Annotated in this window: 103 protein-coding genes, 1 pseudogene and 1 riboswitch (1 of these 105 cut by a window edge); of the genes and pseudogenes, 53 read left to right on the forward strand and 51 right to left on the reverse strand. The window is 63.2% G+C overall.

Features of this window, described 5'->3' with window-relative positions; genetic code table 11:
- Positions 1-392: pseudogene (locus tag PJL15_RS13000) on the reverse strand (GerMN domain-containing protein); the annotation flags it as partial.
- A gap of 199 nt (positions 393-591) precedes the next feature.
- Positions 592-1,158, reverse strand: a complete 567-nt coding sequence (locus PJL15_RS13005) for an NAD(P)H-dependent oxidoreductase (protein ID WP_281451557.1) — start codon at positions 1,156-1,158, stop codon at positions 592-594.
- Between the two features lie 122 nt (positions 1,159-1,280).
- On the opposite strand from PJL15_RS13005, the gene PJL15_RS13010 reads away from it, so the two are divergent.
- From PJL15_RS13010 to PJL15_RS13060, 11 genes are all read left to right on the forward strand, one after another.
- Positions 1,281-1,895 carry a TetR/AcrR family transcriptional regulator gene (locus PJL15_RS13010; protein ID WP_281451558.1) on the forward strand — a complete coding sequence of 205 codons (615 nt, stop codon included), beginning with the start codon at positions 1,281-1,283 and terminating at the stop codon, positions 1,893-1,895.
- A gap of 310 nt (positions 1,896-2,205) precedes the next feature.
- Positions 2,206-3,189, forward strand: coding sequence for an ABC transporter permease (locus tag PJL15_RS13015; RefSeq protein ID WP_281451559.1), 984 nt, complete (start codon positions 2,206-2,208; stop codon positions 3,187-3,189).
- Complete coding sequence (locus PJL15_RS13020) at positions 3,189-4,151, forward strand: ABC transporter permease (protein ID WP_281451560.1); 963 nt, start codon at positions 3,189-3,191, stop codon at positions 4,149-4,151. The genes PJL15_RS13015 and PJL15_RS13020 overlap by 1 nt, the downstream gene beginning before the upstream one ends.
- Positions 4,148-6,313 carry a dipeptide ABC transporter ATP-binding protein gene (locus tag PJL15_RS13025; protein ID WP_281451561.1) on the forward strand — a complete coding sequence of 722 codons (2,166 nt, stop codon included), beginning with the start codon at positions 4,148-4,150 and terminating at the stop codon, positions 6,311-6,313. Before PJL15_RS13020 ends, PJL15_RS13025 begins: the two co-directional genes overlap by 4 nt.
- Positions 6,314-6,392: 79 nt before the next feature.
- Positions 6,393-8,120 carry an ABC transporter family substrate-binding protein gene (locus PJL15_RS13030; RefSeq protein ID WP_281451562.1) on the forward strand — a complete coding sequence of 576 codons (1,728 nt, stop codon included), beginning with the start codon at positions 6,393-6,395 and terminating at the stop codon, positions 8,118-8,120.
- Positions 8,121-8,424: 304 nt separating this feature from the next.
- Complete coding sequence (locus PJL15_RS13035) at positions 8,425-8,694, forward strand: type II toxin-antitoxin system Phd/YefM family antitoxin (RefSeq protein WP_281451563.1); 270 nt, start codon at positions 8,425-8,427, stop codon at positions 8,692-8,694.
- Positions 8,691-8,945, forward strand: coding sequence for a type II toxin-antitoxin system RelE family toxin (locus PJL15_RS13040; RefSeq protein WP_281451564.1), 255 nt, complete (start codon positions 8,691-8,693; stop codon positions 8,943-8,945). Before PJL15_RS13035 ends, PJL15_RS13040 begins: the two co-directional genes overlap by 4 nt.
- Before the next feature lie 14 nt (positions 8,946-8,959).
- A complete protein-coding gene (locus PJL15_RS13045; RefSeq protein WP_281451565.1) occupies positions 8,960-10,030 on the forward strand; it encodes a Gfo/Idh/MocA family protein in 1,071 nt (356 codons plus the stop codon).
- Between the two features lie 116 nt (positions 10,031-10,146).
- Positions 10,147-10,869 carry a hypothetical protein gene (locus PJL15_RS13050; protein ID WP_281451566.1) on the forward strand — a complete coding sequence of 241 codons (723 nt, stop codon included), beginning with the start codon at positions 10,147-10,149 and terminating at the stop codon, positions 10,867-10,869.
- Positions 10,870-10,957: 88 nt separating this feature from the next.
- Positions 10,958-11,509, forward strand: coding sequence for an RNA polymerase sigma factor (locus PJL15_RS13055; protein WP_281451567.1), 552 nt, complete (start codon positions 10,958-10,960; stop codon positions 11,507-11,509).
- Positions 11,506-12,318, forward strand: coding sequence for a hypothetical protein (locus tag PJL15_RS13060; protein ID WP_281451568.1), 813 nt, complete (start codon positions 11,506-11,508; stop codon positions 12,316-12,318). Before PJL15_RS13055 ends, PJL15_RS13060 begins: the two co-directional genes overlap by 4 nt.
- A gap of 129 nt (positions 12,319-12,447) precedes the next feature.
- Here the strand turns inward: PJL15_RS13060 and ald are convergent, their stop codons facing one another.
- Positions 12,448-13,566 (reverse strand): alanine dehydrogenase, encoded by a 1,119-nt coding sequence (gene ald, locus PJL15_RS13065; protein ID WP_281451569.1) that lies wholly within the window; start codon positions 13,564-13,566, stop codon positions 12,448-12,450.
- A 208-nt stretch (positions 13,567-13,774) separates the two neighbouring features.
- Between ald and PJL15_RS13070 the strand changes: the two genes are divergently transcribed.
- Positions 13,775-14,989 carry a PucR family transcriptional regulator gene (locus PJL15_RS13070; RefSeq protein WP_281451570.1) on the forward strand — a complete coding sequence of 405 codons (1,215 nt, stop codon included), beginning with the start codon at positions 13,775-13,777 and terminating at the stop codon, positions 14,987-14,989.
- Between the two features lie 202 nt (positions 14,990-15,191).
- Here PJL15_RS13070 and PJL15_RS13075 read toward each other — a convergent pair whose 3' ends face one another.
- Together PJL15_RS13075 and PJL15_RS13080 are read right to left on the reverse strand one after the other, a co-directional pair.
- Positions 15,192-16,505, reverse strand: a complete 1,314-nt coding sequence (locus tag PJL15_RS13075) for a hypothetical protein (protein ID WP_281451571.1) — start codon at positions 16,503-16,505, stop codon at positions 15,192-15,194.
- Between the two features lie 3 nt (positions 16,506-16,508).
- Positions 16,509-16,660: riboswitch (cyclic di-AMP (ydaO/yuaA leader) on the reverse strand.
- A 129-nt stretch (positions 16,661-16,789) separates the two neighbouring features.
- Positions 16,790-17,020, reverse strand: a complete 231-nt coding sequence (locus tag PJL15_RS13080; RefSeq protein ID WP_281451572.1) for a hypothetical protein — start codon at positions 17,018-17,020, stop codon at positions 16,790-16,792.
- 47 nt (positions 17,021-17,067) lie between these two features.
- Between PJL15_RS13080 and PJL15_RS13085 the strand changes: the two genes are divergently transcribed.
- Positions 17,068-18,132 (forward strand): ATP-dependent DNA ligase, encoded by a 1,065-nt coding sequence (locus PJL15_RS13085; protein ID WP_281451573.1) that lies wholly within the window; start codon positions 17,068-17,070, stop codon positions 18,130-18,132.
- A 26-nt stretch (positions 18,133-18,158) separates the two neighbouring features.
- Here PJL15_RS13085 and PJL15_RS13090 read toward each other — a convergent pair whose 3' ends face one another.
- From PJL15_RS13090 to ptsP, 6 genes are all read right to left on the reverse strand, one after another.
- A complete protein-coding gene (locus PJL15_RS13090) occupies positions 18,159-18,422 on the reverse strand; it encodes a DUF6480 family protein (protein WP_281451574.1) in 264 nt (87 codons plus the stop codon).
- A 113-nt stretch (positions 18,423-18,535) separates the two neighbouring features.
- Positions 18,536-19,321, reverse strand: a complete 786-nt coding sequence (locus PJL15_RS13095; RefSeq protein WP_281451575.1) for an alpha/beta fold hydrolase — start codon at positions 19,319-19,321, stop codon at positions 18,536-18,538.
- 85 nt (positions 19,322-19,406) lie between these two features.
- Complete coding sequence (locus PJL15_RS13100; RefSeq protein ID WP_281451576.1) at positions 19,407-19,658, reverse strand: hypothetical protein; 252 nt, start codon at positions 19,656-19,658, stop codon at positions 19,407-19,409.
- 66 nt (positions 19,659-19,724) lie between these two features.
- Positions 19,725-20,147, reverse strand: a complete 423-nt coding sequence (locus PJL15_RS13105) for a helix-turn-helix domain-containing protein (protein WP_281451577.1) — start codon at positions 20,145-20,147, stop codon at positions 19,725-19,727.
- Between the two features lie 49 nt (positions 20,148-20,196).
- Positions 20,197-20,475, reverse strand: coding sequence for an HPr family phosphocarrier protein (locus PJL15_RS13110; protein WP_281451578.1), 279 nt, complete (start codon positions 20,473-20,475; stop codon positions 20,197-20,199).
- Positions 20,476-20,504: 29 nt separating this feature from the next.
- Positions 20,505-22,220, reverse strand: a complete 1,716-nt coding sequence (ptsP, locus tag PJL15_RS13115; protein ID WP_281451579.1) for a phosphoenolpyruvate--protein phosphotransferase — start codon at positions 22,218-22,220, stop codon at positions 20,505-20,507.
- Between the two features lie 129 nt (positions 22,221-22,349).
- Here ptsP and PJL15_RS13120 point away from each other — a divergent pair, with 129 nt between their 5' ends.
- From PJL15_RS13120 to PJL15_RS13130, 3 genes are all read left to right on the forward strand, one after another.
- Positions 22,350-23,072 carry a TetR/AcrR family transcriptional regulator gene (locus PJL15_RS13120; RefSeq protein ID WP_017198635.1) on the forward strand — a complete coding sequence of 241 codons (723 nt, stop codon included), beginning with the start codon at positions 22,350-22,352 and terminating at the stop codon, positions 23,070-23,072.
- A gap of 64 nt (positions 23,073-23,136) precedes the next feature.
- On the forward strand, positions 23,137-25,146 hold the full coding sequence (locus tag PJL15_RS13125; RefSeq protein ID WP_281451580.1) for a PTS mannitol transporter subunit IICBA: 2,010 nt from the start codon (positions 23,137-23,139) through the stop codon (positions 25,144-25,146).
- On the forward strand, positions 25,146-26,294 hold the full coding sequence (locus PJL15_RS13130; protein WP_281451581.1) for a mannitol-1-phosphate 5-dehydrogenase: 1,149 nt from the start codon (positions 25,146-25,148) through the stop codon (positions 26,292-26,294). The genes PJL15_RS13125 and PJL15_RS13130 overlap by 1 nt, the downstream gene beginning before the upstream one ends.
- A 24-nt stretch (positions 26,295-26,318) precedes the next feature.
- On the opposite strand, the gene PJL15_RS13135 is transcribed toward PJL15_RS13130, so the two are convergent.
- Positions 26,319-26,996, reverse strand: a complete 678-nt coding sequence (locus PJL15_RS13135) for a hypothetical protein (protein WP_281451582.1) — start codon at positions 26,994-26,996, stop codon at positions 26,319-26,321.
- A 160-nt stretch (positions 26,997-27,156) separates the two neighbouring features.
- On the opposite strand from PJL15_RS13135, the gene PJL15_RS13140 reads away from it, so the two are divergent.
- The gene (locus tag PJL15_RS13140) at positions 27,157-28,731 is read left to right on the forward strand and encodes an RNA polymerase sigma factor (protein ID WP_281451583.1); all 1,575 of its coding nucleotides are present in this window, start codon (positions 27,157-27,159) and stop codon (positions 28,729-28,731) included.
- Positions 28,732-28,884: 153 nt separating this feature from the next.
- Positions 28,885-33,102 (forward strand): DUF7507 domain-containing protein, encoded by a 4,218-nt coding sequence (locus PJL15_RS13145; RefSeq protein ID WP_281451584.1) that lies wholly within the window; start codon positions 28,885-28,887, stop codon positions 33,100-33,102.
- 78 nt (positions 33,103-33,180) lie between these two features.
- Here the strand turns inward: PJL15_RS13145 and cycA are convergent, their stop codons facing one another.
- A complete protein-coding gene (cycA, locus tag PJL15_RS13150; protein WP_281451585.1) occupies positions 33,181-34,641 on the reverse strand; it encodes a D-serine/D-alanine/glycine transporter in 1,461 nt (486 codons plus the stop codon).
- A gap of 216 nt (positions 34,642-34,857) precedes the next feature.
- Between cycA and PJL15_RS13155 the strand changes: the two genes are divergently transcribed.
- Complete coding sequence (locus PJL15_RS13155; RefSeq protein WP_281451586.1) at positions 34,858-35,076, forward strand: hypothetical protein; 219 nt, start codon at positions 34,858-34,860, stop codon at positions 35,074-35,076.
- A gap of 86 nt (positions 35,077-35,162) precedes the next feature.
- On the opposite strand, the gene PJL15_RS13160 is transcribed toward PJL15_RS13155, so the two are convergent.
- Genes PJL15_RS13160 through PJL15_RS13175 form a run of 4 tightly spaced genes read right to left on the reverse strand, consistent with a single transcriptional unit; the run spans position 35,163 to position 37,402 of the window.
- On the reverse strand, positions 35,163-35,927 hold the full coding sequence (locus PJL15_RS13160; protein WP_281451587.1) for an ABC transporter permease: 765 nt from the start codon (positions 35,925-35,927) through the stop codon (positions 35,163-35,165).
- Positions 35,924-36,709, reverse strand: coding sequence for an ABC transporter ATP-binding protein (locus tag PJL15_RS13165; RefSeq protein ID WP_281451588.1), 786 nt, complete (start codon positions 36,707-36,709; stop codon positions 35,924-35,926). Before PJL15_RS13165 ends, PJL15_RS13160 begins: the two co-directional genes overlap by 4 nt.
- Entirely contained in the window at positions 36,706-37,071 is a 366-nt protein-coding gene (locus PJL15_RS13170; protein WP_281451589.1) for a DUF1048 domain-containing protein, read from the reverse strand. The genes PJL15_RS13165 and PJL15_RS13170 overlap by 4 nt, the downstream gene beginning before the upstream one ends.
- 1 nt (position 37,072) lies before the next feature.
- Positions 37,073-37,402 (reverse strand): PadR family transcriptional regulator, encoded by a 330-nt coding sequence (locus PJL15_RS13175; protein WP_281451590.1) that lies wholly within the window; start codon positions 37,400-37,402, stop codon positions 37,073-37,075.
- Between the two features lie 136 nt (positions 37,403-37,538).
- Here PJL15_RS13175 and PJL15_RS13180 point away from each other — a divergent pair, with 136 nt between their 5' ends.
- From PJL15_RS13180 to PJL15_RS13190, 3 genes are all read left to right on the forward strand, one after another.
- Positions 37,539-38,009: a GNAT family N-acetyltransferase gene (locus PJL15_RS13180; RefSeq protein WP_281451667.1), complete on the forward strand. Its 471-nt coding sequence runs from the start codon at positions 37,539-37,541 to the stop codon at positions 38,007-38,009.
- Between the two features lie 124 nt (positions 38,010-38,133).
- Positions 38,134-38,577, forward strand: coding sequence for a MarR family winged helix-turn-helix transcriptional regulator (locus PJL15_RS13185; protein ID WP_281451591.1), 444 nt, complete (start codon positions 38,134-38,136; stop codon positions 38,575-38,577).
- A gap of 50 nt (positions 38,578-38,627) precedes the next feature.
- Entirely contained in the window at positions 38,628-39,866 is a 1,239-nt protein-coding gene (locus PJL15_RS13190; protein WP_281451592.1) for an MFS transporter, read from the forward strand.
- 59 nt (positions 39,867-39,925) lie between these two features.
- Here PJL15_RS13190 and PJL15_RS13195 read toward each other — a convergent pair whose 3' ends face one another.
- The 3 genes from PJL15_RS13195 to PJL15_RS13205 all read right to left on the reverse strand — a co-directional run bounded on the left by PJL15_RS13195 (position 39,926) and on the right by PJL15_RS13205 (position 44,280).
- Positions 39,926-41,398 (reverse strand): sugar porter family MFS transporter, encoded by a 1,473-nt coding sequence (locus tag PJL15_RS13195; RefSeq protein WP_281451593.1) that lies wholly within the window; start codon positions 41,396-41,398, stop codon positions 39,926-39,928.
- 330 nt (positions 41,399-41,728) lie between these two features.
- Positions 41,729-43,084: a formimidoylglutamate deiminase gene (locus PJL15_RS13200; RefSeq protein WP_281451594.1), complete on the reverse strand. Its 1,356-nt coding sequence runs from the start codon at positions 43,082-43,084 to the stop codon at positions 41,729-41,731.
- Positions 43,081-44,280 (reverse strand): allantoate amidohydrolase, encoded by a 1,200-nt coding sequence (locus PJL15_RS13205; RefSeq protein WP_281451595.1) that lies wholly within the window; start codon positions 44,278-44,280, stop codon positions 43,081-43,083. The genes PJL15_RS13200 and PJL15_RS13205 overlap by 4 nt, the downstream gene beginning before the upstream one ends.
- A gap of 245 nt (positions 44,281-44,525) precedes the next feature.
- Between PJL15_RS13205 and PJL15_RS13210 the strand changes: the two genes are divergently transcribed.
- From PJL15_RS13210 to PJL15_RS13240, 7 genes are all read left to right on the forward strand, one after another.
- A complete protein-coding gene (locus PJL15_RS13210) occupies positions 44,526-45,212 on the forward strand; it encodes an IclR family transcriptional regulator (RefSeq protein ID WP_281451596.1) in 687 nt (228 codons plus the stop codon).
- On the forward strand, positions 45,209-46,315 hold the full coding sequence (locus tag PJL15_RS13215; RefSeq protein ID WP_281451597.1) for an ATP-binding cassette domain-containing protein: 1,107 nt from the start codon (positions 45,209-45,211) through the stop codon (positions 46,313-46,315). Before PJL15_RS13210 ends, PJL15_RS13215 begins: the two co-directional genes overlap by 4 nt.
- Positions 46,312-46,962 (forward strand): ABC transporter permease, encoded by a 651-nt coding sequence (locus tag PJL15_RS13220; protein ID WP_281451598.1) that lies wholly within the window; start codon positions 46,312-46,314, stop codon positions 46,960-46,962. Before PJL15_RS13215 ends, PJL15_RS13220 begins: the two co-directional genes overlap by 4 nt.
- Complete coding sequence (locus PJL15_RS13225) at positions 46,923-47,675, forward strand: ABC transporter permease (RefSeq protein ID WP_281451599.1); 753 nt, start codon at positions 46,923-46,925, stop codon at positions 47,673-47,675. Before PJL15_RS13220 ends, PJL15_RS13225 begins: the two co-directional genes overlap by 40 nt.
- A 79-nt stretch (positions 47,676-47,754) precedes the next feature.
- Entirely contained in the window at positions 47,755-48,666 is a 912-nt protein-coding gene (locus tag PJL15_RS13230) for an ABC transporter substrate-binding protein (protein WP_281451600.1), read from the forward strand.
- 38 nt (positions 48,667-48,704) lie between these two features.
- Entirely contained in the window at positions 48,705-50,426 is a 1,722-nt protein-coding gene (locus PJL15_RS13235) for a urocanate hydratase (protein WP_281451601.1), read from the forward strand.
- A gap of 273 nt (positions 50,427-50,699) precedes the next feature.
- Positions 50,700-52,148, forward strand: coding sequence for an aromatic amino acid lyase (locus PJL15_RS13240; RefSeq protein ID WP_281451602.1), 1,449 nt, complete (start codon positions 50,700-50,702; stop codon positions 52,146-52,148).
- Between the two features lie 80 nt (positions 52,149-52,228).
- Here PJL15_RS13240 and PJL15_RS13245 read toward each other — a convergent pair whose 3' ends face one another.
- Entirely contained in the window at positions 52,229-53,881 is a 1,653-nt protein-coding gene (locus PJL15_RS13245; RefSeq protein ID WP_281451603.1) for an MDR family MFS transporter, read from the reverse strand.
- Positions 53,882-54,012: 131 nt separating this feature from the next.
- Positions 54,013-54,486: a ribonuclease E activity regulator RraA gene (rraA, locus tag PJL15_RS13250; protein ID WP_281451604.1), complete on the reverse strand. Its 474-nt coding sequence runs from the start codon at positions 54,484-54,486 to the stop codon at positions 54,013-54,015.
- Between the two features lie 157 nt (positions 54,487-54,643).
- On the opposite strand from rraA, the gene PJL15_RS13255 reads away from it, so the two are divergent.
- Positions 54,644-55,945 (forward strand): MFS transporter, encoded by a 1,302-nt coding sequence (locus PJL15_RS13255; protein WP_281451605.1) that lies wholly within the window; start codon positions 54,644-54,646, stop codon positions 55,943-55,945.
- Between the two features lie 5 nt (positions 55,946-55,950).
- Here the strand turns inward: PJL15_RS13255 and PJL15_RS13260 are convergent, their stop codons facing one another.
- From PJL15_RS13260 to PJL15_RS13285, 6 genes are all read right to left on the reverse strand, one after another.
- Entirely contained in the window at positions 55,951-57,048 is a 1,098-nt protein-coding gene (locus PJL15_RS13260) for an FG-GAP-like repeat-containing protein (protein WP_281451606.1), read from the reverse strand.
- A gap of 224 nt (positions 57,049-57,272) precedes the next feature.
- Positions 57,273-58,472 (reverse strand): FG-GAP-like repeat-containing protein, encoded by a 1,200-nt coding sequence (locus PJL15_RS13265; RefSeq protein WP_281451607.1) that lies wholly within the window; start codon positions 58,470-58,472, stop codon positions 57,273-57,275.
- A 76-nt stretch (positions 58,473-58,548) separates the two neighbouring features.
- Positions 58,549-60,390 (reverse strand): FG-GAP repeat domain-containing protein, encoded by a 1,842-nt coding sequence (locus PJL15_RS13270; RefSeq protein WP_281451608.1) that lies wholly within the window; start codon positions 60,388-60,390, stop codon positions 58,549-58,551.
- A 39-nt stretch (positions 60,391-60,429) separates the two neighbouring features.
- Positions 60,430-62,634, reverse strand: coding sequence for an FG-GAP-like repeat-containing protein (locus tag PJL15_RS13275; RefSeq protein ID WP_281451609.1), 2,205 nt, complete (start codon positions 62,632-62,634; stop codon positions 60,430-60,432).
- 157 nt (positions 62,635-62,791) lie between these two features.
- Positions 62,792-63,934, reverse strand: a complete 1,143-nt coding sequence (locus PJL15_RS13280; RefSeq protein WP_281451610.1) for an FG-GAP repeat domain-containing protein — start codon at positions 63,932-63,934, stop codon at positions 62,792-62,794.
- Between the two features lie 51 nt (positions 63,935-63,985).
- A complete protein-coding gene (locus PJL15_RS13285; RefSeq protein WP_281451611.1) occupies positions 63,986-65,113 on the reverse strand; it encodes an FG-GAP repeat domain-containing protein in 1,128 nt (375 codons plus the stop codon).
- A gap of 200 nt (positions 65,114-65,313) precedes the next feature.
- Here PJL15_RS13285 and PJL15_RS13290 point away from each other — a divergent pair, with 200 nt between their 5' ends.
- From PJL15_RS13290 to PJL15_RS13300, 3 genes are all read left to right on the forward strand, one after another.
- Positions 65,314-65,922 (forward strand): TetR/AcrR family transcriptional regulator, encoded by a 609-nt coding sequence (locus tag PJL15_RS13290; RefSeq protein WP_281451612.1) that lies wholly within the window; start codon positions 65,314-65,316, stop codon positions 65,920-65,922.
- A gap of 277 nt (positions 65,923-66,199) precedes the next feature.
- Positions 66,200-67,390 (forward strand): NAD(P)-dependent malic enzyme, encoded by a 1,191-nt coding sequence (locus PJL15_RS13295; RefSeq protein WP_281451613.1) that lies wholly within the window; start codon positions 66,200-66,202, stop codon positions 67,388-67,390.
- 153 nt (positions 67,391-67,543) lie between these two features.
- Positions 67,544-68,053 carry a DUF456 domain-containing protein gene (locus tag PJL15_RS13300; protein ID WP_281451614.1) on the forward strand — a complete coding sequence of 170 codons (510 nt, stop codon included), beginning with the start codon at positions 67,544-67,546 and terminating at the stop codon, positions 68,051-68,053.
- 76 nt (positions 68,054-68,129) lie between these two features.
- Here the strand turns inward: PJL15_RS13300 and PJL15_RS13305 are convergent, their stop codons facing one another.
- Together PJL15_RS13305 and PJL15_RS13310 are read right to left on the reverse strand one after the other, a co-directional pair.
- Positions 68,130-69,077, reverse strand: coding sequence for a polysaccharide deacetylase family protein (locus PJL15_RS13305; protein ID WP_281451615.1), 948 nt, complete (start codon positions 69,075-69,077; stop codon positions 68,130-68,132).
- The gene (locus tag PJL15_RS13310) at positions 69,074-70,633 is read right to left on the reverse strand and encodes a purine-cytosine permease family protein (RefSeq protein ID WP_281451616.1); all 1,560 of its coding nucleotides are present in this window, start codon (positions 70,631-70,633) and stop codon (positions 69,074-69,076) included. Before PJL15_RS13310 ends, PJL15_RS13305 begins: the two co-directional genes overlap by 4 nt.
- Positions 70,634-70,741: 108 nt before the next feature.
- Here PJL15_RS13310 and PJL15_RS13315 point away from each other — a divergent pair, with 108 nt between their 5' ends.
- Positions 70,742-72,202, forward strand: coding sequence for a PucR family transcriptional regulator (locus PJL15_RS13315; protein ID WP_281451617.1), 1,461 nt, complete (start codon positions 70,742-70,744; stop codon positions 72,200-72,202).
- Positions 72,203-72,300: 98 nt separating this feature from the next.
- Here PJL15_RS13315 and purU read toward each other — a convergent pair whose 3' ends face one another.
- From purU to glyA, 7 genes are read right to left on the reverse strand one after another with little or no spacing between them, the layout of a single operon-like run.
- Positions 72,301-73,200 (reverse strand): formyltetrahydrofolate deformylase, encoded by a 900-nt coding sequence (gene purU, locus PJL15_RS13320; protein ID WP_281451618.1) that lies wholly within the window; start codon positions 73,198-73,200, stop codon positions 72,301-72,303.
- A gap of 2 nt (positions 73,201-73,202) precedes the next feature.
- Positions 73,203-74,594 carry an L-serine ammonia-lyase gene (locus PJL15_RS13325; protein ID WP_281451619.1) on the reverse strand — a complete coding sequence of 464 codons (1,392 nt, stop codon included), beginning with the start codon at positions 74,592-74,594 and terminating at the stop codon, positions 73,203-73,205.
- The gene (locus tag PJL15_RS13330; protein ID WP_281451620.1) at positions 74,594-75,232 is read right to left on the reverse strand and encodes a sarcosine oxidase subunit gamma; all 639 of its coding nucleotides are present in this window, start codon (positions 75,230-75,232) and stop codon (positions 74,594-74,596) included. The genes PJL15_RS13325 and PJL15_RS13330 overlap by 1 nt, the downstream gene beginning before the upstream one ends.
- Entirely contained in the window at positions 75,225-78,170 is a 2,946-nt protein-coding gene (locus tag PJL15_RS13335; RefSeq protein WP_281451621.1) for a sarcosine oxidase subunit alpha family protein, read from the reverse strand. Before PJL15_RS13335 ends, PJL15_RS13330 begins: the two co-directional genes overlap by 8 nt.
- A gap of 2 nt (positions 78,171-78,172) precedes the next feature.
- Positions 78,173-78,571: a sarcosine oxidase subunit delta gene (locus PJL15_RS13340; protein ID WP_281451622.1), complete on the reverse strand. Its 399-nt coding sequence runs from the start codon at positions 78,569-78,571 to the stop codon at positions 78,173-78,175.
- Positions 78,572-78,584: 13 nt separating this feature from the next.
- The gene (locus PJL15_RS13345; RefSeq protein ID WP_281451623.1) at positions 78,585-79,805 is read right to left on the reverse strand and encodes a sarcosine oxidase subunit beta family protein; all 1,221 of its coding nucleotides are present in this window, start codon (positions 79,803-79,805) and stop codon (positions 78,585-78,587) included.
- Complete coding sequence (gene glyA, locus PJL15_RS13350; RefSeq protein ID WP_281451624.1) at positions 79,802-81,145, reverse strand: serine hydroxymethyltransferase; 1,344 nt, start codon at positions 81,143-81,145, stop codon at positions 79,802-79,804. Before glyA ends, PJL15_RS13345 begins: the two co-directional genes overlap by 4 nt.
- Before the next feature lie 151 nt (positions 81,146-81,296).
- Between glyA and PJL15_RS13355 the strand changes: the two genes are divergently transcribed.
- The 5 genes from PJL15_RS13355 (at position 81,297) to PJL15_RS13375 (ending at position 88,426) form a co-directional block, all read left to right on the forward strand.
- Positions 81,297-81,968: a GntR family transcriptional regulator gene (locus PJL15_RS13355; RefSeq protein WP_281451625.1), complete on the forward strand. Its 672-nt coding sequence runs from the start codon at positions 81,297-81,299 to the stop codon at positions 81,966-81,968.
- 672 nt (positions 81,969-82,640) lie between these two features.
- On the forward strand, positions 82,641-84,011 hold the full coding sequence (locus PJL15_RS13360) for an MFS transporter (RefSeq protein ID WP_281451626.1): 1,371 nt from the start codon (positions 82,641-82,643) through the stop codon (positions 84,009-84,011).
- A 28-nt stretch (positions 84,012-84,039) separates the two neighbouring features.
- On the forward strand, positions 84,040-85,296 hold the full coding sequence (locus PJL15_RS13365; RefSeq protein ID WP_281451627.1) for an aminopeptidase P family protein: 1,257 nt from the start codon (positions 84,040-84,042) through the stop codon (positions 85,294-85,296).
- 86 nt (positions 85,297-85,382) lie between these two features.
- Positions 85,383-86,198 carry an IclR family transcriptional regulator gene (locus tag PJL15_RS13370; RefSeq protein ID WP_281451628.1) on the forward strand — a complete coding sequence of 272 codons (816 nt, stop codon included), beginning with the start codon at positions 85,383-85,385 and terminating at the stop codon, positions 86,196-86,198.
- Between the two features lie 182 nt (positions 86,199-86,380).
- Positions 86,381-88,426, forward strand: coding sequence for a glycosyl hydrolase family 28 protein (locus PJL15_RS13375; RefSeq protein WP_281451629.1), 2,046 nt, complete (start codon positions 86,381-86,383; stop codon positions 88,424-88,426).
- 151 nt (positions 88,427-88,577) lie between these two features.
- Here PJL15_RS13375 and PJL15_RS13380 read toward each other — a convergent pair whose 3' ends face one another.
- Positions 88,578-89,057 (reverse strand): DUF4383 domain-containing protein, encoded by a 480-nt coding sequence (locus PJL15_RS13380; protein ID WP_281451630.1) that lies wholly within the window; start codon positions 89,055-89,057, stop codon positions 88,578-88,580.
- A 156-nt stretch (positions 89,058-89,213) separates the two neighbouring features.
- On the opposite strand from PJL15_RS13380, the gene PJL15_RS13385 reads away from it, so the two are divergent.
- The 3 genes from PJL15_RS13385 (at position 89,214) to PJL15_RS13395 (ending at position 91,114) form a co-directional block, all read left to right on the forward strand.
- Complete coding sequence (locus PJL15_RS13385) at positions 89,214-90,185, forward strand: hypothetical protein (RefSeq protein ID WP_281451631.1); 972 nt, start codon at positions 89,214-89,216, stop codon at positions 90,183-90,185.
- Positions 90,186-90,278: 93 nt separating this feature from the next.
- A complete protein-coding gene (locus PJL15_RS13390; protein WP_281451632.1) occupies positions 90,279-90,650 on the forward strand; it encodes an ArsR/SmtB family transcription factor in 372 nt (123 codons plus the stop codon).
- Entirely contained in the window at positions 90,647-91,114 is a 468-nt protein-coding gene (locus PJL15_RS13395; protein ID WP_281451633.1) for an SRPBCC family protein, read from the forward strand. The genes PJL15_RS13390 and PJL15_RS13395 overlap by 4 nt, the downstream gene beginning before the upstream one ends.
- On the opposite strand, the gene PJL15_RS13400 is transcribed toward PJL15_RS13395, so the two are convergent.
- Positions 91,111-91,752, reverse strand: coding sequence for a LysE family translocator (locus tag PJL15_RS13400; RefSeq protein ID WP_281451634.1), 642 nt, complete (start codon positions 91,750-91,752; stop codon positions 91,111-91,113). The genes PJL15_RS13395 and PJL15_RS13400 overlap by 4 nt on opposite strands.
- 101 nt (positions 91,753-91,853) lie before the next feature.
- On the opposite strand from PJL15_RS13400, the gene PJL15_RS13405 reads away from it, so the two are divergent.
- Positions 91,854-92,309 carry an Lrp/AsnC family transcriptional regulator gene (locus tag PJL15_RS13405; protein ID WP_281451635.1) on the forward strand — a complete coding sequence of 152 codons (456 nt, stop codon included), beginning with the start codon at positions 91,854-91,856 and terminating at the stop codon, positions 92,307-92,309.
- Between the two features lie 55 nt (positions 92,310-92,364).
- On the opposite strand, the gene PJL15_RS13410 is transcribed toward PJL15_RS13405, so the two are convergent.
- From PJL15_RS13410 to PJL15_RS13420, 3 genes are all read right to left on the reverse strand, one after another.
- A complete protein-coding gene (locus tag PJL15_RS13410; RefSeq protein WP_281451636.1) occupies positions 92,365-93,000 on the reverse strand; it encodes a hypothetical protein in 636 nt (211 codons plus the stop codon).
- Positions 92,997-94,484 (reverse strand): WXG100 family type VII secretion target, encoded by a 1,488-nt coding sequence (locus PJL15_RS13415; protein ID WP_281451637.1) that lies wholly within the window; start codon positions 94,482-94,484, stop codon positions 92,997-92,999. The genes PJL15_RS13410 and PJL15_RS13415 overlap by 4 nt, the downstream gene beginning before the upstream one ends.
- A 102-nt stretch (positions 94,485-94,586) precedes the next feature.
- A complete protein-coding gene (locus PJL15_RS13420) occupies positions 94,587-95,045 on the reverse strand; it encodes an Lrp/AsnC family transcriptional regulator (RefSeq protein ID WP_281451638.1) in 459 nt (152 codons plus the stop codon).
- Between the two features lie 350 nt (positions 95,046-95,395).
- Here PJL15_RS13420 and gluQRS point away from each other — a divergent pair, with 350 nt between their 5' ends.
- Together gluQRS and PJL15_RS13430 are read left to right on the forward strand one after the other, a co-directional pair.
- Positions 95,396-96,283 carry a tRNA glutamyl-Q(34) synthetase GluQRS gene (gene gluQRS / locus PJL15_RS13425; protein ID WP_281451639.1) on the forward strand — a complete coding sequence of 296 codons (888 nt, stop codon included), beginning with the start codon at positions 95,396-95,398 and terminating at the stop codon, positions 96,281-96,283.
- Between the two features lie 25 nt (positions 96,284-96,308).
- A complete protein-coding gene (locus PJL15_RS13430) occupies positions 96,309-97,454 on the forward strand; it encodes a serine hydrolase domain-containing protein (protein WP_281451640.1) in 1,146 nt (381 codons plus the stop codon).
- Between the two features lie 5 nt (positions 97,455-97,459).
- On the opposite strand, the gene PJL15_RS13435 is transcribed toward PJL15_RS13430, so the two are convergent.
- Positions 97,460-98,071 carry a TetR/AcrR family transcriptional regulator gene (locus PJL15_RS13435; RefSeq protein WP_281451641.1) on the reverse strand — a complete coding sequence of 204 codons (612 nt, stop codon included), beginning with the start codon at positions 98,069-98,071 and terminating at the stop codon, positions 97,460-97,462.
- A 101-nt stretch (positions 98,072-98,172) separates the two neighbouring features.
- Here PJL15_RS13435 and PJL15_RS13440 point away from each other — a divergent pair, with 101 nt between their 5' ends.
- Both PJL15_RS13440 and PJL15_RS13445 read left to right on the forward strand, forming a co-directional pair.
- The gene (locus tag PJL15_RS13440) at positions 98,173-98,964 is read left to right on the forward strand and encodes an SDR family NAD(P)-dependent oxidoreductase (protein WP_281451642.1); all 792 of its coding nucleotides are present in this window, start codon (positions 98,173-98,175) and stop codon (positions 98,962-98,964) included.
- Positions 98,965-99,063: 99 nt separating this feature from the next.
- The gene (locus PJL15_RS13445; protein ID WP_281451643.1) at positions 99,064-99,600 is read left to right on the forward strand and encodes an HD domain-containing protein; all 537 of its coding nucleotides are present in this window, start codon (positions 99,064-99,066) and stop codon (positions 99,598-99,600) included.
- Here PJL15_RS13445 and PJL15_RS13450 read toward each other — a convergent pair whose 3' ends face one another.
- Together PJL15_RS13450 and PJL15_RS13455 are read right to left on the reverse strand one after the other, a co-directional pair.
- On the reverse strand, positions 99,601-100,845 hold the full coding sequence (locus PJL15_RS13450) for a low temperature requirement protein A (protein WP_281451644.1): 1,245 nt from the start codon (positions 100,843-100,845) through the stop codon (positions 99,601-99,603).
- A gap of 116 nt (positions 100,846-100,961) precedes the next feature.
- On the reverse strand, positions 100,962-102,254 hold the full coding sequence (locus tag PJL15_RS13455; protein ID WP_281451645.1) for an ATP-binding protein: 1,293 nt from the start codon (positions 102,252-102,254) through the stop codon (positions 100,962-100,964).
- A gap of 210 nt (positions 102,255-102,464) precedes the next feature.
- Between PJL15_RS13455 and PJL15_RS13460 the strand changes: the two genes are divergently transcribed.
- Entirely contained in the window at positions 102,465-103,616 is a 1,152-nt protein-coding gene (locus PJL15_RS13460) for an FG-GAP-like repeat-containing protein (RefSeq protein WP_432443822.1), read from the forward strand.
- Positions 103,617-103,637: 21 nt separating this feature from the next.
- Here PJL15_RS13460 and PJL15_RS13465 read toward each other — a convergent pair whose 3' ends face one another.
- Positions 103,638-104,399 (reverse strand): SDR family NAD(P)-dependent oxidoreductase, encoded by a 762-nt coding sequence (locus tag PJL15_RS13465; RefSeq protein WP_281451647.1) that lies wholly within the window; start codon positions 104,397-104,399, stop codon positions 103,638-103,640.
- A 3-nt stretch (positions 104,400-104,402) separates the two neighbouring features.
- Positions 104,403-105,329 (reverse strand): fumarylacetoacetate hydrolase family protein, encoded by a 927-nt coding sequence (locus PJL15_RS13470; protein WP_281451648.1) that lies wholly within the window; start codon positions 105,327-105,329, stop codon positions 104,403-104,405.
- Between the two features lie 139 nt (positions 105,330-105,468).
- Between PJL15_RS13470 and PJL15_RS13475 the strand changes: the two genes are divergently transcribed.
- From PJL15_RS13475 to PJL15_RS13495, 5 genes are read left to right on the forward strand one after another with little or no spacing between them, the layout of a single operon-like run.
- Positions 105,469-106,773: an L-fuconate dehydratase gene (locus tag PJL15_RS13475; RefSeq protein WP_281451649.1), complete on the forward strand. Its 1,305-nt coding sequence runs from the start codon at positions 105,469-105,471 to the stop codon at positions 106,771-106,773.
- A complete protein-coding gene (locus PJL15_RS13480) occupies positions 106,770-108,074 on the forward strand; it encodes an alpha-L-fucosidase (RefSeq protein ID WP_281451650.1) in 1,305 nt (434 codons plus the stop codon). The genes PJL15_RS13475 and PJL15_RS13480 overlap by 4 nt, the downstream gene beginning before the upstream one ends.
- Entirely contained in the window at positions 108,067-108,381 is a 315-nt protein-coding gene (locus PJL15_RS13485; protein ID WP_281451651.1) for an L-rhamnose mutarotase, read from the forward strand. Before PJL15_RS13480 ends, PJL15_RS13485 begins: the two co-directional genes overlap by 8 nt.
- Positions 108,366-109,325, forward strand: a complete 960-nt coding sequence (locus PJL15_RS13490; RefSeq protein WP_281451652.1) for an aldo/keto reductase — start codon at positions 108,366-108,368, stop codon at positions 109,323-109,325. Before PJL15_RS13485 ends, PJL15_RS13490 begins: the two co-directional genes overlap by 16 nt.
- Entirely contained in the window at positions 109,318-110,187 is an 870-nt protein-coding gene (locus PJL15_RS13495) for an amidohydrolase family protein (RefSeq protein WP_281451653.1), read from the forward strand. The genes PJL15_RS13490 and PJL15_RS13495 overlap by 8 nt, the downstream gene beginning before the upstream one ends.
- Here PJL15_RS13495 and PJL15_RS13500 read toward each other — a convergent pair.
- The 4 genes from PJL15_RS13500 to PJL15_RS13515 all read right to left on the reverse strand — a co-directional run.
- A complete protein-coding gene (locus PJL15_RS13500) occupies positions 110,184-110,855 on the reverse strand; it encodes a FadR/GntR family transcriptional regulator (protein ID WP_281451654.1) in 672 nt (223 codons plus the stop codon). The genes PJL15_RS13495 and PJL15_RS13500 overlap by 4 nt on opposite strands.
- Positions 110,856-111,050: 195 nt before the next feature.
- A complete protein-coding gene (locus PJL15_RS13505; protein ID WP_281451655.1) occupies positions 111,051-112,559 on the reverse strand; it encodes an amino acid permease in 1,509 nt (502 codons plus the stop codon).
- A gap of 137 nt (positions 112,560-112,696) precedes the next feature.
- Entirely contained in the window at positions 112,697-114,112 is a 1,416-nt protein-coding gene (gene aspA, locus PJL15_RS13510; protein ID WP_281451656.1) for an aspartate ammonia-lyase, read from the reverse strand.
- A 13-nt stretch (positions 114,113-114,125) separates the two neighbouring features.
- Positions 114,126-114,313, reverse strand: partial view of an asparaginase gene (locus PJL15_RS13515; RefSeq protein ID WP_432443823.1) — the end only. It continues 847 nt past the right edge of the window; the window shows 188 of its 1,035 coding nt (coding positions 848-1,035); its start codon lies beyond the right edge, outside the window — the gene reads right to left on this strand; it ends in the stop codon at positions 114,126-114,128.

A 114,313-nucleotide genomic window follows, 5' to 3' on the forward strand; every position in this document is an offset into this window, starting at 1 on the left:
TCCCGCGCCACCGGGACCACGGACGCCGTTGTTGAAGGTTCCGGCGCGCTGGTGCCGGGTGCAGGCGAAGGCTCGACGACGGGAACCGGCTTGCCCGTGCTCGGTGCCGGACTGCTGGCGGGCGCTGAAGACGGAGCAAGCGTCGCCGAAGCCGATGAAGCAGGTGCCGGGCTCGCGAGGGGTGGCGGCGCGGCGGGGACAGCCACGGAGGGTACGCCCGGCGTCGGGGTCGCCCCGCCTGGGGTGGCCGGGATACTGGGCCCTGAAGACGTAGGCGTCGGCACCGAAAGGGTGGGTAGGGGGTTGCCCGGCTGGGAAGGCGCGGATTGCGTGCAGCCAGCCACCAAGAGACTGAAGAGGAGGCAGGCGGCCGCGATCGTCGTCGTACTCATTGATACTGGTCCGGCATGCATGACAGCCCCGCGCTCCTGTCCGTCCACCTGTATCTCCAACGTTAGGACGGGATCCCGGGGCGCGAAATGCCGCTACGGTGACGGTTCGGACAAGAGTTGGTCACGCCCCGGGCGTACCTGCCGGAAAGAAAAATGCCCCCGCACCGCGAAACGCGGGACGGGGGCATCCGGGAAAAGACTAGGCTGCTGCTTCTTCGTCCTGGACGGCGGTCAGCGGCTCAAAGATGCCCTTGATCTGCTCTACGACCTCGGCGTCGTCCTTGGGGTGCAGTTCGGCGAAGCGGATCATGGAGCCCGGGACGGCCAGCTTGACGTCCTCGAGGACCTTGGCGCCGGCGATGCCGACTGCCTTGCGGGCCTCGTCCTGCGCCCAAACGCCTCCGTACTGGCCGAAAGCGGTTCCGACGACGGCGGTCGGCTTGCCCGAGAGGGCGCCGGCACCGAACGGGCGGGACAGCCAGTCGATGGCGTTCTTCAGGGATGCGGGCACGGTGCCGTTGTGCTCGGGGGTGACCAGGAGGATGGTGTCTGCGTCATTTGCAGCGGCACGGAGGGCGGCGGCTTCGGCAGGAACCTGGCCCTCGACGTCGATGTCTTCGTTGTAGAAGGGGATGTTGCCCAGGGAATCGTGGATCTGAACGTCAACGTTCTCCGGGGCATTCAGCTGAATGGCTTCGGCGAGCTTCTTGTTGTGCGAATCGGCGCGCAGGCTGCCGACGAGGGTCAGAACGGTGCTCTTGGACATGGTGTCTCCTTGTGTCGGGCCGGGTCTGGGGAGATCCGGCCTGCGGTTTCCGGGCTTTGGAGCCTTCATCGATACTAAACGGACTACGGTCCGGTTTCTATTCCCGGGTCTAGAATGTTCTTGTGAGCTTCATCCCCCTCCAGCCCGACGCGCCATTGGGGACGCCCGGGCTGCCGCACGAGCGCAGCGACGCCGCCCGGAACCGCGAGCGCCTTCTGTGTGCTGCCCGTGAACTGGTGGACGAGTTCGGCGCGGAAGCCCTGACCATGGATGCTCTGGCGTGCAAGGCGAAGGTTGGCAAGGGGACGGTCTTCCGGCGTTTCGGTAGCAGGGCGGGGCTCATGATGACCCTGCTCAGTGACGCTGAGTCGGAATTCCAGCGTGGCTTCATGTTCGGGCCGCCGCCGCTGGGCCCGGGCGCTTCCCCTGCCGACCGCCTGGTGGCTTTCGGCGAGGGCCGGATCTACTTTGTCCTCGAAAACGGTGAGCTGCTCAAAGCCGCGGGCGCTGCCACGCGCAACAGGTTTGACGTCCCCGCGACGAAGCTTTCGCACCGGCACATGGAGGTACTGCTTCGCGAGGCCGGAATTGCCGACCCCTGGGTCATGGCGATGTCCCTTACCTACGCTCTGGACCCCGAGAGGATCGTCGACGACGTGCGGGTCCGGGGCATTTCGCCTCGCCGGCTCACGGACTCCTGGCGGGAACTGATCACCCGCCTTCTGAAGGCTTCCTAGCCCGACCTCCCGCCAAAGGTCCCAAGCGGTGGGCCTTAAGTGTCGCCGTCGTCGTTTTCGTGACGCACCTTGCACATAACAATCTGGCTGCAGGCGCCAAAGTGGCGTCGTGGAAGCAAAACGTGAAGCACTTATTGTGGTAGTTTCCTCTTGAATGTGACCCATGCCATACACGGCCCGGTGATCACTGAAGGGGCGCTGGGGGAGCCAAACCACCCGCTGCGCCAATTCGCAGCTGACGCCGGCCACAGCCGGGAACCGCGGAAGGACGAGCTTTGAGTTTTGCCACGATTCGGGGCAGCCACCCGACATGCTGAAATATCTGCTGAAGCGGTCAGGCATCTACCTGATCATGATCTTCCTGACCACAAGCGCCGGGTATTTCCTGGCAGTCTCCTCCCTCAAACCGGCTGTCCTGGAGCAAGAGAAGATTCCGCGGCCCACCCCCGAACAGGTCGCCGCGTCCTTCCGTGGCCTCGGTCTGGACCCGGACAAGAACGCCTGGGAGCGCTACGTCGAATGGCTGGGCGGCATCGTGACCCGCTGGGACTGGGGCCGCAGCCCGAACGGCGCCTACGTCAATGCGGAGTTCGCCGATCGTGTCCTTGTCTCCACCCGCCTGTTCATCGCCTCGATCATCCTGACCTTGATCATCGGCGTGGCGCTGGGTGTCTACTCCGCCGCACGCCAGTACAAATTCCAGGATCGCGTCATAACGTCCTACAGCTACCTGGTCCACATTCTTCCCGCGCCCATCGCCTACTTCCTGGTGCAGCTGGGCGCCATCAGCATCAATGAGACCGTCGGCGAGCGCATCTTCTTCGTGACGGGAATTTCGACGCCGGGAATTGACCCCGGCTGGCCGGCTTTCGTTGACCTTGTGGCCCACTACGCCGTGCCCACTTTTGCCATGACCATCTTCGGTTGGGCGGGTTACCAGATCGCCCAGCGGCAGTATCTCCTGGACAACGTCAATGCCGACTTTGTCCGCACCGCCCGGGCCAAGGGACTCACCCGCAACCAGGCCATCCGGAAGCATGCGTTGCGGGTCTCTTTCATTCCGGTGGCCCAGAGCATCGCCTTCACCATCCCCGCGATCTTCACGGGAGGGTTCTTCGCCGAGGCCATCTTTGCGTGGCCCGGTATCGGCCTTTGGAGCATTCAGTCCATCGGCTTGCAGGACGTCAATGTTGCCACCGCAACGCTGGCCTACGGCTCAGTCATCTTCGCGATCGGTGCCATTCTGGCCGACTTCGCCACCACGCTGGTCGATCCACGAGTGAGGGTCCAGTAATGACAAACATCATTGACCCGATCGCAGAGATCGATGAGACAAGGGTTGCCGACCAGGACGTCGTGATCGGCAAGTCCCGCATCATTTTCCGTCGCTTCATGCGCAACCGGACCGCCGTCGCAGGCTTGTTCATTTTCGTGGCGCTGTTCCTTTTCTCGCTGTTCGGCGGATTCCTGACGCCGTGGGACAAGGAAACCCTTGACCCCTTGAACATCGGCATGCCGCCGTCGCCGGACCATTTGCTCGGCACCACGCAGGCAGGCATCGACCTGATGGCGCTCATTGTCGATGGCACCAGGACGTCGATCCTCATTGGCCTGATCGTGGGCGGCGTGTCCGTGCTGATCTCAGCCGTCTACGGCTGCACCATGGCGTTCTTTGGCGGCAAAGTGGACGCCACCATGCTGTTCATCCTTGAAGCGCTGATCATGATGCCCGCCATCCTGGTGGTGGCGGTGGCAACCAGCGGCAGCGGCGGCCTCAAGAACCTGCCCAGCTGGCTCCTGCTGATCGTTGTCCTGCTGTTCTTCAGCTGGATGGGCACGGCCCGGCTTGTGCGCTCCCTGTCCATGTCGCTCATGCAGCGGGACTACGTGAAGGCCGCCAAGTACATGGGCGTTCCGTCCCGCAGGATCGTGTGGCGCCACCTGGTTCCGAACATTGGCTCGCTGCTGGTCCTGGACTTCACCCGGGGCATTACCGGTGCGATTCTTGCCGAAGTTGCGTTCTCCTTTATCGGCATCGGCATCAAACTCCCCGATGTCAGCCTTGGTGTGCTGATCGGGCAAGCCACAGGCCAGGTGTCCTCGTTCCCCTGGATGTTCTGGGTACCGCTGACCGTGATGTTCCTGCTTACCGGATCCCTGGCCATGATGAACGACGGCCTCCGCGACGCCTTCGACCCCAGCTCCAGCTCGATTGGCCGGGCGAAGAACAAGACCGCAAAGGTGACCAACAAATGAGCACCAACATCTCCCAGAACCCTGCCGAGCGCCTCCGCGACGCCGGACTCTACGCCCCCGGCGAAGCAGTCCTCAGCGTCCGCGACCTCAACGTCCGGTTCAACTCCGAAAACGGCGTGGTCCACGCTGTCCGTGGCGTGGACTTCGACCTCATGCCGGGCAAGACGCTGGGCATCGTGGGTGAATCCGGCTCCGGCAAATCCGTCACCTCCATGGCCATCATGGGGCTCCTCCCCGAAACGGCGGACATCACAGGTTCCGTGCGTTACAAAGGCAAGGAGCTCCTGGGACTGAGCGACAAAGCGATGTGCAAACATCGCGGCAGCGACATCGCCATGGTGTTCCAGGACCCGCTCTCCTCGCTGACGCCCGTCTACACCGTGGGCACGCAGATCATCGAGGCGCTGACGGTCCACAACCCGAACATGGGCAAACAGGCCAAAGAAGCCCGCGCCGTCGAACTTTTGCGGATGGTGGGCATCCCGAGCCCCAAGGACAGGCTGAAAGCCTTCCCGCACGAGTTCTCGGGCGGTATGCGCCAGCGCGTCATGATCGCCATTGCGATCGCCAACGATCCGCGGGTACTCATTGCCGATGAACCCACGACGGCGCTCGATGTCACCATCCAGGCGCAGGTGCTCGAAGTCCTGCACACCGCGCAGGAGGAGACCGGGGCCGCCGTCGTCATGATCACGCACGACCTCGGCGTCGTGGCGGGCATGGCCGACGACATCATGGTGATGTACGCGGGCAAACCCGTGGAAACCGGCACCGTGGAGGACATCTACTACAACCCGCGGATGCCCTACACGCTGGGCCTGCTCGGGGCAGTGCCCCGCGTAGACACCGCCACCAAACAGTCGCTGGTGCCCATCGAGGGAACGCCTCCCAACCTCGCGCTGCCAGTGAACGGGTGCTCGTTCGCGGCCCGTTGCCCGATGGTCAGCGACGCCTGCCTGCACGGCGAACCGGAGCTGGTGTCCGTGCCGGGATCCGAAGCCCAGACCTTGGGGCACAAGGCAGCCTGCATCAAATCCGATGAGCTTTCCGGCAACGCGGACGCGCACAAGATCTTCCACGCGCCACCCAAGCCAGTATCAAAGTTCGACGGCGTTGAACGCCTCGAGCGCGAAAAGGTCCTGGAACTCAAGGACGTAAAGAAGCACTTCCCGCTGCTCAAGGGTGCCTTGATCAAGCGGCGGATCGGCACGGTCAAGGCGGTGGACGGGCTGAGCTTCGACATCCGCGAGGGCGAGTGCGTGTCAATCGTGGGGGAGTCCGGCTGCGGAAAGACCACCACGCTTCTGGAAATCATGGAGTTCCACCCGGACCAGGTGGGCGAGGTGGTCATCGGCGGCGTCAGCAACAAGGTAGCCACCGACCACAAGACCAAGATGGCCATGCGCAAAGAAATGCAGATGGTGTTCCAGGACCCCACCGGCGCCCTGGATCCGCGCTTCACCGTGTACGAGGTCCTTGCCGAGCCGCTGGAAAACCTGGGGATGCCAAAGGCCGCCGTCAAGAAGCGCATCATGGAGCTCATGAAGCTGGTGGGCCTGCAACCGGACCACGTCAACCGCTTCCCCAACCAGTTCTCCGGTGGACAGCGCCAACGCATCGGCATTGCCCGGGCCCTCGCCGTCAACCCGAAGCTCGTGGTCTTGGACGAACCCGTATCTGCCCTGGATGTTTCCGTCCAGGCCGGTGTCATCAACCTCTTGGACAAGCTCCGCGCCGAACTTGGCCTCAGCTACCTGATGGTGGCCCACGACCTCTCGGTGGTCCGGCACATTTCCGACCGCGTGGCCGTGATGTACCTGGGCAAGATCGTGGAAACCGGCGATGTGGACGACGTCTTTGACAATCCCCGGCACCCGTACACCAGGGCGCTGCTGTCCGCCATCCCGGTGCCCGACCCAGAGCTGGAACGCACCCGTGAACGCATCATCCTGCAGGGCGATCTTCCCAGTCCGCTCGATGCGCCCAAGGGATGCAATTTTGCTACGCGTTGTCCCGTGTTCGCCGCGCTGCCTGCCGCAAAGCAGGAGAAGTGCCTTACTCTGGAGCCGCCACTTGCTCCGGAGAAGGAAGGCACACAGGACTTCGCCTGCTTCTTCCCGGACGGAGAGCTGGATGCCGACATGCTGGTGGTGCATGCCTGACGACATATGACTCAACTGATTGAAACCCTGTTATTCAACTCGCAAATGATTTTCCAGTCGTAAACATGAAGGGCAAACCATGATGAAGTACACGACGATCGGCGGCGTGGCAGTTGCAGCAGCACTCATGCTGACCGCTTGCGGCGGGGGAACGCCGTCGGGTCCGGCCTCCCAGAAGGCCGAAGAAGCGGGCGGTGACATCAGCAAGCTGATCAGCGTCAACGCCAAGGAAACAAAGGACCTGGACCAGGGCGGCACGGTTACCCTGGCTGTAGGCAGCATCGGCCCGGACTTTAATGGATTCTCCAACGTGGGCAACAGTGCGGACACGTCCGCCTTGATGACCCCAGTGAACACGGCGGCCATCAGCAGTGGCGGCATTGGCGGCTGCTGGAAGCTCGACTTCGACGGCAAGGCCGAGCCAAACAAGGATTTCTGCGAAGACGTCAAGAGCGAAGTCAAGGACGGCAAGCAGACCATCACCATCAAGGTGAACGACAAGGCCACCTGGAACGACGGCACGCCGATCGACGTGAAGACCTTCCAGAACACGTGGAACATGCTCAAGGGCGAGGACAAGTCCATCGACATCGTCACTGCGGGCGCTTACGCCTTCGTTGACTCCGTCAAGGCCGGTGCCAATGACAAGGAAGTCATCGTTACCACCACCCAGCCGGTCTACCCCCTGGAGGGGTTGTTCTTCGGCCTGATCCACCCTGCGATCAACACTCCGGACATCTTCAACAAGGGTTTCGCTGGTGAAATGCACCCCGAGTGGATGGCCGGTCCGTTCAAGATCGACAACTACGACACGACAGCGAAAACCGTCACCATGGTTCCCAACGACAAGTGGTGGGGCCAGAAGCCGGTCCTGGACAAGGTCATCTGGCGCCAGATGGAACCGAGCGCAACCATCGCCGCCTTCAAGAACGGCGAAATCGACGCAACCAGCGGCCGTACCCTCGGCCGTTACAAGCAGCTCGAAGGCACCAAGGATTCCGACGTTCGTCGTGGCCAGCGTCTCTTCGCCGGCGGCCTGAACCTCAACGCCAAGAAGCCCGCGCTGACTGATGTGGCCGTCCGCAAGGCGATCTTCACCGCCGTCGACCGCAAAGCCATCCGCGACGTACGCTTCAATGGCCTGAACTGGTCCGAAGAGAGCTCGGGCTCCATGATGCTCATGCCGTTCTCCGAGTACTACCAGGACAACTACCCCGTGAAGGACACCGGCGCTGACGCAGCCAAGAAGGTCCTGACCGACGCCGGATACGCCCCGAACGACAAGGGCATCATGGCGAAGGACGGTGTTCCGGTTGCCTTCAAGATCACCAACTTCGGCGACGACCCCACCACGGCTGCCACCTCGCAGACCCTCCAGAAGCAGCTCCAGGCAGCTGGTATGGACGTCGGCATTGACCAGCGCGGTGACGCTGACTTCGGCAAGGTTGTTGGTACCCGCGACTTCGATGTAACCATTTCCGGTTACACGGTGGGCGCCGATGCCACTGACGCCGTGAAGCAGTACTACGACTCCACCACCAACGAGAACGGCCTGGGCGATCCGGAGCTCGACGCCGAGATCAAGCGCCTCGCCACCATCGCCGATGACACCGAGCGCAACAAGGCGGCAATGGACGTCGAAAAGAAGCACATGGAGAAGTACTTCTCCATGGGAACGGTCCTGAACGGCCCGGAGATCCAGTTCGTGCAGAAGGGTCTGGCCAACTACGGCCCGTCCCTCTTCAAGAGCCTCTCCAACGTTCCTGACTGGACCACCCTCGGCTGGGAAAAGGGCACCAAGAAGTAGCCGTCCCGCTGTAGTTTCCTGAAGGCCGGGATCCTTCCGAACCAGTTCATCGGTTCGGAAGGGCCCCGGCCTTCGCCGTCCCCCGACGCTCTCTCACTTACACGCCCCTTCCCCCGGACCCTCCTTCACGTAATACCCCTTTCCCCAGACCCTCTCCCACTTACACCCCCCTTCCCCCGGACGCTCCTTCACGTAATACCCCCTTCCCCCAGACCCTCGCTCACATTCCCGCACCCGCAACCCGCTGCACGTGTACATAATGTACGAGATGTACATAAAGCACAGAACTGCGTAGTCTGGATACATGGGTGCCGCAGACTACGTCGTGAGTGTCGCTGACCTCCGTGTTCATCTTTCAGACACGATCAACCGCGCCGCCTACGGCCATGAACGGATCAGCATCACCCGGCGAGGCAAGGTTGCTGCGGTGCTCATCAGTGCTGAGGATCTTGAGCGGCTGGAACGTCTCGAAGATGAGGCGGATCTTAGAGCTCTTCATGCCGCCAAAGCAGAAGATGATGGTGCCCGGGTGAGTCTGGATGACCTTCTGGAGGAAAACGGAATCGCTCGGTGAGCCAATACCGCGTGGAGTTCAGCACCCTGGCGGCAAAGCAAATTCGAAAGCTTGACCCGCCCGTTCGCCGCAAGGTGCTGCTGGCCATAGCCGAACTTGAGACCAACCCCCGCCCTGACGGCGTGAAGAAGCTTTCCGCGGAGTCGAACGCTTGGCGGATCCGCATCGGAGACTACAGGGTCCTCTACGAGATCCACGACGGCGAACTCGTCGTCATCATTTTCCGGGCTGCCCGCCGCGAGGCCTACTGATCTAGCCTTGGGTCATGACTTCACAGCCGATCCGTACCGCCGTCGCAGGTTTTGGGCTGTCGGGCAGCGTCTTCCACGCCCCGTTCATCGCCAGCAATCCAGCCTACGCGCTGGCCGTCATTGCCACCTCGGACGAATCCCGGCAAGCCAAGGCCCGGGAAAGGTACCCCCGCGCGCAGGTAGTGGACACGCCGGAAGACATCCTTGCCCTGGCCGGACAGCTGGATCTCATCGTCCTCGGCACACCGCCCGCAACCCACTTCCCGCTGGCCAAAGCCGCGCTGGAAGCCGGGCTCGACGTCGTCGTCGATAAGCCGTTCACCGTCCACAGCGCGCAAGGCGAGGAGCTGATCCAACTCGCCGCCAATCTGGGCCGCGTCCTCACGGTCTACCAGAACCGGCGCTGGGACGGCGATGCACTCACCGTGCAGAAACTGCTCGACGCCGGCACGTTGGGTACCGTGACCCGGTTCGAGGTGGGGATGGAGCGCTGGGCGCCGGAGATTGCCAAGGCCTGGAAGGCAAGTGCCGCCGCTGAGGACGGCGGCGGGGTGTTGTTCGATCTCGGCACCCACGTGCTGGACCTCGCCCTGCGCTTTTTCGGCCCGGCCACCGTCACTTACTCAGAGATCGCCGCCCGCCGACCCCAGGAAAACGCTGACGACGACGTCTTCATGGTTCTCCAGCACGATTCGGGCGTCCTCACCCATGTCACCCTCAATCTCACCAGCCATCTCCACGGTCCGCGCTTCCGCATCCTCGGCACCGAGGGCGCATTCGCGAAGTTCGGCACCGACCCCCAGGAGCCGTTTGTCCTGGGAGGCGGGCTGCCCACGGACCCCGAGTACGGCGTCGAACCTCCCGAAAACGCCGGCACGCTGGAAGTGGACGGTCAGCGCACAACCTTTCCCACCGAGCGCGGCGCCTACCCGGAGTTCTACCGTCTCCTCGCGGAAAAGCTCGACGACGGCGGCACCGCCTCCCAGCGCCCCGCACCGGTGGATCCGGCTGGCCCGGTAGAGGTTCTGAAGCTGATCGAACAAGCCCGGGCACTGGCTTCAAAAGAAATTTCCGCAAAGGCGTAACCTCACCGACGCCCCCAGCGATGTAAAGGGAGTGCGGGCCACGTCCGCACGCTGATCATCCGGCAGCTTTCCAACAGCTGCCGGGGCAATCCCAAAATCGTTTGTCGGAGGGTCTCATGTCCTTGTTCACTGTCCTTGCCACCAGCAAAGTCGCCGCAGGCGTCCTGGCTGCCGGAGCTGTAGCTGTCGGCGGAACCGGCGTCGCCGCCTTCAATGGCGCCCTTCCCACTGAAATCCAGCAGACCGCGCACGACGTCGTCGGCGCCCCTGCCCCCATCGCCGAGCAGAAGGCCGCTGATGCAGCCGACGCGGCCGAAACCGCCAAGGCCAAGGCAGCCGACGCCGTAGAGACCGCCCAGGCAACGGCGAAGGATGCCGCAGAAGCCGGCCAGGCCAAGACCACGGACGCCGCAGCCGCCGCCAAGGATGCCAAGGCTGCACTGGAAGACGCCACGTCCCCTGAAGCATTCGGTCTCTGCACCGCGTTCCTCAACGGTGGACTCAAGGCCGACGCCAAGGTTCCCGGCTTCAAGTCCCTGGCCATTGCTGCCGGTGGCGAAGCCAACGTTGACGCACACTGCACCGCCGTGGTGGAAGCCGGCAAGGCTGCCGGCCTGAAGGCTGACGGCAACGCCAAGGCAAACGCCGACGCCGACGCTTCCGTGTCGTCCGAGCTTCCGGCCACGCCGGCGGTTCCGGCTGTCCCCGCCGTGCCTGCTGTTCCGGCCACGCCTGCCGTGCCCGCTGTTCCGGCAGTTCCCGCCGTCCCGTCGCTGCCCACCCAGGTTCCCACTGATGTTCCGGTGGTTCACGACGCACCCGTCGATTCTGTCCGCTAAGCCCCCAGCGGCTACGGTTTAACGGCAGGGCTCCTTGGCTTGATGACAAGGAGCCCTGCTACATAACGCGGGATGGAGGCGTCCACGGGTGCTTGAACCCTTGGCTGAGGAGTACGTGCAGGCGGATCATGATGATCCCGCCCTGCTCTTCACGGCTGCCTACAACGCCTTCTCCGGTCCGGTCCTCGGGTATCTCAAAGCGCGCGGCGTGGACGATCCCGAGGCCGTGACGCAGGATGTTTTTCTTGCCCTCTATCCCAAGCTGGACACGCTCCAGGGCGGGCTTCAGGGCGCGCGGACTTTGCTGTTCACCATCGCGCATGCCCGCCTGGTGGACCACTACCGCAAGCGTGAACGGACCCCCGACTCCACCCCCTACGAAGCGGATTTTGACGCCCGGCGCTCGCCGTCGGCGGAAGACCAGGCTTTCGGCAGGGCATCCGGCCTAGGGGTTACGGAAATTTTGGAGGACCTCGCCGAGGATTACCGCGAGGTCCTGGCACTGAGGGTCGTTGCCGACCTGTCGGTGGAAGAAACAGCGGAGATCATGGGTAAATCCCAAGGAGCCGTAAAACAACTGCAGCGCAGGGCATTGGGCGCACTGAAAAAACGTGCGCTACTAAGGAACGGCACATCATGAGCGAAAACACCGCACCCCGCCGCGGCAATGACCAGCAGGTGGTCGATTCCCTGCTGGCTGACGCCGGGCTGGAGGGCAACAGCGATCTTCGCACGGAACTTCTCGAGCTCCGTTCCCTGGCCAACACCGCCCCGATGCCGTCCGATGCCGTCCGTGCTCTGATGGCTGGCGGTCCCGCGACCACCGTGCTGCAGCTCGCCCCTGCTGAGGAGCCGGCCGACGAGCCAGCCCGTGGGGTGCACGATGCCCCGATCGATGAGTTGGCTGCGCGCCGGAGGAGGAAGCGCCGCACGGCGATCGCCGGCCTGGCCGTAGCCGTTTCCCTCGCAGGAGGGGCGACGGCGGCTGCGGCCTCCGAGGGCGGCCTTCCCGGAGCTTTCCAGCACCTTGGCGCAGCCATCGGTTCTGTGGTCTCGCAGCTTGCGCCGGGCACGGGCAACGCGCCACAACCCAACGTACCCGGAGGATCGACACCAGGGCAGGGCCCCGCGCAGCAGGAGAGCCAACCCGCCGTCGTCCCGGGCCAGCCCGCGCCAACCCCGGCAGCCCCCACAGCTCCCGCCGGAACAGCCCAGACTGACCCACATGCGACCCCGGGTGGGAACCAGTCCCAGGCTCCCAAGGGCCCGGCGCATACGGAGCCGGGAAAGGGCGTGATTCCCGCGGCGCCGTCTTTGCCGGTTACGCCTCCGGACATCGACCCCTCCAAGCTGGATCCCTCCAAGCTTGAACCGTCGAACATCCCCGTCCCGGTTCCCTCGCAGCTGATCCCGACCCTCCCGGAAGGCCCGAAGGCCCCCGCGAAATGACATTTAATGCCAATGTTGAGCGCCAACATCGGCATTAAGTGCCAAGTCGGCGCCGGTTAAACCACGACGGCGGGGTGCGGCTTCGTGTGGAAGCTGCACCCCGCCGTCGTGCGGTTGTGGTTCTGCCGGTTAGGCGGAAACCAGGCTGTGCCAGTCGTTGACGAGGGGCAGGTTGTGCGCCTCGGAAACGGAGTGGTGTGCCACGTGGCCCGCGGCGATGTTGAGGCCTGCAGCCAGGGCGGGGTCGCGGTCGAAGGCGGCCTTGACGCCCAGATTGGCCAGTGCCACCGCGTAGCGCAGGGTGACGTTGGTCAGTGCGTACGTGGAGGTGTTCGGAACGGCGCCAGGCATGTTGGCAACGCAGTAGAAGATCGAGTTGTGGACCTTGTACGTCGGTTCCTGGTGGGTGGTGGGGTGTGTGTCCTCGAAGCAACCGCCCTGGTCCACTGCGATGTCAACCAGGACCGAGCCCGGCTTCATGCGGGACACGAGGTCGTTGGTGACCAGTTTGGGAGCCTTGGCGCCCGGGATCAGGACGGAGCCGATCACGAGATCTGCGTCGATGACTGACTTCTCGATCTCGTAGGCGTTGGAGGCAACGGTCTTCAGGCGGCCCTGGTAGAGGGCGTCCAGTTCGCGCAACCGGTTGATGTTGATGTCCATGATGGTGACATCGGCACCGAGGCCCAGCGCCATGGCAGCGGCGTTGGTTCCCGCAACACCCGCGCCGAGGACAACAACCTTGGCCGGGCGCACGCCCGGTACGCCGCCCAGGAGGACGCCCTTGCCGCCGGCCGGAGCCATGAGCGAGGAAGCGCCGACAACCACGGACAGGCGGCCTGCGACCTCGGACATCGGTGCCAGGAGCGGAAGGGTGCGGCCTTCCTGCACGGTTTCGTAGGCGATGGCTGTGACACCGGAGTTGATGAGCTCGGCGGTGAGCTCGGGTTCTGCGGCGAGGTGCAGGTAGGTGAAGAGGATCAGGCCCTTGCGGAAGCGGTGGTACTCGGCCTTGATGGGTTCTTTGACCTTCATGACCATGTCGGCACGGCCCCACACGTCATCGGCTTCGTTGACGATTTCGGCGCCGGCGATCGAGTATTCCTCGTCGGTGATGCCCGAGCCCAGGCCTGCGCCGCGCTCAACCAGAACGGTGTGTCCGTGGGTGCGGAACTCGTGGACTCCGGCAGCGGTGATGGCTACACGGAACTCGTTGTTCTTGATTTCTTTGGGGACGCCGATGATCATTTGCTGGCTCCATCGTTAGCGGCCTGTTCGGCCGAATATGTACTGCGGGCTGTGATTCCAGAATAAATCCGGCTGTGAGGCAGGCGACATGGATTCCCAGCGGCTCAGAGATCGGAACCCCGGAAAATCAAGGAAGTCGGCGCCTCCTGTTCGACATTTGTCGAGTGCTCGAGCGTCAGGTGTCGCCTGCTGTTGGTACGCTGTCCGGATGCAGCAGGACGTGGAACAGATCGTTGAACGGGTGGCGTTGAGGCTGGGGCGCGGACTGTCCCTGGAGGACCTCGACGGTGTCCTCCTCGCGTACAGCTCCAACCAGTCCCACGCCGACCGCGTCCGCGTGAATTTCCTCCTGAGCAAGCGCGTCCCGGGTGACGTCAGTGCGTGGCAGCTCTCGCACGGTATCTCGACGGCGGTGCGTCCGGTGGTGGTCCCGGCCAACGATGAGCTGGGAATGCTGGGCCGCGTCTGTGTGCCACTCCTGGTCCGCGGATTCCGGGTGGGGTACTTATGGGTCCAGCAGGACCTTGAGGAGCAAAGCGCGACGGCGATCCTCGCCCAGTTGCCCGGCGTTCGTGACGAACTGGACCTGTTGGCCGGCTTGCTCCTGGACTCGAACACGGCCGAGTCGGAGTTCCGGCGCAGGCGCGAGCAGGAGTTCCTCTCGGCGTGCGGCGGGGAATCGAACGCCGTCGCAGCCGTTGCCGGTTGGAAGGAAATCCAAGGCCGGGGTCCCTGGCAATTGGTGACCATCCTGGACCCCGACGGTGCCCGCTCCGACGTCGACCCCATTGCCGCAACGCTGACGCACCGCTCGGCCGCGCTGCAATCCACCATTGGCGTCAACGCAGCCCTGTTCAGCGCCGGTACGGAAACCCATTCGGTGGTCCTGTTCAGGGAATCCGGCGGCAGGGCCGACCACGCGCAGGTCCTCGTCCATTACCAGCTTGAGCTCGCCAAGCGCGCCGGAAGGGCGGTGGACCGCGTGATCCTGGGGATCAGCGAACCGTTCCAGGTGATCCGCCAGCTTGCAGGGGCTTACCGCCAGTCCAAGGTTGCCGCCCAGGCGGCCGCCGTGGACGCACAGCTCGGTGAATTGGTGGACAGCCGGGCCGTGGGCGTTTACCAGCTGTTCGATCGCTTGCTGGCTCCGGGCGGCTGGGACGATACCGGCTCGGTGCATTTCCGGACGCTCGAGGAACAGGACAAGAACGGGGAGCTCCTCCCGGTCCTGGAACTCCTCTACGACAACGACGGTGCCGTGCAGGACGTCGCCGCGAAACTCCACCTCCACAGGAGCAGCATTTACAACAGGCTGGGGCGTATCCGCCAGCTGATCGGGGCCGATCCGCTGAACGGCGACATCCGGCTCGAGCTGCACGCTGCCCTCAAGGCGCGGCGCTGGGCCGGGAGGCCCCGGATCTGAGACCGCAACGAATCCACGATCCGGGCCCAAAGAAGAAGGCGGGCACCCATGTGGGTGCCCGCCTCATTTCTTGTTGCCTAGGAGCGCTTCAGCCGCTGGCAGCTCCAGCGGCCCAGTCGACGTCGGAACGTGGCCGTGCGGCTGCTGCTGCAGTACCGCCCATGCCATCCGGTGTGCACGCTGGTTCGCGGCAGCCGGATGCTCACTGCAGTGCCGCCTGGGCGGCGTCAAGGAGTGATTCCAGAGTGGACGCCTGCGGCTTGGGTGCGGTGCCCGTGTTCGGGCTGCCGGTGGGCCGCGGCTTGGGCGTCTGCGTCTGCGTCGGGGTGGGCGTAGGGGTGGGTGTGGTTGGTGTTGGCGTGGGCGTCGCCGTAGAGGGCGGCGTGGTGATCGTGTCGGAGGGCACGTCGCTGGGAGCAGGTGCTGGCTGGACCGGTGCGGGCGTGGCCGTCCCGGGTGCCGGTGTTGCAGCTGGCGGCGCAGCAGCGGCTGCCGATGGAACCCAGATGGGCGCGGCCAGCGAGACGTGCGGTGAAGGAACCGACGACGGCGAAACCTCGGCGGGTGCCTCCGGAACCGTAGCCGGCTGGCCGGCTTGGGAAGACGCCGAACCCGATGGAGTCGCACCGGATGAAGACGGGGAGGAAGCCGTGGTGTAGGAAGCCCGTGGCGCAGGGGCAGCTGAGCCCGTTTGGCGGTCCGAGCCGCCCTGCTGGCCGCTGGCTTCCTGTGCGGGTGACTCCTGCCCGAAGAACGGAAGCTCCAAGGCCTGCCCCACGGATCCCGCCGTCAGTACGAGGCCCAGTGCACCGGCGATGACTGCCATGCGCTGGCTCATGTGCTTCACCGAGGCAGCTTTCCGCAATACAGCCTGGGGTTCGCGGCCAAACGCCGACGAAGCCCCGAAGCCTGCTGCGGTAACCGGGGAAGGGGTCTTGGCGCGTGTCGCCGGGGCTGTGCCGGACGGTGAGCGTGGGGCGGTTTCGGCTCGAGCCGCAGTGACCGGAATGGCTGCTGTCGGCGGTTCCGGAGCATCGTGCTTCAGGCTGGATGACTCAACGACAGCCGGTTCAACGGCCGCGGGCTCAGCTGCAGCCGGTTCAGCGATGGCCTGCTCAACGGCAGGAAGCTGAACGATGGGAATAGCCGCCGTTGGAGGGCCCGGCGTGGTCGACACCGGAGCTGCCGCCTGTGCCGCTTCGACCACCGGGATGGCTGCGGTCGCCGGTTCAGGAAGGGCGGATTTTTCTGTTGTGGGTTTTGCCGGTTCAAACGCAGCCGTTGCCGCCCGTTGCCGTTCAGCGGCCCGCGCGGCCGCACGTGTTGTGGGGGTGGGTGCAGTGGGCGCCGCTACGGTGGGTGCCACTTGCGTTGGGGTCGCCGCGGAGGTGGGCTCCGGCGTCGTACTTTCGGTTCCGGTGACCTGTCCGCTGGCTTGGGCCCGACGGCGTCCGGTTGGCTTGCTGCGCTCGCGCTCGAGTTGCGCGCGGCGCGAATTACCCATGGTTGGGGACATGGTTGTGCCTCTCAACGCCTGCGAGGTTAGCTGTCGGGTTCGGACGAGGCCGTCCGGCCGCGGGTAGCGGCTTCACCCCAAGGGCTTGTGGAGTAAAACAAGCCCGGGAAACTGTGGGTCCCCCGTCTCTGCCGCGGGTCTGGCGGATCCTGGATTGCGGCAGAGCCCGGCGTCAATCCAGAAGCGGCCCAGCGGAGATTCGGGTCGCCCTACGACCGTACAGGAGCCGGAAAGTAAAGTCACATTAATGTAACGGGCGGTAGGTCTGCCTCTGCGGGAGGGCTCTACCGCTTAGGCTTCGGGGCCGGAGCGGGAGCGGGGAGTTCGTACTCGATTCTCTGGATCTGCCGGACTTCATGGGTCTCCGGGCGGAAGATCTCGTCGACGACGCCCAGCATTCCTCCTGTCGCGGCACGCCGGACCCCACGCTTGTTTCCGCGGGCGATCCAGTACCAGAGTCCGGCCAGGAGCGCCGGAACTCCGAGGACTGCCGCCAACACGGCGAAGATATCCATAGCCCAAGACTAGCTTCGCAGCTGAGCGGCAGGTAGAACATAGTCCTATGGACCTCCCCGTGATGCCGCCCATTTCGCCCATGCTCGCCAAGTCCGTGCCGAACATCCCCGAGGTTGGGCACTACGAGCCCAAGTGGGATGGTTTCCGGACCATCGTCTTTAAGGACGGCGACGAGGTCATCCTCGGCAGCCGCAACGAGAAGCCCATGACGCGCTATTTTCCCGAGCTTGTGGAAGCCCTGAAGCGAAATCTCCCGGACAAATGCGTGATCGACGGCGAGATCGTACTGATCGAGGGCAACAGGCTCGAGTTTGAGGTGCTGCAGCAACGGATCCATCCCGCCGACAGCCGGGTGCGGATGCTTGCCGAGAAGACGCCTGCATCCCTGGTTGCCTTCGACATCCTTGCCTTGGGCGACGACAACCTGATGGACACACCGTTTTCGGAGCGTCGTGCCGTTCTGGAACGTGCGTTGGCCAAGGCTGAGCCTCCGATCTACGTCACCCCCGCGGTGACTGCCCTTGCCCGGGCGCAGGAGTGGTTCGTGCAGCTCGAAGGAGCGGGCCTGGATGGGATTCTTTCCAAGCCACTGGATGGGACGTACCAGCCGAACAAGAGGGTGATGTTCAAGACCAAGCACGAACGGACCGCCGACTGCGTGGTGGCCGGCTTCCGCTGGCACAAAACGGCGAAGGTTGTGGGGTCCATGCTGCTGGGCCTTTATAACGACGCCGGTCGCCTCCAGCATGTGGGGGTGGTGGCCTCATTCCCGATGGCGCGGAGGGAGAGCCTGGTGGCTGAGCTTGAGCCTTACACAGTGGACCTTGGCGAGCACCCCTGGGGCGAATGGGCCAGCCAGGACGAAGCGGCCGGGGGCTCAAGGATGCCCGGCGCCCAGAGCAGGTGGAGCGCAGGGAAGGACTTCTCCTTTGTGCCCCTGCGCCCCGAGCTGGTGATCGAGGTGGCCTACGACTACATGGAGGGCGAGAGGTTCCGCCACACAACGCAGTTTCGTCGGTGGCGGCCGGACCGGACCCCGGAGAGTTGCACTTACTCGCAGCTGGAAGAGCCCGCAGACTACGACCTCGGGGAGATCCTGCGCCTCCCGTAGCTGCGCCTCCCGTAGCGGGTCCGGAACTACTCCTCGTGCCCCTGGTCGCTGCTCATGCTGCCTTCGGCGGGCGGCGTTTCTCCCGGAGGCACGCCCCCGCCTGGCTCCAGTCCTGTGACATTTCCGTCCAAGGGGTCCGGGTTGGCTGAGGAAGCGGGGTCGTCGTCCTCGTCCTGGCGCATATCGGGATCTTCGTGGATGCTGTCCGCGTCGGCGGTAGTGTCAATGGGTCCGGTAGCGCCGCTCACGCCGAAGGTTTGGGGATCGTCTTCCGGGTCATAGCTGGTCATGGTGAACCCTTTCATAAGCAGGCTTACTATTCCGCTTGCCCGGCCAGCCTAACCTGATTCAGCCGGACCCAACAAGGGGCACCCGGGCCAGCGCCGACGTCGTCGATGACCGCTTAGCGGTGCTGCGTCGTGGCGGTGACGAAACTCCGGATGGCATCCGCCACGGCCTTGGGCCGCATGTGCTGGGCTACGTGTCCGACGCCTGGAATCTCCACCAGGCGCCCTTGCGCCACTGCCCTGGAAAGGCGCAGCGACCAGTCCGGCCCCGCAACATGGTCGCGGCTTCCCCGGAGAATCAGCACAGGGACCTTGATCCCGGACAACCGCTTCTCCGTGGGATATTTCATCATCACGGCCAACTCGGTGAAGTACCAGCGGGGGCCACAGCGAAGATAGTCGGTGAGGACGATCCAGTTGGACGAGGGACTCTCGCGGAGCATCCCATCCAGGGTCAGGGCGATCGACTGGCGCATGACGTTCTTGTGCCGGGAGTCGACGACGGGCCCCATCAACACCACCTGGCGCGCACTCTCAGGCCGGTACAGGGCAGCCTCGATCGCGAACTGCACTCCCATGGAATGGCCCACCAGGATGTACGAGTCAATCCCACGTGATGCCAGTGCTTCGGCAATGAACGCGCCGTAATCCTCCACCTGGAGTTGCCTGCCCGGGCGTGGAGTGCCCGCGAAGCCCGGAAGATCAAATGAATACGTGGGCGCGCCCGCAGCCAACACTGCGTGCAGGCGGGCAAGGTACCGGTGCGAAACCCCAATCCCGTGGATCAGGACGAACGCGGGCTGGTTTCCGGGATCCATTCCTGGTTCCGGAGAACCTTCGGTCCAGAGGATTCTTCCGGTAAGGCCCAGGACCTCGACGTCGGCGGACAGCAGCGCGCTCATGCGAACCAAACCACGGAAAGGGATCTTGAAGCCATACCGCTATTGAACAGCATGCTGGGCATCCCGGGTGACCGGGCGGGCGCAGCTAGTCCCTGGCGGGGTCGTCCGATTCGCTGGTGTCGGCGGCCGGACGTGAAGCGTCAGGTGCGGACGCAGCGTCAGCGGCCTCCCGGCGTCGTGCGATTTTCGATTCTGTCCACATGGTGACCGCCACGAACACCGTGCACGCGAACATGAAGGTAGCCACAAAGTTCAGTCCCATGGCTGAGCCCAAGGGTATGGCAAGGGCCAGCGCAGCCAAACCGGCCACGATATGCCACCCTTTGAAATTGCCCACTGATCAAGCGTAACCCCGGGCTTTACAGGTCCCCGCCTGTTGACTGGGATCGTTGCTTGATCCTTATCACTCGGACGCTTTTTGCCCCTTTTGGGCGTCATCTCCGGCGGCTTCTTCGGCCCGCTTTTTCTTCTGTGTTTCCAGCCAGGCCATGATCGCAGCCTGCCGGATCCGACGATGCGTACCCCTGTACTCCACCGGAATTTCGCCCCGGTCGGTCATGTTCCGGAGATAGGTGTGCGAGATTCCCGCGAGCTCAGCGGCCTGCGAGGTGGTGAGCATTTCCTCCACGCTGCTGACCGTCACGGTTTCGCCCCGCCCCAGTCGCGCCAAGAGGTCGACGACGGCGTCCCTCGCCTGCTCCGGCAGGCGGTGGACCGTGCCGTCCACGAACACTGTGATGTCGTTGCTGTCCTGCAGCGAACCCGCAAGGTTCCGGGCGTCATCCGCGGGAAGGCCAGCTGTGACGCGGGGAGCTATCAATGCCATGGCAGAAGCCTAGCCTGAGGGCCGGGCTCGCAGGCGAACCCGGCGCAAGCTATTCCGCGTCCAGGTCCGTCTCCAACAGCTTCACCAGTGCGTCCAGCGCTGCGTCGGCCCCGTCACCCTCCGCCCGCAGCACCACCACGTCACCCTTTGCTGCGCCGAGGGTCATGAGCGAGAGGATGCTGGCGGCGTCCATCGCTTCATCCTCGGGCTGGCCCTGCATGGCGATGGTGACGTCCACGGGCTGCTCGCCTGCCAACTCGGCGAACAAGGCGGCGGGGCGGGCGTGCAGGCCCGAGCGGCTGGCTACGGTTGCTGTGCGTTCCGGCATGGTTTCTCCTGGCTGTAGTTCGGGAAGGGTTAGAGGCCGAGCTCTTCGAGCACGGGCAGCTTGGCGCGGACCCACTCGCGGGCTTCGGTGGCGCTGGGGGCGGAAAGGGCCAGTCGGGCAAGTTCCTGCGCCTGCTCCAGCGTGACCGTCTTCAGCACGGTTCCGACGGCTGCCAACGAGCGCGCGGTCATGGACAGCGTGGTGACGCCCAGCCCGGTAAGCACGACGGCGAGGGCCGGGTCGGCGGCTGCCTCACCGCAGACTCCCACGGGCTTGGCAGCGCCCGCCCCGCCGGAGGCTTCCCGGCCGGCTCCTTCCTGTGCTGCTCCTTCCACGGTCAGCTGCACCAGCCTGAGCACTGCAGGCTGCCACGGCGTGTTCAGTTCAGCGAGGGGGCCGAGCTGGCGGTCGGCTGCCATGGCGTACTGGGTGAGGTCGTTTGTGCCCAGGGAAGCGAAACCGACTTCGCGCAGCACCGTGGCCGCGGTCAGTGCAGCCGAGGGGACCTCCACCATGACGCCCGGCGTCTTGATTCCCGCTGCCGCACAGAGCGAGGCGAAACGGCCCGCTTCCGCAGCAGTGGAGATCATGGGGGCCATGACCCAAACGTCGGCCTCGGATTCCGAAGCGGCGCGTGCAATTGCCTCGAGCTGGCGTTCCAGGACACCCGGTGTGGTGAAGTCGGTGCGGTAGCCGCGAACGCCCAGCGCAGGGTTGGGCTCCGTGGCATCGGTGAGGAAGGGAAGCGGTTTATCGGCGCCCGCGTCCAGGGTACGCAGGACCACTTTCTTGCCGGGGAAGGCGTCGAACACGGCCTTGTACGCTGCGGCTTGCTCGTCGACGGAGGGCTCGGTGTCCCGTTCCAGGAAGCAGAATTCGGTACGGAACAGGCCGACACCCTGTGCGCCCAGGCCCGCGGCGGCCACGGCGTCTTTGGCACCTCCGACGTTGGCCAGGAGCGGCACCAAGTGACCGTCCGCCGTCGTGCCGTTTCCGTCGAAGGCGGCGAGTGTTGCGGAAGTTTCGGCCCAAGCGGTGGCGGAAGCGCGGTGCTCGTCGGAGGGCTCGAGCGCCACGAAACCAGCGGCGCCGTCGACGTAAACTTCGGAGCCATCGGCGATCTCGTCCACGCCGTGGGCTGCGACGACGGCGGGCAGGCCGAGCGAGCGCGCGATGATGGCGGTGTGGGACTGAGGTCCGCCGCCCGAGGTCACCAATGCCAGTACAACTGCGGGATTCAGGGTTGCAGTGTCTGCCGGGGCGAGGTCCTCAGCCACCAGGATGAAGGGAGTTTCAGAGGACGGGATGCCAGGTGCGGGGACACCACGGAGTTCGGCCACGATGCGGGCGCGGACATCCAGCACGTCGGTGGCGCGTTCGGCCATATAGCCGCCCAGGTTGTGCAGCATTTCCGAGACAGACGCGCCGGCTTCCCAGATGGCCCGCTCCGCTGAGGATCCGGCGTTGATCAGTTTGCCGGCCGATTTCAGCAGCATGGTGTCCTTGGCCATGAGGGCGGTGGCCTCAAGGACGGCCTTGCCGTCGCCGGAGGCGGAGTCCGCGCGCGCCTTGAGCTCGTCGTGGACGGACTGCGCGGCAGCCTTCAAACGCGCGACGGCGTCTTCCGGAGCAACGTCCGCGGCCAGCCGTTCGCCCGACGGCGGCTCGCTCACCGGCTTGGGCATCTGGCGGACGGAACCGATGATGCGGCCAGGGCTTACCCCAACTCCTTGGAAATTCTGCACTGAATCCTCTGTTCCTGCTTGTTGGTTCAGACCCGCCGGCGTCGGCACCGGGGACCCCTCTACACAGCCTACAAATTTATGTTGTGAGCCACTTCATATAGCAACGCTATAGGTGCTAGGGTAGCGGTTATGAGTTTCGATGACCAGCTTCCGCCTAAAATTCGGTTGCTTCGCGCAGCTGCCGAATTGCTGGCGAATTCGGAGGGGTCAGCGGTCTCAACGCGCCAGATCACCAAGCTTGCCGGGGTCACGGCGCCCACGCTTTACCACCACTTTGGTGACAAAGAAGGACTGTTCGACGCCGTAGTCTCAGCCGGCTTCGAAGAGTACGTGGCGGGAGAGCGGGATTTTGCGCCGTCCGGGGAGCCCTTGGAAGACGTCCGGCGGATGTGGGACAACCACGTCCAGTTCGGTCTGAGCCAACCCCATCTCTATCTGGTCATGTTCGGCAACATCAGGCCGGAAAGCCGCCCGGCAATCGTGGCCGATGCCGAAGCGCTTCTGGAAGAAATGTTGAACAAGGCCGCCATCGCCGGTCAGATCAACGTGCCTCCCCGCGAAGCGGCACGCAGCATCCTGGCAGCCAATGTGGGCGTCACGCTCATGTTGATCGCTGAACCGGTGGAGGAACGGAACCTCGAGCTCTCAACGATGACCCGGGATTCCATGATTTTTGCCGTCTCCACGGACACCGCCCGTGGCGCCGCAGCAGAGGATTCCGGTAAGTCCTCGGTAGTTGTTGCAGCAATCGCCTTGAATGCGGCACTGCAGGCCTCGCATTCGGACCAACTTTCCAGCTCTGAACTGAAGCTCTTCCTGGAATGGCTTCACCGCATTTCCAGCAGCTCCTAGCTGCACTCTCTCGATCTATATCGACTGACCCCGCGCCGCCGCGGGACACACGTTAGGAATTCACATGGCAACAGAGACCGTTGCGAAACCCCGCACCAGCGCCCGCGTTGGTGTCCAGAAGTTCGGAACATTCCTGTCCGGCATGATCATGCCCAACATTGGCGCCTTCATCGCCTGGGGCCTCATCACTGCCCTGTTCATCAAAGTGGGCTGGATTCCCGTTCCGGAACTGGGTGGTTTCGGCACTAATGACAAGGGCGCTCCCAATGTGGGCATCGTTGGCCCCATGGTCACGTACCTTCTTCCGATCCTCATCGCTTACACGGGTGGCCGGATGGTTTACGACGTCCGTGGTGGCGTCGTTGGCGCCATAGCCACCATGGGCGTCATTGCAGGCACGGACTCACCTATGTTTATAGGTGCCATGATCATGGGCCCGCTGGGCGGCTGGACCATGAAGCAGCTCGACCGCCTGTGGGACGGCAAGATCCGTCCGGGCTTCGAGATGCTGGTAAACAACTTTTCGGCCGGTATCTGGGGCGCAGCGTTGGCGTTGGGTGGCTTCTACGGCCTCTCCTGGGTCGTCAAGCGTTTCACCGAAGGCGCTGGAACTGTTGTCGAGTTCCTGGTCAACAACGGCCTGCTTCCCCTAACCAGCATCTTCATCGAGCCTGCCAAGGTCCTCTTCCTCAACAACGCCATCAACCACGGCGTGCTGACTCCGCTGGGTATCCAGCAGTCGCTTGACCACGGCAAGTCCATCCTTTTCCTCCTCGAAGCCAACCCCGGCCCCGGCCTGGGCATCCTGCTGGCGTACATGTTCTTCGGTCGTGGTGCCGCACGCGCATCCGCTCCGGGTGCTGCCATCATCCAGTTCTTCGGCGGCATCCACGAGATCTACTTCCCGTACGTTTTGATGAAGCCCATCCTCATCCTCGCTGCGATCGGCGGCGGCATGACGGGCATTGCTACCTTGGCCATCACCAACTCCGGCCTGGTCGCCCCGGCGGCTCCCGGCTCCATCATTGCTGTGCTGGCGCAGACCTCCCGCGACAGCTACATCGGTGTCATCCTGTCCGTCGTCCTGGCTGCCACAGTGTCGTTCCTGATCGCTTCGCTGATCCTGCGGACGTCCAAGAACAAAGGCGAGGACGACCTTACGGAAGCTACCTCCCGCATGGAGGCCATGAAGGGCAAGAAGAGCTCTGTCTCTTCTGCACTGACAGGCGATGCGGCCGCCAGCCGCGGCGAAGGTACCGTCCTCACCCGTCCGGTCCAGAACATCGTGTTCGCCTGCGACGCCGGCATGGGCTCGAGCGCCATGGGTGCCTCGGTTTTGCGCAACAAGATCAAGGCGGCCGGTTTCCCGGACGTCAAGGTCACCAACTCGGCCATCGCCAACTTGAGCGACAGCTATGACGTTGTTGTGACGCACGAGGACCTCACCGAACGCGCCCAGCCGAAGACCTCCAGCGCGGTTCACTACTCCGTGGACAACTTCATGAACAGCCCCAAGTACGACGAAATCGTTGACTTGGTCCGCTCCAGCAACAGCGAAGCTGCTCCGGCAGAGGCTGGGACTGCCGCAGCAACCCCCGCCCACGGTGCCCATGCCGCCGAGCCGGCTGCCGCCGTCGAAGGTAAAGCTGTCCTGTTGCGCGACAGTGTGATCCTGAACGGCAAGGCAACGGACCGTGACGCCGCGATCGACGAAGCCGGGCAACTGCTGCTGGATCGCGGTGCCGTGGACATGAGCTACGTCCATGCCATGCACGAACGCGAGGAATCCGTGTCCACGTACATGGGCAGCTTCCTGGCAATCCCGCACGGCACGAACGCTGCCAAGGAGCACATCAACCACTCGGCCGTGTCCATCATCCGGTACCCGGAGGGCATCGACTGGGGCGGCAAGCAAGTGAAGTTCGTAGTCGGCGTGGCCGGCATCAACAACGAACACCTCCACATCCTGTCCTCGATCGCCAAGATCTTCACCAACAAGGCCCAGGTTGCCCAGTTGGAGGAAGCAACAACGGTTGATGAAGTCCTGGAGCTGTTCGGAAAGGTCAACGCATAGTGAAGGCAGTCCATTTTGGGGCGGGCAACATCGGGCGTGGCTTCGTGGGGCTGCTGCTGCACGAAGCCGGTTATGAGGTGGTGTTCGCGGATGTAGCGGATGCCCTGATCAGCCAGCTCGCGGAAGCCAGCAGCTACGACGTCCACGAGGTTGGCGAGAATCCTGCGGTCAAGACCGTGGAAGGGTTCCGCGCCTTGAACTCGGCTACGCAGGAGGCCGCCGTCGTGGAGGAAATTTCGACGGCGGATGTGGTCACCACGGCTGTGGGACCCCACATCCTGAAGTTCGTGGCGCCGGTAATCGCCCGAGGGTTGGCCGCACGGCCCGCGGAGCTCCCGCCGCTGCAGATCATGGCCTGCGAAAACGCCATCAACGCCACGGACCTTCTGCACACGGAGATCCGGGCGGCGTGGGACGACTCAGCCGGTGACCTGGACGCCGTCGCGGTCTTCGCCAACACCGCGGTTGACCGCATTGTCCCCAACCAGGCGCCGGGGCAGGGCCTCGACGTCACCGTGGAGACCTTCTTCGAATGGGTCATCGACCGCACACCCTTCAAGGGCAACGCGCCGGTGATCCCGGGTGCCACGTTCGTGGACGAGCTGGGGCCCTACATTGAACGCAAGCTGTTTACTGTGAACACAGGCCACGCTTCGGCAGCCTACTTCGGGTACGCAGCCGGCCTGGAGAAGATCTCCGATGCCATGGCTGATCCTGCCGTGGCAGCGAAGGTCCGGGCCGTGCTGGAGGAGACCAAGGAACTCCTGGTGGCCAAGCACGGTTTCGTGGAAGCTGAACAGGAAGCGTACGTGCAGAAGATCCTGTCCCGCTTCACCAACCCGCACCTGCCGGACACTGTGGTGCGCGTGGGCCGTGCGCCGCTGCGGAAACTCGGCAGGCACGAGCGTTTCGTGGGCCCGGCGGCAGAACTGGCCGAGCGTGGCGTCACCCCCGTGGCACTGCTCGAGGCAATGTCCGCTGCCCTGCGTTTCGACGACGGCGCGGACGACGAAGCCGTGGAGCTCGCCAAGCTGCTGTCCGAACTGGACGCGGCCGCCGTCGTCGAACGTGTCACGGAACTGACGCCGACGCACCCGCTGTTCCCCGCAGTGCAGAAACTGGTCGAGGACCGGCAAGCCGAAGGTTAGGCGGTATCCCATGCCGTGCTGCCACTACTCGGAAAGACCCGCGATGAGCTCCAGAAGCCCGCTGGCATTTTCGGGCAGGGGTTGGTAGCTGATCTCGGCGGCCTCAAAGTCTCCTTGGAGGAGATTCATGATGGCAGCACGGCAGGAGAACGCGCGAAGGTACCCATCATGGGTGCGGGCCGTGAGGATCAAGACGGCGCTTCGATCGTAGGCGACCGTTGCACCGCTGCCTTTGAATGCTTCCTGGCAGGCCTCTCCAAGCTGTGCCAGGAAGGCATACATCCTGGCGGCGCCGGTGGGGAGGGCCGGAAGCTTGATCTTGACGATGAGAAGGCGCGAGGGATCCTCGATTCCGGACTCATAGGCGTCGTGAAGTACCCGACTGAAGTGGGCTGCCGTACTGAGACCCGTAAGCGCGTCCGTACATGACTCAGGGGTGCTCCTTTCTGATCCCGACACCCAGCCCTCCGCCAGGCTTTGGATGACATCCGCCGATGGACGCCCCCAAGTCGCTTCGTAAAAATTGAGCAGATCCTGGATTGTTTCCGTGATGCCCGCACCTTGAAACGACCTGGCGTACCCCAAACTTCTGGCCGGCTCACGCAGGCTGACCTTCCTGACAGCAGCGAAGGCGAAATCCCGGGCCTCGGGGATGTCCCAATCTTCTGCATACCGCCAACCGGAATGCAGACTGCTGTCCATCCATCGGCTCAAAAGTGCCACGGGATCCGAGGGGTGTGGGCGACGCAACAACATGCTGAGTAGGTTCACGTAGTAGTAGTGCAACCCCAAGCTTTTCCTGACGTGAAGACCCGTCTCCAGGGCGGTCCGTCATTATTTCGTCCCACGTGCACTAATGGATGTGAAGGATGAAACACAGGAAATCGGGTTGTCGGCGTCGGCAACGGCGGCCACGGATGAGGGGCTCGAGCACAGCGACGCCTACCTCATTGGCCGCGTTCGGGCCGGGGAAACCGAGTACTATTCCGAACTCTACCGGCGCCACGTCCTGTCTGTCACGAAGGTGGCGCAGCGTCATGTGGATAACGCAAGTGATGCCGAGGACATGGTTGCCGAGGCCTTCGCCTCCACCCTGGAACATCTGAGCAAGGGGAGGGGGCCGGACAAATTCTTCCGTGCCTACATCCTCTCGGTAGTGACCCGGCAATCCCATCGACGCAACCAAAAGGCCTCCAAGGTGCTGGCCACGGACAATGATTGGTTGTTGGACCAGAGCGTTGAAGACGACAATCCGATGGAAAGAACCTTTGAGACGGACATGGTTGCGGAGTCCTTCGCGACCCTCCCTGAGCGCTGGCAGGCAGTGCTCTGGTATTCGGAAGTCGAAAGGATGAAACCGGCCCAGGTGGGGCCTCTTCTTGGCCTCTCACCCAACGCCGTCTCCGCCTTGCTGATCCGGGCGAAAGAAGGATTGCGGCGTTCCTACCTGGACGCCCACCATCAGGCCACCGGTACAGACAAGTGTGCAAGCTATGCGGCAACAGCGGCAGCTCTTAGCAAGAAGGGAATGGGGCGGAAGCAGCGGAACGAACTTGCCGAACATGCCCGGGAATGTGTGAAGTGCACGGCGCTCCTCCTTCACCTGACTGATGTCCACTCAGGCTTTGGAAGAGCCTTTGTCCCCGCGATCGCCGGCTTCCCGGTGGGTCAACTGCATGCAGCAGGGCTTGCGGGAAAGATCAGGAGCCTTTTCCCGGGTGCGGATGCGGCTGCTGTTGCACGGACCATAGTTGGCCTGGTGGTCGGAGCCGTGGTCTTGATGGGTCTGGTGTTCATGCAACCTCAGCCGAACAGGCCCGAGACGCAAGGGCTGCCTCCGGCGGCCAACACGGGCAGCAACGCCCCGCCGTCGCCTGCCCAGCCGGCACCAACCCAACCAGCGCAGGTCCCGGACCGGTCCTCCGTGAAATCCCTCCTACCCGCCCCTGCCATTGCCCCGGCACTGCCGCCGGCAGCAGAGCCCGCGCCGGCAAAGCCACCGATTGCGGAGCCGCCATCACCGGTCGCACCCGCGCAGCTGCCACCGGCAAAGCCCGGTGAAGCCACCCCTTCTACCAACATGGTGCTCCCAAGCAGCGGCGTCGTGTCCACTGATCCGGCCGCCAGCACGATGCAAATCTACGTTGATTTCCTGGTGGTCGGGGACATCGGCCTTTCGGACGCGACAGTGACTTTTGCCGTGGACAAGGGGGTGAGGTTCCCTTCGGCTCCCAAGACACCGCCAGGATGGCTTTGCCCCGACTTCTCACCAATGGCCGCGACAATAACGTGCACGACGCGGGCGGCCAACAGGGAGGACCTGTCATTCGCCTTGTCGTTGGACACTGCGGGATCGTCCCCACCTGCCCAGCTCACTTACCACCTCACCGGGCAGGGCCTGACGCCTGCCAACGGAGCGCGTCAGCTCCCTGCCTAAGCACCTGGCGGCAGGACCGTCATGATTTTGGTTGCCGCGTACTACTGAGGGTTGGAGAGCTCCAAAGCTCATCCTCCTAACTTCCTTGAATCTCCCGGACGCGTGAACATTCGCGAGGCGACGGGGACCCCGACACAAACATAGGAGCTTTACATGATTGCTTTACGGTCACGGGGCAGTTCCAGCCCCCGAAGGCGGGAAAGAGGTGCAGGCATACGTGTCGTTCGGCTGTTGGCGGTCCTGCTCGCTGCAGTGATGGCCGCCGGAGCATCATTTCTCGGCGGTTCCCCGGCCATGGCGGCATCCGGAGACTTCACGCTCACCTTGTCGGCTCCCGCAACAGTTCCCCTGGGCCAGAACTACAACTACACCGCCACCTTGGATTTTAACGGTGTCGATTCATCGCACCCGGCAAGCGGCGTAGTGCTCACAACGACGCTTCCGCAGGGTACAACCTTTGCCGGTGTCTCCACTCTGGAATCTTCACCCGTTCTCGGCTACACGTACGATGCCGCCACCCGGGTACTCACCCTGAACCTGAAAGACACAACGCAGGACCTGCTCAGCGTCGTGTACACAGTTGCCCAGATGGACAGGGAACTGAAGTATGAGGGCTTCCCCCTTGATGCCGTCATCAGTGGCTCAGGTGGACCGGGCGGGGCCGTAACCTCCGCTCCTGCTCACACCTCCGTGACCGGTACCAATGATTTCCGCGCATCGAAATCGTTCTACGTCATTACCGGTGGCACCAACCGCGTGGTGACCTACAAGTTCAACATGTGTTCCGGACAGCCGGGGTCGGATTTTGCGGCCTACACCCAGAAGCTGACTGATGTCCTTCCCGTCGGGGCCAAGCTCCTTTCGTCTTCTACAGAGTTGGGTACCTGGGACACCAGCGCTTGGCCAACGGCGACGTGGACCAACGACACCCGGTACGACCCTTCCACTTACTGCGTGGATCGAGCGGGCTCCAGTATCTGGCTTACGGTCGAGTACCCATCGAGCGTTGCAGGTTGGGAGGACGGCCAGCGGCCTCCGATCAACGAGGTCAACCTCGAAACCACCGACGCCAACGGTGTAGCCCATGCGGGCAAACCGGCGTCCGTGCAAGGTCCTGCCTTTGTGCCGGTGGGAGGTGTTTCTGCCGTCATCGAGAAATCTTCAGCGGGACCCTACTCTGCTGGCTACATCTACAGAAATACCTACGTTAACGCCTCGTACTTGGGCCAAGGGACGGATCCGGCGGCCGACTTCCTTGCCGTGACTGACACGGGGGCCACCGGCTCAGCCTCGGAAGACTGGTTCCAGCACAACAACGTGGCCTATTTGAATGCAGTGTTTAATTCAAAATTGGCTGGCGACAATCTGCCGTACACGCTGGAGTACCAGACCAACTCCTCAGCGAACTGGCAGACTTTCACGCCCCAGAATGCCACCACTGGCACTGATCTCTACCTCTTGGTGCAATCGGAAGGCTCCACCAGGTACTCAGGCATCCAGACCAACAACGTCCTGGAGCTGCCCCAGGGTTCAGTACTGACAGGTTGGCGGATTTCCGTCGCACCCGGAGCCGAAACAGTCTCTGTTGGCTCCGAGGTCCGCGTAACCGTCGGAAGCCAGTCCGTTTTCCGTGACATCAAGGACGGCGTCTTCCCCACGAGTGCTGTGGCGGGGACGTCACCTGGTCCGGTCTCCAACACGGCAACACTTGATGTAGGGACCATCCAGGCCGAGGCAACAGACGTCAAGACGCCGGTGGATTCGGTCTATTTGAACACCAACGTCGCTGGTCCGAGTGTCCTCAGTGTTGGTGACTCGGGAACCTACAGGGCCGGGATAACGAACCAGAACCCCTCCGAGACCTACAAAGACGCCAAAATGTCGGTAGTCCTTCCGTGCGGGATCGCCTATGACCCGACGAAGGCAATTACGCCTATCGCGCCATCGGTTGCCGGAGTGGATCCGACCCCGGCCATCGGTAGCGGCGTGACTGTCGATTCAACGCAGCGGGTAAAAGACGCAAACGGTTGTGAACAGCAGGTGATCACCTTTACGTTCACCCAGATCACCCCCATGCGCGTGCCTGGCGAGGCTTCGGACCGTTACGTCGAAGGGACGGGCTGGCAGTACGACATTCCCGTCAAGGCACTCGCCCAGGCCTACGATCCCAACGCTTCAACGGTGCCTGTGGAATCCTTCGCCTACACCGGTGACCCCCGCTTCATCAGCGTGGCGGACGGCGGAACCGGGGCGAGCACTGTACCCATGATCGGTTACGGTCCCTTCTTCAGCGACGACGTTTACAACTTCGACGCTGCACGTCCTTCAATTGCCAAAGCCCGCACGCTGACAACAATCAACACTGCCGGCGGCTTGCTGATTGGTAAGCTCTCCAGCGCCACGGCAACGGGCCCATGGGCTTTGGACACCACCGTTGACAAGGCTGCGTTCTGGCAGGTTTATGTCAGTAACGTCCTGCCCAATGCGGTGGGCGGTATCACCCTGTTTGATCGTTTGCCGGCAACAGCAACAGGTGACGATTTCGACGTCGTGCTTTCCGGCGCCGTTACCGGTGCACCTGCGGGGGCAACGATCGAATACTCAACCGATGCCACGGATGCCACTACCGGCACCTGGACCACCAACCCGGCCAACGCAACGGCGTTCCGGGTGGTTCTCGCGGCTTTGAATTCCGGGGACGACTTCACCCTGGTTGTTCCTACGACCGTGGCGGGCGCTCCCGGGTACGGTCAAAAGGCCACCAACGTTGTATCTGCAACGGGTACCTACAACGGTGCATCCGTGCAGTTCGCATCCAACGAAGCGGCTGTCAATGTCTCCGGCAAACCGGCCCTGGGAATCGTGAAGAAGACCAACGGCAAGGTCTACACAGCTGCGCCTGGCGCAATCGTGACCAACGGCTCCGATGTGACGTGGACCTATGAGGTAACCAACACCGGAGACACCCCGTTGGCAGACGTTGCTGTTTCTGACGCCTTCACGGCGGGGGATGGGAGTGCCGGGACGTTGACTCCGACGTCCGGTGACACAGGTCCACTTGCTCCGGGGGATACCCGGACTTTCACTGCCAGCGGCAAGGCCATAGCTGGCGAATACCACAACACCGCTACGGCCACAGGAACTGCCACCGACAAGGACGGCGTCCCGTTGGCCCAGCAGCCCGCTCCCGCAACGGCTGACTCGTGGTACCTCACCGGCGAAGCGGCAGTGTCTGTTGTGAAGACCACCAACGGCCAGAACGTTGATGCAGCTCCGGGTCCGCAACTGGTACCGGGCAGTGACGTGAAGTGGACGTACACGGTGACCAACACCGGCAACCTCGCTCTGAAGGATGTGCTGGTTGTTGATAAGGATGCCGCTGGCAACACGGTGTTCTCTGACACGGTTCCTTCCCTGGAACCGGGAGCCTCTGTCGAGTTGTCCGCTCAGGGCAAGGCTATTGAGGGGCAGTACAAGAACACTGTGACGGCCTCTGCGAAGGATCCAAATGGTGGTTCTGATGTGAGTGCTTCGGATGACTCGTACTACTTCGGTGCTGTCGGCGGGGTGTCTGTTGTGAAGACCACCAATGGTGAGAACGTTGATGCTGCTCCGGGTCCGCAACTGGTACCGGGCAGTGACGTGAAGTGGACGTACACAGTGTCCAACACCGGGAACGTGGCACTGAAGAATGTCCTGGTTGTTGATAAGGACGCCGCTGGCAGCACGGTCTTCTCTGACACAGTTGCGTCGTTGGAGCCAGGTGCCTCTGTTGAGTTGTCCGCGGCAGGTAAAGCCGTTGAAGGGCAGTACAAGAACACTGTGACGGCGTCCGCCAAGGATCCAAATGGTGGCGCTGACCTCAGCGATTCGGATGACTCGTACTACTTCGGTGCCAGCCCTGGACTGAAGCTGACCAAGCTCGTTTCCAGCGGGGAGAACGGCCCGTGGACCAAGAAAGTGACGGTCAACGCCGGAGCAACCGCCTACTGGCAGCTGAGCGTGACAAACACCGGCAACACCACCCTCACCGACGTTCGCTTCGATGACCCCGCCCTTGGGGACGTCGAGCCCGTTGCCAGCCTTGCTCCCGGTGAGACGGTGACGAGGGTCGTGGCGCAGGCGAACGTAACGAAGTCGTACGTCAACGTGGCTGTGGCTTCCGCTGAGGGTATCGACGGCGACAGGCCTGGCGGAAGCGACTCCGCCGAGTTGGTGATCCAGCCGGCCCCCGTGACGCCTCCTGCTGATGGGGAACACTTGGCCTTCACCGGATCAGCTGGCGTTGTTGCCTCGCTCGTGGGTGCAGTGCTGCTTCTGGCGGCCGGCGGTCTGGCACTGGTTGCCAGCCGACGACGCAAGAGGGCCTAAACCAGGCGCGTTGCTGTGAAAGCGCGACGTCGTCACCCAGCCGGGTGGCGACGTCGCGCCTTTTTTGCGTGCGAAAGGTCAGCGCGCTGCCGCCGTTTCCGCTTCCGACATCGCCTTCCACTCGGCCACGCGGGCCTGGTGGAGCGGGGACTTGCGCACCACGGCGTAGGCGACGCCGAGGATCGCGAACCAGATGGGGGTCACGAGCAACGCCGTGAGGGTGTCGGGCTGGGTGGTGAGCGCCCAGACGAGGAACGCGAAGAAGGCGAACACCACCCACACCATCGGGATGCCGCCGGGCATCTTGAAGGGCGATGCCGCGTGCTGCTCAGGGCGACGCTTGCGGTACACGAGGTAGCTGGCCAGGATGATGGACCACACGAACATGAAGCAGACGGCGGAAACTGTGGTCACCATGTCGAACGCGACGCCAACGTCCTTGCCCGCATAGAGAAGCGCGACGCCGGCCAGCAACAGGACGCAGGAAAGGAACAGTGCGTTCTGGGGTACTTTGCGGCTGGAGAGCCGGCCGAAGAGTTTGGGCGCGTCGCCGTCGTTGGCCAGACCGTAGACCATGCGGGACGTGGAGTAGATGCCGGAGTTCGCCGAGGACATGGCGGACGTGAGGACCACGAGGTTGACTACCGTGGCCGCCATGCCAAGGCCAGCCAGGGAGAACATGGCGATGAACGGGCTTTGGCCTGCCTTGAACTCAGTCCAGGGAGTGACAGACATGAGGATGATGAGGGCGCCTACATAGAAGAGCATCACGCGCAGGGGAATCGCGTTGATGGCCCGGGGCAGGTTGTGCTCGGGGTTTTTGGTTTCAGCGGCTGCCGTACCCACCAGTTCGATGCCGACAAATGCGAAGACGGCGATCTGGAAACCGGCCACGAAGCCCATGAACTCCTTGGGGAAGAAGCCGCCGTGGCTCCAAAGGTTGGTGAAGCTGGCCGTGCCTGCGTTGGACTGGAATCCCGTGAAGATCATGACCAGGCCGACGACGATCAGCGCCACGATCGCCACGATCTTGATGAGCGCGAACCAGAATTCGGTCTCGCCGAATGCCTTCACGGTGGGCAGGTTCAGCAGGAGCAGGATGATGATGGTGGCCAGGCCCGGGATCCACAGCTGGATTCCCGGCCAGAGTTCGTTGGCATAGCCTGCGATGGCGATGACGTCCGCTACGCCTGTGACCACCCAGCAGAACCAGTAGGTCCAGCCGGTGAAGAAGCCGGCCCACGGGCCCAGGAGGTCGCCCGCGAAGTCGCTGAAGGACTTGTAGTTCAGGTTGGACAGCAGGAGCTGCCCCATGGCACGCATGACGAAGAAGAGCATGAAGCCGATGATCATGTACACAAAGATCACGGAGGGGCCCGCGACGGAAATGGTTTTGCCGGAGCCCATGAACAGGCCCGTTCCGATGGCGCCGCCGATGGCCAGGAGTTGGATGTGGCGGTTGCTTAGCGAGCGTGCCAGGTGCGGCTCGCTGTCCCTGCTGGAGGCGCGGAGCCGTCCCTGTGTTGTCTGGTCGGACATTAGTGTTCAAGAACCCTTCGGAAGAACCGTCAAAAAGGTGACGGCCGTTACAGATCTGGTTCGATAAAGCTATAGCTAATGTCTGACAAATGGCCAGTCGGCCTGCATGGCGAAAGCTCCCTGACCCGCGCAAGGAGGTCGACGCAGTGAACCGTCAAGCCGTTGTTGTTTACAAACCTGTCAATTTGAGTTCCATCAGCTCGATAGAATGCGCAGGTGGCTACTTCAAATAGATCGCCGATGACCCGCCAGGACCGCAGGCAGAAAGTGCTCGCGCTGGCATTCTGTGTGTCGATGGTGGGCCTATTGGCTTCGGTCTTCCTGACCGGTGGTAACCCGCTTTTCCCTGGGATGTCCAGTCCACTGCTGGTGCTCTTCTTTTTCCTGGCCGCAGCGGCCAGCGTCATCGGGCTGGCCGTTATCAGGTTGCGGTGAACGGTGAAGGAAACCTCAGGCAGGGGATAAGCGACCTGCATGGCGAAAGCTCCCTTGTGGAAAAGGGAGCTTAGGCCGGTGTGCGCTTAGGCAATCTTCCGCCGGTATGCGGCCATGGCGAAGGCGTAGGCGAGAGCCAGGATGCCAAGGCACCAAGCGAGGGCAACCCAGAGGTCGCTGCCCACAGGCTCTTGCGCGAACAGGGCCCGAATGGAGTTCACGATCGAGGTCACTGGCTGGTTTTCGGCGAACCAGGCCACCGGGCCCGGCATCGTCGCGGTGGGCACGAACGCTGAACTGATGAACGGCAGGAAGATCAACGGGTAGCTGAACGCGCTGGCGCCGTCGACCGTTTTCGCCGAGAGCCCGGCGATCACGGCCAACCAGGTCAGGGCGAGCGTGAACAGGACCAGGATGCCGGCGATTGCTAGCCAGGCGCCTACGGATGCTCCGGTACGGAACCCCATAAGGAGGGCCACTCCGACGACGATCGCGACCGAGACGAGGTTGGCCACCAGTGAGGTGAGCACGTGCGCCCAGAGAACCGAAGACCGCGCGATCGGCATGGACTGGAAGCGCTCGAAGATGCCGCCCTGCATGTCGAGGAACAAGCGGTAGGCGGTGTAGGCGATGCCGGAGGCAATGGTGATCAGCAGGATGCCGGGGAGCATGTAGTTGATGTACGACTCGTCGGATCCGGTATTGATCGCGCCGCCAAGCACGTACACGAACAGCAGCATCAGTGCGATCGGCGTGACCGCGGTGGTGATGATTGTGTCGGGGCTGCGCAGGATGTGGCGAAGCGAGCGGCCGGTGAGGACGCGGGTATCGCTGATGACGTGAGTGCTCATCGGGATGACTCCTGTTCTTTCTGCTCTTCAGCGCTCTCGCCGACGAGCGCCAGGAAGACGTCTTCGAGTGAGGGCTGCTTTTCGACGTACTCGATCTCGGCCGGCGGCAGCAGCCGCTTGAGCTCGTCGAGCGTGCCGTTCTGGATGATCGTGCCCTTGTGCAGGATCGCGATGCGGTCGGCCAGGTGCTCGGCCTCGTCGAGGTATTGGGTGGTGAGCAGCACTGTTGTGCCGTTCCGGGCGAGATCCTTGACGGTCTGCCACACCTCGACGCGCGCCTGCGGATCCAGCCCGGTTGTGGGTTCATCCAGGAAGATCACCTTCGGGTCGCCAATCAGGCTCATGGCAATGTCCAGGCGACGCCTCATGCCGCCGGAGTACGTCGCTACTTTCCGCGGCCCGGCGTCGGTCAGGCTGAATTGCGCCAGCAAGTCGTCCGCGATCCCGGCCGGGTTCTTCAGGTGGCGGAGTTTCGCAACCAGGATGAGGTTCTCCTTGCCGCTGAGGACCTCATCCACCGCGGCGAACTGCCCGGTGAGGCTGATGGACTGCCTCACCTGGAGCGACTCGCCGTTTACGTCAAAACCGTCGACGGCGGCCTGCCCGCCGTCCGCTTTGAGCAGCGTGGACAGGATCTTCACCATGGTGGTCTTGCCTGCTCCGTTCGATCCGAGGAGGGCGAAGATACTGCCCGGCGCTACCTCGAAATCAACGCCGCGGAGTACGTGGAGATCCTTGTAGGACTTTTCAATGCCTTTTACCTGGATTGCCGCAGTAGTCATGATTCGGCTTCTTTCGCTTTGTCGATCGCCTTGTTGAGGCGCTCGCGTTCCTTGTCGATCCAGCGCTTGCCCCCATAGGCCTGCGCGAAGGTCTCGGCGAACTCGATGGGATCGTCGCCGACCATTTCGCTCACGGAAGTTCCATCCACTGCGGCCCGTTCCCAGAGGTCGGCCAGGTCGGTGAACATCTGGACCATGGTGTCGCCCTCGGTAACGCCGCCGTAGTACATCAGGTAGCGGTTGAAGGCGGTGGCCACGCTGAGGTAGGGCTCAGGCAAGGCATCCATACGGGCTTTGGCTTGCTTGTACTGCTTCTTCTGCTCGAGTGATCCGGTGACCAGTTCGATCCATTTTGCGGCCATGCTATTTTCCTTCCTTGTGGAGCTCTTCAATCCGTTCGGACAAGAAGCTCCATGTGTTCCAAAATTCGTTCAGTTCGTTTTTGCCCTGCTCGTTGAGTGTGTACACCTTGCGGGGCGGGCCTTTTTCGGACGGCCGTTTTTCAACGTCCACGAGGCCCTTTTGTTCGATCCTGACCAGCAACGCGTACACGGTGCCTTCAGCGATCTCGGTGAAACCCTGCTCCCGGAGCAGCGTGGTGATTTCGTATCCATACGCCGCCTTCCCGGTCAGGAGGGCAAGAACGATGCCCTCCAGTGTGCCTTTGAGCATCTCCGTCATTTGCTTGCCCATCGGACACCTCCCTCGCTACTCAGTATTACTAGCTACCACTACATAGTAGAACTAAGTACCGGTACTTAGCAACACTGAGTTCCAAGAAAAATGGCAAGCTGGGGTGGTGACTACGGAACCTGACGCAACCGCTTTGATGACTGCCGCCGTCGAGGGTGGAACCTTCAGCCTGCGGCGCGCCCGGAAGGGTGACCTACCGCAAATCCTCGGGTTGCTCGCCGATGACCAGCTGGGCGCCATTCGCGAAAGTGCCGACGACCCGGAGCCCTACGAGAAGGCTTTTGACGCGATCGACGCCGACCCGGCGCACCTTTTGGTGGTGGGCGAACTCAATGGTGACGTGGTGGCAACATTCCAGCTCAGCTACCTCCCGGGCCTGTCCCGCAAAGGGTCCTGGCGTGCTCAAGTCGAGGCCGTTCGGGTATCCGGGAAGCTGCGCGGGCAGGGTGTTGGGGCGCTCATGATCCAGTGGGCGATAGGGCGGGCCCGGGAGCGTGGCTGTTCGCTGGTGCAGCTCACGACGGACAAATCCCGGATTGCTGCGCACCGCTTCTACGAGCGGCTCGGGTTCGTCGCCAGCCACGAGGGCATGAAGCTGACGCTCTAACGCGCCCACCCAAGTAGGCAACAGCAAACGTCGCAATGAGTGCCCATTGGGACATGTGCTGTTACTTAGTTGGGCGGAGCTGGCACTTGACTATTAGGGTCCCTAACTATTAGGCTACCTAAATATGAACGGTACCTTCAGTCCCACTCTCATTGACCTCGCGCAGGAATTTCGCGAGGCCCTCCGGTTGGGGGTCTACATGTTCCGTCGTCTGGATCCGGAGGGCGAACTCACAGCCGCACAGTTGAGCCTGCTCTCGATGATCTCCCACTCCGGCCTTCGTGTTGGAGACATCGCCAAGAACCTGGGAATCAAGGTACCGAGTGCAACCGAGCAGATCATCAAGCTCGAGCGCGCCGGCCTGGTGACCCGTCAACCCGACCCGGACGATTCCCGCGCGGTACAGGTGGCCATCACCGAATCCGGGACCGCCGCCGTCGAATCTGCCAACCAACGGCGCAATGCCATGGTGGCCGAGTTGTTGCAGAACCTCAGCACTGAGGAAGTGGAGGCGCTGGCGGCGGCACTCCCTGTCATCAGCAAGATCAACAGCTCATTCCAGAACTAAGCAGAATTTACGCACCGACCCACAATCACGTATCAACAAGGAGCAATTGAATGTCACGCCAGTTGGCTGACGCTTCAGCAAGCGCCGAAACAACCGTCGAAAACACCCTCGAAGCCGAGAAAGCCTCGTTCCTCAAGCAGCCCAAGGCAGTGTGGGCAACAGCCCTCGCCGCAGTCTTTGCCTTCATGGGCATCGGGCTGGTGGATCCGATTCTTCCCGCTATCGCCAAAAACCTTCAAGCGTCCACCAGCGAAGTGTCGTTGCTGTTCACCAGCTACTTCCTGGTCACCGCGATAGCGATGTTGATCAGCGGCTTCGTATCCTCAAGGATCGGCGGGAAGAAGACGCTTCTCATCGGCTTGGCGATCATTGTGGTCTTCGCGTCGTTGTCCGGCCTTTCCGGCAGCGTCGAGCAGCTTGTCGGCTTCCGCGCAGGCTGGGGTCTCGGCAACGCGTTGTTCGTCGCGACTGCCTTGGCTGTGATTGTGGGGGTGGCCAGCGGCGGAACGGGCACCGCGATCATCCTCTACGAGGCAGCCCTCGGACTCGGCATCTCGCTCGGGCCGCTGCTGGGTGCCCTCCTCGGTGGGTGGCAGTGGCGTGCACCGTTCTTCGGTACGGCTGTCCTGATGGCCGTAGCGTTTATCGCCCTCCTGGCGTTGCTGCCCAAAACGCCAGCACCGGCGAAGAAGTCCCGCCTCCGGGATCCGCTCCTGGCTCTCGGGCACAAGGGCCTTCGCACCACGGCCGCCAGTGCCCTCTTCTATAACTACGGTTTCTTCACCATTCTTGCGTTCACGCCCTTCATTCTCGGCATGGATGCCTACGGCATCGGTGGAGTCTTCTTTGGCTGGGGTGTTGCGGTGGCTGTGTTCTCGGTCTTCGTTGCACCCGTGCTGCAGAAGCGCTTCGGCGCGGTAAAGGTCCTGACCGGTACCTTGGCCGTCCTCATGCTGGACCTGATTGGGCTGGGACTGGCAGCCGGGCACTCGGTGACTGCCGTCGTCGTACTTGTCATCGTGGCTGGTGCATTGCTGGGCATCAACAACACGGTCTACACGGAGTTGGCCATGGGTGTCTCTGATTCGCCGCGTCCGGTTGCTTCGGCTGGCTATAACTTTGTCCGCTGGATGGGCGGGGCGCTGGCTCCCTTTGCTGCTGCACAGCTCGGCGAGCACTTCGGGCCCCAGGTTCCGTTCTTTGCCGGTGCGGTGGCCATGGTGGTCGCCATCCTGATCGCTTTCGGCGGCCGGAAGTTCCTGTCGTCGCACGAACCGCACCTGGTGTAGCAGGCTGTAGAACCAAAAAAGCCCGGCGGATTTGTGATCCGCCGGGCTTTTTCGTTTTGCTAGTTGTTCTCGTCCGAGGTGACCGCAAGCGGCGCCACAGGAGCGCCCTTCGGAACGAACAGGGTTTCAGCCTGCTCCAGGGACATGCCGTTCGTCTCGGGAACCTTGAACATCACAAAGAAGAACGACGCCGCCGCGAACGCTGCGTACATGGCGTACGTCAGCGGCAGCGAACCTGCCGCCATGATGGGAAAGCTCAGCGTGATGGCAAAGTTCGCGATCCACTGCGCTGCGGCGGCCAAGCCCAAAGCACGTGCGCGGATGCGGGAGGGGAAGATCTCGCCCAACAGTACCCACACCAGCGGTCCCCACGAGGCGCCAAAGCTGATCGCGAACACGTTGGCCGCGACCAAGGCGATGGGCCCCCACGCGCCCGGAAGGGTGATCTCGGAACCCGAGCCAACGGCCGAAGAGAAGGCCAGTGCCATGACCCCAAGAGATACTGCCATGCCGATGGAGCCGGTAAGCAGGATGGGCCGGCGGCCGATTCGGTCCACCAGTGCGATGGCTACGAGGGTGACCAGAATGTTCGTGATGGACGTGGCAACGGAGATCGTCAAGGAGTCCTTCTCCTGGAATCCGACGGCCTTCCACAATGTGGTGGAGTAGTAGAAGATCACGTTGATGCCAACAAACTGCTGCAGCACGGACAGGATGATGCCGATCCACACTACGGGCAGGAGGCCGAACCTGTTGCCGCGCAGTGAGCCCTTCTTGGTGGAGAGCTTCTCTTGCTGGATGGATTCCCGGATTTCGCGGATGTGCCGGTCGATGTCGTCGCCCGGAATGAGCCGGTTGAAGATGGTGCGGGCTTGGTCTTCCTTGCCGTTGAGCACCAGGAAATGTGGTGATTCCGGTAGTCGGAAGGCGATCCAGCCATAGACGGCGGCAGGGACTGCGCAAGCGATGAACATCCAACGCCACGCCTCAATCCCCAGCCACAGCGTGCCGCCCGCACCACCGGCCGAGTTGGCCAGGACCGCGTCGGAGAGCAGCGCTGCAAAAATACCCGTGGTGATGGCCAGCTGCTGGAGCGAGGCCAAACGGCCGCGAACGTGCCGTGGGGAGATTTCCGAAATGTAGGCAGGGGCAATAACGGACGCCAAACCGATGCCCAATCCGCCCACCAGTCGCCAGAAGACGAGGTCCCATACGCTGAACGCCAAGCCGGTTCCAACTGCGCTCACCAGGAAGAGCAGTGCGCCGATTTTCATGGCGGGAATGCGGCCGTAGCGGTCGGCAACCTTGCCGGCCAAATAGGCGCCAACGGCACAGCCAAGCAACGCTACTGCAACGGCGAATCCGGTGAGTGCCTCGCTCATGGCGAATTCGCCAGCCATCGCATCCACTGCACCGTTGACCACGGACGAATCAAAGCCGAACAGGAAGCCACCTACTGCACCGGCGACGGCCAGGCCGATCACTTTCCGGGAAACGTGGGGTGCGCCGGCATCGGTGCTGGGACTGGACATGGGTCTCCCTCGGGAACGGTGTGTGGGATCGCAGTGCGTGACGTCGTCGGCTGTTCCGACGGGGACGCCGGTGCACTCGCGCTACACAGTGTGGCACGTCATATCGGCCAAGTTCCAGTCAAGTGATGGACGTGACATGCATTCACTTTCTTAACCCATGCGGCCCTGGGCACCCGCTGCGCGTTCCCTGAAAGGGGTCAATAGGGGGCTTGGGGCCTTCACGTCCCTCCTTTGAATCAACTTATTGAACACAAAGCACGACGGCGGCCCTTGGGTCAGTCGTCAAACCCAAGGGCCGCCGTCGGACGCTTCAGGGCCGCGGATGTGGCGCTAGGAGAGCTCCTTCAGGGCGTCCGTCAGCAAGGTCCCCGGCTGGCCGAGGCGGCTGTGAACGCCCCGCGAGGCGATCAATTCTCCGCCGATGACGACCTCGGTGACATCGCTGGCCGTTGCACTGAACGCCATCTGCAGCGGACGGGACCCGGCAGTGCGGACAGAGGCGGGATCGATGGCCATGAGATCGCAGACGCTGCCCACCTCAAGCGCGGGCTTGGCAACGGGGGTGGCCATGGATCGTGCAGCCCCGTGCGTTGCGGCCTGCAGTAATTCCTGCGGTGTGAACCTTCCGCGCTGGCCGCTGCCCAACCGCTCCCCGTGTTCAAGCGTGCGCATTTCGATCCATGGGTCGATCACGGCGTGCTGGTCAGTCCCGAGGGCGATCGTTGCTCCCGCGTCGGAAAGTTGCCGTGCCGGACCGATTCCATCCGCAAGGTCGGCCTCAGTGCTCGGGCACATCACCACTGTGGTGCCGGCTTGTCCGAGGGAAGCGATGTCTTCCTGCGTCAGGTGCGTGGAATGGACGGCTGAAAGCCTGCTGGACAGCAGCCCATTGCGGGCCAAAAGGCCGGCAGGGGTGGTGCCGTAAGCCTCGAGGCAGGCGTGGTTTTCTGCAGGTTGTTCGCTCAGGTGGATGTGGAGGGGAATGTCTGTGGGCAGCTGCGCGGCCACAACCTTCAGATCCTCTTCGGGCACCGCCCGGACAGAGTGCAGCGCTGCCCCCACGCTCACGCGATCTGCTGGAAAGTCCTTTGCGATGGCATTACGGAGTGAGTCAAGCCGGCGGAGCCAGGCGTGCACATCCGCGTCCCCGAACCGTGCTTGTTCCGGACTAAGCGGTGATCCTATGCCGCCGTTAAGGTACAGGGTGTCCAAGAGGGTGAGGCGGATGCCGGCGGACATCGCCGCCCGGGCAAGTGCCAGTTCCATGGCATGGGCTTCCGGGTAGGGGGCGCCGTCCTGCTGGTGGTGGACGTAGTGGAACTCTGCGACGCTGCTGAAGCCGGTGACAACCATTTCCGCGAAAACGGCCGTGGCAAGCTTCTCGTATTTCTCCGGAGTCAGCTCCGAGGCGCTCGTGTACATCTGCTCGCGCCAGACCCAGAAATCTCCGCGACCTTCGTGGGTCCGGCCACGAAGGACCCTGTGGAAGGCATGCGAGTGGGCGTTTGCAGCAGCGGGGAAGACGACGCCCTGCAGCTTTGTATCGCCGGCTTGCCGCTCGACATTGGCTGTGACACTGGTTATCCGGCCGTCCCGGGTTTCCAAGCGCACGCCGGACGCGGCCTCCGGCACTCCTGACCCGCTGAGGGACGCAATGATGGCGGTCTCGCACCAGAACGTGCTCACAACAGGCCCTCCAAAACGTCGGCAAGGGCAACGGCTCCGGATGAGGCGTCCTCGTCGGCAACGTATTCTTCAGGCGAATGCGAGATCCCGCTGGGGTTGCGGACAAAGAGCATGGCCGAGGGCACGTATCCGGCCAGGACGCCCGCATCGTGCCCCGCGCCTGTCGCCAGCACCGGCGCTTCGGGCAAAAGACCTGCGATTCGTCGGCTCAGCCCTGAATCAAAGTGGACGGTTCCGCTATACGACTCTTCGGTGAGCGTCGCGGTGCAGCCTTCACCGGCCGCGACTTCCTGCGCCGCGCCGTAGATCGCTTCGATAAGGCGCGCGGTCACTGCATCGTCCGGGTGGCGGGCGTCAAGCCACAGGTCCACTCGGGATGCGATCACGTTGGTGCCGCCCGGAACCGGCGTCAAGCGTCCCACGGTTGCCCGGGCATCCGGTTCTTTGGCTGCGGTGTCGCGCACGGCCAGGACAATCCGGGCAGCGGCCACCATGGGATCGGCGCGGTCCGCCATGAGCGTGGTGCCTGCGTGGTTTCCCTGGCCGCTGACGCTGATCTTCCATCGTCCGTGGCCCAAGATGGAACTTCCGACGGCGATGGCCGGGCCATCCTGGCCCAGTCCTTTGCCTTGCTCGACGTGCAGTTCAACGAAATCGCCGATGCGGGCCAACGCTCCGGGGTCTGCGCCGACGTGTTGGGGGTCCAGGCCATTGGACCGTGCGACGTCGGCGAACGTTTCGCCGTCGGCATCGCGCAGGTTCAGCGCCTTGTCGGCGTCGATGGCCCCTGTCAGGAGCCGGGAGCCCAGACATGCCACGCCGAAGCGGGACCCTTCTTCCTCGGGGAAAACGGTCACGGCCAGGGAGCGCCCTGGCTGAAGTCCGCGGCTTTTAAGATTGTCGACGGCGGCCAGCGCGGAGGCAACGCCGAGCGGTCCGTCGAATGCGCCTCCGCCAGGGACTGAGTCAAGGTGGCTCCCCGTGACAAGGGCGCCGTCCTGCGGTTCACCCCACCAGGCCCAGATGATGCCATTACGGTCTGTCTCGACGCCCAGGCCGCGATGAGCTGCCTGTTCCTTGAACCACTCACGAAGGTCGAGTTCCGGTGTTGAATAGACGGCCCTGGAGTAGCCTCCCCGCACACCATCCCGGCCTACGTCCTTGATCGAGTCAAGGAGCTGATTGACGGTTTCCACGTGTTCCTCCGATGTTGGTGACTGCCACCAAGTAAAAAGCAGATGCCACCACATGGCAAGGGTCTGGGGTTAGTTTGGCGGTATTTAACGGGCCGGAAACATCGGCGTCACACGGTAGTGATCCAGGACGACATATTTCCCGGAATCCCGGGAAATTTACGAAAAACTGTTGCCATGGTGTGAAAAGTGCTTTTTACTTAGTGGCAAGACATGGTGATTCAGACCACTTGAAAGCAGGCCAAGCAATGGCAGCAGATTCTTCGACCCGGACGGTAGAGCGAGCGCTCGCCCTCTTGGGAGCTGTGTGCTCCGAGGGAGCCATTGCGCTGAGCGACGCGGCACGGGTCGTCGACCTCTCGCCCAGCACGGCCCTTCGGCTCCTCCGGACCCTTGAAGGCAGCGGTTTTGTCTCGAGGGACGACGGCGGCAACTTCCGTCCCGGGGCCAGCATCATCCAGCTGGGTGCGCTCGCGCTCGGCAAGGAATCACTCGTCTCGTTGTGCACACCGGCCATGAAACGCCTCGTGGCAACAACGCGCGAATCCTGCTATCTGAGTATTCCCGGGGTTGGGGACACGGGAATCTACATCGCGATCGTCGAGGGTACGCACTCGATCAGGCACTCCAGCTGGGTCGGGAGGAGCATCCCGCTCGAAGGAACAGCTTCCGGCCAGGTACTCAAGGGCGAACAGCCCGAGCGTGGCTTTGCCGTGGTGCGCAGCGGTGTGGAGGACGACGTAACGGCCATTGCGGCACCGGTAGTGATGGGAGGACGGACGGTGGCTTCGATCAGCGTCGTCGCCCCCAGCTATCGCGTGGATGAGCTGAAGGCCCTCAAGATCGGCCAGCAACTGGTGGAGGAAGCTGACAACGTCCTCACCCTGACCACCGAAAACCATGAGCTACCCCAGGAAAGCATGGAAGCAAAATGATTAAGTTTGAAAATGTCACCAAGGCCTACCCCGATGGCACCGTCGCCGTCGACGGCCTCAATCTGGAGGCGCCCACCGGCAAGCTGACCATCCTGGTTGGCCCGTCGGGCTGCGGCAAGACCACCTCATTGAGGATGATCAACCGCCTCATCGAACCCACCAGCGGCACCATCTACCTGGACGACCAGCCCACGTCCGGCATGGACGCGGCGTTGCTGCGACGCAGGATTGGCTACGTGATCCAGCACGCAGGCCTCTTCCCGCACAAGACCATCGTGGACAACGTATCCACCATGCCCGTCCTGCTGGGCGAGAGCCGCCAGAAGGCCCGGACCAAGGCCCTTGAGCTGATGGAGCGGGTAGGGCTTCCCGCGAGCTTCGCCAAGCGATACCCGTGGCAGCTCTCCGGTGGCCAGCAGCAGCGCGTCGGAGTGGCCCGGGCGCTCGCTTCGGATCCGGCGTTCATGCTGATGGATGAGCCGTTCAGTGCCGTTGACCCCGTGGTCCGCGCCCAGTTGCAGGAGGAGTTCCTGCGCCTCCAGCGCGAGATTGGAAAGACCATCATCATGGTCACGCACGACATCGACGAAGCACTCAAGCTCGGCGACCAGGTGGCCGTGATGCGTGTTGGCGGCAAGCTTGCCCAGATGGCCACTCCGTCCGAATTGCTCACCTCGCCCGCCGACGAGTTCGTCGCCGATTTCGTGGGCCGCGACCGCGGCTACCGTTCCCTGGGGTTCACCAAGACAGCCGGGGCCGTATCGATCGGCGAAGAATCCGTAGTCCAACTCGGCGCTTCGGCGGAGGAAGCCCGCGCCAAGGCGTCGGGTGCTTGGGTGTTGGTGGTCGACGGCGGCAGGAAGCCTCTCGGTTGGACGCAGCCTGAGCTTCTCAACGGCGAGGTCAAGCGGGAGAATCTCAACCTCAGCGGCATCCCGGCTGCGGCTTCCGGAACAATGCGCCAACTGCTGGATGCGGCCCTGTCCTCGCCGAGCAGGCGGGGTGTGGTGGTCAATGAGCACGGCGAACTGATCGGCACTGTCACCGCCACGGACGTGGTCAAGGCCATTGAAGCCGAGCCACACCTGGAGACGGCACGATGAACTTTGAATGGCTTGGCCGCCAGTCCGACAACATTGTCTTCCTGCTCGGCTGGCACGTCCTGCTGGCCGTCACCCCGCTGATCCTGGGGCTGCTCATCGCCTTGCCCCTGGGCTGGTGGGCACACCGGAGCCGCCGCATCTACCCGTTGTTGGTAGGCGTCGCCGGGCTCCTCTACACCGTTCCATCCCTGGCGTTGTTCGTGTTGCTCCCACTGGTCCTCGGCACCAAGATCCTGGACCCGCTGAACATCGTTGCCGCACTGACTGTCTACACCGTGGCTTTGCTGGTCCGGGTGGTGGCAGATGCACTGGATTCCGTCCCGGAGGACACGGTCCAAGCTGCCAAGGCCATGGGTTACCGCGGCTACCAGAGCCTCCTGAAGGTTGAGCTCCCCGTGGGCGTCCCGGTTATCTGTGCCGGCTTGCGTGTCGCCGCGGTTTCCAACGTCAGCCTGGTCTCCGTGGCTGCACTGTTGGGAATCCCGCAGCTTGGTTCGCTCTTCACGCAGGGCTTCCAGCTCCGTTTCTACACGCCGATCATCGCCGGCATCGTGCTCTGCGTGGTCCTGGCCATGATCCTGGACGGGCTGATCATCCTTCTCAACCGGTGGCTGACACCGTGGACCCCCAAGGTGGTGGCATCGTGAACTACTTGTTCGATCCAAAGCACTGGAGTGGTGCGGACGGCATCCCGACATTGATCGGCGAGCATCTCCTCTACTCCCTTATCGCACTGGCCATCGCTGCCATCATCGCGGTGCCGCTTGGTATCTACATAGGCGTGACCGGCAAGGGCGTCTTCATGATCGCCGGCCTGGCCAACGCGCTCCGTGCACTTCCGAGCGTCGGCCTGCTGATCCTCCTGGTCCTGCTCATTTCGCCCGCGTTCCCGTCCCGCATGGGTTACGTCCTCCCAAGCCTCATCGTGCTGGTGTTGCTGGCGGTTCCGCCGATCCTGACCAACACCTATGCCGGCGTTCGCGCAGTGGATGCTGCCGCCGTCGACGCCGCAAAAGGCATGGGTTTCCGCACCATGAAGATCCTGACGGATGTCCAGCTGCCGTGCTCGCTTCCGCTGGTTTTGTCCGGTATCCGCAGCGCACTGCTGCAAATCATCTCGACGGCGACCATCGCCGCGTACATTTCGCTCGGCGGCCTTGGCCGCCTGCTGATCGACGGCAAGGCCCAGAACGACTACAGCCAGATGGTTGCAGGCGCAATCCTGGTGGCTTTGCTGGCACTGTTCTTCGACCAGCTCCTCGCCTTCATCACCCGCCGCGTGGTCTCACCCGGACTGACCCGGCGCACCATCAAGTCGGCTCCTGCAGCCGAACCCGTGAAGACCCCCATCACGGTCTAGCCAGTTCCCGTTTTGCACTTCCCCCCACCCCCACCTGGCCACAGCATGCCCTGCGGCGCCCCCTTCCAGGAGAGTTGACATGAAGAAGTACCTCACCGGTTTCACCCTCGCGGCAGTTGCCGCCATCACCCTTAGCGGTTGCGGAGGCGGAGATCCCCTGAGCTCCTCCAACACCGCGGCCGCGGCCTCGGGCGACAGCATCATTGTTGGTTCCGCAGACTTCCCGGAAAGCCAACTGATCGCCAAGATCTACGCGGAAGCCCTGAAGGCAAAGGGTGTGAACGTCTCAGAGAAGCCCAGCATCGGCAGCCGCGAAGTCACCATCCCCGCCCTCAAGGACGGTTCCATCGACCTCATGCCGGAATACGGCGGAGCGCTCCTCCAGTACCTCGATTCCGCCACCAAGGCGGTCTCCTCTGAGGAAGTAGAGAAGGAGCTTGCCACCAAGATCCCTTCAGGCCTCACTGTCCTGGAGGCCTCCGACGCGCAGGACAAGGACGTCCTCACCGTCAAGAAGGACATCGCCGACCAGTACAAGCTCAAAACCATCGAGGACCTCCAGCCTGTTGCCAAGGACCTGGTCCTGGGTGGTCCGCCGGAGTGGAAGACCCGCCTCAACGGCGTCGCCGGCCTGAAGTCCGTCTACAACCTTGAGTTCAAGGAATTTTCAGCGCTCGACGCCGGTGGGCCGCTCACGCTGAACGCCCTCCTTTCGGGTCAGATCCAGGTAGCGGACCTCTTCAGCACGGACCCGGCGCTGGCCGAGAACAACCTTGTGGCACTTGAGGACAACAAGAACCTCTTCCTCTCCGAGAACATCGTTCCGGTCATCAACCAGAAGAAGTCCACGGCGACTGTCAAGGAAACGCTGGACAAGGTCTCTGCCGCCCTCACGACTGAGGACCTCATCAAGATGAACGGCCGCGTAGCCAAGTTCGAGGACATCGGCGAAATCGCCAAGGAATGGCTCAAGACCAAGAACCTTGGCTAGGACACGCTGTTCTGCCCGAACTTTTTAGGAGTAAGAGAATGACTGCCGATTTCACTACAGGAGCCCGTCCGGTCAAGGCTGCCCGGGGTACTGAGCTTTCTGCCAAGTCGTGGCAGACTGAAGCGCCGTTGCGTATGTTGATGAACAATTTGGATCCGGAGGTTGCCGAGCGTCCGGACGACCTGGTGGTTTATGGCGGTACTGGTCGTGCTGCGCGGTCGTGGGCTGCGTTTGATGCGATCACGAAGACGTTGGAAACCATGGAGAAGGATGAGACTCTTTTGGTCCAGTCCGGTAAGCCGGTGGGTGTGTTCCGCACGAATGAGTGGGCGCCGCGGGTGTTGTTGGCGAACTCGAATCTGGTGGGGGATTGGGCGACGTGGCCTGAGTTCCGTCGGCTCGAGGCTGAGGGTTTGATGATGTATGGGCAGATGACTGCTGGGTCGTGGATTTACATTGGTACCCAGGGGATTCTGCAGGGCACGTACGAGACGTTCGCCGCGGTGGGGAACAAGCTCGCCGCGGAGGGCCGGATCGCGGCCGCGCCGGAGGGTTCGGCTGAGGGTCCGCTGGCCGGGACGTTGACGTTGACGGGTGGGTGTGGTGGCATGGGCGGTGCCCAGCCGCTGGCCGTGACGTTGAATGATGGTGCGTGCTTGATCGTGGACGTCGATGAGTCCCGTCTGCGCCGCCGTGTGGGTAAACGCTACCTTGATGAGGTCGAGACCGATCTGGATGCGGCGATCGCGAAGGTTCAGGCGGCGAAGGCTGAGCGTCGTGGCTGGTCGGTGGGGTATGTGGGGAACGCCGCGGAGGTCTTCCCGGAACTGCTGGCCCGTCACCGGGCCGGGGAGATCACTTTTGATGTGGTCACGGACCAGACCAGTGCCCATGATCCGTTGTCGTACCTGCCCGAGGGCATCACGGTGGCGGAGTGGCACACCGAGGCCGAGGCGGACCCGGAAGGGTTCACGAAGAAGGCGCAGGCGTCGATGGCGCGGCATGTGCAGGCGATGGTGGAGTTCCAGGACGCCGGCGCTGAGGTCTTTGATTACGGTAACTCGATCCGTGATGAGGCCCGTAAGGGTGGGTATGACCGGGCGTTTGAGTTCCCGGGGTTCGTTCCGGCGTATATTCGTCCGTTGTTCTGTGAGGGGCTGGGCCCGTTCCGTTGGGTCGCGCTGTCGGGGGACCCGGAAGATATCCGTGTCACGGATGAGGCGATCAAGGAGTTGTTCCCGGAGAACAAGCACCTGCATAAGTGGATTGATGCCGCTGCTGAGCGGGTGGAGTTCGAGGGCCTGCCGGCGCGTATTTGCTGGCTTGGGTATGGTGAGCGGGCCAAGGCCGGGTTGTTGTTCAACCAGCTTGTTGCTGAGGGTAAGGTCAAGGCCCCGATTGTGATCGGTCGTGACCACCTGGATTCGGGTTCGGTTGCGTCCCCGTACCGGGAGACCGAGTCCATGAAGGACGGTTCGGACGCGGTGGCTGACTGGCCGTTGCTGAACGCCCTGACCGCCGCCTCGTCGGGTGCTACCTGGGTGTCGATCCATCACGGTGGCGGGGTGGGGATTGGCCGGTCCATCCACACCGGGCAGGTCTCCGTTGCTGACGGGACCGAGCTCGCGGCGCAGAAACTTGAGCGGCTCCTGACCAACGACCCCGGGATGGGTGTCATCCGCCACGCTGACGCCGGCTACGACCGCGCCATCGAAGTCGCCAACGAACGCGGCGTCCGCATCCCCATGAACGAGAAGTAGGCAACACCAATGACCATCACATCCGGTTCCCGAGCTGAAGTGGACTGTCGGGCCGAAATGGAGCGAACAGGCCCGGAGCCGCGTCAACGTGAACCCAGGTCCACGGTCCGAAGCAGCCGGCAACTTCCTGTCCAGCCTTCTCCGGAGGGCTGGAACCCGGTCCGCTTCGCGCCGGAAACTGATTAGCACGCAGTAGTGGTTGCCAGGCTTTCCCTGGCAACCACTATTGCCGTTAAGGCGCATCACTTCGACGACGAATGAAAGGATCGGCCCATGATCGAAATCGACGGCCGGAATCTGGCATTGCCGGACATCGTGGCGGTTGCCGACGGCGAGGGTGTCGTTTTGGCACCCGAAGCCGTGGCCCGCTTGGCAGCATCACAGGAGTCTGCTGTTGCCACGTCCTTGAACCGGCCGGTTTACGGACGTTCAACGGGGGTGGGGGCGAACCGGGGTGTGACTCTGTCGAAAAACGACGGTGATGACACCCATGGCCTTCAGCTGCTTCGGAGCCACGCCGTGGATTCAGGCAGGCCCCTGGACCGGCGGACCGTTCGGGCGATGCTGGTGGTGAGGCTCTCGCAGCTGGCGGCTGGTGCATCCGGCATCAATCCCGCCATTGCGGTGGCTCTTGCTGAGCTGATCAACTCGGACGTCGTTCCTGAAATTCGGGAATTCGGCGGCATTGGTACGGCGGATCTCCAGGCCTTGTCCGGAACGGCGCTGACGATGCTTGGCGAGCGTGAGCCCTTGGGCGGGGGAGGGGTGCGACGGTTCGTGGAGAGCTGGGCCACCGCTGACGCTCTTCCTTTTATCAGCTCAAGCGCTTTGACGATCGCACAAGCGGTCCTGGCTCATGAGGAACTTTCGAGGCTCCTGGACAACGCGCAGTCCGTGGCGGCTCTGTCCTTTGTCGCGATGTCCGGCAACGTGGAGGCGTTAAGCCCGGCGGTGGCTGCTGCCGCCGACACCCCCGCTGTGGCTAAAGCTGCCAACACCTTTTATGAGCTGGTGCAAGGTAGTGGGCAGCCCGCCCGTATCCAGGATCCCTATTGCCTGCGGACCCTGCCCCAGATTTTCGGTTCCCAGATTGAGGAACTGGAATCCTTGGGTACTCTGCTGTGCCGCTTGGTGACAGCGGGAAACGAAAATCCCCTGGTTCACGGTTCGTTGTCCGATGGCTCGAACGACGTTGCCCACCATGGGCTTTTCCAGATGACCAACCTTGCGCGCCGTGCTGACGCCTTGCAACTGGCGATCGGTGCCGCCTGTGCGACGCATCTGCGCAGGATTGATCTGCTGTGCGATCCAAAGTACACAGGCCTGCACCCCTTCCTGGCTGAGGACGGAACAGGTCAGTCTGGAGTCATGATGCTGGAGTACGTTGCTGCTGCCGCGGTGGGTCGGATCCGTGCGAACACGCAGCCGGCAAGCTTGCAAACCGTGGTGTTGTCCTTGGGTGCTGAAGAGGACGCCAGCTTCGCCAGCCTGGCGGCCGCCCAGCTGCAGTCCACGGTGCGGGCACTGGCGACCGTCACCGGCGTCGAACTTGTCTGTGCCGCACGGGCCCTGCGGCTCCAAGGTCGGCGGGCTGAAGAGTTTGCCAGCCACAAGCTGCGCAGCATGATGACCGCCGGCTACGGCTTGCCCTCCGACGTCACCGATCGGGACCTGCGCGGCGATGTGGAGCAAGCGAACCGGATCGTCCTGGCAACGCATTAGAAGCGAAAGCTCAAACGTAAAGGCAGGCAGTCCGAAGACTGCCTGCCTTTACTTCGCGCTTAGGTTCCTATTTGTGAGGGCTAGTGCGCCGAAACTGAATCCTTGGCTGCGGCCTTGGGATCCGTGAGCTTCTTGTTCGGCAGCGCGAAGCTGATCAGGAACGCGATGATCATGAGACCTGCTGCAGTCAACATGACCACATCAATGGCCTGGGCGAAACCCTCTGTGATCGGTCGGGTAAGCGTGCTGTTGGCCGAGTGCAACCAGCTGGTGTCGTTCAGCGAATCGTTGCTGGCACCGTTCTTGAAGAAGTCGAACAGCTTGGCGTTCGCGGGGTCCGAGGCCACGGCAGGGTCCCTTAGGACGGCCTGGTAGTCCGGGCTGGACGCTGCCGTCTTCATGCCGTCGGCGATCTTGTCGGCTGCAGTGCTGAACAGCATCGAGATGAACACCGCTGTTCCCACGGCACCGCCCATTGAACGGAAGAACGCAGCCGTGGAGGTGCCGACGCCCATGTCCTTGGGCGGTACGGATACCTGCATGGCAAGGGTCAGCGGCTGCATGCAGAAGCCGAGTCCTACGCCGAAGAACACGGCGATCAGGCCGGGAACCCACAGACCGGTGTCGACTCCCAGAACCAGTCCCATGACCGTTGCGGCAGCGGCGAGCACAGCAGTGCCAAGGATCGGGAAGATCCGGTAGACGCCGGACGATGAGATCGTGCGGCCGGCCGAGATGGAACCGAAGAGAATGCCTACGGTGAACGTGATCATCATCAGGCCGGCCTCGGTGGGCGTCAGGCCCTTGACCAGCTGCAGATACATGGGCAGCATGGCGATGGCTCCGAACATGCCGATACCGATGATGAAGTTCAGCAGCGATGACAGGCCGAACGTGGTGTTCTTGAAGAGACGCAACGGAATCAGTGCGTAGTCTCCTGCGCGCCTCTCAGCCAGCAGGAAGGCTACGATTCCGATGACGCCCAGGCCGTAGCAAAGCCACGATCCAGCGGAGGACCAGCCCCAAGTTCGTCCCTGTTCAGCCACGAGAAGCAGCGGAACAATGGCCAATGTAATGGCGGCAGCACCCCAGTAGTCGATCTTCTGCTTCACGTGCCTGACTGGCAGGTGCAGGTACATGAACACCACCACCAGCGCGGCGAGGCCAATCGGAAGGTTGATGAAGAAGACCCAGCGCCAGCCGTCGAAGCCCAGAATGTTGGCTGAACCTGCGAAGGCACCGCCAATCACGGGGCCAAGAACGGACGAGATGCCGAAGACGGACATGAAGTAGCCCTGGTACTTGGCCCGGTCTTTCAAGGCCACGATGTCGCCGATGATGGTCAGAGCCAGTGCGAGGAGGCCACCGGCGCCCAGGCCCTGGATGCCGCGTGCAATGGCCAGCTCCGTCATGGAGTGAACGGAACCCGCATAAAGTGACCCGGCCAGGAAGATGACAATGGCCGTGAGGTACAAGGGGCGGCGACCGAAGATATCGCTGAGCTTGCCGTACAGCGGGGTGCTCACCGTGGATGTGATGAGGTACGCCGTGGTGGCCCACGCCTGAAGGGACAGGCCATCGAGGTCGTTGGCGATGGTGTAGATGGACGTGGACACGATGGTCTGGTCCAGCGAAGACAGGAACATGCCGAGCATGAGTCCCACCATGACGGTGAGGGTCTGACGATGGGTCAGGACCTCACCAGCGGCCCGAACGGGCGTGGAATTGGACATATCTTCTCCAGAGATGGCAGAAAAGTGGAATTAAGCAGGATAGTTGCTTTCAGTAACTATCCTAACGCCCCGATCATTCCCACCGGGAGAATATTTCTTCGGCGGATCCCGTAAGTCGGCAGCAGGAAGCGTCAGCGCTCCAGAAGGATGCCGTCCGGATCGCTGTAAATCATCACTCCGGGCTTGATGCGGACATCATCGATTACGAGTTCGATGTCGACCTCGCCCGATCCCGTTTTGGAACTCTTCCGTGGGTTGCTTCCCAGGGCTCTGACTCCCAGGGGCAGCCGGGAGATGGCCTCGCGGTCGCGGATGGCCCCGTAGATGATCACTCCGGCCCAGCCGTTTTCAACGGCACTCTCCGCAATCATGTCTCCCATGAGGGCAGTCCTCAATGAACCCTGGCCATCAACGACCAGGACCGCACCGTCGCCCTGCGTACCCAGGACAGACTTCACCAATGCGTTGTCCTCGAAGCACCGGATGGGACGGACCGGGCCATTGAAGTGTGTGTGGCGCCCGAGGTTCTGGAACTGGACGGCAAGGGACTGCAGTTCTTCCCCGCGCTCGTCATAGAGATCGGCGGTATTTATCTGCTGGGTCATAAGGCTGCTCCTCCGTGGGTTTGAAGCCACAGTAACGCGTCCCCGCGACTCCCCACAGCGCTTATTTCGAGCTATGTGGATAAAGGACTCGACGGCGGCTCAGAGTCACTCCTCCGCGTTAGGCTGATTCCACACACCAAATAAGGGGGAACCTGCCATGAGCTTGTCCGACCTTCCGGGGCCGGTACCGGATCCAGCTGTGGTCCGTGGCGGAACCACGGCACTCGCCGAGCCCGTGAACCGCGTTAGGCCGATCTGGGTAACGGGCGTAATCCTGGTCAACCTCGGTATTAACGCGGCGTTCTTCGGGCCCCTCCAAGTTCTACTGGGGCAGCAGGCAGCGCACTTCGACGAAGGCCAGAAGGAAGCCATCCTGGTCCTGGTCACCGGTTGTGGTGCCGCTGTCTCCATGGTCGCGAACCCGTTGTTTGGTGCCTTCAGTGATCGAACCACGTCCCGGTTCGGCCGGCGGGTTCCCTGGGTGCTTATGGGAGCAATCCTCGGCGCTGTTGCCCTTGTTGCCTTGGCAGGTGCGCCCAACGTCGCTGTCATGACTGTTCTTTGGTGCCTGGTCCAGGCCGGTGCCAACGCGATGTACTCGGCCATCACCGCCGCTGTCCCGGACAGGGTTCCCGTGCCGCAGCGCGGAACTGTCGGCGGCCTTGCCGCTATGGGACAGACGGTGGGCATCCTCGTTGGCGCCGTGATCGCGGCCGTCGTGGCCGGTGACTTTGCCGCTGGATACTGGGTGTGCGCCGCAGCGCTGCTTGCCGGCGTCGTGCTTTATCTGTTCAAGAGCGATGACCAGCCGCTGCCGCAGCAGGAGCGGCCCCCATTCAGCCTGTGGCGGTTCCTCGGGGGCTTCTGGGTGTCGCCGAAACGCTACCCCGACTTCGCGTGGGCCTGGCTGACCAGGCTGCTGGTCAGTACGGGCAACCACATGGTGACCCTCTACCTGCTCTTCTTCCTCAGCGATGTGGTCCGCCTCAAGGAAACTGAAAACATTGAGCCCGAGTTCGGCGTGCTCGTCCTGACCGGACTGTATGCGGTCATGGTCATCATTACCAGTGTTGTGGGTGGACGGCTGAGTGACCGCATGGGCAAGCGGAAGCCCTTGGTTATCGCCTCATCGGCCATCATCGCTGCGGCGTCCTTGATTCTTGCCTTTGCCCCAACGTGGATTGGCGGACTTGCCGGCGCGGCCGTACTCGGAATTGGCTTTGGAGCCTACCTTGCGGTGGACTTCGCGCTCATCACCCAGGTCCTGCCAACGGCTTTGGACCGTGGCCGGGACCTGGGCGTCATCAACATCGCAAACTCGCTGCCCCAAGTGATCGCCCCTGCAATCGCTTACCTGTTCGTTGACCGGTTGGGCGGCTACGTTTCGCTGTACATAGCCGCCGCGGCCATCGGGCTCTTGGGCGCCGTGTTCGTGGTGAAGATCAAGAGCGTCGACTAGCTGGCCTAGAAAACCGCGGTGAAGCCACCCCAGCCCCAGCCGACGACTGGGGAGCCTTTCCACCGGAAACCGTATATACCGGAGCTGCTGAAGCCGGAGGGGTCACCCAGATACATGGTCAGGCGTCCGGCGCTGTCTATTCCATAAACGTCCGAATAGCCGTCACCATTGAAGTCGCCGGCAACGCCGAACCGGGCGACTGCATCCCAGCCGCGACCAATGGTTCCGGCGTAACTGCCAGGAAGCCCATACTCTTCAAAGTAGCCATTGCGATTCGATGTCCGGGCCTGAAGGTCGCCCCAGAAGGTCTTGGACAAAGTAACTACGCTCGAGTAGTCGAAGAAGTGGCCAGCACCTGCAGATTCCATGTCCTGCCACCCCTGCCCGATCCAGCGGGGCTGCAGCCAACCGCCGCGTCCATCGCCGGGGTAGAGGAAGAGACTTCCCGCGTTGTCTACGGCGAGAATGTCGTTGGTGCCGTCGCCGTTGAAATCACCCGCGGCACTGAGCTCCCTGAAGCCTTGCCAACCCTGCCCTATTTGCAAGGCTTTCTTCCAGCCGCCGGAACCATTCCCCTGGTAGAGGAACAGCCGCCCTTGGCCATCACGGGCCATGACGTCCACTGTGCCGTCTCCGTCGAAGTCCCCCGGTGAGACGAGCAGGTTGAAGCCGTTCCAGCCCCAGCCAATGACTTGGGGTGCCTGCCAGTTTCCGCGTCCATCCGTGGGGTATAACAACAGGCGGCCTGCTGAATCACGGGCGAAGATGTCAAGGGTACCGTCGCCGTTGAATCCGCGGGCGCGTGGGGCCGCCCCGACGCGGAGCGGGTTGGCCGCTTGAACGGTCAGCGTCGAGTCGGCGTCGTAAGTGACCGTGAGGTGCGCCGCTAGAACCCGCCCCAAGTCGGCGGATGTTGCACGGTAGGTGTTGCCACTTGCGCCTGGAATGACTGCGCCGTCCCGCGTCCACGAATATGAAATGGCCGGAATGCCGCCTTCTGGAGAGACGTGCGCATACGTGTACGAAACGTCCACCTTGAGCAAGCCGCCAACAGTGGGGTCGCCGACGAGCTGGGGCGTGCCGGAGACATAGACGTACCGCATGGGCGCGGCAACGGTTGGCTCTGCCGCTTGGGCTGGCAGGCCAGTTGCCAGAAGTCCGCATGCCAAGGCGGACGCTGCAGCAAGAGTGGACAGCCGAGGACGGCGGTGAGGCGATTTCGAGCGCGTAAAGGCAGGACTTTTCAAGGTTTTCCCCGTAAAGGAAGGGCCGGATCGGCCGATGCGAAGGTAACTAGAGCAGCATAGGCCAAAGCTACGCATGCCGTTTAGAAGACGGCGGTGAAGCCTCCCCAACCCCAGCCGACCACCGATTGCCCGTACCAGCGAATGTCAGGGCGGCCACTCGTCATGTACTCCGCACCCTTGCCGTAGTACATGGTCAGGCGGCCCGCGGTGTCGACGCTGAAGATATCCATGTTGTTGTCGCCATCGAAATCGCCACCCGATCCAACGACGGGGAAGCCGTTGAATCCCCAACCAATCCCGGTGGGCTGTGCATCAAACCAGCCGTTGCGATTCGTCTCATGGAGAGTCAGGCTCCCGTGTATGTCGCGGGCCACGACCCCAAGCTTGTTGGTACCGCCGAAGTGTCCAACGCTGAAGACGGGATCCTGATTGATCCAGTAGGTGTCCACCCCGTACGGCTGGAGCCAACCGCCGCGGCCGTTTCCTGGGTAGAGAATTGCTTGATACCAACGGTCCACAGCGATGATGTCGTTGGTGCCATCGCCGTTGAAGTCTCCCGCGGCGGAAACGGTCCTGAAGTCCTGCCAGCCTTGGCCGATCTGGAACGCTTGCTTCCAGCCTCCGGTGCCGTTGCCTTGGTACAGGAACAGCCTGCCTTCGCCGTCACGACCGATAACATCCACCGTGCCGTCGCCGTCGAAATCACCGGGTGAGAAGAGTGTATTGAAGACGTTCCACCCTGTACCCAGCACCTGGGCCGGACGCCAGTTGCCGTGGCCATCGGTGGGATAGAGGAGGAGTCTTCCGGCGCTGTCACGGGCGAAGAGATCAAGCGTTCCGTCTCCGTCGAAGCCTCGTGCCCTCGGCTTGGCCGCAATTCGGAGTGGATAATCCGCTTGCAGCGTCAGCTTTGATTCGGAGTCATAGGACGCTGTGACTGAAACAGCGATCACGTGGCCCATATCCGTTTGGGTGGCGCGGTACGTGGAAGCTGTCGCCCAGGGGATCACCTGGCCGTCACGTGTCCAGGCATAGCTGAAGCTTGGCGTTCCGCCCTCGGGAACGACGAAAGGGGCGTAGCCGCCGAGCTCCGCCTTCAGGACACCCCCGACGGTGGGGTCGCCATTCAGCTTCGGCTGGCCCATGTACACAGTGCGTCCGGGCACAAGCGTTGGCAGGGCTTGAGCCGTTGGTGCGACAGCGAGCCCCCCGATCAGCAGGACGCCTGCGGCAAACGCGCCCAGCCAAGAGCGGGCACGTCGCAAAGGAGTGCTCTCCATATTTCCCCCATTCAAGCCGGACTGACTACCGGCTGACCTTGATGTTGAGTTGTGCTGCGTGAGTAGTGCTGAAGAATCAGAAGACTGCCGTCAGGTAGCCCCAACCGCTTCCGGGCTCTTGCGTTTGGCGATAGTAGCTGTACAGCTCAGAACCCATCTGCTCCGTTCGGAACACCCCTTGGTCCGTGACGCCGAAGAAGTAGTTGTAGGAGTCCGAGGTATTGAATCCACCCAGGCCGCCCATATAACGGCTGGAGGAATAGTTTCCGGCCAGCAATCTTGACGAGCTCCAAGCGCCCTTCCCGTCGGGGTAGTAGGCGTAGAGCTTGCCGTCGGTACTGCGCGCAAGGAGGTCCGAGACGCCGTCCCCACTGAAGTCGCCCGGGCTGAAGATTTTGTTGAAGCCGCTCCACCCTTGCCCCACTTGGGAGGACGGCAGCCATCCGCCTCGCCCGTTACCGGGGTACAGGAAGAGCCGGCCCTGTGGATCCCGGGCCAGGAGATCGCTGGTTCCGTCACCGTTGAAGTCGCTCGCGGGGATGATCTCGGCGAAACCTCCCCAACCTGTGCCAACGATGGAAGAGCCGAGCCAGCCACCTTTTCCGTTGCCGCGGTAAAGCCACAACTGTTCGGATTTGTCCCGGGCCATGACGTCCATGTTGCCGTCCCCGTCGAAGTCACCGGGTGAGAGCAACGCTGTGAACTCACCCCAGCCCCAGCCGATGTCCTTGCTGCCACCGTCAAACGCGCCGTATGTGCCGCCGGAGAAGAGCGTCAGGGTGCCGTTCGGTTTCCTCGTCAGGACGTCGGGCCTGGAATCGCCATCGAAATCGCGGAGCAGGGATTGGAATTTGACCGCGGGTGAATAACCGGGGCTGGTTAACAGGCCAACGATGCTGCCTGCGTAGCGAATGACGACGGCGACGCCGAGCGGTTTCCCTGCGTCGGACGGCTTAGGGGAATAGGTGGCGCCCGTTGCTCCCGGAATCGGCTCAGAGTTGTTCAGGAGCCATTGATAGCTGAACGTCGGTTTGGCTCCCGCAGGGAGTCCCTTGATGCTGGCGGGGTCAAATACTGCTTTCACCACGCCTCGGACCGCGAGGTATCCCGAGATAACCGGAGTCGAAGCGCTGACCAAGTAGAAGGGCTTGGTTTCGACCGTCTCCGGAAGGTGGCCTGCCGCGAACGCTGTGAGCTTGAGGGTCAGGCCCGAGCCCGTTCCGGCCACGCTCTGAGGGACGTTAAACCCCGACGTTGGAACACCGTCGCGGAGCCACTCGTAATTGAAGTACGACGGCGGTGCAGCCCAGGTGCCGTAGCGGACTTCATACCGTGGCGAGGAATATTTGGATTCCCCAATGGTGAGCGATGGTGGCGTCTCAGCGGAGTTGGGTGCGAGGACCATGGTGGGATTGTTCACCTCAAAGTCCAGCGATTCCCAAGCGACGGGGAGTGGATAACCATTGCTGCTGCCGCGGTAGTAAGCGACTTCCCGCCGCCAGTCAGCCTCGCCGTAGGTGACGAAGACGCTCTGCAGTGTCTGGGGCCCATTGAACACGTCGGCAGGCAGGTTTAGTGTTGCGCTGGCAGTCAGAGGGCCCGGGGCCGGTGTTCCCGTCCACACAACCTTGTGTTCCGTGACCCGGGATCCGTCCCTGTAATTAAACTCGACGCGTTGCGCCCGCTCGGCAAGGGTGAACTCGATCTGTACCGTCCCGCCGGGGGCCGACGTAGCGGCAGAGAGACGCGTTACCGCCGTCAATGTTGGAACTTGTTGATCCGCAGCGGAGGCTGGTTCCGCTGCCGTGAGAGGTGCCCAGGCCAGGACGGCACCGGCCAGTGCGAGTCCTATCAGGGCGGAAAGTGCGCGAAGCAGAAGGGGCCGTGGCCCGATGTCCGCTGCATGGGTAGTGGTCAAGGTGTCCCCTGTGTCATGTGGTGTCGTTGCGGCCATGGCCTAGAAGACCGAAGTAAATCCGCCCCAGCCCCAACCGATGGTTGCCTGGCGCTTGAGGGCCACGTGGCCCAGTCCGTAGAACATGGTGAGCCGCCCGTCGGGATGTATTCCGTACACCTCAGGCACTCCGTCACTGTCGAAGTCGCCGGGTGCGCCGATGCTGCTGAATCCTTCCCAGCCGTAGCCCGCATAGGCGCTGAACGCGTTTGGCGTCCAAGCGTTGTCGTAGAAGTAGCCGTTGCCCGCACCGTTGTACATGCGCAGGTTTCCTTGGGAGTCGCGTGCAAAAATGATGCGGGAATCGGGCGAAACGAATGCATTGAACTCTTGCCAGCCCCCCTCCTGCCAGCCACGGCTGAGGACGTAGGGGGCGAGGAATCCTCCGCGTCCGTTGCCCGGATAAACCCACAGCACATTGGACGCATCGCGGGTGATCAGGTCTGCAGTGCCGTCGCTGTTGAAGTCGCCCGGGCCCACGATGTCCTTCATGGAGCCCCAGCCTTGGCCAATTTGGTATGCGCGCAGCCAACCGCCCTGCCCGTTGCCCTGATAAAGGAAGAGCCTGCCCGAGCCGTCCCGGGCCATGACGTCCACGTTTCCGTCGCCATCCCAGTCGCCGGGTGAAAACAATGAGTTGAAGGTATTCCAGCCTTGGCCGATCCGCTGTGCCGGCAGCCAACCGCCCGACCCATTGCTTGGGTAGAGCCACAGGTTCCCTGCGCCGTCACGGGCAAAAATGTCCCCTGTGTCGTCTGCATTGAATCCCTTGCCACGGGTCTTGTCGGCCACCGGGCCGACGAGGTCGACAACCTCGGTGACAGCCGATCCAGCATCGAATCGGGCCGTCACACCCGCAGTGATGATCACTCCCTTGTCGGCAGTCGTCAGTTTGTAATCCCTGGAGGTCGCTCCCGGAATGGGGGTGCCGTTGCGCTTCCACACGTAGGTGTACGACGGCTGTCCGCCTTCCGGATCGACCCCTGCCGGACCGTGGTCAAGCCAAAGACGGCCGCCCACACTGGCATCCCCTGTGATGCGCAGGTTGCTGACCCAGACACGGCGCGGCATAGGTCCGACAACGTCTGTCGAAGCAACCACCGGCAGGTACCCCGGAGCTCGGACCGTCATCTTCGCCCAGATCATATTGCCCGGGTCGGAAGTCATATTGGACTGGTATGAGTCCATGTTTGCGTAGTCGATCGGTGTCCCGTTCCGGTACCACTGGAAGTCCGAGAAGGTTGGCTCCGCGGGCCACGACCCACGATTGATGCCAAGTACCACATACGGTGCGAGCGCACCCTGAACGCGCGGAGCAACCGAGTAGCTGAGTTTCTGAAGAACTTTCGCGGGGTTGTCCACAGCGAAGTCGCCCTCGGAAAGGGCAGCCCGTGCAGCGGATCCCAACGGAACGGGCGCCGTGCGCTCGAGGGCGCCGTCGCGGAGGTACGTGTCCTTGGCGAGGCCGTCGAAGTAGGAGATGACGACCCGGTCAAGCGTGTAGTTTCCCGACGCCTGCGCTGCCGTCACAGCACCCGAGGCGGTTACGGTCAGTGGACCGGGGGCAGGGTTGCCTGCCCAGGCGAGCTCAAGAGTGGTGACCTCGGACGCATCGCGATAGATGAGCCGGACCTCCTGCGCCACCTGCGAGAGTTTCACCTGCACTTGTGCGCTCTGACCGGGAGTAAAGCTGGCCGTGAGGGGGGTCATTGCCGTCGGAACAGACGCTGAATAGGGCAGCAGCGGGTTGTTGATCGTGAAATCCTGTGCTGCGGGGTCCCCGAACGGGGATGCTCCCGTGCCTGGTGGGTAGACGTTGCCGCCCCGGTAGTACACCTGGGATGCCCCGGCCGTGGTGATCACTTGGACAAAGCTGACCTCGATGGATCCGTTTGGCCACGATGAAGCCGACGCGATTCCGGTGACTGAGCCGTTCGTGGCCCCCGCGGAGGATGTCCATGCGAGGGTGTGGGTGCCGGCGGCACTGCGGAGACTGACCTCAACCCGTTTGACTGCGGTGGTAGCGGTGAATGCGAAGCTGACCGGAGCTCCGGCGTCGACGGTCGCGGGCGAGGTGCGGGCGAAAGTCGAGAGGACCGGTGCTGCGGCTTGGGCGGGAGCGGCCGGAGCCAATGAGAGGGCAACCAGGGCGATCACCATCCCGACCAAAAGCGCGCGGACAGGCTTGGACACAGTCAGAAATCGCACAGGAGTGCTCCCCATGGTTCCCCCAAATAGAGCCGGCCACAGACAACCGGCGGGTGTAAGTGAGATGAGATTACATGGAGGAACCACAAAGCTGGGAATTTCCTGACAAAATTTCCCGCAGAAGACAAGTCACGTCCCAAGAGCAACCGATAACGGTTTAGAAGACGGCGTTGAACCCGTTCCAGCCCCAGCCGATGGCGCCGGAACCGTTCCAGCCACCGTCGCCGTCGCCAAAGTACGCAAGTAGTTGCCCGGAGCCATCCACGGCGAAAATGTCAGCGTTCCCGTTGCCGTCTATGTCGCCCGCAGCACCGATGCTTGCCATGCTGCCCCAGCCCCAGCCGATGGTGGCGGAGGCGTTCCAGCCACCGCTGCCGTTGCCCGGGTATAGCCGCAGGTTTCCGGAGGTGTCGCGGGCCAGGACGTCGACGTTGTCATCGCCGTTGAAGTCGCCCGGCGTGACGATCTGGTTGAGTGTGTTCCATCCCGTGCCCACCAGCGAGCGGTTCAGCCATCCGCCATTGCCATTGCCGGGGTAGAGGTAGAGGTTTCCTGATCCGTCGCGGGCCAGGACATCGTTATGGCCGTCCCCGTTGAAATCGCCTGGTGCAACGATCGAGGTGAAGCTGCCCCAGCCGGTGCCGATCTGGCGCCCTGCAAGGAATGTGCCGTTGCCCGTTCCTTCGTAGAGGAAGAGCCTCCCGGAAGAGTCCCTGGCAAGGACATCGTTGGTGCCGTTGCCGGTGAAGTCACCGGGTGAGACTACTGTCGTGAAGCCGTTCCAGCCGGGGCCGATGGTGCGGGGTTGTTCCCAGGCGTTGTTGGTGCGGGGATACAGCAGGAGGGTGCCATCGGAGCGTCGTGCCAGCAACTCGAAAGCGCCGCGGCCGGTGAAACCGTTGGGGCGGTTGGAGGCGGAGATCGGGGCGGTTTCGTCACTGGACACTTCCACGGGGTCGCACCCGTTTTGGCTGGCCACGAGGTGCGCAGCAATTGTTGCTCCCTGGTCTTCCTGTGTCACGAGGTAGTTTGGCCACTGCCTGGAGACCAAGACTCCGTCGCGTGTCCAGTAAATGCTCCAGTCGGGGCCGGCGGCAGCGCCGCAGCCGCTGAAGGAGCCCTGTTCGACATCGACACTGAGCGTGGATCCGACAAAGGGCGCGCCGCTGATGACCGGCGGTTCAGGGTCCATGTTGGCCATGGCGGGTGCGGGTCCCAAAACCATGGCAGCGAAAATCGCAGCCACTGTTGCGGCAACCGCTCGACGCACGCCAGACCCCAGGCGTGATGGAGCGTACATTGTGTCCTCCCCAGACTTTTATGCTGTTAATGGTACAGCGTCCGGGTTTACCTAGAAGATCGCAGTGAATCCCGCAAAGCCTGAGCCCACTGCTTCGGAGCCCTTCCAACGTGCCTGTCCGTCGCTGTAGTAAGTCAGCAGGCGGCCCTGCTGGTCCACGGCGTAGATGTCGGGGAAGCCATCGCCGTTGAAGTCACCGGCGGCGCCGATGTATTTGAGGGCATTCCATCCGACGCCGATCATCCAGGATCGCGACCATCCGCCGGCGCCGTTGCCCGTGTAGATGTACAAGTACCCATTGCCGTCCCGCGCCAAAAGGTCCACATTGCCGTCGCCATTGAAGTCGCCGGGTGTCACCAGTGCGCTCATGACGTTCCAACCGCTTCCGACGGCGGTTCGCGGCAACCAGCCTCCCGCACCATTGCCCGGGTACAGGTAGAGGGCGCCTCCGGGTTCCCGGGCGAGGATGTCGTTGGTGCCGTCGCCGTTGAAATCGCCGGGGCCGACGATGGCGTCAAAGACATTCCATCCGTTGCCGATGGCGCGTGCTGGTTTCCAGCCGCCGGCGCCGTCGCCACTGTAGAGGTAGAGTCCCCCTGCGGAATCGCGCCCGATCATGTCGTTCTTGGCATCGCCGTCGAAATCGCCCGGGGAGAAGACCACATTGAAGATGTTGAAGCCGGAGCCCACTGTTCTGGAAGCGTCCCATCCTGCGCCGTTGCGGCCGTACAGGAGCAGTGAGCCGTCATTGGCCCGGGCCAGCAGTTCGAAGCTGCGGCCAGTGAATCCTGCGGAACGGTTCACGGCGCCTACGGGCCTGGTTTCAGCACTGTGCAGGGATTCCCCGCCGCACGCGGTCTTGCTGGCAGTGACGTGGACGGCCATCCGCGAGCCGGTGTCTTCCGCTTGCAGGTTGTAGCTTGACGCGGTTTCTCCCGCCACGAGGAACCCGTCCCGGGTCCAGTAGATCGAGTAGTCCGGGCCCTTGCCGCCACCGCAGCCGTAGAACGTGAAGGGGCCGATGTCTGCCGTCAGTTGCTTGCCCACGAAGGCTTGGCCGTTGAGTACGGGATCGGGGCCGTTGTTGGGCGCTGCCGACGCCGACAAGGGGCTAAGTGCCATGGCCGCCACTGTGGCGGCCAACAGCACTGCTGCCATCCGGCGTCGTAAAGTTCCCATGCGTTCCTCCTGTGGGTTTCAAACCTGCAAGAAAGTGTATGCGTGGGCGGCGCGAATTCCGGGAGCGGCAGCGACCGGGGCCTCGGAGGACTCTCAGGGAACGGTCATGTAGCTCCCGTATCATTGATGCGATCGGCCAGCCGCGGGTCTTTCACCCCGGCCGGCCACCTCCTTGTCAGCCTGCCAAGAGATCGCCGGAAATGCCCGTAACCAACTCACTGGAACCGTACTCCCTTGACCTGACCACGGGGCTGCCCCGTATGGCTGCCGCGCCCACAACCCCGCGGCAGCAGCTTCGCTATGCGCGCATCCTGAAAACTGCCTCCGGGTTTGCCCAGCGGCAGTTCGACACGTTGAGCCTTTCCGACGTCGCTGCCCGCGCCGATGTCCCGCTCGGCACTTTGTATCGCTACTTTCCCTCCACCGCCCACCTGATGCTTGCCGTTTACAGGCAGCAGCTGCGGGAGCTGCGGGAGGGCGTCCATCAGCGCGAGGGCAAGGGGCATGCGCTCGCAGGCCTGATGATGGAGATCTTCCATCTCCGGGTGATGCAGCCCGGCGTTGAGCACTGCCTGATCCGCCCGGCAGGCAAGGACGACGACACGGCGCAGCTGCTGCGTGAAATCGATGCCCTCTCCGAAGAAGTGGTCGGCTCGTTGAGCAAGGATTCGGGCAAAGACACTGTGAAGGCCAGGATTCTTCTGCATCTGGTCAGCGGCTTGGTCCAGGCTGTCCGGTGCCGGAGGCTGTCACTTTTCGAGGCCGAGAAGGATCTGAAGCGCGCCTGCTCGCTCATGACCGGCGAATAGAGGTACGCGGTGGTCTAGACCGCGCAGCCCAAAGAATGCGGTTTTTCCTATGACCTGACTCACATTCAGCGCTGGTTGAACGTTTTACTCTCGAATCGTCTCTCTTGGTATTGAATCTTGTACCCTCAACGCCTCCCTAGGCTGGAACTACCGAAGCGGCTAGCAGCCCCCTATCTGCAGAAGCAATGCCGGACCAGCCACCCTTGGTCCGCAACAGCAGTTCTGTTCCTGCCCGAACCATGCCGTGGGTCCACGGCTAGCCTGAGGAGACAAAGACGTGTCCATCGAGACAATTGCAACTGACAACGACGCCCTGGTACTGACCGAAGAAGAGATCTTCGCAGCCCACGAAGGCGGCAAGCTGACGATTTCCAGCACCGTTCCGCTGAACAACAAGCGTGACCTCTCCATCGCCTACACCCCGGGTGTCGCCCAGGTGAGCCGCGCAATCCATGCCGACCCGAAGCTTGCCCGCACCCACACCTGGGCCGAGCGCCTGGTGGTAGTGGTCAGCGATGGCACCGCCGTTCTGGGCCTGGGCAACATCGGCCCCAGCGCCTCCCTCCCCGTGATGGAGGGCAAGTCAGCCCTCTTCAAGTCCTTCGGTGACCTCGACTCCATCCCCCTGGTGCTCAACACCACTGACGTTGATGAAATCATCGAGACCCTGGTCCGTCTCCGCCCCAGCTTCGGCGCGGTAAACCTCGAGGACATTTCCGCTCCCCGCTGCTTCGAACTCGAAGAGCGCCTCATCGAAGCCCTCGACTGCCCTGTCATGCACGATGACCAGCACGGCACCGCCGTCGTGGTTCTCGCGGCCCTGACCAACGCAGCCAAGGTGACCAAGCGCGAGCTCAAGGGCCTGAAGGTTGTTGTCTCCGGTGCCGGCGCCGCAGGCATCGCCATCGCCGAGATCCTCCTGGCCGTCGGCATCGAGGACGTCATCCTGCTCGACTCCAAGGGTGTGGTCAACTCCGACCGCGCCGACCTCGTGGCCGACCCCTCCAGCGTCAAGGCCCGCATGGCCCACCGCACCAACCCCCGCGGCGTCACCGGTGGACCGGGCGATGGCCTGGCGGGCGCTGATGTGTTCGTCGGCGTTTCCTCCTCCAAGCTGGACGAAGAGCACCTGAAGCTGATGAACGACCAGTCGATCGTGTTCGCCCTGTCCAACCCGGACCCCGAAGTCCTGCCGGAGGTTGCACAGAAGTACGCGGCGGTTGTTGCCACCGGCCGCAGCGACTTCCCGAACCAGATCAACAACGTCCTGGCCTTCCCGGGCATCTTCCGCGGCGCACTCGATGCCAAGGCCCGCCGCATCACGCCCGCCATGAAGATCGCCGCAGCGAACGCCATCGCTGAGCTGGCTGCCGAAGACCTCTCCGCGGACTACATCGTGCCGAGCCCGCTCGATGCCCGCGTAGCACCGGCAGTCACCGCCGCTGTTGCGGCTGCAGTCGCCGAGTAGCGGCTACCTGCACAAGACCGACGACGGCGACGCCTCCCGAGCTGGGGAGGCGTCGCCGTCGTTCTTTAAGCAACCCGGGGTCACTTATGGCCCATGTTGGGGGTGCTAACGGGCCGTAAGTGACCCCGGGTTGCTGTGCATAGACTTGGGGCCATGAACGCCGAACTCATCGTGACCATCCTGTGCGGCCTGGCCATTGCGGTTGGCGTTGTCGGGACCATCATTCCTGTGCTGCCGGGAAGCATCCTGATCGGTGCGAGCCTTTTGGCCTGGGCCATCTGGGGCGGTGCCGGTGGCATGGGCTGGGTGATCTTTGCTGTGGGCATGGTGTTTGTGGTCTCGGGAATGGCGGCCAGCGCCGTGTTGACGGGGCGCAAAATGAAGCAGCATGGGATCCCCAACAGATCGGTGCTGATTGGTGTGGTCCTAGGCGTGGTGGGCATGTTCTTTATCCCCGTGGTGGGTCTATTTGTGGGGTTCGCGCTGGGGCTCCTCCTCAGCGAAGTCCAGCGCACGCGGAACTTCCAGGCTGCGCTGCGGTCCAGCGGGGCTGCACTGAAAGCGACCGGCATAGGGATGCTGGTGGAGTTTGCCTTGGCCTGCGCCGCCGCGAGCACCTGGATCATCGGTGTATGGACAGAAGCGGTGTACGGAGGCCCTTAAACACCCCCGCCGGGATGGCATGTGATGACAACCCTGCGATACAGAGTTGTCATCACATGCCATCCCGGCGGAAGAATTACCGGAGGGTGGGAATCTTGACCTGCGCCGGGCGGAAGGTTGCGCCGGCCCCTGGGAACAGCGGGACATCGATCCGCGCGTGAGTATGAATTTCCTGCACGGTGTCCTTGGTGTGCTGCGCGATTGCGGCCAGCGTAGTGACCCACATGCCGTCCAGATCCTTCACCCTTTCGATCAGTTGCTCCAGGGCCACTGCCCGGGACGGTCGGCCGGAGATGAACGGGTGGTTGGTCAGGACGAAGCAACTGCCCTGGGAGCGGTGTGCCTGGGCTTCGAGGGTCCACATTTCCAAGGCCTTGGCAGGACTCTCGATCACTCCACTGCCCGTGACTCCGGGGTAGAACGCGTACTGCTCCCAATCATCCAGGGCCCAATCCACGGGTATCTCCACGATGTCCCGGGAGTCACCCTCGGCTACTGCCATCCGGTAGGGGGCGTCGCCGTCGAGCAGGCTTGAATCGTAAAGGAAGCCGCGGTCCGCGAGGAGCGCCGGTGACTGCCAGTTCAATTCCCACCACGGTGCGCGGTAGCCCACGGGGCGGACGCCGGCGACGTTGGCCAGTGCCTCCAGCCCGCGGTCCAGGTAGCTGGCTTCGGTGGCAGCGTCGATCCCTTGCATGGGCTCGTGGAGGTAGCCGTGATGGGCGATCTCGTGGCCGCCATCAGCGATCCTGCGCACGACGTCCGGGTAGCTCTCCGCCGTGAAACCCGGGATGAAGAAGGTGCCCTTGATGTCCTGGCGGTCCAGGATCTGCAGCAGTCGGGGAACGGCGATTTTCGGGCCGTAGGACTGGTGGCTCATGAGGGACATGCGCCGGGCGCTGGAAGGGTCATGGGCGATGGTGCAGGACTCGGCGTCGACGTCGAAGGTGAACGACGCTGCTGCCTGGTAACCCTCGGGCCACGTGACGGGGTGGAGCGAATCAGCGAAAGCGGGCTGGTTCATGCTGTGGTCCTTTCAACAGCCGGTGCGGGTGCCGGCTGTGTGACTGATACGTGGTTTGAGTCGGCGAGGATGTATTTCTTGTGCGCCCGTGGGCCAAGGATTGCGTAGACGATGGCGCTGGTGAGTCCGCCGGCCAGCCACGAGAGGTCCCAGCCGCCCAACGCAACAGCAACCGGTCCTTGCATGGCCGGAACCAGGCCGTACATGAACAGCCAGGTGGAGAAGATACCGGCCAGCAGCGAGACGATGCCTGCCCAATTGATCACTGGCAGCCGATGCGTGCCGACGCCGTCGAAGAGGCGGTCGACCTTGGCCGGCCAGCGCTTTTCGAGCCAGAAGTAATGGACCAGCATGACGCCGCCCCAGGCAGCTACCCAGGCGACCAGGCCGATCAGCCAGGCATCGAGTACCGCGGCGAAGTCTTCCTGGAAGATGAAGAACACGACGGCGATCAGCGAGAAGACGCCGACGAACAGGTTGAGCTTGCGGCGGCTGATTTTGATATCCAGGGCCTGCGTGGCCACGGAGAAGGTGTAGATGTTGAGGATGTTCGTGGCGATGGGGCCGTGAAGCACCATGAGCAGTACCGGCAAGGCCATGACGCCGAAGTTTTGCACGATCAGCTTTCCGGGATCGATTTCCCCGCTGTTCGTGGCAAGGCTGGCTCCGAGGACACCCAGCCAGACAACGGGGATGAACTGGCCAAGGACCGACGCCAGGTAGACCTTGCGCTTGGGAACGGAAGTGCTGACGAAGCGCGAGTAGTCTGCGGCGTAGGTGAACCAGGTGATGCCCCAGCCGATGCCGATGGCGGTCATGACGGCGCTCATTGCGGCGATCCGCTCGGTACCTTCGAGGATGTTGCCGGCCGGGCCTGCATAGCCCCAATCGATCTTCATGCCGAACCAGGCCACGGCTGACATGACGGCGAGGATGACGATGGTGGGCGGAACCGTCCACTTTTCGAACGCGGCGATGGCCTTGTAACCGAACCAGGCGATGGCCACCTGCGCGGCCATGATGGTGGTGGCGACGCCGATCTTCCAGCCGTAGTTGTGGGCGGTGGGATCCACCCAGCCCAGTGTTCCAAACAGGGCCATGACAAGGTCCAGGATGATCCACGTGTTGACGGCGCACCATCCGATCACCAGGAGGGCTTGAATGGCGGCGGGAAGGTAGTTGCCGCGGCGGCCGAAGGCGGCCCGGGCCAGGACCATGCCGGTGGCCCCGGTCTTTTGGCCGAGTAGAACGAAGCAGCCGAAGAGGAGCATGCCGATCAGGTTTCCCAGGACCAGGACGATCACGGTATCTGCGAAGCCCAGGCCCAAGTGGATGCCGAGCGCACCCAGGACCCAGTTGATGGGGGCAAGGTTGGCGCCGGCCCAGATCCAGAATTGTCCGGAAACTTTGCGGGTGCGGTCTGATTCGGGGATCGGCTGGAGCCAGGCTTCGCTGTCATGGCCCGGCGCCGTTGCCGGTCCTGACTGCGCTCGGCCTGCCTGCGTTGAGCCTGGCTGTGTTGGGCTGGAAGACGCGGGGGAGAGGTTGTCTTGCATGGGGAGAGCCTCCGTGTGTGAAAGGGACTCCTCCAGCGTATGTGGGTCAGATCACAGCAACAAGATACGATGTGTCTAAAGGAAGTCCGACGAACCATACGGAGTGTCATGCCAGTCCTGTTGAGCGCGGCCTTGGACTATGAAAGCCTCAAATCAGCCGACCCCCGACTCCTCAACCATGTCCCGGACGCCCTGGCCAGGCCCGTCCGATGGGTGCATTCAAGCGAAGTCCTGGATATCGCGCCGCTGCTCAGCGGTGGCGAACTGCTCCTCAGCGGGGGCCAGGCACTCGCCGCCGTGGGGGAGGAAAGGCAGGCCGAATACGTCCGCGAACTCGCGGCCCGGGGGATAGCGGCATTGGCACTCGAAACAGGCCCAGCACTGCCCGAGGTCCCCGCCGGAATGCTGGAAGTCGCCGAAGCGGCCGGCCTGCCCGTGATCGAGTTGCGCCGGGTTGTCCCGTTCGTCGGCGTGATGCAGGAGATCAATTCGCTCCTCGTGAGCGAATCCGTGGAGCACCTCCAACGCGGTGACCAGGCCAGCCACGCAATGGCCGCCGAACTTGCCCATGGCGGCGGCCTCGACCAACTCCTGACTGTCCTGGCCGAAAGGACAGGTGCCAGCGCAAGGCTGGTATCGCCGTCGGGCCTGACGCTCGGGGCGGCGGGCTCCTTCAACGACGGCGGCAGCGTCACCACTGTGGACGTGCCGGTGCGGGGAGTGCTTGCGGCCCGCCTTGAGTTGCAAACGCCCGACGACGGCGACACCGGCCTTGCGCGCGTGGCCGGCGAACGTTCCGTGGACATCCTCGGGTTGGCGCTGCTCCAGCGCATGCCGCCGGGTTTGAAGGAATTGGCTGGCATCGAACTCATGCGGGCCATCAACTCCGGGAGCCAGCAGTGGCAGTTGCAGCAACTGGGGCCGGCGTCTGGGTTCCCCATTGGCGGCGACGTGGCTGCCGTCGTGATCCGCTCCACGGGTGCCGGGCATTTGCGTCCGGCCGTGGATGCGCTGCTCCGGGAATGTGTGCCGCACAGCGCCAGCTACGCCAACAATGCGGAGCTAATCGCGCTGGCGTCTTTGGGCGAGGGGGCTGTTGCACGGGCCACGCTGTTGGAGGCGCTGCGCGGCTTCGACGTGCCGTCGGGATCGGTGATTGCCGTGGGACCGCTGGCCAGGGGTGTCGGTGAAGCACCGTGGTCCCTGGCCGAAGCGCGCAGGGCGCTTGACCTCGGTTTGAGCGCGGGGGTTGTGGTGGATGCGGACACACTGGCCGTTGAGCTACTCGCCGCCGATGCCCTGGACCCGGCCACCCGCGAAGGATTCGTGCAGCGGCAGCTGGGTGCCGTCGTCGAGCATGACCGCCTGAAGAAGTCCGAGCTGATGAGGACGCTGGCCGTCTGGCTGGACAGCGGCTGCAACACAGCGCAAGCCGCGCGTGAACTGCACTTGGAGCGACAGTCCCTGCATCATCGGCTCCAGCGGATCTTTGAGCTCTGCGGCGGAGACCCGCGGGGAACGGGCCGGCTCGCGGCGCTGCATCTGGCGACGCGGCTGGCGCGGCTGTAGACCCTTAAACGCCAATTCGACGGCCCGCTGCGCATTCGATGGTCACACGGTGGAACCATCTACTGCGCAGCGAACCGTCGAATCGGGCAAACAAGGCCTTACTTCAACACGATCGTCCTGTTCCCATTCAAGATGATCCGCCCTTCGCAGTGCCAACGAACGGCGTTGCTGAGGGCCTTGCATTCAGTGTCCCGGCCGGCGGCTACGAGATCGTCCGGCCCGAACGTGTGGTCCACTTCCACTACCTGCTGGGCGATGATGGGACCTTCGTCCAGTTCGCCGTTGACGTAGTGGGCTGTGGCACCCACGGTCTTCACGCCACGCGCGTAAGCCTGGTGGTAGGGCTTGGCACCCTTGAAGCTCGGCAGGAACGAGTGGTGGATGTTGATGGCGCGGCCATCGAGCTTGCGGGCCAGATCATCGCTGAGGACCTGCATGTAGCGGGCCAGCACCACGAGCTCAACGTCCAGTTCATCGATGATTTCCAGCAACCGACCCTCGGCGGCGGGTTTGGTGGCCGCTGTAACGGGAACGTGGAAGAAGGGGATCCCGTGCCACTCCGCCAAGCCCTGGTGGTCGGTGTGGTTCGAGACCACGCCCACCACATCGATGGGCAGCTCACCGATCCGTGCCCGGAACAAGAGGTCGTTCAGGCAGTGCCCGAACTTGGAGACCATGATCAGCACCCGGCGCTTGTAGCCCTGGCGCTCAAGCTGCCAGTTCATGCCGTATTTCGCGCCCACGGGGGAGAACGCGGAGCGCAGGGTGTCCAAGGTGGACTCGTCTCCGGAGGATGCAAAGTGCACCCGCATGAAGAAGTGGCCCTCGGCGCGGTCCCCGAACTGCTTGTTGTCGATGATGTCGCAGCCGTGTTCCAGCAGGAAGCCGGAGACCGCGTGCACGATCCCGGGACCTTCGGGGCAGTCCAGGGTGAGGACATGCTCCACAGTGGTTTCCCCGCCGGCAGAAACGGCGGATTCAGTTTGGATGGCAGTCATGCTCAGCACTCCACTACGTTGACGGCGAGGCCTCCACGCGAGGTCTCTTTGTACTTGGATTTCATGTCTGCGCCGGTTTCGCGCATGGTCTTGATGGCTTTGTCCAGCGAGACTTTGTGGCTGCCGTCGCCATGCAGGGCAAGGCGGGCGGCATTGATGGCCTTGACGCTGGCAATGGCGTTGCGTTCGATGCAGGGGATCTGCACCAGCCCGCCCACGGGGTCGCAGGTGAGGCCCAGGTTGTGTTCAATGCCAACTTCGGCAGCGTTCTCCACCTGCTCCGGCGTGCCTCCAAGGACTTCGCAGAGCCCGGCGGCGGCCATGGAACAGGCAGAACCCACCTCACCTTGGCAGCCCACCTCGGCACCGGAAATGGACGCGTTGATTTTGAACAGGATTCCGACGGCGGCCGCCGCGAGCAGGAACCGCACGACGCCGTCGTCGTTGGCTCCCGGAACAAACTTGGTGTAATAGTGCAGCACTGCCGGGACGATACCGGCCGCACCGTTGGTTGGCGCGGTGACGATCCGGCCGCCTGCGGCGTTTTCCTCGTTCACTGCCAGGGCGAACAGGTTGACCCATTCCATGGCGAGCAGCGGGTCAGCCGAACTTGCACCGTTCAGGTCCGCGTCGGTTTCGGAAAGCTTCTTGAACAACGACGGCGCCCGTCGCCTGACCTTCAGGCCTCCCGGCAGGATTCCCTCGGCAGAGCAGCCGTTGTCCACGCATTCGCGCATGACGGCCCAGATGCCCAGCAGCTTTTCGCGAAGTTCTTCCTCTGAACGCCACACCAGCTCGTTGGCCAGCATGATGTCGGAGATGGACTTGCCTTCACGCACGCAGATGGCCAGCAGCTCATCTGCGGTGGTGAAGGGGTAGGGGAGCACGGTGTCGTCAGCCACGACCTTGTCGGCTCCGGAGACGTCCCCGTCCACCACGAACCCGCCACCAATGGAGTAGTAACTGCGTTCCCGCAACACTGCCCCCGTGTGGTCCAGTGCTCGGAAAGTCATCCCGTTGGGGTGCGCCGGAAGGGACTTTCGGCGGTGCAGGACCACGTCCTCGTCCCAATTGAAGTCCACGCGGTGGTCGCCGCCCAACCGCAATTCGGCGTCGAGGGCGGCGGCCGCAACCTGGTCATCGGCGGTGCGGGTGTCCACGGTTTCGGGGGAGTGGCCCTGCAGTCCCAGCACCACGGCCTTGTCCGAGCCGTGGCCCCGGCCGGTGGCGCCCAGCGAGCCGAAAAGCTCAGCCTGGACGCGCACCGTGGCCGGTAGCTGGCCGGATGATTCAAGACCATCCGTAAACTGCTTTGCCGCACGCATCGGACCCACCGTGTGTGACGATGACGGCCCGATGCCCACAGAAAACAGGTCAAGCACACTCAGTGCCATTACGGGACCTCAGGCGACGCGTATTCCCGCATGGCGTCCAGGATCCAGCGGCCCAGGAAGTCGGCAAACGAGGCCCGGGGAAAGATCCGGTAGCTTTCGTCCGAGACCTTCCACAGCATCACCGGGATGTGGGCAAGCTCGGTGGACACGGCGGTACCGGCCTTGAAAACACGCGGGTGCAGGTCCAGTGAGCACGTCTTCTCAAGCACGGCGCGGGCGTGGCTGCCGGAGAGTTCGAATGTGGTGCGGTTGGCGGACAGGTCCACCACCTGGCCTGCGTCGCTGCCCAAAGCCGCGGTCAGGTCGCTGACCAGGGAGCCGCCGAGCGAATCGTGGGCTTCCTCGGGGGCCACCACCATGAACTCAGTGGGACCCAGCCACAAAGTGCTTACCGCATCCTTGGCCGTCACCTCACCGCACGCGGCAGGCAAGCCGCCGGTCACGGACGCAACGCGGGCACCGGCGTCGGACGTCCGGTCAACCCGGATACCCACCATGGCCTGGTACGGGATTTCGGTGAGTGTCACCGTGCCCGGAATCGAACCGGAGGTGAAGGCGTCAGCCAGGTGCTCGGCCGGGCTGCGGCGGGCGCCCCGGACGCGGTTGACGGTTTCTGCTGGTGTTGCTGTTTCAGCCATCTTTGCGGGTCCCTTCAGCATCAAAAAGTACGGTTTCGCCAACAACCACGTCCACCAATTGGTCTCCCAGCGAAGCCACCAGGGTTTCGCCGATGCGGTTGCGGCCGTTTTGGATAAGTGCCAGGGCGAAGGAGCGGCCCAGCGCGGCGCTGTGGTAGCTGGAGGTTACGAAGCCCTCCATGGGGACGGGTCCGTTGGCAGGGTTGACCGGGATGCCCTTCTCCACCAGCTGCGTGCCTTCCGGCAACCTCAGCGAGTGGTCCACGGGGAGGACGCTTACCAGGTGTTTGCGGTCCTCGCGGCTGGCGTCTTCCCGGAGGTAGGAACGCTTGCCGATGAAGTCCTTGGCCTTGGAAACGATCCAGTCCATGCCGGCATCCTGCGGAGTGACCGTGCCGTCGGTGTCCTGCCCGACGATGGGGTAGCCCTTCTCGGCGCGGAGCACGTGCATGGTTTCGGTGCCGTACGGGGTGATGTTGAACTCGGCACCGGCAGCAGCAACGGCTTCCCAGGTGTTGAGCCCGTACCAGGAAGGAACGTTGATTTCGTAGGCGAGTTCGCCGGAGAAGGAGATGCGGCAAATACGTGCCTGGACTCCGGAAGCCAACGTGGTCTCGCGGAAGGTCATGAATGGGAAGGCTTCAGCGTCGAGTCCGCCATTTTCGGCGAGCTCCGGTGCGACTTTCGCGATCACGGCGCGGGACTTCGGGCCAACGACGGCGATGGTGCTCCACTGCTCCGTCACGGAGGTGAAGACAACATCGAGTTCCGGCCACTCCGTCTGGTGCCACTCTTCGAGCCAGTCCAGCACCTTGGCTGCGCCGCCGGTGGTGGTGGTCATGAAGTAGCGGTCATCGTCAAGGCGCAGGGTCACGCCGTCATCGAAGATCATGCCGTCCAGGGTGCACATCACGCCGTAGCGGGCGGAGCCCGGGGCGAGCTTCTTGAACGCGTTGGTGTAGACGCGGTTCAGGAATTCGCCTGCGTCCTTGCCGCGGATCTCGATCTTGCCCAGGGTGGTCGCGTCCATGAAGCCCACGGATTCGCGGACGGCTGCACATTCGCGCAGCACGGCCGTGTCCATGTCTTCGCTGCCCTGCGGGTAGTACCAGGGGCGCTTCCATTGCCCAACGTCTTCGAACAAAGCGCCCTGGGCAACGTGCCACGGGTGGATGGAGGTGACGCGGGCGGGGTCGAAGAGCTCTCCCCGCTGGCGGCCCGCCAGGGCCGCGAAGGCCACCGGGGTGAATGGTGCACGGTAGGCCGTGGTGCCGATCTCGCCGACGCCCGGAACGCTTTCAGCGCCGCCGAACTTCAACGCCGCGGCAATGACGCCGATTGCGTTGACGCCGGAGGTCTTGCCTTGGTCGTTGGCCGTGCTGATGGAGGTGTACCGCTTGACGTGCTCAACCGAACGCATGCCCGCGCCCGTGGAGCGGAGGACATCCGCCACGGACTGGTCGCGCTGGAAGTCGACGAAGTGGTGGTGCCACTCGCCGGGCTCACCGGTCTGGCCGGGAACCAGCCAAAGCTGGCGGGTCGGCGCGCTGGGGACCGGTGCCTGCAGTTCCACCGGCGTGGTTGCGGACTCAAAGCCCGCAGCGATGGAGGCAGCAGCACCGGCGGAGATGCCCTCTGCCAGGCAGTCCTGGAGTTCGTAGCTGCCGCGGCCTGCGCCAACAACCTGCTGGTCCCGGACCGGAGCGGTTGGGACGAAAGCAGCGAGCTCGTCATCCCAACGCAGCTTGCCCTGGCGCTGGCTGTGGAGGTGGACCACGGGGCTCCAGCCACCGGAAACGGCGAGGAGATCGGCAGCCAGCTGTTCGACGCCCGAGGTGAGTTCGCCGTCGTCGTTAATGCTGCGGACGGTGACGCCATTCAGGCGGCCGTTCTCATCCGCGGAGGTGTCCGCAACCGCGCTGCCAATCAGCACCCGGATACCGGACTCGACGGCGGCAGCGGCCTTCGCGCTGATCTGCGGACGGGCATCGACGACGGCGGCAACCGCCACGCCTGCTGCCTTCAAGTCCGCGGCAAGTGCGTAGGCGGAATCGTTGGTGGTGCTGATGACCACCCGCGAACCGGCCGCGACGGCGTAGCGGTTCAGGTACGTGCGGGCTGCCGAGGCGAGCATGATGCCGGGGCGGTCGTTGTTCTCGAAGACCAACGGACGCTCGTGGGCGCCGGGAGCCAGGACAACCTGCTTGGCACGGATGTGCCAAATACGCTGGCGGGAGACACCCGGAGCTGCCGGAACGCTCAAGTGGTCCGTGCGGTTCTGGGCTGCGATGAAGTAGTTCGAATCGTAGGAACCGAAAGCGGTGGTGCGGTTCAGGACGGTGCATTCGCCGCTGGAAACCAGCTCTGCCTCCACGTCGGCAACCCATTCAAGCGCTGGCTTTCCTTCGATCTCTTCGGCGAGCCCTTCCGCGGTGGAGCCGGAGAGCAGCGAGCCACCGAGCTCGGGCTGGTCGTCGATCAGGATGACCCGGGCGCCGGTGCGGACTGCCTCGCGGGCTGCTGCCAGGCCGGCAACGCCGCCGCCGACCACCAGGACGTCAGTGTGGACGTACTTCTTGTCGTATTCGGCCTTGTCCTCGTTAGGGTCCAACTTGCCCAGGCCGGACAGGAGCTCGATGTTCATGCCGTCCACCAGCGAAACCGCGGTGGCAGGGAGCATGGACTCGGCAACGTGGCCAGGGAATCGGGGAGCGATCTTGACCAAAGCGTTGGACTCTTCCACGCCTGCGGCCATGATGCCGCGGGGGCGGTCCTCATAGAGGGAGTTGCCTGCGTTGATGTGGCCGTTGGCCAGAAGCGCCGAAGCGATGGTGTCGCCCGGGTGGCCGGTGAATTCCTGGCCGTCCACGGTGAAGCGCCAAGCGATGCTGCGATCGATGCGTCCGCCGGTGGCGAGGCGTGCGTTCTTGCTGGTCACTTCTAGACTCCTTCCGAGGAGGTGGGTGCGGCTGCGCCTGTTGTTGCCGAGCCTGTCGTTGCGGCGCCGGGGGCGAGGCCGGGTCCGCCGGCTACCCCTGCGCCGGTCCCTGTAGTGCTTGTACCTGTAATGTCCGGGCGGGGTTGGCCCATTGCGTAGATGGAGTGGATGTCATAGCTCACGGTGTCCCGAAGCATGTTGAACCATTGCCGGCATCCCGTGCTGTGGACCCAGCGCTCGGCGAAAGTGCCCTTGGTGTTCTCGCGGTAGAAGAGGTACTCCGCCCATTCGCGGTCGGTCAGGTCGTTCGGGTTTTCGGGGTAGGCGATGTGCGCCTGGCCGCCGTAGTGGAATTCGGTTTCGTCGCGTGGCCCGCAGTTGGGGCATGAAATGAGGAGCATGTCCTTGCCTTCCTTAGTGGGCTACGGCTGCGGCGCCGTGTTCGTCAATCAGGGCACCGGTCTCGAAGCGTTCCAGTGCGAAGGGGGCGTTGAGCTTGTGCGGAGCGCCGGTGGCAATGGTGTGGGCGAACGTCAGGCCGGCTGCAGGGGTGCCCTTGAAGCCACCGGTTCCCCAACCACAGTTGACGAACATGTTCTCCACGGGGGTGACGCCGACGATCGGAGAAGCATCCAGTGTGGTGTCCACGATGCCGCCCCAGGTGCGGAGCACGTGGGCCCGGGCGAAGATCGGGAAGAGCTCAACGGCCGCTGCCATCTGCTCCTCGATCACGTGGAACGAACCGCGCTGGCCGTAGCCGTTGTAGGAGTCGACGCCGGCGCCCATCACCAGTTCGCCCTTGTGCGCCTGGGAGACGTACACGTGGACGTGGTTGGACATGACCACCGTGGGGTGGACGGGCTGGTGCAGTTCCGAGACCAGCGCCTGGAGCGGGTGCGACTGGATCGGCAAGCGGAAGCCAGCCATTTCGGCCAGCACGGAGCTGTGGCCGGCGGCGCAAAGGCCCACCTTCCCGGTGTTGAAGGTGCCTCGTGTGGTCTGGACACCGGTGACCCGGTTGCCGTCCTTGATGAAGCCGGTGACTTCGCAGTTCTGGATGATGTCCACGCCGAGCTCGTCACACTTGCGGGCGAAGGCCCAGGCCACGTGGTCGTGCTTGGCGATGCCTGCACGCGGCTGGTAGGTGGCGCCCATGACCGGGTAGCGGATGTTGTCGCTGGTGTTCAGGATGGGGCAGAGTTCCTTGACTTGGTCCGGCTCCAGCCATTCTGCGTCGACGCCGTTGAGCCGGTTGGCACCTACGCGCCGCATGCTCTCGCGGACATCGCCCAGCGTGTGGGCCAGGTTCATGACGCCGCGCTGGCTGAAGAGGAAGTCGTACTCCAGTTCCTCCGGGAGGATCTCCCAGAGCTTGAGCGCGTGTTCGTAGATGGCCGCGCTCTCGTCCCAGAGGTAGTTGGAGCGGATGATGGTGGTGTTGCGGGCCATGTTGCCACCGGCCAGCCAACCCTTTTCCAAGATGGCGATGTTGGTCATGCCGTGGTTCTTCGCCAGGAAGTACGCGGTGGCCAGGCCATGCCCGCCGCCGCCCACAATCACGGCGTCATAGCTCTTCTTGGGTTCCGGGTTACGCCAGAGGAAGTCCGGGTGTTCGGGGAGGTGGTCAACACTCACTGGGCTGCTCCAATCAGTTCTGCTTCGGTTTCGGCGCCATTGCCTTTGTTGGAAAGGTGGGGGTAAAGCGGCAGTTTGTCCGCCAGTGCGGTCACGCGGTTGCGGAGTTCGACGGCGGTCGCGTCGTCCAAGGTGCCTGTCGCCGCTGCGGCGATCAACGCCGTCGCAATAATGTCTGAGACCTCCGTGAACTCTTCGGCTCCGAAGCCGCGGGCGGCGAGTGCGGGGGTGCCGATGCGGAGTCCGGACGAGACCATTGGCGGGCGGGGGTCGAACGGAACGGCGTTGCGGTTGACCGTGATGCCGATGTGGTGGAGGGTGTCCTCTGCCTGCTGGCCGTTCAGTTCGGAGTTGCGGAGGTCGGCGAGGACCAGGTGAACGTCGGTTCCGCCACTGACCACGGAGATGCCGGCTGCAGCTACGTCGTCCTGAAGGAGTCGCTGGGCCAGGATCTTGGAGCCTTCCAGCACCCGGGCCTGTCGCTCCTGGAATTCGGGCTCCGCTGCCATCTTGAAGGCCACGGCCTTGGCGGCAATCACGTGCTCCAGCGGACCGCCCTGCTGGCCCGGGAAGACTGCCGAGTTGACCTTCTTGGCGATGTCGGCGTCGTTGGTGAGGATGACGCCGCCGCGGGGGCCGCCGAGGGTCTTGTGCGTGGTGCTGGTGACGATGTGGGCGTGCGGCAACGGGCTGGGGTGCAGGCCGGCGGCGACCAGGCCGGCGAAATGGGCCATGTCCACCATGAGGTAGGCGCCCACCAGGTCCGCGATGCGCCGGAACTCGGCGAAGTCCACGTGGCGGGAGTAAGCGGACCAGCCCGCAACAATCAGCTGGGGCTTGTTCTCGAGGGCCAGGCGCTCGACCTCGGCCATGTCGATGGTGTGGGTGTCCTCGCGGACGCCGTAGGGGACAACCTTGTAAAGCTTGCCGGAGAAGTTGATGCGCATGCCGTGGGTCAGGTGTCCGCCGTGGGCGAGGTTGAGGCCCATGATGGTGTCGCCTGCATTGATCAGGGCGTGCATGGCCGAAGCGTTTGCCTGTGCGCCCGAGTGCGGCTGCACGTTGGCGAATTCAGCGCCAAAGAGGGACTTGAGACGGTCTATGGCGAGCTGTTCGATCACATCGACGTGTTCGCAGCCGCCGTAGTAGCGCTTGCCGGGGTAGCCTTCGGCGTACTTGTTGGTCAGCACCGAGCCCTGGGCTTCCATCACGGCCGTGGGCGCGAAGTTTTCAGAGGCGATCATTTCCAACGTGGATTGCTGGCGGATGAGTTCCTGGGCGATCGCCTGATCAACCTCCGGGTCCGCCTGTGCGAGCGGGCGGATCAGCGGTTCAACCATGGTGTTCTCCTTAGAGGATTGTCTAGTGGCCGACTGTTAGGCAACTGATATATTAGAACTATTGCCATAGTATGTTGAAGATCACATGGTCGTCAACAGCTCTGCGGCAACTCGTCCACCAGACTGGGATTGCGACAACGGGGAGAGAGTCATGAGCACAGCACTGGAAGCCTTGGAATCAGCTCCACAGGGGACGTCCCTCGCGGAGAACGCCTATCTGCTGCTCCGCGACAGGCTGATCATGCTTGACATCAAGCCTGGTGATCCCATCAATGACGGCCAGATCGCTGCCGAGCTTGGCATTGGACGAACTCCCGTCCGCGAAGCCATCAAGCGCCTGGAGAGCGACCACCTGGTGGTTTCCTACCCCCGCCGCGGCACCTTCGCCACTGGCGTGGACATCACCCAACTCGCTGAAGTATCCGAAATCCGCGAACTCCTGGAACCCCTGGCATCGCGCAAGGCTGCCCGCATGGCAAGTACCGCGATGCGTTCAGAGCTTCGCGCGGTTGCTGCTGCCATTCGCGACCTAGAGGGCCAGGATGCGTCATCCGCGGAACTCATGCGGTACGACATCCAGGTCCACCGGCTCATCTACAAGGCCTCGGCCAACGCGCACCTGGAAGACGTGCTCATCCGGTACGACAACCTCGCAACCCGCATCTGGTGCCACATGCTCGAAAAGATGCCCTCCGTGTCCGGCCACATCTCCGAACACGCCGACCTCCTCACGGCCATAGCCGACGGCGACGAAGGGCTGGCCGCGGAGCTCGCATTGAACCACGTGGTCAGCTTCGAAGAGACGATCCGCAAGGTCCTCTGACCCTCTCTCGCGTAACGGCCCGTTCGGCTGGACCCTCTCTCGCGTAACTGCCTTTTGGGCTGGTCCCTCTCTCGCGTAACCGCCCGTTCGACTGGTCCCTCTTTCACGTAATCGCCCGTTGGGCTGGTCTCTCTCTCGCGTAACCGCCCGTTCGGCCGAGCCATCTCTCGCGTAACCGCCCGTTGGGCTGGTCCCTCTCTCGCTTAACCGCCCGTTGGGTTGGTCCCTCTTTCACGTAAGCGCCCGTTGGGTTGGTCCCTCTCTCGCGTAACCGCCCGTTGGGCCGAGCCATCTCTCATCTGGCCGATCGGCCAGCCGGCGTTAAGCCCGACGTCGGAACTCGCCCGGGTGCCGACGGTGACCGCGGCCAGCCTGGTGGAAGAGGGTGGGGAAGGGGGTGGGATGTGGAAGAGGGTTGGGGGGAGGGGGGTGGGATGTGGAAGAGGGTTGGCGGGAAGGGGGTGGGATGTGATGGAGGGTTGGGTGTGGGATTTGGCGTTTGTTGCAACTCGAAATCGCTGGCTGCAACCGATCGGTTTCACGGCCCGTCGAAGTCTTGCGCCGGAAAATCCAAATCAAACAATCAGAAACCCCTTGACCGTGATCCATCGCACACATACTCTGGTGCAACAGCGTTGCGTTGAATGCAACCCCAAAGATTTTGGTGGACACATGAGCAATGAATCCTCTGTGGCAGCCGAGCAAGGCACTCCAGCCGCCTCTGGCTCCAACCCCACAACCAACCCCACAACCAGCAGCACGAACACGGTCAGCAAGGACACTCGACGGCGAGTGGTCACTGCGAGCTTTATCGGCAACTTCGTGGAATGGTTCGACTACGCCGTTTACGGCTACCTTGCCGGCATCATCTCGTCGGTGTTCTTCCCGGAATCCGACCGGCAGACCGCGCTCCTGGCGACCTTCGGTGTCTTCGCCATCAGCTTCTTCGTGAGGCCACTGGGTGGTTTCATCTGGGGCCACATCGGCGACAGGCTCGGCCGCAAGCAAGCCCTCAGCCTCTCGATCGTTCTGATGTCGGTTGCCACTTTCTGCATCGCCCTGATCCCGGGTTACGCAACCATCGGCGTGATGGCGCCGATCCTGCTCCTCCTTGTCAGGGTGGTCCAGGGCTTCTCCGCAGCGGGCGAATACGCTGGGGCTTCTGCCTTCCTGGTGGAGTACGCGCCGGCGAATCGACGCGGACTCTATGCCGCCGTCGTGCCTGCAAGTACCGCAGCGGGACTGCTGCTCGGCTCCTTGCTTGCCGCCTTGCTGAGTTCCGTATTGACCCCGGAGCAGCTGAACGATTGGGGTTGGCGCCTGCCGTTCCTTTTGGCCGCGCCGATGGGCCTGATTGGCCGGTACATACGGACAAAGCTGGAGGACACTCCGGCATTCCGGGAGCTGGCCGGGAAGGACCATGCCGTCAAGGCGCCGGCGTTCGCAATGTTCCGGACGTACCGAAAGCAGTTGATCATCGCAACAGGTGCCGTATTGCTGAATGCCGTGGGCTTCTACGTCATCCTCAGTTACATGCCGACGTACCTGTCGGAGGAACTGGGCTTCGGGGCCGCGGAGTCATTCCTGGCAACCACCATCGCCCTGGCCAGCTACATCGGCTTCATCTTCCTGACAGGTATCGCTTCTGACAAGTTTGGCCGCAAGCGGATGCTCCTCACGGCGTCGGTCCTGTTCGTGCTGCTGACCGTTCCGGCCTTCATGTTGTTGGACACCGGCAACTTCCTGGTGATCGTGCTGGTTCAGATCCTGTTGGGCGGAATGCTCACCCTGAACGACGGCACCCTGCCCAGTTTCCTCGCGGAACTGTTCCCCACGAAGGTCCGCTACACGGGCTTCGCCGTCAGCTTCAACCTGTCCAACGCCCTGTTTGGCGGCACAGCCCCCTTCATGGCGACCCTCCTGATCGGCATGACGCATAACCAGCTGGCACCCGGCTGGTACCTCGTAGCCGCCTCCCTTGTTTCCCTCATCGCAGTCCTTTTCGCAGCAGAAACGTCAAAGAAGCCGCTGCAGCAGAACTAGAACAACCAACCCATTGAAAGGAACCACCATGACCATCACCCAGAACGAGTCCGTCAACGACGTCGCCAAGCTCGAGCGCACCAAGGTGCTCAACAACGGCGAAAAGGTATCGCTGACCTTCTCGGATGCAGAGTTCGAACGCCGCCTCGGCGGCCTCCGGCAGATCATGGCCGAGAAAGACCTCGACGCCGTCATCCTCACCAGCTACCACTCCATCAAGTACTACTCCGATTTCCTCTTCACCTACTTCGGACGCTCCTACGGCATGGTGGTCACCAAGGATGACACGGTCACCATTACGGCAAACATCGACGCCGGCATGCCTTGGCGCCGCAGCTACGGCGACAACTTGGTGTACACGGACTGGCGCCGGGACAACTACATCCACGCGATCCAGGAAGTCCTGCGCACCCGTGGCATCAACCCGCGCCGCATCGGCGTCGAAGACGACTCGCTTCCGTTGGACAACCGGAACAAGATCCAAGCAGCCTTCTCCGGAGCAACGCTGGTGGACGTTGCCCAAGCCGCCATGCGCCAGCGCATGATCAAGTCCGACGAGGAGATCGCGGTCATCAAGCACGGTGCCCGCATTGGCGACCTTGGCGGCGAGGCCATCCGCAACGCGATCACCGCAGGCATCACCGAGTACGAGGTTGCCCTGATCGGTACAGAGGCCATGGTCCACGAAATCGCCCGCACGTTCCCGGACTCCGAAATCCGCGACACCTGGGTGTGGTTCCAATCCGGTATCAACACCGACGGCGCCCACAACTGGGCCACCACCCGGAAGATCCAGGAACACGACATCCTGTCACTGAACTGCTTCCCGATGACCAGCGGCTACTACACGGCCTTGGAGCGCACCCTGTTCTACGGCGAACCGGACGCCCGTTCGCTGGAACTCTGGAACATTAACGTGGAGGTCCACAAGCGCGGCCTGGAACTCATCAAGCCCGGAGCTGTCTGCAAGGACATCGCCGCCGAGCTCAACGAGATCTACATCAGCCACGGACTGCTGGCCAACCGCACCTTCGGCTATGGCCACTCGTTCGGTGTGCTCAGCCACTACTACGGACGTGAAGCCGGACTGGAACTGCGCGAGGACATCGATACCGTCCTGGAGCCCGGCATGGTGGTCTCGATGGAGCCCATGATCACTGTGTTGGACGGCCAGCCCGGCGCCGGTGGATACCGCGAGCACGACATCCTGGTGGTAGGCGAGGGCGGCGCTGAGAACATCACCAAGTTCCCGTTCGGCCCCGAGTACAACATCATCGGAGCCTAGGTGGTGCGGCTGGTGGGTGCAGTGCACGGCGCCCACCGGCCTCGTGCCGTCCCTGCTCCCCGTCCTCGGCGAAATATAGTGAACCCATGACTCCCTCGGAATCCAGCGCGACTCCTGATACCAGCAACAGCAACGGCGACAGCAAGAGCACCTCTGTCATCGTCAACGCCATCGCCGTACTGCGAAGCTTCTCCGCGGAGGAACCCCTCCTGGGAGTCACTGAAATCGCTGGCCGGATCGGCCTGCACAAGAGCTCCATATCCCGGATTTTGGCCACTTTGGAGCAAGAGGGCCTGGTGGAGCGCGACGTCGATTCGCGCAGGTTCCGCTTGGGGCTGGGAATGATCGCCATGGCTGGCCCCCTCCTGGCGGAGCTCGAGGAGCGGCGCGTCGCCTACCCCGTTTTGCGGGAGCTGACCGAACGCACAGGTGAGACCAGCGCCCTCATGGTGTGGAACGGCGTCGAATCCATGTGTGTGGAGCAGATCCCCAGCCGTCACCAAGTGAAACACCTCGCGCCGCTGGGGGCCCGGTACAACGAGGCTTTGAGCTCATCTGTGCAGGTGTTCCTGGCCGACGAAGACCAGGACCGGGTGCGTACCCTGCTCCGCAGTGGTTCCATCACTCTTCCGGGCCTGGACGAAGACGCCATCGAAGCCTACCTGGAGCGCCTGAAGGAAACCGCGGCTCGCGGATGGGCTATCAACTTCGGCGAGACGTCCATTGAAGAAGTGGGCGTCGCTTCGCCGGTTTACGACCATCGTGGGGACATCGTGGCATCTGTGTTGATCCCCGCCCCGAAGTTCCGCGTCTCGCAGGACACCCTGACAAGCCTCGGCGAAGCCTGCGCCGCGGCAGCCGCCAAAGTCACCACGCGCTTGGGCGGACGCGCCCCGCGTTAGGCGCCCATCCGCCGTCGACTTGGCAAATGCCAAGTGGGCAGGAACCAGAATGCTTGACCATACGCCCGATCCTTCTTAGGGTGTTCTGAGAAAACGTTTTCTTCACTATCTCGAACACCCACAGGAGAGCCTTGAGCCTCCGAGGACTGGGGCACGCCGTTGTGCCTCGGGAAGGATCATCCATGAGATCGACCCGAAGAAAACCGAAATTCCGACGAAGCCTGGGCGGTGCAGCCCTGGCAGCCGTGATGGGCTTGACCTCCGTTGCAGCCATGGGGTCGCCGGCAAGCGCGGCACCAACGGGCAAGGCAGACAGCCCGGCCTGCTCCAGTTCCAGCGTCGATCTTGACTCCGGCACGAGCAGGGCGCCGCAGAACCTGTGTGTTCCGGCGCAAGCCACGGACAGCAACAAGACGCTGCTGGTGTGGAATAAGCCGGACATTTACGACGACGTTGTGGACTACCGCGTCTACATGGACGGCCGCGCTGTGGGAACCGCTGAGGAAAATGCGCGGATCTTCTCGCCGGCCCAGGAATATGTGGACGCCTTCCGGGATGCCGACAAGGACGATTTCCATGTCCGGACCGTCGCCCACAATTACACCGTGACGGGCTTGTCTCCTCGCACCAGTTACCAGTTCACTGTTACCGCCATCAGGGCCGATGGCAGCGAGTCACCGGCCAGTGCGCCGATCACCGTCAGCACCACGCCGGAACGGCACCAAGTCACCATCACCAGCCCGGCATTCAAGGCCGTAGGCGATGGGAAAGCCCTGAACACCGCCTCCATCCAGAAGGCAATCGATACATGCCGGACGCCGGGCTGCACCGTAGTGGTCCCTGCGGGAACCTTCAAAACCGGCGCACTCTTCCTGCACTCGGACATGACCCTGGAACTGCAGGAGGGCGCCCGGCTGCTCGGTTCCGACCATGCTGAGGACTATCCCCTGGACAAGGGCTATTACCTCTACCCGGTGCCTGACCCACTCCCCACTGAAGCGGAATACCGTAACTACCGCAGGCCGCCGTCGCTCATCAACGTACTACCGGAAGACAACGGCCGGTCAGCGCAGGGCCGTGAGCCTGGAGCCGCGGCCAACAACGTCCGGATCGTCGGCAAAGGCGTGGTGGATGGGAACGGCTGGGAGCGCACTGCCGAAGGCTCGGTAATGGATGAAGCGGGCAACGAAATTCCCCAATATGTGGCCAGCTCCGCAGGAAAAGTCCTGGACGATGGCGTGCTGGCAGCGGACCAGTTCCGCAAGGCCAAGGAGAACCCGAAGGCCCTGACCGGGATAATCAACAGGCCAGAAACACTGGATGATTCCGTGCTCTACGGGCAGTACCGCTCCAGCTTGATGACCTTCATGGGCGTGAAGAACCTGTACGTCGAGGGAGTCACTGCGGACAATCCCGCGTTCCACGGTGTGATGATCCTGGACACGGAAAACAGCACAGTTAACGGGATGCGGCACACCACGTACAACGCCAACAACGGAGACGGTTTGGAGTTCGGCGGCGCCACCAACGGCATCGTGCTGAACAACTTCTTCGATACCGGCGATGACCAAGTCAACTTTGCGGCAGGACAGGGCAAATACGGAGCCATGGGCCGGCCGAGCGAGAACGTCTGGATCTTCAACAACTACATGCGCATGGGGCACGGCGGCGTCGCTGTTGGCTCCAACACCGCAGCCTGGGTGCAGCGGGTCCTGGCAGAGGACAACGTCATGTACAAAGTTGAAACGGGCGGGCTGCGGATGAAGAGTACCTCGGACATGGCCGGAGGTGGCCGCGACTTCCTCTTCCGGGACACTGCCATGGCCTGCATGGGCAGCAGTGCGTTCATCATGACGCTGAGCTACAACCAGTCACCGTCCGGTTACATTGCCGCGGAATCGGCCACGTTCAAAGATGTGAAGGTCCGGAATGTCTCAGTGGATGGCAACAATTCGCCCACCTGCGGCATGGCTGTGTCCGACAGCAAGCCGGTGATCGACATCCAGGCGGGTCCGTCGCTGGGTGAAGGAACGGCTACCCTCAGCGCGTTCACCTTCCAGGATGTGGTGTTCCGCAACGTCAACCCCACCAACATCAAGGGCCTGACGAATTCCACTTTCGACGACGTGACTTTCCAGAGCGTGCGGAACAACGCCAACCCGTGGCGGCTGGACCAATATTCCACGGGGAACACCTTCACCGACGTGACACCCGCGCCGGCGCAGTAGCCCCGGGGCCCAACCGTCGTCGAGTTGGCAAATGATGACAATCCCGGGCTTCCGGATTGTCATCAAATGGCAAGTCGGCGCAAGAGTACGGCGGCCGTCCCACGATAAAGGGGCGGTCGCCGTCGTTTGTTCTGCCAGCCGGGCCGAAGGGTTACATCTTCCTTCGCGCCGCGGTTGTTTCGTCCATGGCATCCCTGCCCAGCCAGGCACCCAGCCCGATCATGGCTACGCCAAGGATCAGGTGGAGCCAGTTATCGGCCGTGTTGAACGGGACGAAGTTGGCGCCCGTTTCCTGGTTGATGACCAGGCCGTAGATCCAAAGAACGATGTACACGGCACCGCCGCCCAAGAGGAACAGGCGGGCCATGCGGTCGTTCCTTGCCATGGCCAAACCGGCCACGCCGAACAGCAGGTGAACGATGTTGTGGAGTATGGACACTTGGAAGACTCCAAGCAGCATGGCGCCGGAATCATGTCCCGCAAAGGTCATGGCGCCGTAATTGGTGGTGATTCCCGGGATGAAGCCCAGGACGCCTACCAGCAGAAATACAACGCCAACACCCATGGCGGTGTTATGAAGTGTCAACCCCATCATGTGGTGGTGTTCGGCGGGGTGCGAAGCGGTGGTCATCAGTCCTCCCTTTCACGCTGTTACCCGGCTCTTCTCATGGAGAGCCGGGTGCGGCAAGGGGTGTCGCAAAACCTTGCCGACGCCGCCATAATACTCCTGAAATGCTCCGGATAGCAGGGGGATGAGCGCTGTTCAGGGGCCGGTTAGCATGGATTCATGAGCCAAGTGCCCAATGGTCGTGCGCACACAATTTTTCATGATGTCCGGGATCTGACGCCCTTCAGGGAAGGGTACGTCCGGACACCGGTGCGCGGACTCGCCGACGGCGTGAACGATGTCCTCTCGGGAGTCCTCAATGGCCGCGACCACGCGCGTTTGTCCCTCGTGGGAAGCGTCCCCAGGCTGAGGATGCTGTCCCCGAAAACGGCGAAGGCAATGCATGAAGCCGTCTTCTCCTACACGGAACCGGACCGTCTCCTTGCTTTCGCCCGCACGAACCCAGGGTGGGCCGGCTTGTGCCACATCATGGCCGGCCTCCTGGTCTATAAGCATGGCGGGTACTTGCGGGCGTCCGAACTGCTGCAGCGCGGGTTGACAACCAGGATCGACGACGACGCCAGCCAGTTCTCGGCAACGTACCTTGGGCAGGTGGTCACCCGGGTCGAGGTTGCCGAACGCATCGAGGTTCCGGTGCTGTTCAGCGAGGAGTCCGTTTTCCTGGCGCTGGCTCATTGCCTCCGGGAAATGGGAATGACCGAGGCGGCCCTCGAAGCTGTGGCGGGTTTGCCGCCGTCGTTGCCTTCTGCCTTGGCCCGCTGCACAGCTGCGTTCTCGCTGGAACGGCACCGCGACGTAGTGCTGTGGACCGAGGGCTTGCTGAACACTGACGATCTCTCGGCCGCGCTGCTCTTGATTCGCGCGCGGTCGCAGCGTGCGCGGGGTGATTTTGAGTCCGCCCAGGCTGCGTTGAGGGAAGTCCTCCGACGCCGGAAGACCAACCTGGCTTTGAAGAATGACGCCCTGACTGACCGGGCCCTTCTCGCGTTGGACCAGGGGCGCCGGACGTTGACGCCCCGCTCGAAGCGACCCGCCCCACCGGCTGAGCTCGAATCGATGGAGGTCATCCGCAAAGACGCCGAGATGCGGCGTCTTTGGGAGAACGACTTCAGGCAACTCGGCGGCGAATAAAAACCATTGCGCTGGTAAGTGCGGAGGCGTAGCCTCTTAATCAATCAATTCATTGATAAAGGATTTGGTTGATTACGAAGGGTTGGCGTGGCAATGGATCAACAAGCTCTGGGTCCTGATGCCTTGGACAGGGCCTTCATGGCGCTGGCGGATCCGGTGAGGCGGGCCATTGTTGCCCGGCTATCGCGCGGAGATGCCACTGTGAACGAACTCGCGGAACCCTTCGCCATCAGCAAGCAGGCAGTTTCCAAACACATCCAGGTCCTGGAACATGCAGGGCTGGTGACCCGCTCCCGGGATGCCCAACGCAGGCCCGTCCATCTCGACGCCGCTGCCCTGGAACGGGTAACGGCGTGGATCGACCAGTACCGCCTGATCGCCGAGTCGCGCTTCCGTCGACTCGACCAACTGCTCGCCACTGACATCTCCCACAAGGAACAAGGAAAGAAAGAGGAACTGAAATGAGCAATGCAACCACCATCACCGCAGACCCGGGTGTCCCTTTCGTCGACACAGTCCGGGAATTCGATGCCCCGGTCAGCGCAGTTTTCAAAGCGCATGTTGATCCGGACCTCCTGGCCAAGTGGCTGGGGCCGCGGGAAGCCGAACTGAACGTCACCAAGTACGACGCCACAACTGGCGGAAGCTGGCATTACGAAAGCGGACATGAGGGCGCCATGTTTGGCTTCCGCGGCATCTTCCACACCGTTGATGCCGATGAGCTGATCATCATGACGTTCGAGTTCGACGGCGCGCCCAACCAAGTGGGGATCAGCACCACAACCTTCGAGGAAGTAGGCGGCCGCACCAGGATCTTCGCCCATGAGGTCTACCCCACGGTCGAGGCGCGCGACATGGCATTGGCCACGGGTATGAACTACGGAGTCGAGGAAGGATACGAGCGCCTGGACGAACTGCTCGCCGGCTAGTGCTGCTGGATCAGCGGAAGGAGCTGCTCGGACAACAGCACTGTCCCCAGCCCGATCATGACGATCCCGCTGGTCAGCGTCACAGCCCGCGCGGCGCCGGGCCGGGAGGCGAGCAGCTTCCGTGAAGCCAGTGCTACGGCCGTGTAGACCATTCCAGCGAGAAATACGAAGGTCAACCCCAGCAGCCCCGACTGGACCGGGATGGGCAGCGTCGCTTCGGGGCTGACGAATTGGGGCACCAGGGCCACGAAGAACAGGAGCCCCTTGGGATTGATGCCGCTGGTGCCCATGCCCTGGAAGAACGTGCGGACCTGGTTTCCGGAAGGCACGACGCCGTCTTCCGCACTGAAGCTGGCACCTCGCCAGGAGCGGATGGTCCCGACGCCGAGCCACAACAGGTAGGCAGCGCCGGCGATGGTCAGCCACCCCAGCAGCCCGGGAACTCCGGCCAGGAGGGCGGCCAATCCTGCAACCATCAGAAAAGTGTGGATGACGTATCCGCTGCAGAGGCCCGCGACGGCGGGAACGAAACTGCGTTGGCGCAACCCCGCTGAAATCGAGTAGGCCCAGTCGACGCCGGGTGTGCAGGCCAAGGCGACTGCCACGAGGACGAAGGCGAGGAACAGCTGCGGATTCACGATCTCTCCAGAGTTAGTTGGTAGGAAAACTCTAGGGAAAAAGCCGCCATAAGTGTTCGCCTTTTTAGCTCTGGCTCGCCTAACCTCGGTAAGATTATTGCGTGATTGACGGCATCGATAGAAGTATTTTGCGCCACCTCAAAGAGGACGGGCGAATGACGGCCACGGCCTTGGCTTCCCAGGTTGGACTAACGGTGGCTCCGTGCCATCGGCGACTCCGCGACCTGGAAGCTAAAGGGGTGATTCGCGGTTATCGCGCAGATATTGATCCGGCCGCAGTAGGGCTGGGTTTCGAGGCGATCGTGTTCGTGACCTTGCGCCAAGCGGACCGCGGAACCATGGCCGCGTTCGAAGCCCGGGTTACCGCGAGTCCCAACATCGTGGAGGCCCAACGCCTTTTTGGCTCGCCCGATTACTTGTTGAAGGTCATTGCGGCGGATTTGCCTGCCTATCAGCGCTTCTACGACGACGAACTTGCGGCCCTGCCCGCGGTGGAACGCCTTACCTCGACGTTGGTCATGAAGAACCTCAAGACCAACATCGGGCCGCCGGTCTAGCCAATGCCGGCGCGTTTTTAGCCGCTGCGGACCCACCAAGCGGGAGACAGGGCAGTCAGCTGGCCGGGCTGACGTGCACGATGATGACCTGGGTGTCCTTGGAGCCGTCGAAACGGAGATCGTAGTTGACCTCCAGCCCGGTGCTGGTCCCCGAAGTCAGGGAGTAGTCGCTCTTCCCTGAAGGGTTCCGCCCATTGGAGGTAATCCAGCGCTCGGCGTCATCGGCGTCGATACCGTACTGGTCCACGCCATCGCGGATCAGTGACGTGAATTCCTCGACGGAGTTCGCCGTGAGGAAATACGTGACCTCGGTGAAGTCCGGGCGGGCGTCCGTGGTCTTGAACCGCAGGCGGTCCGTTTGGGCGCTGATCTCTCCGCTGGGGCCAACGATTGTCAGGTCGATCTTCCCGGAGTCCTGGGTGTTAATCTCCGGGCCGTAGCTGTCCTCGGACACCTGCACGGCCGATTTCTGCAGAGTGCCGCTGCCCATGTCCAGCCGGGCCCGCTTTTCCTTCCTGATCCGGTCAACACCTGCGGCATCAAGCGTGGAGAATTCCGAGGTAATCACTGTGCTCCCTTGGGAAGTTGATGGTGCAGCGGGTGTGGGGACCTGGCATGCCGTGGTGGTGAGGATTCCCAGGGCCATGGCGACCGCGGCTGCCACCTTTGGGATCCGGTTGGCCCGGATCATTGGTGGACCTCAGCGTCAAAGCCATCCAGGAACCGGTCCATGATGCCCGGAATGTTGTTGGTGGGCCGGTACTGTTCCACGCGATCATTGAAGTCCGAGCCGATGATGTCCCGGGCCTGTTGAGGATCGTTGGCCAGCAGCTCCTGGTAAGCCGGGAGGGTGTCCTGTTTGATCAAGGCCCACCGTTGCTCGGCATCTGCAATGTTGCCGTCCGGGAATCCCGTTGTGAAGTCTGTGCGGAACTGTGTTGGGTTGTCCCAGTTGGTGAAGGGAAGGTTCTCCGGGCCCGGGCTTTCCACGCTGAACTTGTAGGGGAAGACTTCGGGGTAGCTCTTGGCTCCCGGAATGGAGGGCTCACCGGCCAGGGTGACCATGTACGTCACGGCTTCCCCTCCCGGATGGTTACGCATGTCAGTGTAATCGTCTGCGATGATCTCGTTCTGCTCCCGGTAAAGCAGGGCCGTGTTGCCTTCCTTGACCTGCGCGGGGTCGCCGGAATCGATCTGCGCCCACGCTTTTGCGGTGTCAGGGTCGATGGCGCCGGAATCCCTGAGGCGGTTGATCTCTTCGATTCCACCGTTCATGTAAGCCTGGTGCTGCCGGGCCTGGTCCAGGAAGATCTCTTTGTTCATATCCAACATGGACGTCTCGTAGAACTTGATCTCCTGGTCGGTCATGCCGGCAAGCTGCTCGATCTGGTCAAGTACCGGGATGGGGATGTCCGAAGCCGGGTTGTCGGCGATCTGCTGTGCCAGGTCGCGAAGCATGGCCATGTCCTTGAATCCTCCGGCGAAGGATGGGCCGATCATGTTCGCCATACCGGCCCATTGCAGGTCCGGGTTCGCGAGGAACGCCTGCCCGTAGAAGTCGTAGACCTTCTTGATGGTCTCCCAGTTGTATTCGGTTCCCTTGCTGGTGTCCCACGTGGATGGGTCTATGCCCATTTCCCGCATGGCCTGCTGGTTCCAGTAGTCGCTGAGGAACTGGGAGTACTCGGGCGACTTCTTCTCGATCAGGCCGGAGTCGGCCGCCGCATCCATGGCTGCCTTGGCTTCTTCGGGATGCTCAAGGGCCCACTTCTTGAATTCATCGCTGCCAAGGTACTCGGCCCGCTCTTCGGGCGTCATCCCGTTCAGCAGATCCGTGAGCTCCTGGCCGGTTGCGGCCGAACCGCCTGAGCCCGACCCGCCTGAGCCGGGTCCGCCAGCCCCACCCGCGGTGCTCGCGGCGTCCTGTTCGTCGGCGTTTTTCAGCAGGCTCCGGGAAGCCGCAGTGATACCGGAAGCGGCACTCTGGAGGGCGCGCAAATGCGAGCTGTTCCATTCGTGACGGAAGCGGTCGCCGTCGTTCCCCCGCCAGGGGCTGCTGGTGATGGACCCGGACAACTGTTGTCCCAGGTTTGTGAGGCTGTCCGCATTGCGGGCCAGCTCCTTGGCCAATTGCCGCAACTGTGCGACATCTGCGCCATAGAAGTTTCCCGCCACGTTGCCCCCATTGTTTTCAGTCGGTCCAAGGCCTCGGCCTGCCCCCATCCTAGGCGGGCAACGCGACCTGGCACATGGGGACAACTGCCCCTATGTGCATAACTACTCGCCGAGCAGGCCCGTTGTCCGGTAGGGAATCACTTCGCGGAGGAACATGCTGGTGGACGTCCGGACAATCCCCGGACACAGGCGGATTTCCTCGGAAACCCGGTAGAGGTCGTCAGGGCTTTTGGCCACCACCCGGATGATGAGGTCGGTATCTCCGGCGGGCGCGTGGCATTCGAGGACTTCCGGAATCTTGCGAAGGGCCGCGATGGCCTCGTTCAGGTGGCTTTGGTCCAGTTCTGCGCTGACTGCGGCGGCTACCCCGCGTCCCAAGGCGGACGGCAGTACCCGGCTGCTGTTCGCGCGCAAGGCGCCCGACGCCGTCATCCGTTCCAAGCGGGACTGCACCGTCCCGCGCGCAAGGTGCAACTTCTGGGCGAGGACCATGATGGGGACCCGCGGATCTTCGTCGAGGGCAGCCAGTATTCGACGGTCGGTTGCATCGAGTTCCTGCAATGTGACCACTCCTTGTCCGGTATCTCACGCAAGAGTAGTCAGATCGATCAATCAAACTACAGTCTGTTGCACCTACTGTATGCCTCCTGCTGAAATGATGACAACGAAGCAGGATGAGGCTACCGCCGAAGCCCGCCGGCACCAGGCACGCGGAACACCACCCGCAGCCCTGTAAAGGTTTCCCGCAAGGAAGCAGCCGCTGATTGACTCTTGTTCACAGCATTGTCATTCTGCACCCGCCCCATGAAACGGGGCAGCACAGCAAGAGCCCCTGAGCCACCGGATCGTTGCGGTAGCTGAGGGGCTCTTGTGTTGCCCGGCCCTCCCTGTGAGGCACATAGGCTTGGATCATGACTTCCGCTGGGCGATTTGCCCCGAGCCCATCCGGTGAACTGCACGTTGGCAATCTCCGCACGGCCATCCTGGCGTGGCTTTTCGCGAAAGCCAGCGGCCGTGATTTCCTGCTGCGCGTGGAAGACCTTGACCGGGCCAGGTCCGGCGCGGAAACCGAGCAGCTCCGTGACCTGCGTGCCATCGGCCTTACGTGGGACGCCGACGTGGTCCGCCAGACGGAGCGCGGCGCACTCTACGACCAAGCGATCCAACGCCTGACGTCGGAGGGGCGCACCTACGAGTGCTTTTGCACCCGCAGGGAGATCCAGGAAGCGCCCTCTGCTCCACACGCTCCCCAAGGAGCCTATCCGGGGACCTGCCGGAGGTTGTCTGCTGCCGAACGCGAGATACGTCGTGCGTCGCGTCCGGCATCGATCCGCTTGCGATCCGAGGTTACTGAGCGGTCTGTTGAGGACCAGTTGCAGGGCACTTTCGTGGGCATGGTGGACGACTTTGTGCTGCGTCGCAATGACGGCGTCACCGCCTACAACCTGGCCGTGGTGGTGGACGACGCCGCCCAGGGAATCGACCAGGTGGTGCGCGGTGACGACCTCCTGCCATCCACTCCCCGGCAGGCCTACCTGGCCACCCTGTTGGGCCTTCCCGTCCCCGAATATGCGCATGTTCCGTTGGTGGTAAACCACGACGGCGTGAGGCTGGCAAAGCGCGACGGTGCCGTCACCCTGGACGACCTCGCCGCCGTCGGAATTCCTGCCGCACGGGTGCGCGACGTGCTGTTGGAGTCACTCGGCCTGCCCGCCGGACCCTTGGCGGCGGCACTGGGGGGATTCGACCCCGCAACGCTGCCCAAGGACCCCTGGGTGTGGATAACTCCGCAGACCTGAGCGGGGCACCACGTAGGCTGGCTGGATGCATTCACAGATGGTCGCCCCAGGTTTCGAACCCGTCGCCGAACTCTTCGGCCGTTTTCTGGATCAGGATCCGGAGTACTCAGCCCAAGTAGCTGCCTATCATCGCGGCGTCAAAGTGCTGGACCTGAGCGGTGGCCCACACATCCGCCCCGACTCGGTCACTGGCGTATTCTCCTGTTCCAAGGGCATGGCCGGCCTTGTCATGGCCTTGCTGGTGCAGGACGGGCAGCTGGACCTGGACGCCGAGGTGGTCAAGTACTGGCCGGAATTCGGTGTGGAAGGCAAGGCCGGGATTACCGTTGCCCAGCTTCTCTCACACCAGGCCGGCTTATTGGGCCCCGAGGGAGGCCTGACCCTGGAAGAGGTCAACGACTCCGCGCTCGCCGCCGCCAAACTCGCCAAACTGCCCCCGCTATGGAAGCCCGGGGCCGCATTCGGCTACCACGCCCTCAGCATCGGCATCTTCATGGAGGAATTGTGCCGGCGAATCACCGGTTCCACGCTTCAAGAGGTTTTCGAGGCCCGCATCCGGGCAGTAACCGGAGCACACTTCTACCTTGGACTCCCGGAAGCGGAGGAGCCCCGTTTTGCGCCTTTCCGGTGGGCGGCTGATCCGTCATGGCCATGGGTGGACCCGGCCAGCCATTTCGGCCTGGCTGCCAACGCCGCTGTGGGCGAGATTTTGGACCTTCCCAACATCCGCGAAGTCCGGGCCGCCGGGTTGAGCTCGGCCGCGGGAGTGTCCAGCGCCGACGGGATGGCGAGGATCTATGCGGCGGCCTTGACCGGCCTGGCTGGAGAGGGCAACCAATCGACGCGTGGTGCGCAGGCCGCCGTCGCGCCCCTGCTGACTGAAGAGACCATCCGTGCGGTGACCGCCGAGCAGGTCTTCGGCGTCGACCGGGTGTTCGGGGAGAGCGGCTGCTTCGCCACTGTCTTCATGAAATCCCACTCAAGGATGCCCTTCGGCAGCTACCGCGCGTTTGGTCACGACGGCGCCAGCGCATCTTTGGGTTTCGCCGACCCCGTGTATGAACTCGGCTTTGGATACGTGCCACAGCAGGCTGAGCCCGGGGGAGTGGGTTGCCGCAACTTCCAGCTGAGCTCCGCCGTCCGGGAAGCCATCGCCGGGTTGACGCCCTAGGCCGACTAGGAGGACTGGGCGGCCGGGACCCCTACGGTCATACCTGCCCACAGGGTGTCCGTTGTTGCCGCCACAGCAGCCTCCACGGGCATTCCGTCCAAGTGCTTGCCGGCGGCAAGGAGGGCGGCCCCGTGAAGGCTGACGAAGCACACCATGGCCAGCGTCTCCGGATTCCCCGCAGCCAGTTCTCCCGCTTCCTGGGCCTCGATGATCATTCCCTTGGCTATCTCAATTCCTTGGCCGCCGGTGCTTCGCAGCTCCGCACTGGAATCGGTGTGGTGCTTGGTGGAGTACATCACGGACAACAGCGCCGGGTGGGCAACTGCGAACCCGACGTAGGCTTTTGCGACGCTGACGAAGCGCTCCCGCAGGCTGCCCTCGGATTCGGACGCGGTCAGGATGCGGTGGTTCATCAACTCGAAGCCAGCCATCGCCAGGGCGTCAATCAGAGCCTGTCTGTCACGGAAGTGCTTGGCCGGCGCGCCGTGGCTGACGTTCACGTCCCGGGCAAGCTGGCGTAGGGAAAGTCCCTCTACGCCCGCCACTTCAATGGTTTCCATGGCTCGTTCCAGGAGCGCTTCCCGAAGTTTGCCGTGGTGGTAGGGCTGCTCGATCATGGCTCAAGTCTAAGGCAATGTAGGCATTGACAACAAAGTAGTCACTGCCTACCATGTAGACAGCGACTACATCGTTCTCCAACTCGACGAATGGATCCACCATGACCATGACTTACACCGGCACTACCGCGCTCATCACGGGAGCCAGCTCCGGCCTCGGTGCCGAATTCGCGCGGCGATTCGCCGCCCGTGGCTCCAACCTTGTCCTCGTTGCCAGGCGCGCGGATCGTTTGGATGATCTGGCACAGCAACTCCGCAGCGAGCACGGTGTTACCGTGACGGTGCTCCCCATGGACCTGGGCCGGGCAGGTGTCGGTGCGGAGCTCCTGAAAGAGTTGGCTGGTCGCGGGCTCTCCATAGATACCCTGATCAACAATGCGGGGTTCGGCACCCATGGTCTGCTGGTGGAGGAAGACCCTGCAGTGATTGCTTCCGAAATCTCACTCAACGTGGCTGCCTTGGTTGATATCACGCGGGCATTCCTGCCTGGGTTGCTCGCCTCCGGAAAGGGTGCGCTGGTGAATGTGGCCAGCACTGCTGCGTTCCAGCCCCTCCCCGGTATGGCCGTCTACGGTGCAACCAAAGCATTTGTCCTGAGTTTCACTGAAGCAGTGGCCCACGAAACCAAGGACTCGGGACTCAACGTCCTGGCGCTTTGCCCGGGCGCTACAAAGACAGAGTTCTTCGACGTCGTAGGCAGCGACTCGGCCGCCGTCGGGAAAATGCAGACATCCGCCCAAGTTGTGGAGACGGCAATGAAGGCGTTGGACCGCAAGGTGACGCCCGGCAGCGTTGTCTCCGGGTGGATGAACCGAGTGGGCGCAGCCTTCGCCCAGCGGCTGCCACGGGCCGTTACCGTTGCAATCGCTGCCCGTGCCCTTCAGGACTCCTAGCCCGGTACTCTCCTGGCCCGGTACTTGCGGAGCGCGAACAACGGATAGCCTGAGATAAGGACCCGTCCCCGCAGGTCCATTGCCAAGCCGGAGGCCACCATGACCGAACCACGCTTCACTGTAGAGACGGCCCAGGTCTTGGCCGAGGTGGCCCACAACCGCCAGAAGGACAAGCTCAAGCGGCCGTATCGGGAGCACGTCCTGGCCGTTGGCGATGCCCTGGCCGACTTCGACGAGGACATCCGGATCGCCGGCTACCTGCATGACATCGCCGAGGACACGCCCATCACCAGGCAGGCATTGTTGGAGATGGGCGTGTCTGAGCGGGCACTCGCCATCATCGAGCGCGTCACCCGCCGCTTCCACGACGATCCCGATGATTACGACGCCGGCATCCGTTACGTCGCCGAGGACCACGACGCCACCTTGGTGAAGATAGCGGACAACGCCCACAACTCCCTGCCAGAGAGGGTCCAGGCCCTCGCAGAGAAGTGGCCGGACAAGCCGCCCGTAACCCGCTACGCCCAGGCCCGCCCAGTGCTTTACAGGGCAGTACCACGCGAGGAAGTGCAGCGGATTCTCGAGCGAATCAACCCGTATCTGCTTGATGAACTGGACGAGATCGTTCCCGAGTAGTCAGCCGGCCGCAGCTTCCAGGCGTCGGAGAGCCGCCGCCCTGCCCTTGTGCCCGCGCCGTTCGTCGTACGCAATGGATAGTCCCAGGACCAGCATCATTTCCAGCATGCACGCAGGGACGGAGGCACCGGCCGCGGCCATGGCGATACTTCCCGCCAAGCCGACCACCACCGCAGTGGTGCTCCACAGCAGTTCGCGGTCCGGACTGAGCATGATGCTGTACAGCGTGGTCAGGGAAACCTTGAACAAAATGATGGGGATGGCTATGGAGGCGACGGCGGCCGCTCCACTGATGTGTGCCTCGTGGTCGATGAAGTAGGCGGCGATATGGAGCCCCGCGCCGGTGGCGGCGATGGTGGCGAAGATGAACATGTGTCCGTAGCCGAATACCCATGAGCGGTGCCGTTGGAAATGGAGTGCTGGGCCCGCGGGCAATATGAAGTAGATCCACCACATGGCGAACGCCAACCCCGTGCCGCTGAAGCCAACCAATGCGGCATCCAGGGTCCAGCCATGCAGAGCAACGATCGCCCGCAGTGTTTCGATGGCACCGATCAGGCACTCACCCAGGGCAATGATGGCCAGGAGGCCGTACCTTTCAGCAATGTGGTGCGCATGCCAGGGTGTGTTGGCTTTGCGTTCGGCCAGTCCCGGCACCGACATTTCCAGGACAAACAAAGGGGCGGCAAGCAGGAAAGTAGTGAGTACGTCGGTGTCGATCAGCAACGCCGCGATCCAGCCCAGTTGTACCAACGCAAGGTACTTGGCGTAGCGCAGGCACGTTTCGCGGCGTTCGGGATCCTGGCGTGCCGCGCGTAGCCACTGGAAGATCAGGGCAACGCGCATGATGATGTAGCCGATGAGGATGGCCACGTTGTTGACGTGGTCGCCTTCAACCAGTGAATGGAACATCGGCTCGATGCCCATGGCAAGAATGAGGACGCCCACCATCTGGATCATGGTGACCACCCGGAACACCCAGTCATCGGTGTCGTAGGCGCTCGCAAACCACGAAAAGTTCACCCATGCCCAGATCACCGCGAACATGGCGTAACAGAATCCGAGCAAACCCGGTCCGAAGTGGGCTTCGGCTACGGCATGAGCGAACTGGTTTCCGGCGACCCCGAAGGCGATAACAAACGTGAGGTCGAAGAACAGCTCAAGCGGGGTTGCAGTTCGATGCTTCTCATGGGGATCGCGGCCGCCCATCCGGGAGAGGGCATGGCGAAGGGGGTTCGTGGACATGGCTCAAAGATTACCGCTGCCAACGTTCGCCGCGTTGTGATCGCTGGAATGCGTCCAGGTCGCCCGGAAAATACCGGCGGTCTGGCAGCGTTCCCGCGAACTCGTTGCCGAGACCCCTACACGCGGCCCAGGACGTCGATGTCTTCCAGGAAATCCTGGTGCACTTCGGCGCTCACAGTGGTGCGGGTGTCGGCGATGGCATCCAGGTAGTCCTGCGTGACCGGGCCCTTCCGCCCGTTGGGGGCGGCAGCACCGTCGTCGTACACGGCTTTTTCCAAAGCCCGCTGGGAGGCGCTGCGCGCCGCGAACTCGATATCCGCCGGGGAGAAACCCTCGGTCCTGTCCACCAACAAAGAGATGTCCACCGAGTCCACCACGGATGCCGGGATGAATCGCTGCCACATGGCCTCACGGGCATGGACGTCGGGTAGCCCGATGGGGATGACGTAGTCGAAGCGGCCGTGCCGGAGGAACGCAGTGTCCAGCGCCCGGATGAAGTTGGTGGCGCAGACCAGCAAGCGGCCGGGCTGTTCGCGGAAGGCCGGGATGATCTTCAGGAGCTCGTTGGTGACGCCCTGCAGCGGCGACGGCGGATCACCGGCACGCTGGGAGGCGATCTCCTCCACCTCGTCGATGAATACCACGGCGTGCTCCAGCTCGGCGATTTCAAGGAAGGTTTCACGCAGCGCACCGGCCAAACCCTTGGGATCGGCAGCCAGGCGGGATGGGAAGACCTCCACGAAGGGCCACTCCAGACGCGACGCAATGGCCTTGGCGAAAGTGGTCTTGCCCGTGCCCGGAGGACCGAACAGCACCACGGCGCGCGGGGGCACCACACCGTATTCATCGGCGAGGTCGGCCTCGGCCAACGGGAGCACCAGGCGGCGTTCCAGCAATTCCTTCTCGCGGCGCATGCCCGCCACGTTCTCCCAGAGATCCCGCGCCAGGATCCGCCCGCCGAGCAGGCCCAGCGCGCCGAGCTCCTGGCGCTGCACAGGGATGGTCCGCTCAAAGTAGCGCAGGTTCTTCTTCACGACGAAGCCGCGGCCCAGGAACGCCTCAACACGGGTCTCGGTTTCGGGCATCAGCGCCGACAGCTTGTTGAGACCGTGCGGTGCCATGCGGTTTTCGACGGCGGACAGCAGCGAAGTGCCGATGCCGCGGCCCCTGAACTCGGTGAGGGTGGCCAGGAAAACGATCCAGCCTTGGTCGTGGGCGGCACGTCCGACGGCGGCACCCACCACTTGCTCGCCCTGGACCGCCACCACGGCATGGTCTTTCTCGCAGGACGCCAGGACCTCGGACAACGCGTAGACCGGCTCCACGCCATCGGCCTTGAGGGACTCCCAGAGGTGCAGGATCCCGTCGAGATCGGACGAGTGGAAGTCCCGGATGCGCCAATTGGTCATGAGTTTTCTCCTGGGGCTGTCAGTGAGTCGCCGTTGATTCCTTGGAGTTGAGCATAGGCGAACCGGCTGTCCGGGACGTTGCAAGCGCGTTGCGTTACGCAACCGGGGCGCGACGGCGGCCTGTCGCCACCCGCTTGAGTCCCGCCGTCGTACCTCCCGCCTAAGATGGGGCCGAATGGTCGGTTGCTACCCACGTTGCCAGGGGGAATGGTGTTTTCGTTGACGAAGATTGCGGGAGGCGGCGCCGCAGCAGCCTTGGCCGCAGTGCTGGTCGGGGCATCCTTGGCACCCTCCGCTGAGGCAGCGGACCCGGAAGACGTGCAAGTGTACGGCCACCCGATTGTCGGTGCGGTGCTGTCCGTGGAGGGGGCGCCGGCGTTCTTCGCCAACTGCGGTGGCAGCGGCGAGGCCAGCTATTCCATCCAGTGGCTGCGGGATGGCGAGCCCTTGGATGCGAGGACCCCCTATTCCCCTTACCTTCTGCCGCTGGAGGCCGCAGACCTTGGCAGCCGGATTTCGGCGGTTGCGACTGGTTCACCCACCAACTGCGCCGGGCTGGAGGTTGTCACTGCAGCATCGGAGGAGATCCGCAAAGAACCAATGCGAGCGGAAGGCTTCACGGGCCGGGGCGTGTTCGAACTGATGGGCCGCCGCAACGACGGAACACTGATGATGTACCTGGGTGCGGACGAGGTCAAGGGCTGGCAGGAGTCACGCCAAGTCGGGCCGGGATGGGGCGGGTTCACCAGGATCTTTGCAGCAGGCGACTTCACCACCGACGGCATCAGCGACCTCATGGCCACTGATGATTCGGGCACGTTGTACCGCTTTCAGGGCACAGGTGATGGCGGCTTCTACACCTACCGCCATGCAGTGGGATGGGGCTGGAACAGCATCGACAAAGTGGTGGGTCCGGGGGACTTCGACGGCGATGGCCTCAACGATCTCCTTGGCAGCGAGGCCAATGGCGATCTGTACGTTTTTCCTTCGCATCCTTGGGGCGGGTGGAGCCCCCGTGTGAAGGTCGGTCAGGGCTGGGATGCCATGGACCTGCTGATCGGACCCGGCGATTTCAACGGCGACGGCGCAGTGGACGTCCTCGCCAAGGACAGGGCCGGAAAGCTGTATCTCTACGGCGGGAACGGGCATGGCGGCTGGCTGGCACCGCAGCAGGTTGGCCAAGGCTGGAACGCATTGACCAGGATCGGCAGCGCAGGGGACTTCAACCGGGACGGCTTCAACGATGTCCACGGCATCAACAGCGCCGGCGACCTGGTGATGTACTACGGCGACGGGCGCGGTGGGTGGAAGGGTGCCGAGACCGTTGGCTGGGGCTGGAACATCTTCAACGGGCTCTACTGAGGCACCAGCCCCAAGTACCTCCTACTGAACCGGCCGCAGCCGCAGACCCTGCATGCCGCCGTCGACCGCCAGCGAGGTTCCCGACGTCGAACCTGACAGCGGACTCGCCAAGTACGCGACGGCGCCGGCTACTTCAGCGGGGTCCACCATCCGGCCGTGCGGCTGGCGGGCGTTCAGGGCGGCGCGCTCGCCGGCAGGATCCGCGGCCGAGTCCAGCAAGCGGCCCACCCAGGGCGTGTCCACGGTGCCCGGATTGACGCAGTTCACGCGGATTCCCTCACGGACGTGGTCGGCGGCCATGGCCAGCGTCAGCGAGAGGACCGCACCCTTGGACGCCGAATAGAGCGCGCGCTGCGGCAAGCCCGCTGTTGCTGCGATGGAGCAGGTGTTCACGATCGCAGCGGCCGGGGATTCGCGCAGGTACGGCAGGGCTGCGCGGCTGACGCGGGCGATGCCCACAACGTTGACGTTGAGGACGCGCAACCATTCGTCGTCGTCGTTCGCGGTGATGTCACCTTGTGCGCCGATGCCGGCGTTGTTGATCACGATGTCCAGGCGTCCGAATTCGGCGGCAACGCGTTCGACGGCGGCACGCACCGAGGCGTCGTCGGCCACATTGCACTGCACACCGAAGTGCGGGCTGGCTTCCGGGTTCAGGTCAAGGACGGCGACCCGGGCGCCACCGTTGGCGAGACGGTCAGCGATGGCCGCGCCGATGCCCGAAGCACCACCTGTCACGAGCGCGGCGAGTCCTTCGAATTCGTTGGCCACGTTTGTTGCCACGGCTTAGGCGCTGGTGCTGGCGAAAGGGGCCGCGTGGGCTGAGCCGGCCTGTGCTGCGCCGGCCTGGGCGCGGAAGAACTCCTGGCGCTGGCGGCCCAATCCGTCGATCTCCAGTTCCACCACGTCGCCGGGCTGGATAAAGGGGAAGCGGCCGGACAGGGCAACGCCCTCGGGAGTGCCGGTGATGATCACATCGCCTGGTTCCAGGACCATGTACTGGCTGAGGTGGTGGACGATCGTAGCGGGGCCGAAGATCATGTCCGAGGTACTGGAGTCCTGCCGGGCTTCCCCGTTGACCAGCGTCCGGAGGCGGAGGTCGCCGGCGTCGATGTCGCCTGCGGGCACCAGCCATGGGCCCAGGGGCGTGGAGCCGGGAAGGGTCTTGCCCTTGGTCCACTGACCCGCGGCGCCGGGGATCTGGTAGTCGCGTTCCGAGAGGTCATTGGCCACTGCGTATCCAGCGATGCAGTTTTCCGCCTCTTCCATTGAGGAAAGGTATGACGCTTCCTTGCCGATCACGATGGCCAGTTCCACTTCCCAGTCGTACTTTTCCGACGACGGCGGGATGGGAGCGGCGTCGAACGGGCCGGCGATGGTGTTACTTGGCTTAAGGAACACGACGGGAACCTCGGGCGGCGTCGCACCGGATTCGGCGGCGTGGGCGGTGTAGTTCAGGCCGATGGCCACCACCGCGCCCGGACGCGCGACGGGCGCGCCGATACGCAGCCCCTCGGCGGAAATTTCCGCGAGTTCCCCGTTCTCAAGGGCTGCACGGGTGCGTTCGATGCCGTCCGAGGCGAGGAATCCGCCGTCGATGTCCTGCGTGAGGGTGGCGAGGCTGAAGTATTTTTCGACGCCGTGTGCGTCCTGGGCGATGACGGCCGGTTGTTCGTTTCCGGCCGTCCCCAGCCTGGCGAATTTCAAGGTCATGGCTTCCTCCGTGCGTTCGGGACTAACATCCGAGCTCTAGTGTGGTGTTTTCCCCCATAATACGGAAATGTGACCCATTGACAAGGCATACATCCGATGTTTAGCTTCAACGAAGAAAAGCGACGCAGCCAGGAGCCCCATGAGCATCATTACCGCCCTCGAAACATTCGATATCCGCTTTCCTACTTCCCGGGACCTGGATGGTTCCGACGCCATGAATCCGGACCCGGACTACTCAGCCGCGTACCTGATCATCCGGACCGACGCCGGGGACGGGCATGAAGGCCATGGCTTCGTCTTCACCATCGGCCGTGGAAACGAGGTGGAAACCGCCGCCATCGATGCTTTGCGCGGCCACATCCTCGGCGCTGGCGTTGAGGCTCTGCTGGATGACATGGGAGCCACCTGGAAACTCCTTGCCCACGACTCCCAACTCCGCTGGCTCGGACCCGAAAAGGGCGTCATGCACATGGCCATCGGTGCCGTCGTCAACGCCCTTTGGGACTTGAAAGCCAAGCGCGCCGGACTGCCCCTCTGGGAGCTGCTCGCAGGCATGGCGCCGGAAGAAATCGTGGCACTGGTGGACTTCCGCTATCTCACCGACGCCCTCACCCCGGAAGAAGCACTGGCCATCCTCCGCGCCGCGGAACCCGGAAGGGAGCAACGGAAGGTGGCCCTTCGCGCTGAAGGCTACCCGGCGTACACCACGACGCCGGGCTGGTTGGGTTACAGCGACGGGAAACTGACGCGGCTGGCGAAGGAAGCTGTGGCTGACGGCTTCGAGCAGATCAAGTTGAAGGTGGGTGCGTCCCTGGAGGACGACATCCGACGGGTGCGCGCGGCGCGGGCAGCGGTGGGGCCGGATATCAGGATCGCCGTGGATGCCAACCAGCGTTGGGACGTGCAGGAAGCCATCGAGTGGATGGCCCACCTTGCCCCCTTCGACATCGCCTGGATCGAAGAGCCCACCAGCCCGGATGACATCCTGGGCCACGCCGCCATCGCCCGTGCAGTGGCACCCATTCCAGTGGCAACAGGTGAGCACGTCCAGAACCGGGTGGTGTTCAAGCAAATGCTCCAGGCGGGCTCGCTCCAGGTCCTGCAGATCGATGCGGCGCGGGTGGCGGGAGTGAACGAGAACATCGCGATCCTCCTCCTGGCCGCGAAGTTCGGGGTGCGCGTGTGTCCGCACGCCGGCGGGGTGGGGTTATGCGAGGCCGTGCAGCATTTGTCCATGTTTGACTTCGTCGCTGTCTCGGGGACCAAAGAGGACCGGACCATTGAGTTCGTGGACCATCTGCATGAACACTTCACCACACCGGTGGAGGTGCACGGCGGCGCGTACTGGCCGCCGTCGAATCCTGGTGCCGGAAACGAAATGCTCCGTGAAACACTGGCCGCGTACAGCTTTCCCGACGGCCCGGTATGGAAGGAAACCCAGTGATCCAGCACGCTCCGTGGTTCGAGGAAGCCCGACTCGGGATGTTCGTGCACTGGGGTATCTACGCCCTGCCCGCGCGGCACGAGTGGGTCATGAACCGGGAAGAGATCACCGCGGAGGAGTATTCAAAGTACTTCCGCCGCTTCGACCCTGACTTGTACGACCCCCGCGAATGGGCCCGCGCGGCCCGCGCGGCAGGCATGAGATACGTGGTCCTCACTACCAAGCACCACGACGGCTTCTGCCTGTGGGACTCTGCACTGACCGACTACAAGGCCACCAACACCCCCGCAGGCAGGGACCTCATCCAGCCTTATGTAGAAGCACTTCGCGCCGAGGGGCTGAAGGTGGGTTTCTACCATTCACTCGTCGACTGGCACCACCCCGACTTCACCATTGACGGGGTACACCCCCAACGCAACGCGGTCGACGTCGAAAGCCTCAACGCCGGTCGCGACATGGCCCGCTACCGCGAGTACCTGCACGGCCAGGTGCGTGAGCTCCTGAGCAACTACGGCCTCATCGATTACCTGTTCTTCGACTTCTCCTACGCAGGCCTGGGGCACGCGGAGTTCTGGGGTGGCAAGGGACGGAAGGACTGGGACTCGGAGGCGCTGCTGGCCATGGTCAGGGAGCTGCAGCCGGGCATCGTGGTCAACGACCGCCTGGACATCCCCGGCGACTTTGCCACGCCGGAGCAGTACCAGCCCGCCGGCCCCATGATGCTCGACGGCGAACCGGTCACCTGGGAGGCATGCCAGACCCTGAACGGCAGCTGGGGGTACGACCGCGACAATCAGAACTACAAGTCAGTGGACCTGCTCATCCGGATGCTGGTGGACGGCGTTTCCAAGGGCGGGAACCTGCTGCTCAACGTAGGCCCCACCGGCAGGGGCACCATTGATCCGCGGGCGCTGGAGTCGCTTGCGGGGATAGGGAAATGGATGGAACTGCACTCCCGCTCCATATACGGTGCCGGCGTGTCACAGTTCACCGCGCCATCCGATGTCCGCTACACCCAGCGCGGGGACAGGCTTTATGTTCACCTGTTCGCTTGGCCCTTTGAATACGTCCACCTTCCTGGCCTGGCCGGGAAGGTGGAATACGCCCAGCTGCTCAATGACGCGTCGGAAGTGTTCCTTCTCGAGGTGGACGCGGACCAGCAGGCCATGAACATGACCCCGGGAGGCCAGCCGCCGGGAACACTGACCATCAAGTTGCCGGTGCAAAGGCCCGACGCGGCAGTCCCGGTGCTGGAGCTCTTCCTCAAGCCCGCCGTGGAACCGACGGTCAGCCATGGTTGAGAGCATCGCCCTGCACACCAGGCTCAAACCGGGCACGGAAGATGAGTACGCCGACGCCCACGCGCACATCCCTCCGGAACTCGTGTCCGCGCTGAAGGAAGCCGGCGTTCGGAACTGGCGGATCTGGCGCAGCGGACTCGACCTCTTCCATGTAGTGGACGTGGACGACTACCAGGCGATGCGGCATGCGCTCGCCGACCATCCAGCCAATGTGCCGTGGCAAGCCCGGATGGCTGAACTTTTGGACGTCCAGGACGATTACTCCGGGACGGATACGGGTATCGGGAAAGTATGGGAACTGCCGTGAACTCACTCGACCTCCACAGGCTGGGCAGGCTCGGCTTCGGCGGGGCCGGGATCGGAAACCTGTACCGCGCCATCCCGGACGGTGAAGCCCTTGCCACGGTGCTGGCCGCCTGGGACACAGGAGTCCGATACTTCGACACCGCGCCGCACTACGGCCTTGGCCTGTCGGAGCAGAGACTCGGCGCCGTCCTGCGGGACAAGCCGCGTGATGAGTTCGTCATCTCCACCAAGGTTGGCCGTTTGCTGGAGCCCAACCCCGCCGGCGGGCGCGACTCCGAGGGCTTCGACGTCCCGGCCACAACGCGGCGCGTCTGGGACTTCTCCGAAGCTGGCATCCGACGCAGCATCGAGGAATCGTTGGAGCGGCTTGGGCTTAGCCGCGTGGACATCGTTTACCTGCACGATCCCGACGTCCATGACCTTCAGGCCGGAATCACCCAAGGGTTGCCCGTGCTTGAAAAGCTCCGGTCCGAGGGCCTGGTCTCGGCGATTGGCGTTGGCACGAACTCTGCCGAAGCCGCCCTGGAGTGTATCGAAGCCGCCGACCTTGACCTTGTGATGCTCGCCGGACGCTACACCCTGCTGGAGCAGCCCGACGTTCCCCTGCTTGAACGCTGCAGCCAGCGCCGCACCGGCGTCGTAAGCGTTGGCGCCTATAACTCCGGACTTCTGGCCCGGTCCGACGTCTCCGAGAACGCTCATTACAACTACGCGCCGGCATCGCCGGAGGTCCTGGCACGGGCGCGAAGGCTTGCGGCCGTTTGCCGCGACTTTGGCGTGGAACTTCCGACGGCGGCACTCCAGTTTCCGCTGCGGCATCCGGCCGTAGTGAACGTGACAGCCGGGGCGACTTCCCCTGAACAGGTGGCAAGCAACGTGGCGCGAATGGAAGAGCCAGTCCCCGAGGAACTGTGGGCGGCGTTGGAGGGACTAGGCAGTGATTGATTCGCACCTGCACCTGTGGACCTTGGACACTTTCGTCACCGGCGGGGAGCGGCCCTACTCCTGGCTTGGCCCGCAGCATGGCGTGCTCTTCCGCAGTTTCGGCGAGGAGGAAGCGCGTGAGACCCTGGACGCCGCAGGTGTCAGGGGAGCGGTGCTGGTCCAGGCCGACGACACCGTCGCGGACACCGAAAGCATGCTGGCTGTGGCCTCGCGGAACCCGTGGGTGCTGGGCGTCTTGGGCTGGGTCAAGCTGGATTCGCCGGCTGAAGCCGTTGCCCAATTGGAGGGCTTCGCCGGGCAGCCCGTGTTCAAAGGCGTGCGGCATTTGGTACACAACGATCCCCGCCAGGATTTCCTGGATCTACCCTCTGTCCGGGAATCGCTGGCCTCGGTGGCCCGGCGCGGATTCACCTTCGATGTGCCGGACGCCTTCCCGCGGCATCTGGGGGCGACAGTCCGGCTGGCCCGGGAACTCCCGGAATTGACAGTGGTGCTGGATCATCTGGGCAAGCCGCCGTTGGCTGATCAAGCGGTCATGGGATCGTGGCGGGCTGATTTTATGGCCTTGGGCCGCGAACCGAATGCGGTGGCGAAGCTCTCCGGACTCTGCGTCGCCGACTTGCCGTACAACAGCGCGACGCTTCGGCCGCTGTTCGAGACCGCGCTCGAGGCTTTCGGGGCAGCGCGCCTGATGATCGGCGGCGACTGGCCCGTCAGTACCCTCGGGGCGCCATACGGCCGGACCCTCGACGTACTGCTGGAACTGGTGTCCTCCCTGAGTCCAACGGAGCAGGACTTGATCCTGGAAGGAACAGCCATCCGCACCTACGGGCTGGCAGCCAACCCGCTGGTGGACGCCTAAAGCGCCTGCCGCAGCCAGTTCTCAACGCCACTGATGTGCACTGTCACCAGGGCCCGGACCAGTTCCGCGTCGCCCCGTTCCAAAGCGTCCGCGATGGCACGATGTTCGGCCAGGGTGTGCGCCACGGCCTTTTCCTGCGTCAGGCCCCGCCAGATCCGCGCCCGCACAGTGCTGCTGGACAGTGCTTCCAAGAGGCTGCCCAGGTAGTCGTTGCCTGCGGCCTCGGTGATGATGCTGTGGAATTCGAGGTCGTGCGCCACGAGTTCCTCGACGTCCGTGGTCTCGTCTATTCCGTCCATCGTGGCGCGAAGGGCAGTGAGTCCGTCCGGGGTAATTTTGCCCGCCGCGAGATGGGCCGTGGCAGGTTCCAGGATTCGTCTGACCTCAAACAGTTCAAGGATGGAACGGTCCTGGTGCAGATCCACCACGAACGCCACGGCCTCGTTGAGCAATTTGGCGTCAAGGCTGGTTACGTAGGTGCCGTCGCCGCGGCGGACGTCCAGAACGCGGATCAATTCCAGGGCCTTAACGGCTTCACGGAGCGAACTCCTGGAAAGGCCGAGCCGTTCGCTCAGTTCCTTCTCCGGCGGAAGCCGATCCCCGGCCTTGAGTTCGCCGCGGATCAGCATGTCTTTGATCTTGCTGATCGCCTCATCTGTGACAGCCATGGACCAATAGTAGCCACGAATGATCCGATGTCTGCCTCCGCCGCGTCCGCACCCAAGTAAGTGACAGCACATGCTCTAGTGAGGGGTCATTGGGACAGGTGCTGTTACCCAGTTGGGGGCGTTAACGGGCGACGGCGGCACCCACGGTTCCGCTGTTACGGAACCCGGGTGCCGCCGTCGTGAGTCAGCGGTTGGCTACTTGTCCCCGCCCGGAAGCGGGCGGTTGGCGATCACCGGGGCGCTGCCGGTGTAGCCATCGCGTGTGGCGGCAAGCTCGTGGATCTGCTTGCGGCACAGGAACCAGCCCCACACCATGAGCGCGCAGGCGATCGCGGTGACCAACATGGTGAGCGGTGATTCGATGAACACCATGACCAGGACGCCAGCGAGGAAGACCAACGACAACCATCCCGTGTAAGGGGCGCCGAACAGGCGGAAGGACGGGCGCTTCACCCAGCCCTTGTCGGACCAACGCTTGAGCTGCATCTGGCACAGGACAATGGTTGCCCAGGTGACGATGATGCCCACGGAAGCCACGTTCAGAACGATTTCGAAGGCGTCGGACGGGACCAGGTAGTTCAGCGGAACACCGAGCAGGGAAACGCCGGCGGTGATGGCGATGCCACCGTAGGGAACACCGGCCTTGTTCATGCGCTGTGCGAACTTCGGAGCCGAGCCGGCCACGGACATGGAGCGGAGGATACGGCCGGTGGAGTAGAGCCCGGCGTTCAAGGAGGACAGCGCCGCGGTGAGGACCACGAGGTTCATGATCACGTCTACGCCCTGGACGCCGATGGAGCCGAAGAACGTCACGAACGGGCTGACGCCCTTCTGGTACGAGGTGTACGGGAGCAGCAGTGCGAGCAGGATGACCGAGCCAACGTAGAAGACTGCGATACGGAAGACCACGGAGTTGATCGCCTTGGGCATGATCTTCTCAGGGTTGGGCGTTTCGCCGGCTGCGGTACCAACGAGCTCGATGGATGCGTAGGCGAACAGCACACCCTGCATGAGGATGATCATCGGCAGGATTCCGTTGGGGAACACGCCGCCGTTGTCCGAGAGGAGGCTGAAGCCCACTGTCTGGCCATCCACCGGAGTGCCGAAGATGACGAAGTAGGTGCCCACCAGCAGGAACGCCACCAGGGCGGCAACCTTGACCAGCGCGAACCAGAACTCCATCTCACCGAAGACCTTCACGGAAACCAGGTTCAGGCTCAGCACCACTACCAGTGCGATGAGGGCCCATGCCCACTGTGGAACGGCGCCCATCCAGGGGATGTATTTGCCGAAGAAGTTCATGTAGAGGGCCGCGGCTGTGATGTCCACGATGGTGGTGGTAGCCCAGTTGATCCAGTAGAACCAGCCCGAGACGAAAGCAGCCTTCTCGCCGTAGAACTCACGGGCGTAGGAGACGAACGAACCCGAGGACGGGCGGTGGAGCACCAGTTCACCCAGTGCGCGGAGGATCAGGAAAGCGAAGAAGCCACAGACGGCGTACGCGATTACCAGGGAAGGGCCAGCTGCGTTGAGGCGGCCACCTGCGCCGAGGAACAGGCCGGTGCCGATTGCGCCACCGATCGCGATCATCTGGATCTGTCGGGGCTTGAGGTCCTTGTGGTAGCCGGAGTCCTCTTTGTGGAGGGCTTTCTCACTGGCATGCGCTTGGGCCGGAACCGTGTGGTCGGTGATGGGATTGGTCATTGGAATCCTTAGGAGTGTCCTGTTGGGGTTGTCCTGGGTGCGGCCGGCGGGGGTCCGGGCACACAAGACAGCGCCTCGATTGGGTATGCCTCATCGGGCGGGACGGCTGACTGAAGCCGCTGGGCTTTTGGCCGGGCTTATTTGCTCAGGTTGGCCAGGCGTTCTGGACTGAGCAAATCTTCGAGCTGTGCAGCGGTCAGGAGACCGTGCTCGAGAACGAGTTCTGCCACACCCTTGCCCGTTGCCAGCGCCTCCTGGGCGATAGCGGTGGCGGAGGCGTAACCGATGTGGGGGTTCAATGCCGTGACGAGACCGATCGACTGCTCCACGGTAAGCCGTAGCCGCTCGGTATTTGCGGTGATGCCCCGGACGCAGCGTGCCGTAAGGGTGCGGCACGCTGCTTCCAGGTGGGAGATGCTCTTGTGCAGGCTGTGCACAATGATCGGTTCGAAGGCATTGAGCTGGAGCTGGCCTGCCTCCGCGGCCATGGTGACGGTGACATCGTTTCCGATGACTTCGTAAGCCACCTGGCTGACCACTTCCGGGATCACCGGATTGATCTTGCCGGGCATGATCGACGAACCGGACTGGACAGCCGGAAGGTTGATCTCGCCCAATCCCGCGCGCGGTCCGGAGGACAGCAGGCGGAGGTCGTTGCAAATCTTGGAAAGCTTCACTGCCACGCGCTTCAGGACACCGGAAAGGTGTACGAAAGCTCCCACGTCCTGGGTGGCCTCAATGAGGTCTGCGGCGGTGAGCAAAGGAAGGCCGGTAATTTCGGCCAAGTGCCGGCAGGCAGCTTCTGCGTAACCGACAGGGGCGTTCAGGCCCGTGCCGATGGCCGTGGCGCCAAGGTTGATCTCGTGGATGAGCATGTGGGACTCGTCCAGGCGTGCACGGTCCTCGCCAATGGTCACGGCGTAACCGCCGAACTCCTGGCCAAGGGTCATGGGAACCGCGTCCTGCAACTGCGTCCTGCCCATCTTCACCACGGTCCGGAACTCCCGGCCCTTCTCGGCGAAAGCTACTTCCAGTTCCTCGAGGGCTTCCAGGAGTTCCTTCACGGAGAAGATCGTGGCGAGGTTCACCGCCGTCGGGTAGACGTCGTTGGTGGACTGGCTCAGGTTCACGTGGTCGTTAGGGTGCAGCTTGGAGTATTCGCCCTTGGGGTGCCCCAGGATTTCCAGCGCACGGTTGGCGATGACCTCGTTGGCGTTCATGTTGGAACTGGTTCCCGCGCCGCCCTGGATCACGTCCACCATGAACTGCTCTTGCAGCATGCCGTCCATGATGTCCTGGCAGGCCTGTTCGATGGCGTTCGCACGCTCGGCGTCCAAGAGGCCAAGCTCGTGGTTGGTCCGGGCGGCGGCCTGCTTTACGGCAGCCAGCCCGCGGACCAGATGCTTGTTGGTGGAGAGCGGCTGCCCGGTGATAGGGAAATTCTCGATGGCCCGGAGAGTGTGCACTCCCCAGTAGGCGTCCGCGGGTACATCGCGATCGCCCAGCAGGTCATGTTCGGTACGGAGGGGGATCGCCTGATCGACGGTGGTCATAGCTGTCCTTGGTTTAGTTGCTGAAAATTCGGGCTGCACGGAGTTCACCGACCGGAAGGCCGCCACCCAGCACAGGTGGGCTCTGAAGCGTGTCCAGGCTGCCGCCGTCGACACCCAGACTGCGGAGGACCTCAACGGTGACCGGCATGCGGGCGCGATCGCCGCCGTCGGAAATCTTTACCGCCAGTCCGGTGCCGTCCG

It is taken from the genome of Paenarthrobacter nitroguajacolicus, from assembly GCF_029952445.1.
Lineage (GTDB): Bacteria > Actinomycetota > Actinomycetes > Actinomycetales > Micrococcaceae > Arthrobacter > Arthrobacter nitroguajacolicus_B.

Excerpts from the sequence above, each read along its gene's own strand:
- PJL15_RS13005 (WP_281451557.1), bottom strand. The coding sequence starts at position 1,158 with ATGTCCAAGAGCACCGTTCTGACCCTCGTCGGCAGCCTGCGCGCCGAT.
- PJL15_RS13015 (WP_281451559.1), top strand. The coding sequence starts at position 2,206 with ATGCTGAAATATCTGCTGAAGCGGTCAGGCATCTACCTGATCATGATC.
- PJL15_RS13020 (WP_281451560.1), top strand. The coding sequence starts at position 3,189 with ATGACAAACATCATTGACCCGATCGCAGAGATCGATGAGACAAGGGTT.
- PJL15_RS13025 (WP_281451561.1), top strand. The coding sequence starts at position 4,148 with ATGAGCACCAACATCTCCCAGAACCCTGCCGAGCGCCTCCGCGACGCC.
- PJL15_RS13030 (WP_281451562.1), top strand. The coding sequence starts at position 6,393 with ATGATGAAGTACACGACGATCGGCGGCGTGGCAGTTGCAGCAGCACTC.
- PJL15_RS13035 (WP_281451563.1), top strand. The coding sequence starts at position 8,425 with ATGGGTGCCGCAGACTACGTCGTGAGTGTCGCTGACCTCCGTGTTCAT.
- PJL15_RS13045 (WP_281451565.1), top strand. The coding sequence starts at position 8,960 with ATGACTTCACAGCCGATCCGTACCGCCGTCGCAGGTTTTGGGCTGTCG.
- PJL15_RS13050 (WP_281451566.1), top strand. The coding sequence starts at position 10,147 with ATGTCCTTGTTCACTGTCCTTGCCACCAGCAAAGTCGCCGCAGGCGTC.
- PJL15_RS13060 (WP_281451568.1), top strand. The coding sequence starts at position 11,506 with ATGAGCGAAAACACCGCACCCCGCCGCGGCAATGACCAGCAGGTGGTC.
- ald (WP_281451569.1), bottom strand. The coding sequence starts at position 13,566 with ATGATCATCGGCGTCCCCAAAGAAATCAAGAACAACGAGTTCCGTGTA.
- PJL15_RS13070 (WP_281451570.1), top strand. The coding sequence starts at position 13,775 with ATGCAGCAGGACGTGGAACAGATCGTTGAACGGGTGGCGTTGAGGCTG.
- PJL15_RS13075 (WP_281451571.1), bottom strand. The coding sequence starts at position 16,505 with ATGTCCCCAACCATGGGTAATTCGCGCCGCGCGCAACTCGAGCGCGAG.
- PJL15_RS13080 (WP_281451572.1), bottom strand. The coding sequence starts at position 17,020 with ATGGATATCTTCGCCGTGTTGGCGGCAGTCCTCGGAGTTCCGGCGCTC.
- PJL15_RS13085 (WP_281451573.1), top strand. The coding sequence starts at position 17,068 with ATGGACCTCCCCGTGATGCCGCCCATTTCGCCCATGCTCGCCAAGTCC.
- PJL15_RS13090 (WP_281451574.1), bottom strand. The coding sequence starts at position 18,422 with ATGACCAGCTATGACCCGGAAGACGATCCCCAAACCTTCGGCGTGAGC.
- PJL15_RS13095 (WP_281451575.1), bottom strand. The coding sequence starts at position 19,321 with ATGAGCGCGCTGCTGTCCGCCGACGTCGAGGTCCTGGGCCTTACCGGA.
- PJL15_RS13105 (WP_281451577.1), bottom strand. The coding sequence starts at position 20,147 with ATGGCATTGATAGCTCCCCGCGTCACAGCTGGCCTTCCCGCGGATGAC.
- PJL15_RS13110 (WP_281451578.1), bottom strand. The coding sequence starts at position 20,475 with ATGCCGGAACGCACAGCAACCGTAGCCAGCCGCTCGGGCCTGCACGCC.
- PJL15_RS13120 (WP_017198635.1), top strand. The coding sequence starts at position 22,350 with ATGAGTTTCGATGACCAGCTTCCGCCTAAAATTCGGTTGCTTCGCGCA.
- PJL15_RS13125 (WP_281451580.1), top strand. The coding sequence starts at position 23,137 with ATGGCAACAGAGACCGTTGCGAAACCCCGCACCAGCGCCCGCGTTGGT.
- PJL15_RS13135 (WP_281451582.1), bottom strand. The coding sequence starts at position 26,996 with ATGGACAGCAGTCTGCATTCCGGTTGGCGGTATGCAGAAGATTGGGAC.
- PJL15_RS13145 (WP_281451584.1), top strand. The coding sequence starts at position 28,885 with ATGATTGCTTTACGGTCACGGGGCAGTTCCAGCCCCCGAAGGCGGGAA.
- cycA (WP_281451585.1), bottom strand. The coding sequence starts at position 34,641 with ATGTCCGACCAGACAACACAGGGACGGCTCCGCGCCTCCAGCAGGGAC.
- PJL15_RS13160 (WP_281451587.1), bottom strand. The coding sequence starts at position 35,927 with ATGAGCACTCACGTCATCAGCGATACCCGCGTCCTCACCGGCCGCTCG.
- PJL15_RS13165 (WP_281451588.1), bottom strand. The coding sequence starts at position 36,709 with ATGACTACTGCGGCAATCCAGGTAAAAGGCATTGAAAAGTCCTACAAG.
- PJL15_RS13170 (WP_281451589.1), bottom strand. The coding sequence starts at position 37,071 with ATGGCCGCAAAATGGATCGAACTGGTCACCGGATCACTCGAGCAGAAG.
- PJL15_RS13175 (WP_281451590.1), bottom strand. The coding sequence starts at position 37,402 with ATGGGCAAGCAAATGACGGAGATGCTCAAAGGCACACTGGAGGGCATC.
- PJL15_RS13180 (WP_281451667.1), top strand. The coding sequence starts at position 37,539 with ATGACTGCCGCCGTCGAGGGTGGAACCTTCAGCCTGCGGCGCGCCCGG.
- PJL15_RS13185 (WP_281451591.1), top strand. The coding sequence starts at position 38,134 with ATGAACGGTACCTTCAGTCCCACTCTCATTGACCTCGCGCAGGAATTT.
- PJL15_RS13190 (WP_281451592.1), top strand. The coding sequence starts at position 38,628 with ATGTCACGCCAGTTGGCTGACGCTTCAGCAAGCGCCGAAACAACCGTC.
- PJL15_RS13195 (WP_281451593.1), bottom strand. The coding sequence starts at position 41,398 with ATGTCCAGTCCCAGCACCGATGCCGGCGCACCCCACGTTTCCCGGAAA.
- PJL15_RS13210 (WP_281451596.1), top strand. The coding sequence starts at position 44,526 with ATGGCAGCAGATTCTTCGACCCGGACGGTAGAGCGAGCGCTCGCCCTC.
- PJL15_RS13215 (WP_281451597.1), top strand. The coding sequence starts at position 45,209 with ATGATTAAGTTTGAAAATGTCACCAAGGCCTACCCCGATGGCACCGTC.
- PJL15_RS13220 (WP_281451598.1), top strand. The coding sequence starts at position 46,312 with ATGAACTTTGAATGGCTTGGCCGCCAGTCCGACAACATTGTCTTCCTG.
- PJL15_RS13230 (WP_281451600.1), top strand. The coding sequence starts at position 47,755 with ATGAAGAAGTACCTCACCGGTTTCACCCTCGCGGCAGTTGCCGCCATC.
- PJL15_RS13235 (WP_281451601.1), top strand. The coding sequence starts at position 48,705 with ATGACTGCCGATTTCACTACAGGAGCCCGTCCGGTCAAGGCTGCCCGG.
- PJL15_RS13240 (WP_281451602.1), top strand. The coding sequence starts at position 50,700 with ATGATCGAAATCGACGGCCGGAATCTGGCATTGCCGGACATCGTGGCG.
- PJL15_RS13245 (WP_281451603.1), bottom strand. The coding sequence starts at position 53,881 with ATGTCCAATTCCACGCCCGTTCGGGCCGCTGGTGAGGTCCTGACCCAT.
- rraA (WP_281451604.1), bottom strand. The coding sequence starts at position 54,486 with ATGACCCAGCAGATAAATACCGCCGATCTCTATGACGAGCGCGGGGAA.
- PJL15_RS13255 (WP_281451605.1), top strand. The coding sequence starts at position 54,644 with ATGAGCTTGTCCGACCTTCCGGGGCCGGTACCGGATCCAGCTGTGGTC.
- PJL15_RS13260 (WP_281451606.1), bottom strand. The coding sequence starts at position 57,048 with ATGCGGTACGTCTATGTCTCCGGCACGCCCCAGCTCGTCGGCGACCCC.
- PJL15_RS13265 (WP_281451607.1), bottom strand. The coding sequence starts at position 58,472 with ATGGAGAGCACTCCTTTGCGACGTGCCCGCTCTTGGCTGGGCGCGTTT.
- PJL15_RS13280 (WP_281451610.1), bottom strand. The coding sequence starts at position 63,934 with ATGTACGCTCCATCACGCCTGGGGTCTGGCGTGCGTCGAGCGGTTGCC.
- PJL15_RS13285 (WP_281451611.1), bottom strand. The coding sequence starts at position 65,113 with ATGGGAACTTTACGACGCCGGATGGCAGCAGTGCTGTTGGCCGCCACA.
- PJL15_RS13290 (WP_281451612.1), top strand. The coding sequence starts at position 65,314 with ATGCCCGTAACCAACTCACTGGAACCGTACTCCCTTGACCTGACCACG.
- PJL15_RS13300 (WP_281451614.1), top strand. The coding sequence starts at position 67,544 with ATGAACGCCGAACTCATCGTGACCATCCTGTGCGGCCTGGCCATTGCG.
- PJL15_RS13305 (WP_281451615.1), bottom strand. The coding sequence starts at position 69,077 with ATGAACCAGCCCGCTTTCGCTGATTCGCTCCACCCCGTCACGTGGCCC.
- PJL15_RS13310 (WP_281451616.1), bottom strand. The coding sequence starts at position 70,633 with ATGCAAGACAACCTCTCCCCCGCGTCTTCCAGCCCAACACAGCCAGGC.
- PJL15_RS13315 (WP_281451617.1), top strand. The coding sequence starts at position 70,742 with ATGCCAGTCCTGTTGAGCGCGGCCTTGGACTATGAAAGCCTCAAATCA.
- purU (WP_281451618.1), bottom strand. The coding sequence starts at position 73,200 with ATGACTGCCATCCAAACTGAATCCGCCGTTTCTGCCGGCGGGGAAACC.
- PJL15_RS13325 (WP_281451619.1), bottom strand. The coding sequence starts at position 74,594 with ATGGCACTGAGTGTGCTTGACCTGTTTTCTGTGGGCATCGGGCCGTCA.
- PJL15_RS13330 (WP_281451620.1), bottom strand. The coding sequence starts at position 75,232 with ATGGCTGAAACAGCAACACCAGCAGAAACCGTCAACCGCGTCCGGGGC.
- PJL15_RS13340 (WP_281451622.1), bottom strand. The coding sequence starts at position 78,571 with ATGCTCCTCATTTCATGCCCCAACTGCGGGCCACGCGACGAAACCGAA.
- glyA (WP_281451624.1), bottom strand. The coding sequence starts at position 81,145 with ATGGTTGAACCGCTGATCCGCCCGCTCGCACAGGCGGACCCGGAGGTT.
- PJL15_RS13355 (WP_281451625.1), top strand. The coding sequence starts at position 81,297 with ATGAGCACAGCACTGGAAGCCTTGGAATCAGCTCCACAGGGGACGTCC.
- PJL15_RS13360 (WP_281451626.1), top strand. The coding sequence starts at position 82,641 with ATGAGCAATGAATCCTCTGTGGCAGCCGAGCAAGGCACTCCAGCCGCC.
- PJL15_RS13365 (WP_281451627.1), top strand. The coding sequence starts at position 84,040 with ATGACCATCACCCAGAACGAGTCCGTCAACGACGTCGCCAAGCTCGAG.
- PJL15_RS13370 (WP_281451628.1), top strand. The coding sequence starts at position 85,383 with ATGACTCCCTCGGAATCCAGCGCGACTCCTGATACCAGCAACAGCAAC.
- PJL15_RS13375 (WP_281451629.1), top strand. The coding sequence starts at position 86,381 with ATGAGATCGACCCGAAGAAAACCGAAATTCCGACGAAGCCTGGGCGGT.
- PJL15_RS13380 (WP_281451630.1), bottom strand. The coding sequence starts at position 89,057 with ATGACCACCGCTTCGCACCCCGCCGAACACCACCACATGATGGGGTTG.
- PJL15_RS13385 (WP_281451631.1), top strand. The coding sequence starts at position 89,214 with ATGAGCCAAGTGCCCAATGGTCGTGCGCACACAATTTTTCATGATGTC.
- PJL15_RS13390 (WP_281451632.1), top strand. The coding sequence starts at position 90,279 with ATGGATCAACAAGCTCTGGGTCCTGATGCCTTGGACAGGGCCTTCATG.
- PJL15_RS13395 (WP_281451633.1), top strand. The coding sequence starts at position 90,647 with ATGAGCAATGCAACCACCATCACCGCAGACCCGGGTGTCCCTTTCGTC.
- PJL15_RS13410 (WP_281451636.1), bottom strand. The coding sequence starts at position 93,000 with ATGATCCGGGCCAACCGGATCCCAAAGGTGGCAGCCGCGGTCGCCATG.
- gluQRS (WP_281451639.1), top strand. The coding sequence starts at position 95,396 with ATGACTTCCGCTGGGCGATTTGCCCCGAGCCCATCCGGTGAACTGCAC.
- PJL15_RS13430 (WP_281451640.1), top strand. The coding sequence starts at position 96,309 with ATGCATTCACAGATGGTCGCCCCAGGTTTCGAACCCGTCGCCGAACTC.
- PJL15_RS13435 (WP_281451641.1), bottom strand. The coding sequence starts at position 98,071 with ATGATCGAGCAGCCCTACCACCACGGCAAACTTCGGGAAGCGCTCCTG.
- PJL15_RS13440 (WP_281451642.1), top strand. The coding sequence starts at position 98,173 with ATGACCATGACTTACACCGGCACTACCGCGCTCATCACGGGAGCCAGC.
- PJL15_RS13445 (WP_281451643.1), top strand. The coding sequence starts at position 99,064 with ATGACCGAACCACGCTTCACTGTAGAGACGGCCCAGGTCTTGGCCGAG.
- PJL15_RS13450 (WP_281451644.1), bottom strand. The coding sequence starts at position 100,845 with ATGTCCACGAACCCCCTTCGCCATGCCCTCTCCCGGATGGGCGGCCGC.
- PJL15_RS13455 (WP_281451645.1), bottom strand. The coding sequence starts at position 102,254 with ATGACCAATTGGCGCATCCGGGACTTCCACTCGTCCGATCTCGACGGG.
- PJL15_RS13470 (WP_281451648.1), bottom strand. The coding sequence starts at position 105,329 with ATGACCTTGAAATTCGCCAGGCTGGGGACGGCCGGAAACGAACAACCG.
- PJL15_RS13475 (WP_281451649.1), top strand. The coding sequence starts at position 105,469 with ATGAGCATCATTACCGCCCTCGAAACATTCGATATCCGCTTTCCTACT.
- PJL15_RS13485 (WP_281451651.1), top strand. The coding sequence starts at position 108,067 with ATGGTTGAGAGCATCGCCCTGCACACCAGGCTCAAACCGGGCACGGAA.
- PJL15_RS13490 (WP_281451652.1), top strand. The coding sequence starts at position 108,366 with ATGGGAACTGCCGTGAACTCACTCGACCTCCACAGGCTGGGCAGGCTC.
- PJL15_RS13500 (WP_281451654.1), bottom strand. The coding sequence starts at position 110,855 with ATGGCTGTCACAGATGAGGCGATCAGCAAGATCAAAGACATGCTGATC.
- PJL15_RS13505 (WP_281451655.1), bottom strand. The coding sequence starts at position 112,559 with ATGACCAATCCCATCACCGACCACACGGTTCCGGCCCAAGCGCATGCC.
- aspA (WP_281451656.1), bottom strand. The coding sequence starts at position 114,112 with ATGACCACCGTCGATCAGGCGATCCCCCTCCGTACCGAACATGACCTG.